General features: G+C 67.1%; 103 protein-coding genes and 3 pseudogenes (2 of these 106 only partly in view). 46 read left to right on the top strand and 60 right to left on the bottom strand.

What is annotated here, in order from left to right:
* The 8 genes from lpdA to zapE form a co-directional block, all read right to left on the bottom strand.
* Window positions 1–909 carry the 5' portion of a dihydrolipoyl dehydrogenase gene (gene lpdA, locus PW843_23605; protein ID MDE1149551.1) on the bottom strand. Its footprint begins 504 nt before the window's first position, so only the first 909 of its 1413 coding nucleotides appear in the window; the start codon lies at window positions 907–909; its stop codon lies beyond the left edge, outside the window.
* 243 nt (window positions 910–1152) lie between these two features.
* Window positions 1153–2382: a 2-oxoglutarate dehydrogenase complex dihydrolipoyllysine-residue succinyltransferase gene (gene odhB, locus PW843_23600; protein MDE1149550.1), complete on the bottom strand. Its 1230-nt coding sequence runs from the start codon at window positions 2380–2382 to the stop codon at window positions 1153–1155.
* A 107-nt stretch (window positions 2383–2489) separates the two neighbouring features.
* Complete coding sequence (locus tag PW843_23595; protein ID MDE1149549.1) at window positions 2490–5417, bottom strand: 2-oxoglutarate dehydrogenase E1 component; 2928 nt, start codon at window positions 5415–5417, stop codon at window positions 2490–2492.
* A gap of 495 nt (window positions 5418–5912) precedes the next feature.
* Window positions 5913–6788: a succinate--CoA ligase subunit alpha gene (gene sucD, locus PW843_23590; protein ID MDE1149548.1), complete on the bottom strand. Its 876-nt coding sequence runs from the start codon at window positions 6786–6788 to the stop codon at window positions 5913–5915.
* A 2-nt stretch (window positions 6789–6790) separates the two neighbouring features.
* Window positions 6791–7987: an ADP-forming succinate--CoA ligase subunit beta gene (gene sucC / locus PW843_23585; GenBank protein ID MDE1149547.1), complete on the bottom strand. Its 1197-nt coding sequence runs from the start codon at window positions 7985–7987 to the stop codon at window positions 6791–6793.
* Between the two features lie 228 nt (window positions 7988–8215).
* On the bottom strand, window positions 8216–9175 hold the full coding sequence (gene mdh, locus PW843_23580) for a malate dehydrogenase (GenBank protein ID MDE1149546.1): 960 nt from the start codon (window positions 9173–9175) through the stop codon (window positions 8216–8218).
* A 457-nt stretch (window positions 9176–9632) separates the two neighbouring features.
* Window positions 9633–10916: a DUF2336 domain-containing protein gene (locus PW843_23575; protein MDE1149545.1), complete on the bottom strand. Its 1284-nt coding sequence runs from the start codon at window positions 10914–10916 to the stop codon at window positions 9633–9635.
* Window positions 10917–11024: 108 nt separating this feature from the next.
* Window positions 11025–12149 (bottom strand): cell division protein ZapE, encoded by a 1125-nt coding sequence (gene zapE / locus PW843_23570; protein ID MDE1149544.1) that lies wholly within the window; start codon window positions 12147–12149, stop codon window positions 11025–11027.
* Window positions 12150–12428: 279 nt separating this feature from the next.
* Between zapE and leuD the strand changes: the two genes are divergently transcribed.
* Together leuD and leuB are read left to right on the top strand one after the other, a co-directional pair.
* Window positions 12429–13043 (top strand): 3-isopropylmalate dehydratase small subunit, encoded by a 615-nt coding sequence (gene leuD, locus PW843_23565; protein ID MDE1149543.1) that lies wholly within the window; start codon window positions 12429–12431, stop codon window positions 13041–13043.
* Window positions 13044–13255: 212 nt separating this feature from the next.
* Window positions 13256–14365, top strand: a complete 1110-nt coding sequence (gene leuB / locus PW843_23560) for a 3-isopropylmalate dehydrogenase (GenBank protein MDE1149542.1) — start codon at window positions 13256–13258, stop codon at window positions 14363–14365.
* Window positions 14366–14570: 205 nt separating this feature from the next.
* On the opposite strand, the gene PW843_23555 is transcribed toward leuB, so the two are convergent.
* From PW843_23555 to PW843_23545, 3 genes are all read right to left on the bottom strand, one after another.
* Entirely contained in the window at window positions 14571–15863 is a 1293-nt protein-coding gene (locus PW843_23555) for a pentapeptide repeat-containing protein (protein MDE1149541.1), read from the bottom strand.
* Window positions 15864–16010: 147 nt separating this feature from the next.
* Window positions 16011–16265 carry a hypothetical protein gene (locus PW843_23550; GenBank protein ID MDE1149540.1) on the bottom strand — a complete coding sequence of 85 codons (255 nt, stop codon included), beginning with the start codon at window positions 16263–16265 and terminating at the stop codon, window positions 16011–16013.
* 49 nt (window positions 16266–16314) lie between these two features.
* Complete coding sequence (locus tag PW843_23545; protein MDE1149539.1) at window positions 16315–16677, bottom strand: DUF962 domain-containing protein; 363 nt, start codon at window positions 16675–16677, stop codon at window positions 16315–16317.
* 172 nt (window positions 16678–16849) lie between these two features.
* Between PW843_23545 and PW843_23540 the strand changes: the two genes are divergently transcribed.
* On the top strand, window positions 16850–17863 hold the full coding sequence (locus PW843_23540; protein MDE1149538.1) for an aspartate-semialdehyde dehydrogenase: 1014 nt from the start codon (window positions 16850–16852) through the stop codon (window positions 17861–17863).
* A gap of 51 nt (window positions 17864–17914) precedes the next feature.
* Here the strand turns inward: PW843_23540 and PW843_23535 are convergent, their stop codons facing one another.
* Window positions 17915–18850 carry a phytanoyl-CoA dioxygenase family protein gene (locus PW843_23535; protein ID MDE1149537.1) on the bottom strand — a complete coding sequence of 312 codons (936 nt, stop codon included), beginning with the start codon at window positions 18848–18850 and terminating at the stop codon, window positions 17915–17917.
* Between the two features lie 158 nt (window positions 18851–19008).
* Entirely contained in the window at window positions 19009–19518 is a 510-nt protein-coding gene (locus PW843_23530) for a hypothetical protein (GenBank protein MDE1149536.1), read from the bottom strand.
* Window positions 19519–19746: 228 nt separating this feature from the next.
* Here PW843_23530 and PW843_23525 point away from each other — a divergent pair, with 228 nt between their 5' ends.
* Window positions 19747–20631 (top strand): CoA ester lyase, encoded by an 885-nt coding sequence (locus tag PW843_23525; protein MDE1149535.1) that lies wholly within the window; start codon window positions 19747–19749, stop codon window positions 20629–20631.
* 8 nt (window positions 20632–20639) lie between these two features.
* Here the strand turns inward: PW843_23525 and PW843_23520 are convergent, their stop codons facing one another.
* The 3 genes from PW843_23520 to PW843_23510 are packed head-to-tail and all read right to left on the bottom strand — an operon-like array spanning window position 20640 to window position 23612.
* Entirely contained in the window at window positions 20640–21665 is a 1026-nt protein-coding gene (locus PW843_23520) for a hypothetical protein (GenBank protein MDE1149534.1), read from the bottom strand.
* 33 nt (window positions 21666–21698) lie between these two features.
* A complete protein-coding gene (locus PW843_23515) occupies window positions 21699–22751 on the bottom strand; it encodes a hypothetical protein (GenBank protein ID MDE1149533.1) in 1053 nt (350 codons plus the stop codon).
* Window positions 22752–22808: 57 nt separating this feature from the next.
* Window positions 22809–23612, bottom strand: coding sequence for a GNAT family N-acetyltransferase (locus tag PW843_23510; GenBank protein MDE1149532.1), 804 nt, complete (start codon window positions 23610–23612; stop codon window positions 22809–22811).
* 309 nt (window positions 23613–23921) lie between these two features.
* On the opposite strand from PW843_23510, the gene sdhC reads away from it, so the two are divergent.
* From sdhC to PW843_23485, 5 genes and pseudogenes are all read left to right on the top strand, one after another.
* On the top strand, window positions 23922–24320 hold the full coding sequence (sdhC, locus tag PW843_23505; GenBank protein MDE1149531.1) for a succinate dehydrogenase, cytochrome b556 subunit: 399 nt from the start codon (window positions 23922–23924) through the stop codon (window positions 24318–24320).
* A 16-nt stretch (window positions 24321–24336) separates the two neighbouring features.
* Entirely contained in the window at window positions 24337–24735 is a 399-nt protein-coding gene (gene sdhD, locus PW843_23500; protein MDE1149530.1) for a succinate dehydrogenase, hydrophobic membrane anchor protein, read from the top strand.
* A gap of 12 nt (window positions 24736–24747) precedes the next feature.
* Window positions 24748–26545 (top strand): annotated as a pseudogene (gene sdhA, locus PW843_23495) (succinate dehydrogenase flavoprotein subunit).
* Window positions 26546–26563: 18 nt separating this feature from the next.
* The gene (locus tag PW843_23490; GenBank protein ID MDE1149529.1) at window positions 26564–27346 is read left to right on the top strand and encodes a succinate dehydrogenase iron-sulfur subunit; all 783 of its coding nucleotides are present in this window, start codon (window positions 26564–26566) and stop codon (window positions 27344–27346) included.
* Window positions 27347–27574: 228 nt separating this feature from the next.
* Window positions 27575–30325, top strand: coding sequence for a hypothetical protein (locus PW843_23485; GenBank protein ID MDE1149528.1), 2751 nt, complete (start codon window positions 27575–27577; stop codon window positions 30323–30325).
* Here PW843_23485 and PW843_23480 read toward each other — a convergent pair.
* From PW843_23480 to PW843_23415, 14 genes are all read right to left on the bottom strand, one after another.
* Window positions 30309–30644 (bottom strand): hypothetical protein, encoded by a 336-nt coding sequence (locus PW843_23480; GenBank protein ID MDE1149527.1) that lies wholly within the window; start codon window positions 30642–30644, stop codon window positions 30309–30311. The two genes, PW843_23485 and PW843_23480, sit on opposite strands and share 17 nt — an antisense overlap.
* A 161-nt stretch (window positions 30645–30805) precedes the next feature.
* The gene (locus PW843_23475) at window positions 30806–31837 is read right to left on the bottom strand and encodes a hypothetical protein (protein ID MDE1149526.1); all 1032 of its coding nucleotides are present in this window, start codon (window positions 31835–31837) and stop codon (window positions 30806–30808) included.
* A gap of 5 nt (window positions 31838–31842) precedes the next feature.
* Window positions 31843–32427 (bottom strand): septation protein A, encoded by a 585-nt coding sequence (locus tag PW843_23470; protein MDE1149525.1) that lies wholly within the window; start codon window positions 32425–32427, stop codon window positions 31843–31845.
* Window positions 32427–33935 (bottom strand): AMP nucleosidase, encoded by a 1509-nt coding sequence (locus PW843_23465; GenBank protein MDE1149524.1) that lies wholly within the window; start codon window positions 33933–33935, stop codon window positions 32427–32429. Before PW843_23465 ends, PW843_23470 begins: the two co-directional genes overlap by 1 nt.
* A gap of 176 nt (window positions 33936–34111) precedes the next feature.
* Window positions 34112–36643 (bottom strand): tetratricopeptide repeat protein, encoded by a 2532-nt coding sequence (locus PW843_23460; GenBank protein ID MDE1149523.1) that lies wholly within the window; start codon window positions 36641–36643, stop codon window positions 34112–34114.
* Between the two features lie 84 nt (window positions 36644–36727).
* A complete protein-coding gene (gene ftsY / locus PW843_23455) occupies window positions 36728–37873 on the bottom strand; it encodes a signal recognition particle-docking protein FtsY (GenBank protein MDE1149522.1) in 1146 nt (381 codons plus the stop codon).
* On the bottom strand, window positions 37873–39207 hold the full coding sequence (mtaB, locus tag PW843_23450) for a tRNA (N(6)-L-threonylcarbamoyladenosine(37)-C(2))-methylthiotransferase MtaB (protein ID MDE1149521.1): 1335 nt from the start codon (window positions 39205–39207) through the stop codon (window positions 37873–37875). Before mtaB ends, ftsY begins: the two co-directional genes overlap by 1 nt.
* A complete protein-coding gene (dapF, locus tag PW843_23445; GenBank protein MDE1149520.1) occupies window positions 39204–40049 on the bottom strand; it encodes a diaminopimelate epimerase in 846 nt (281 codons plus the stop codon). The genes mtaB and dapF overlap by 4 nt, the downstream gene beginning before the upstream one ends.
* A 96-nt stretch (window positions 40050–40145) precedes the next feature.
* A complete protein-coding gene (locus tag PW843_23440) occupies window positions 40146–40466 on the bottom strand; it encodes a HigA family addiction module antitoxin (GenBank protein ID MDE1149519.1) in 321 nt (106 codons plus the stop codon).
* 20 nt (window positions 40467–40486) lie between these two features.
* Complete coding sequence (locus PW843_23435) at window positions 40487–40810, bottom strand: type II toxin-antitoxin system RelE/ParE family toxin (protein MDE1149518.1); 324 nt, start codon at window positions 40808–40810, stop codon at window positions 40487–40489.
* A 93-nt stretch (window positions 40811–40903) separates the two neighbouring features.
* The gene (locus PW843_23430) at window positions 40904–41410 is read right to left on the bottom strand and encodes a GtrA family protein (GenBank protein MDE1149517.1); all 507 of its coding nucleotides are present in this window, start codon (window positions 41408–41410) and stop codon (window positions 40904–40906) included.
* A 10-nt stretch (window positions 41411–41420) separates the two neighbouring features.
* A complete protein-coding gene (locus PW843_23425; protein ID MDE1149516.1) occupies window positions 41421–42401 on the bottom strand; it encodes a glycosyltransferase family 2 protein in 981 nt (326 codons plus the stop codon).
* 26 nt (window positions 42402–42427) lie between these two features.
* Window positions 42428–44095 carry a hypothetical protein gene (locus PW843_23420; GenBank protein MDE1149515.1) on the bottom strand — a complete coding sequence of 556 codons (1668 nt, stop codon included), beginning with the start codon at window positions 44093–44095 and terminating at the stop codon, window positions 42428–42430.
* Window positions 44096–44166: 71 nt separating this feature from the next.
* A complete protein-coding gene (locus PW843_23415; GenBank protein MDE1149514.1) occupies window positions 44167–45513 on the bottom strand; it encodes a pentapeptide repeat-containing protein in 1347 nt (448 codons plus the stop codon).
* A gap of 471 nt (window positions 45514–45984) precedes the next feature.
* On the opposite strand from PW843_23415, the gene ffh reads away from it, so the two are divergent.
* The 6 genes from ffh to PW843_23385 all read left to right on the top strand — a co-directional run bounded on the left by ffh (window position 45985) and on the right by PW843_23385 (window position 50327).
* Complete coding sequence (ffh, locus tag PW843_23410; GenBank protein MDE1149513.1) at window positions 45985–47340, top strand: signal recognition particle protein; 1356 nt, start codon at window positions 45985–45987, stop codon at window positions 47338–47340.
* A 64-nt stretch (window positions 47341–47404) separates the two neighbouring features.
* Entirely contained in the window at window positions 47405–47758 is a 354-nt protein-coding gene (gene rpsP / locus PW843_23405) for a 30S ribosomal protein S16 (GenBank protein MDE1149512.1), read from the top strand.
* A 69-nt stretch (window positions 47759–47827) separates the two neighbouring features.
* Window positions 47828–48463, top strand: coding sequence for a ribosome maturation factor RimM (gene rimM, locus PW843_23400; protein ID MDE1149511.1), 636 nt, complete (start codon window positions 47828–47830; stop codon window positions 48461–48463).
* Between the two features lie 5 nt (window positions 48464–48468).
* On the top strand, window positions 48469–49284 hold the full coding sequence (trmD, locus tag PW843_23395) for a tRNA (guanosine(37)-N1)-methyltransferase TrmD (protein ID MDE1149510.1): 816 nt from the start codon (window positions 48469–48471) through the stop codon (window positions 49282–49284).
* A gap of 43 nt (window positions 49285–49327) precedes the next feature.
* A complete protein-coding gene (gene rplS, locus PW843_23390; protein MDE1149509.1) occupies window positions 49328–49714 on the top strand; it encodes a 50S ribosomal protein L19 in 387 nt (128 codons plus the stop codon).
* A 178-nt stretch (window positions 49715–49892) separates the two neighbouring features.
* The gene (locus PW843_23385) at window positions 49893–50327 is read left to right on the top strand and encodes a hypothetical protein (GenBank protein MDE1149508.1); all 435 of its coding nucleotides are present in this window, start codon (window positions 49893–49895) and stop codon (window positions 50325–50327) included.
* Between the two features lie 10 nt (window positions 50328–50337).
* Here the strand turns inward: PW843_23385 and PW843_23380 are convergent, their stop codons facing one another.
* On the bottom strand, window positions 50338–50862 hold the full coding sequence (locus PW843_23380; protein ID MDE1149507.1) for a PadR family transcriptional regulator: 525 nt from the start codon (window positions 50860–50862) through the stop codon (window positions 50338–50340).
* 62 nt (window positions 50863–50924) lie between these two features.
* On the opposite strand from PW843_23380, the gene PW843_23375 reads away from it, so the two are divergent.
* Window positions 50925–52238 carry a hypothetical protein gene (locus PW843_23375; GenBank protein MDE1149506.1) on the top strand — a complete coding sequence of 438 codons (1314 nt, stop codon included), beginning with the start codon at window positions 50925–50927 and terminating at the stop codon, window positions 52236–52238.
* Window positions 52239–52242: 4 nt separating this feature from the next.
* Here PW843_23375 and PW843_23370 read toward each other — a convergent pair whose 3' ends face one another.
* The 3 genes from PW843_23370 to PW843_23360 all read right to left on the bottom strand — a co-directional run bounded on the left by PW843_23370 (window position 52243) and on the right by PW843_23360 (window position 57440).
* Window positions 52243–53832 (bottom strand): peptide ABC transporter substrate-binding protein, encoded by a 1590-nt coding sequence (locus tag PW843_23370; GenBank protein ID MDE1149505.1) that lies wholly within the window; start codon window positions 53830–53832, stop codon window positions 52243–52245.
* A complete protein-coding gene (locus PW843_23365) occupies window positions 53829–55424 on the bottom strand; it encodes a peptide ABC transporter substrate-binding protein (protein MDE1149504.1) in 1596 nt (531 codons plus the stop codon). The genes PW843_23370 and PW843_23365 overlap by 4 nt, the downstream gene beginning before the upstream one ends.
* A gap of 153 nt (window positions 55425–55577) precedes the next feature.
* Window positions 55578–57440 carry a PAS-domain containing protein gene (locus tag PW843_23360; protein ID MDE1149503.1) on the bottom strand — a complete coding sequence of 621 codons (1863 nt, stop codon included), beginning with the start codon at window positions 57438–57440 and terminating at the stop codon, window positions 55578–55580.
* Window positions 57441–57940: 500 nt separating this feature from the next.
* Between PW843_23360 and PW843_23355 the strand changes: the two genes are divergently transcribed.
* The 7 genes and pseudogenes from PW843_23355 to PW843_23325 all read left to right on the top strand — a co-directional run bounded on the left by PW843_23355 (window position 57941) and on the right by PW843_23325 (window position 64367).
* Window positions 57941–58279, top strand: coding sequence for a ferredoxin family protein (locus PW843_23355; GenBank protein MDE1149502.1), 339 nt, complete (start codon window positions 57941–57943; stop codon window positions 58277–58279).
* Between the two features lie 419 nt (window positions 58280–58698).
* The gene (locus PW843_23350; GenBank protein ID MDE1149501.1) at window positions 58699–59199 is read left to right on the top strand and encodes a CarD family transcriptional regulator; all 501 of its coding nucleotides are present in this window, start codon (window positions 58699–58701) and stop codon (window positions 59197–59199) included.
* A 184-nt stretch (window positions 59200–59383) separates the two neighbouring features.
* The gene (locus PW843_23345) at window positions 59384–60199 is read left to right on the top strand and encodes a hypothetical protein (GenBank protein MDE1149500.1); all 816 of its coding nucleotides are present in this window, start codon (window positions 59384–59386) and stop codon (window positions 60197–60199) included.
* A 78-nt stretch (window positions 60200–60277) separates the two neighbouring features.
* Complete coding sequence (gene moaB / locus PW843_23340) at window positions 60278–60814, top strand: molybdenum cofactor biosynthesis protein B (GenBank protein MDE1149499.1); 537 nt, start codon at window positions 60278–60280, stop codon at window positions 60812–60814.
* Window positions 60815–61037: 223 nt separating this feature from the next.
* On the top strand, window positions 61038–61907 hold the full coding sequence (locus PW843_23335; GenBank protein ID MDE1149498.1) for a hypothetical protein: 870 nt from the start codon (window positions 61038–61040) through the stop codon (window positions 61905–61907).
* Between the two features lie 266 nt (window positions 61908–62173).
* Window positions 62174–62918 (top strand): annotated as a pseudogene (gene ftsE, locus PW843_23330) (cell division ATP-binding protein FtsE).
* Between the two features lie 204 nt (window positions 62919–63122).
* Window positions 63123–64367 carry an acyl-CoA desaturase gene (locus tag PW843_23325; protein MDE1149497.1) on the top strand — a complete coding sequence of 415 codons (1245 nt, stop codon included), beginning with the start codon at window positions 63123–63125 and terminating at the stop codon, window positions 64365–64367.
* A 246-nt stretch (window positions 64368–64613) separates the two neighbouring features.
* Here the strand turns inward: PW843_23325 and PW843_23320 are convergent, their stop codons facing one another.
* Complete coding sequence (locus PW843_23320; protein MDE1149496.1) at window positions 64614–65114, bottom strand: hypothetical protein; 501 nt, start codon at window positions 65112–65114, stop codon at window positions 64614–64616.
* 200 nt (window positions 65115–65314) lie between these two features.
* Between PW843_23320 and PW843_23315 the strand changes: the two genes are divergently transcribed.
* The gene (locus PW843_23315; protein MDE1149495.1) at window positions 65315–66418 is read left to right on the top strand and encodes a PA0069 family radical SAM protein; all 1104 of its coding nucleotides are present in this window, start codon (window positions 65315–65317) and stop codon (window positions 66416–66418) included.
* An 85-nt stretch (window positions 66419–66503) separates the two neighbouring features.
* On the opposite strand, the gene PW843_23310 is transcribed toward PW843_23315, so the two are convergent.
* The 7 genes from PW843_23310 to hemN form a co-directional block, all read right to left on the bottom strand.
* A complete protein-coding gene (locus tag PW843_23310; protein MDE1149494.1) occupies window positions 66504–67532 on the bottom strand; it encodes a hypothetical protein in 1029 nt (342 codons plus the stop codon).
* Entirely contained in the window at window positions 67504–67752 is a 249-nt protein-coding gene (locus PW843_23305; GenBank protein ID MDE1149493.1) for a hypothetical protein, read from the bottom strand. Before PW843_23305 ends, PW843_23310 begins: the two co-directional genes overlap by 29 nt.
* 213 nt (window positions 67753–67965) lie before the next feature.
* On the bottom strand, window positions 67966–68391 hold the full coding sequence (locus PW843_23300; GenBank protein ID MDE1149492.1) for a biopolymer transporter ExbD: 426 nt from the start codon (window positions 68389–68391) through the stop codon (window positions 67966–67968).
* Window positions 68392–68416: 25 nt separating this feature from the next.
* Window positions 68417–68860, bottom strand: a complete 444-nt coding sequence (locus PW843_23295; GenBank protein MDE1149491.1) for a biopolymer transporter ExbD — start codon at window positions 68858–68860, stop codon at window positions 68417–68419.
* A 2-nt stretch (window positions 68861–68862) separates the two neighbouring features.
* Window positions 68863–69789, bottom strand: a complete 927-nt coding sequence (locus tag PW843_23290) for a MotA/TolQ/ExbB proton channel family protein (GenBank protein ID MDE1149490.1) — start codon at window positions 69787–69789, stop codon at window positions 68863–68865.
* A 73-nt stretch (window positions 69790–69862) separates the two neighbouring features.
* A complete protein-coding gene (locus PW843_23285; protein MDE1149489.1) occupies window positions 69863–70522 on the bottom strand; it encodes a TonB family protein in 660 nt (219 codons plus the stop codon).
* 623 nt (window positions 70523–71145) lie between these two features.
* A complete protein-coding gene (gene hemN, locus PW843_23280; protein ID MDE1149488.1) occupies window positions 71146–72540 on the bottom strand; it encodes an oxygen-independent coproporphyrinogen III oxidase in 1395 nt (464 codons plus the stop codon).
* A gap of 178 nt (window positions 72541–72718) precedes the next feature.
* Between hemN and PW843_23275 the strand changes: the two genes are divergently transcribed.
* The 6 genes from PW843_23275 to PW843_23250 all read left to right on the top strand — a co-directional run bounded on the left by PW843_23275 (window position 72719) and on the right by PW843_23250 (window position 77717).
* Window positions 72719–73414, top strand: a complete 696-nt coding sequence (locus PW843_23275) for a ribonuclease HII (GenBank protein MDE1149487.1) — start codon at window positions 72719–72721, stop codon at window positions 73412–73414.
* 95 nt (window positions 73415–73509) lie between these two features.
* Window positions 73510–74640 (top strand): site-specific DNA-methyltransferase, encoded by a 1131-nt coding sequence (locus tag PW843_23270; GenBank protein MDE1149486.1) that lies wholly within the window; start codon window positions 73510–73512, stop codon window positions 74638–74640.
* Window positions 74641–75004: 364 nt separating this feature from the next.
* Window positions 75005–75430: a dihydroneopterin aldolase gene (gene folB, locus PW843_23265; protein MDE1149485.1), complete on the top strand. Its 426-nt coding sequence runs from the start codon at window positions 75005–75007 to the stop codon at window positions 75428–75430.
* Between the two features lie 85 nt (window positions 75431–75515).
* Window positions 75516–76703, top strand: a complete 1188-nt coding sequence (locus PW843_23260; protein ID MDE1149484.1) for an ATP-binding protein — start codon at window positions 75516–75518, stop codon at window positions 76701–76703.
* A complete protein-coding gene (locus PW843_23255) occupies window positions 76700–77059 on the top strand; it encodes a ParA family protein (protein MDE1149483.1) in 360 nt (119 codons plus the stop codon). The genes PW843_23260 and PW843_23255 overlap by 4 nt, the downstream gene beginning before the upstream one ends.
* Window positions 77040–77717, top strand: coding sequence for a ParA family protein (locus PW843_23250; protein ID MDE1149482.1), 678 nt, complete (start codon window positions 77040–77042; stop codon window positions 77715–77717). Before PW843_23255 ends, PW843_23250 begins: the two co-directional genes overlap by 20 nt.
* Window positions 77718–77720: 3 nt before the next feature.
* Here PW843_23250 and PW843_23245 read toward each other — a convergent pair whose 3' ends face one another.
* Window positions 77721–78956 carry a threonine ammonia-lyase gene (locus tag PW843_23245; protein ID MDE1149481.1) on the bottom strand — a complete coding sequence of 412 codons (1236 nt, stop codon included), beginning with the start codon at window positions 78954–78956 and terminating at the stop codon, window positions 77721–77723.
* Window positions 78957–79067: 111 nt separating this feature from the next.
* Window positions 79068–82556 carry an indolepyruvate ferredoxin oxidoreductase family protein gene (locus tag PW843_23240; GenBank protein ID MDE1149480.1) on the bottom strand — a complete coding sequence of 1163 codons (3489 nt, stop codon included), beginning with the start codon at window positions 82554–82556 and terminating at the stop codon, window positions 79068–79070.
* Between the two features lie 429 nt (window positions 82557–82985).
* Here PW843_23240 and PW843_23235 point away from each other — a divergent pair, with 429 nt between their 5' ends.
* Window positions 82986–83474, top strand: a complete 489-nt coding sequence (locus tag PW843_23235; protein ID MDE1149479.1) for an RNA pyrophosphohydrolase — start codon at window positions 82986–82988, stop codon at window positions 83472–83474.
* Between the two features lie 187 nt (window positions 83475–83661).
* On the opposite strand, the gene PW843_23230 is transcribed toward PW843_23235, so the two are convergent.
* From PW843_23230 to PW843_23205, 6 genes are all read right to left on the bottom strand, one after another.
* The gene (locus PW843_23230) at window positions 83662–84501 is read right to left on the bottom strand and encodes a ferritin-like domain-containing protein (GenBank protein ID MDE1149478.1); all 840 of its coding nucleotides are present in this window, start codon (window positions 84499–84501) and stop codon (window positions 83662–83664) included.
* 374 nt (window positions 84502–84875) lie between these two features.
* Complete coding sequence (locus PW843_23225) at window positions 84876–85301, bottom strand: F0F1 ATP synthase subunit epsilon (GenBank protein MDE1149477.1); 426 nt, start codon at window positions 85299–85301, stop codon at window positions 84876–84878.
* A gap of 90 nt (window positions 85302–85391) precedes the next feature.
* Window positions 85392–86831, bottom strand: coding sequence for a F0F1 ATP synthase subunit beta (atpD, locus tag PW843_23220; protein ID MDE1149476.1), 1440 nt, complete (start codon window positions 86829–86831; stop codon window positions 85392–85394).
* A gap of 44 nt (window positions 86832–86875) precedes the next feature.
* Complete coding sequence (locus PW843_23215; GenBank protein ID MDE1149475.1) at window positions 86876–87769, bottom strand: F0F1 ATP synthase subunit gamma; 894 nt, start codon at window positions 87767–87769, stop codon at window positions 86876–86878.
* A gap of 70 nt (window positions 87770–87839) precedes the next feature.
* Window positions 87840–89369: a F0F1 ATP synthase subunit alpha gene (gene atpA / locus PW843_23210; GenBank protein ID MDE1149474.1), complete on the bottom strand. Its 1530-nt coding sequence runs from the start codon at window positions 89367–89369 to the stop codon at window positions 87840–87842.
* Window positions 89369–89929 (bottom strand): F0F1 ATP synthase subunit delta, encoded by a 561-nt coding sequence (locus tag PW843_23205; GenBank protein MDE1149473.1) that lies wholly within the window; start codon window positions 89927–89929, stop codon window positions 89369–89371. The genes atpA and PW843_23205 overlap by 1 nt, the downstream gene beginning before the upstream one ends.
* A gap of 303 nt (window positions 89930–90232) precedes the next feature.
* On the opposite strand from PW843_23205, the gene PW843_23200 reads away from it, so the two are divergent.
* A complete protein-coding gene (locus PW843_23200; GenBank protein ID MDE1149472.1) occupies window positions 90233–90568 on the top strand; it encodes a hypothetical protein in 336 nt (111 codons plus the stop codon).
* Window positions 90569–90697: 129 nt separating this feature from the next.
* Here PW843_23200 and PW843_23195 read toward each other — a convergent pair whose 3' ends face one another.
* A complete protein-coding gene (locus PW843_23195) occupies window positions 90698–91678 on the bottom strand; it encodes a diacylglycerol kinase family protein (GenBank protein MDE1149471.1) in 981 nt (326 codons plus the stop codon).
* Between the two features lie 192 nt (window positions 91679–91870).
* Between PW843_23195 and PW843_23190 the strand changes: the two genes are divergently transcribed.
* The 6 genes from PW843_23190 to PW843_23165 all read left to right on the top strand — a co-directional run bounded on the left by PW843_23190 (window position 91871) and on the right by PW843_23165 (window position 98214).
* Window positions 91871–92692, top strand: a complete 822-nt coding sequence (locus PW843_23190) for a UDP-2,3-diacylglucosamine diphosphatase (protein ID MDE1149470.1) — start codon at window positions 91871–91873, stop codon at window positions 92690–92692.
* Window positions 92689–93732, top strand: a complete 1044-nt coding sequence (locus PW843_23185) for a glycosyltransferase family 1 protein (protein ID MDE1149469.1) — start codon at window positions 92689–92691, stop codon at window positions 93730–93732. The genes PW843_23190 and PW843_23185 overlap by 4 nt, the downstream gene beginning before the upstream one ends.
* Before the next feature lie 100 nt (window positions 93733–93832).
* Window positions 93833–95137, top strand: a complete 1305-nt coding sequence (locus tag PW843_23180) for a 3-deoxy-D-manno-octulosonic acid transferase (protein MDE1149468.1) — start codon at window positions 93833–93835, stop codon at window positions 95135–95137.
* Window positions 95134–96117, top strand: a complete 984-nt coding sequence (lpxK, locus tag PW843_23175) for a tetraacyldisaccharide 4'-kinase (GenBank protein ID MDE1149467.1) — start codon at window positions 95134–95136, stop codon at window positions 96115–96117. The genes PW843_23180 and lpxK overlap by 4 nt, the downstream gene beginning before the upstream one ends.
* A 59-nt stretch (window positions 96118–96176) precedes the next feature.
* Window positions 96177–97091, top strand: coding sequence for a lauroyl acyltransferase (locus PW843_23170; GenBank protein ID MDE1149466.1), 915 nt, complete (start codon window positions 96177–96179; stop codon window positions 97089–97091).
* Window positions 97092–97305: 214 nt separating this feature from the next.
* The gene (locus PW843_23165; GenBank protein ID MDE1149465.1) at window positions 97306–98214 is read left to right on the top strand and encodes a lysophospholipid acyltransferase family protein; all 909 of its coding nucleotides are present in this window, start codon (window positions 97306–97308) and stop codon (window positions 98212–98214) included.
* Between the two features lie 12 nt (window positions 98215–98226).
* Here PW843_23165 and PW843_23160 read toward each other — a convergent pair.
* Window positions 98227–99170 (bottom strand): IS630 family transposase gene (locus PW843_23160; protein ID MDE1149464.1). Its coding sequence is split into 2 segments (ribosomal slippage): window positions 98227–98832 and window positions 98835–99170, totalling 942 coding nucleotides; the frame shifts between segments, so codons are not numbered across the junction.
* A gap of 232 nt (window positions 99171–99402) precedes the next feature.
* On the bottom strand, window positions 99403–101037 hold the full coding sequence (xseA, locus tag PW843_23155; protein MDE1149463.1) for an exodeoxyribonuclease VII large subunit: 1635 nt from the start codon (window positions 101035–101037) through the stop codon (window positions 99403–99405).
* Window positions 101038–101098: 61 nt separating this feature from the next.
* Between xseA and purD the strand changes: the two genes are divergently transcribed.
* Both purD and PW843_23145 read left to right on the top strand, forming a co-directional pair.
* Window positions 101099–102397, top strand: coding sequence for a phosphoribosylamine--glycine ligase (gene purD / locus PW843_23150; protein ID MDE1149462.1), 1299 nt, complete (start codon window positions 101099–101101; stop codon window positions 102395–102397).
* A 90-nt stretch (window positions 102398–102487) separates the two neighbouring features.
* Window positions 102488–103393 (top strand): tetratricopeptide repeat protein, encoded by a 906-nt coding sequence (locus tag PW843_23145; protein MDE1149461.1) that lies wholly within the window; start codon window positions 102488–102490, stop codon window positions 103391–103393.
* On the opposite strand, the gene PW843_23140 is transcribed toward PW843_23145, so the two are convergent.
* A complete protein-coding gene (locus PW843_23140; protein MDE1149460.1) occupies window positions 103390–104064 on the bottom strand; it encodes a hypothetical protein in 675 nt (224 codons plus the stop codon). The genes PW843_23145 and PW843_23140 overlap by 4 nt on opposite strands.
* A gap of 163 nt (window positions 104065–104227) precedes the next feature.
* On the bottom strand, window positions 104228–104695 hold the full coding sequence (locus PW843_23135; GenBank protein ID MDE1149459.1) for a nucleoside deaminase: 468 nt from the start codon (window positions 104693–104695) through the stop codon (window positions 104228–104230).
* 123 nt (window positions 104696–104818) lie between these two features.
* Between PW843_23135 and PW843_23130 the strand changes: the two are divergent.
* From PW843_23130 to PW843_23115, 4 genes and pseudogenes are all read left to right on the top strand, one after another.
* Window positions 104819–105562: pseudogene (locus PW843_23130) on the top strand (pseudouridine synthase).
* Between the two features lie 818 nt (window positions 105563–106380).
* A complete protein-coding gene (gene rsmD, locus PW843_23125) occupies window positions 106381–106944 on the top strand; it encodes a 16S rRNA (guanine(966)-N(2))-methyltransferase RsmD (GenBank protein ID MDE1149458.1) in 564 nt (187 codons plus the stop codon).
* Window positions 106945–107146: 202 nt separating this feature from the next.
* Window positions 107147–107665, top strand: coding sequence for a peptidoglycan recognition family protein (locus PW843_23120; GenBank protein ID MDE1149457.1), 519 nt, complete (start codon window positions 107147–107149; stop codon window positions 107663–107665).
* A complete protein-coding gene (locus tag PW843_23115) occupies window positions 107659–108054 on the top strand; it encodes a hypothetical protein (protein ID MDE1149456.1) in 396 nt (131 codons plus the stop codon). The genes PW843_23120 and PW843_23115 overlap by 7 nt, the downstream gene beginning before the upstream one ends.
* Window positions 108055–108218: 164 nt before the next feature.
* On the opposite strand, the gene PW843_23110 is transcribed toward PW843_23115, so the two are convergent.
* Window positions 108219–108737: a phenolic acid decarboxylase gene (locus tag PW843_23110; protein MDE1149455.1), complete on the bottom strand. Its 519-nt coding sequence runs from the start codon at window positions 108735–108737 to the stop codon at window positions 108219–108221.
* A gap of 110 nt (window positions 108738–108847) precedes the next feature.
* On the opposite strand from PW843_23110, the gene PW843_23105 reads away from it, so the two are divergent.
* Window positions 108848–109753: a LysR family transcriptional regulator gene (locus PW843_23105; GenBank protein ID MDE1149454.1), complete on the top strand. Its 906-nt coding sequence runs from the start codon at window positions 108848–108850 to the stop codon at window positions 109751–109753.
* Here PW843_23105 and PW843_23100 read toward each other — a convergent pair.
* Window positions 109737–110318 (bottom strand): gamma-glutamylcyclotransferase, encoded by a 582-nt coding sequence (locus PW843_23100; protein ID MDE1149453.1) that lies wholly within the window; start codon window positions 110316–110318, stop codon window positions 109737–109739. The two genes, PW843_23105 and PW843_23100, sit on opposite strands and share 17 nt — an antisense overlap.
* Window positions 110319–110574: 256 nt before the next feature.
* Here PW843_23100 and PW843_23095 point away from each other — a divergent pair, with 256 nt between their 5' ends.
* Window positions 110575–111666 carry a DUF2125 domain-containing protein gene (locus tag PW843_23095; GenBank protein MDE1149452.1) on the top strand — a complete coding sequence of 364 codons (1092 nt, stop codon included), beginning with the start codon at window positions 110575–110577 and terminating at the stop codon, window positions 111664–111666.
* Window positions 111667–111702: 36 nt separating this feature from the next.
* Here PW843_23095 and PW843_23090 read toward each other — a convergent pair.
* From PW843_23090 to hisC, 3 genes are all read right to left on the bottom strand, one after another.
* A protein-coding gene (locus PW843_23090) for an IS630 family transposase (protein MDE1149451.1) occupies window positions 111703–112646 on the bottom strand; the annotation gives its coding sequence in 2 pieces (ribosomal slippage) (window positions 111703–112308 and window positions 112311–112646; 942 coding nt in all).
* 388 nt (window positions 112647–113034) lie between these two features.
* Window positions 113035–113922 (bottom strand): prephenate/arogenate dehydrogenase family protein, encoded by an 888-nt coding sequence (locus PW843_23085; protein MDE1149450.1) that lies wholly within the window; start codon window positions 113920–113922, stop codon window positions 113035–113037.
* A protein-coding gene (gene hisC, locus PW843_23080; protein MDE1149449.1) for a histidinol-phosphate transaminase crosses the window boundary here: on the bottom strand, window positions 113919–114163 show its final stretch. The gene runs 856 nt beyond the window's last position; 245 of the gene's 1101 nt are visible here — the last part of the coding sequence; its start codon lies beyond the right edge, outside the window; its stop codon occupies window positions 113919–113921. The genes PW843_23085 and hisC overlap by 4 nt, the downstream gene beginning before the upstream one ends.

The raw sequence follows: 114163 nt of genomic DNA, 5'->3' as shown, positions 1-114163 counted from the left end.
GTGGTCGGTCTTGACGCGCTTGCGCTCATCCAGCTCGACACCGACCGTCTCCAGGCCCAGGCCTTCGGTGTAGGGGCGGCGGCCGATGGCCACCAGCACGATGTCGGCCTCGATGGTCTCGGCCGCACCGCCAGCGGCGGGCTCCACCGTCAGGGTAACGCCCTTGTCCGTCGCCTTGGCCGAGGTGACCTTGGTCGACAGCTTGAAGGACAGGCCCTGCTTGGACAGAATGCGCTGCGACTGCTTGGAGATCTCGCCGTCCATGGTCGGCAGGATGCGGTCCAGGAATTCCACCACGGTGACCTGCGAGCCCAGGCGCTGCCAGACGGAACCCAGTTCCAGGCCGATGACGCCGCCGCCGATGACCACCAGGCGCTTGGGCACGCCTGCCAGTTCCAGCGCGCCGGTGGAGGAGACGATGCGCTTCTCGTCGATGGTCACGCCCGGCAGGGGCATGACATCGGAGCCGGTGGCGATCAGGATGTTCTTGGCGGTGACGGTCTCGGTGGAGCCGTCTTCCTTGGTCACCGTCACCTGGCCCGGGGCGGCGATGCTGCCCTTGCCGGTGAAGCGGGTGATCTTGTTCTTCTTGAACAGGAATTCCACGCCGGTGACGTTGGACTTAACCACGTCGTCCTTGTGCTTCATCATCGTCGGCAGGTCGAGTTCCACGCCCGAGACCTTGACGCCGAAGTTGCCCAGGCTGTGGTTGGCCTCTTCGAACTTCTCGGACGCCACCAGCAGGGCCTTGGACGGGATGCAGCCCACGTTCAGGCAGGTGCCGCCCAGCGTCTTGCGCATCTCGACGCAAGCCGTCTTCATGCCCAACTGGGCCGCGCGGATGGCCGCGACATAGCCGCCGGGGCCGCTGCCGATGACGACGAGATCGAATTGGGTATCGGTGGTCATGTTCTCTGTCCCCTCAGACGCCGGGCGCGGGCATCCGCCCGCTTGGCTTATCCTCGCTCGCGGGTCCGCTACCGCTCCCCCGCCGCTGCGGCGCCCTCAACGGGCATAGTCGCTGCGCTCCGGGGAGATGGTCTTGGGGCGGAAGCCGTGAGGCCGGCGTATCAATGTCTGGAAAGTGCGTGGATGACGCGTACGCTTCAGGCAGTCAGCAAACGGGGGGCCGAGAGGCCCCCCGTCGTCGGATCAGACATCCAGCAGGATGCGTTCCGGGTTCTCGATGCATTCCTTGACCCGCACCAGGAAGGTCACGGCCTCGCGGCCGTCGATGATGCGGTGGTCGTAGGACAGCGCCAGGTACATCATCGGGCGCACGACGATCTGGCCGCCGACAACCATCGGACGCTCCTGGATCTTGTGCATGCCCAGGATGCCCGACTGCGGGGCGTTCAGGATGGGCGAGCTCATCAGCGAGCCGTAGACACCACCGTTGGAGATGGTGAAGGTGCCGCCGGTCATGTCCGCGATGGACAGCTTGCCGTCGCGGGCCTTCTTGCCCAGCTCATTGATCGACTGCTCGATCTTGGCGAAGCCCATCTGGTCGGCGTCGCGCACCACGGGAACCACCAGGCCGGTCGGCGTGCCGACGGCGACACCGATGTCGTAGTAGTTCTTGTAGATCAGATCGGTGCCTTCGATCTCCGCGTTGACGGCCGGCAGCTCCTTCAGGGCCACCAGGCACGCCTTCACGAAGAAGGACATGAAGCCCAGCTTCACGCCGTGCTTCTTCTCGAACTGGTCCTTCAGCTCGGCGCGCAGCTTCATCACGTTGGTCATGTCCACCTCGTTATAGGTGGTCAGCATGGCCGCGGTGTTCTGGGCGTCCTTCAGGCGGGCGGCGACGGTCTGGCGCAGGCGGGTCATCCGCACGCGCTCTTCACGGTCGGCGCGGGCGCGCGGGCCAGCGGGGCCCTTGGCGATGGGCGCCGGGGCGGCGGCGGGCGCGGCCTTCGGGGCGGCCAGGCTGTCGATCACGTCGCCCTTGGTGACGCGGCCGTCCTTGCCGGTGCCGGCGATGACGGCCGGATCCACGCCGGCGTCGGCGGCGATCTTGGCGGCGGCGGGCATCACGCCAGCCGAACCGTTGGCAGCAGTGGGGGCAGCAACGGGCGCCGGGGCGGCGACCGGGGCCGGGGCGGCGGTCTTGGCCGGTGCCGGAGCGGCAGCCGCGGCGGCGCCACCCTCGGTGATCACACCCAGGACGCCGTTGACACCGACGTTGTCGCCTTCGGCGGCGCGAATCTCACCCAGCGTGCCGGCGGCCGGGGCATTGACTTCCAAGGTGACCTTGTCGGTCTCCAGCTCCACCAGCGTTTCATCCGCCTTGACGCTGTCGCCAACCTTCTTCAGCCACCGCGCGACCGTCGCTTCCGACACGGACTCGCCGAGGGTGGGCACCAGGATTTCCGTCGCCATGTTTTGGGACCTTGGTTCGTTTCTAACAGAGGGTTCGTTTTAGGAAGTAGCGTTCTACTCAAAATCATTCCGGGGCCGCAACGGGCCCCGGAATGCATTCACTTTGATCAGGAGACCGTCAGCGCCTCGTCCAGGAACTTGGCCAGTTCCTGGTTGTGGCGCTTCAGCTGGCCGGCGGCCGGCGAAGCGGCCTCCGCACGGCCGGCGTAGGACGGACGGCCCGCCTTGTGGTTCAGGCTCTTCAGCACGCCCTCGATGCGGCGATCAACGAAGGACCAGGCGCCCATGTTGGCCGGCTCTTCCTGGCACCACACCACATCGGCGTTGGGGTACTTGGCCAGTTCGATCTTCAGCGCGTCGTCGGGGAACGGGTACAGCTGTTCCAGACGCAGGATGGCGATGTCCTTGATGCCCCGGCTGTCACGCTCCTGCGCCAGGTCGTAATAGACCTTGCCGGAGCAGATGACGACGCGGCGGATCTTCGTCGGCTCGACCAGATCCACACCGTCTTCGTAGAGGACGCGGTGGAACGACTCGCTGCCGGTGAACATGGCCAGGTCGCTGACGCAGGACTTGTGGCGCAGCAGCGACTTGGGGCTGAAGACCACCAGCGGCTTGCGGAACTCGCGGTTAACCTGCCGACGCAGCACATGGTAGTAGTTGGCCGGCGTGGTGCAGTTCACGATCTGCCAGTTGTCCTCGCCGGACAGCTGCAGGAAACGCTCCAGACGGGCGGAGCTGTGCTCCGGACCCTGGCCTTCATAGCCGTGCGGCAGCAGCATGGTCAGGCCGGACATGCGCAGCCACTTGCTTTCGCCCGAGCTGATGAACTGGTCGATGATGGCCTGGGCGCCGTTGACGAAGTCGCCGAACTGCGCTTCCCACAGGACCAGGGCGTGCGGCTCCGCCAGGGTGAAGCCGTATTCGAAGCCCAGCACGGCGGCCTCCGACAGGGGGCTGTCGTGCACTTCGAACCGGGCCTGGTCGGCGCGGATATGGTCCAGCGGCACGTACTTGGCCTCGGTGGTCTGATCGACCAGCACGCAGTGGCGGTGCGAGAAGGTGCCACGGCCCACGTCCTGACCCGACAGGCGCACGGGCACGCCTTCGACCAGCAGGGTGCCGAAGGCCAGCGCCTCGGCCGTGGCCCAGTCCAGGCCCTTGCCGGTGGCGAACATTTCCTGTTTCGCCTTCAACTGGCGCACCACCTTGGCATTCACGTCCACGCCTTCCGGCACGGCGGAGATGGCCTTGCCCACTTCCTGCAGCAGGTCGTCGGACGCGGCGGTCTTGCCCTTGCGGTCGTCGTTCTTGGCGGCGCTCAGGCCCTGCCACTTGCCTTCCAGCCAGTCGGCCTTGTTCGGCTTGTAGGTGGTGGAGGCCTCGAACTCCGCGTCCATCGCCTTGTGGAAGTCCTTGACGACGTCGTCGGCGCCCTCGGCCGTGATCACGCCCTCGGCCACCAGCTGCTTGGCGTACAGCTCACGGGTGGTGGGGTGGTTGCGGATCGCCTTGTACATCAGCGGCTGGGTGAACGCCGGCTCGTCGCCTTCGTTGTGGCCCTGGCGGCGGTAGCAGACGATGTCCAGCACCACGTCCTTCAGGAACTTCTGGCGGAATTCCACCGCGATGCGCGTGACGTGGATCACGGCCTCGGGATCGTCGCCATTGACGTGGAAGATCGGCGCCTGGATGGCCTTCGCCACTTCCGTCGGGTACGGGCCGGAACGGGCGTACTGCGGCGCGGTGGTGAAGCCGATCTGGTTGTTGGTGATGATGTGGATGATGCCGCCGGTGCGGTAGCCCTTCAGTTCGGACAGCAGCAACGTCTCGGGCACCAGGCCCTGGCCGGCGAAGGCGGCGTCGCCGTGCAGCAGCAGGCCGATGACCTCGGCGCGCGCCTCATCGGACGGCGGCATGGTGGAGCGCTGAACCTGCTTGGCGCGGACCTTGCCGCAAACGACCGGGTTGACCACTTCCAGGTGCGACGGGTTGGCCGTCAGCGACAGGTGGATGGTGTTGCCGTCGAAGTCGCGGTCGGCGGAAGTGCCCAGGTGGTACTTCACGTCGCCCGAGCCCTGCACGTCCTCCGGATTGGCGGCGTTGCCCTGAAATTCCGAGAAGATGGCCTTGAACGGCTTGTTCATCACGTTGGCCAGCACGTTCAGCCGGCCGCGGTGGGCCATGCCGATCACCAGTTCCTTCAGGCCCAGCTGACCGCCGCGCTTCAGGATCTGTTCGATGGCCGGGACCCAGACCTCGCCGCCCTCAAGACCGAAGCGCTTGGTGCCGGTGTACTTCAGCTGCAGGAAGCGCTCGAAGCCCTCGGCGGCCGTCAGCCGCTGCAGGATGGCCTTCTTGCCCTCGACCGTGAAGTCGGTCTGGTTGCGGATGCCTTCGATGCGTTCCTGGATCCAGGCCTTCTGGTCCGGATCCTGGATGTGCATGAACTCCACGCCGATGTGGCCGCAATAGGTGCGGCGCACGGCGTCCAGGATCTGGCGGACGGTAGCCGTCTCCATCCCCAGCACGTTGTTGATGAAGACCGGACGGTCCAGGTCGGCATCGGTGAAGCCGTAGGTCTTGGGGTCCAGCTCCGGATGCTCGCCGCGCTTCTCCAGGCCCAGCGGGTCCAGCTTGGCCAGCAGGTGGCCGCGCACACGGTAGGCGCGGATCATCATCAGGGCGCGGATGCTGTCCAGCTGCGCCTGGCGCAGCTGTTCCGGGGTGATGCCACCGGCGACCGCGGCGCCATTGGCGGCCGGGGCGGCGGCGCCATTGGCGCCCTTCGCACCCTTGGCCGGGGCGGCGGGCTTGGCGTCGGGATCGGGCACGCCGATGACGGCGCCCTTGTTGGGCGCCCAGCTCGCCCCCTTGATTTCGCCTAGGACCGCGCGGGCATCGTCATCGATGCCGGCGAAGAAACTACCCCACGAAGGATCGACGGAGGCCGGGTCCTGCAGGTAACGGGCGTGAAGCTCGGCGATGAAGGTCGCGTTGCCGGCGAAGAACAGGGAGCTTTGATCGGTTACCATGGCGCTCTGCGCTTGATCTGGGAGGGATAGGGCGCCCGCATTCAAGTGGGGCGTCCCGATGGACCGAAATTCGCGTTCTTTTACGCCATGATACCAGCGCCTTCAATATGCGACGGCGCGGGGGCCGTTGCCAGGAAAACGCCTACCACGCATGGGAAAGGCCCAGTTTACGCAACGAATCCGGCACTGCCGTTGCCGAAGTGAACTTAATGTTGCGCGGTCTCTCGCATGGCGATCATCACGGACGCCGGCGCCCGGCATCAAAAAATGTGGTACTGGGCGTCAATAGTGAGGTGGCACCAGCGTCCCGGCGGGTCAAGCGACAAAGCGGGGGCAAGCCTGACATGCCAGCCATGGAAAAACGACGCAGCCATATCGCGCCGGATGGGAGGTCGATATCGGGGCGTTGAGACCTGCCCCAAAAGAAAACGGCGGCCCCCGTCGCCGGGAACCGCCGCTTTCAAACACTCAGGGAAACATCCCCGCCGCCACGCCTCAGCCCTTGAAGGCCTTCAGCATGGTGGAGCCCAGGCTGGCCGGGCTGTCGGCGACATGGATGCCGGCGGCGCGCAGCGCCTCCACCTTGAAGTCGGCGGTGTCGTTGCCGCCGGAGATCACGGCGCCAGCGTGGCCCATGCGGCGGCCCGGAGGGGCCGTGCGGCCGGCGATGAAACCGACGACCGGCTTCTTCGTCTTGCTGTCGCGGATGAACTCGGCGCCATCGACTTCCGCCGAACCGCCGATTTCACCGATCATGATGATGCCCTCGGTCTCCGGGTCATCGAGGAACAGCTGAAGGCTGTCCACGAAGTTGGTGCCGTTGACCGGGTCGCCGCCGATGCCGATGCAGGTGGTCTGACCCAGGCCGGCCGCGGTGGTCTGCGCCACGGCCTCATAGGTCAGGGTGCCGGAACGGCTGACGATACCGATCTTGCCACGCTTGTGGATGTGGCCCGGCATGATGCCGATCTTGCACTCATCCGGGGTGATGACGCCGGGGCAGTTCGGCCCGATCAGGCGGGTCTTGGAACCCACCAGGGCGCGCTTCACCGTCACCATGTCCAGCACCGGGATGCCTTCGGTGATGCAGACCACCAGCGGGATTTCCGCGTCGATGGCTTCCAGGATGGCGTCGGCCGCGAAGGGCGGCGGCACGTAGATGACCGAGGCGTTGGCGCCGGTCGTGTGCACGGCCTCGGCCACGGTGTCGAACACCGGCAGGTCGAGGTGGGTGGTGCCGCCCTTGCCGGGCGTCACGCCGCCGACCATCTTGGTGCCGTAGGCGATGGCCTGTTCGGAATGGAAGGTGCCCTGCGCGCCGGTAAAGCCCTGGCAGATCACCTTGGTGTTCTTGTCAACCAACACGGCCATGATTACGCGGCCTCCTTCACGGCCTTGACGATCTTTTCAGCAGCGTCGGCCAGATTGTCGGCGGACAGGATGGGCAGGCCGGACTCGGCCAGGATCTTCTTGCCCAGCTCGACGTTCGTGCCTTCCAGCCGGACGACCAGCGGGACGTGCAGGCTGACCTCACGGGCCGCCGCCACCACGCCTTCGGCGATGACGTCGCAGCGCATGATGCCGCCGAAGATGTTGACCAGGATGCCTTCGACATTCGGGTCGGACAGGATGAGCTTGAACGCGGTGGTGACGCGTTCACGGGTGGCGCCGCCGCCGACATCCAGGAAGTTAGCCGGTTCGCCGCCGTACAACTTGATGATGTCCATGGTGGCCATCGCCAGGCCGGCACCGTTGACCATGCAGCCGATGTTGCCATCCAGCTTCACATAGTTCAGGCCGTGCTTCGTGGCCTCGGTCTCCGACGCCTCTTCCTCGCTCTCGTCACGGAGCTCTTCGATGTCCTTGTGACGGTAGAGGGCGTTGTCGTCGAAGTTCATCTTGGCGTCGAGGGCGATGATGTCACCCGCACCGGTCACGACCAGCGGGTTGATCTCGACCTGCGAGGCGTCCAGATCCACGAACGCCTTGTACATGGCGGTCAGGAACTTCACCGCGGCGTTGACCTGCTTGCCTTCCAGCTTCAGGCCGAAGGCGATCTGGCGGGCGTGGAAGCCCTGCAGGCCGCTGACCGGATCGATGGCGACCTTGACGATCTTCTCGGGGTGGCTGTGGGCCACTTCCTCGATCTCCATGCCGCCCTCGGTCGAGGCCATCACGGTGACGCGGGAAGAGGCGCGGTCCAGCAGCAGGGACAGGTACAGCTCGCGCTTGATGTCGCAGCCTTCCTCGACATAGAGGCGCTTGACCTCCTTGCCTTCCGGACCGGTCTGCTTGGTCACCAGCACGTGGCCCAGCATTTCCTTGGCGTTGGACGTCACGTCATCGACGGACTTCACGACGCGGACGCCGCCCTTGCCTTCCGGATTGTCCTTGAAGCGCCCGGCGCCACGGCCACCGGCGTGGATCTGGGACTTCACGACCCACACGGGGCCGCCCAGGTCGCCGGCCACCTTCGCGGCCTCTTCAGGGGTGTAGGCAACGCCGCCGCGGGGTACCGCAACGCCGTATTTCTTCAGCAGGCCCTTGGCCTGGTATTCATGAATATTCATTCGGGGGATCGCCCGCTTCCGGTTGGGAAACGGCCTCGGAAAGATCGCGGCCGATCGCGGGGCCAACCCCGCGCCGCGGGCACTGTAGTGAGCAATGCCGGACCGATCAACCGCGTAAAGTGACAGGAGGTGTGCGGCGCACACCCACTTCCCGGCCCCAGGCGGACAATGGCCCCGCGCCGACGGGCGGGCGGGGCCATACCTCCGGTTGAGCCGGAAAGCGATCGATCAGCCGGCGACCTTGGCGGTCACGTCGACCAGCTGCTGCACCGCGGCGACCGACTTCTCGAAGTTGGCCTTTTCCTCGGCGTTCAGCTCGATCTCGATGATCTTCTCGACACCACCGGCGCCGATGATCACCGGCACGCCGATGTACAGGCCGTCCACGCCGTACTGGCCGGTCAGCTTGGCGGCGCAAGGCAGGACGCGCTTCTTGTCGCGCAGGTAGCTCTCGGCCATGGCGATGGCGGAGGCGGCCGGGGCGTAGAAGGCGGAACCGGTCTTCAGCAGGGCCACGATCTCAGCACCACCATCGCGGGTGCGCTGCACGATCTGGTCCAGCTTCTCCTGCGTGGTCCAGCCCATCTTCACCAGGTCGGGCAGCGGAATGCCGGCGACGGTGGAGTAACGCACGGACGGGACCATGGTGTCGCCGTGGCCGCCCAGCACGAAGGCGGTGACGTCCTCGACCGAGACCTTGAACTCATCGGCCAGGAAGTGGCGGAAACGGGCGCTGTCCAGCACGCCGGCCATGCCGACCACCTTGGCGGGGTCGAAGCCGGTGACCTGCTGCATCAGGCCGACCATGGCGTCCAGCGGGTTGGTGATGACGATGACGAAGGCGTTCGGGGCGTGGGCCTTCAGGCCGGCGCCGACGGCCTTGATCACCTTGGCGTTGATGCCGACCAGGTCGTCGCGGCTCATGCCCGGCTTGCGCGGCACGCCGGCGGTGACGATCACCACATCGGCGCCGGCGATGTCGGCGTAATCGGACGCGCCGGTCAGGCTGGCGTCGAACCCTTCCACGGGGGCGGCTTCAGCGATGTCCAGCGCCTTGCCCTTCGCCACACCCTCGAAATCGGGAATGTCGAACAGGACGATGTCGCCAAGCTCCTTCAGGCCGGCCAACAGAGCCAGGGTGCCGCCGATCTGGCCGGCGCCGACCAGCGCGATCTTCTTGCGTGCCATGGTTGGGTTCCTCGAACTTTGGGTTGAAATGAAAAGGCGCAACAACGGATTGCGGACCCGGGCCACGAGATGGGCGGGGGTCGCGAAAAACTCGCCGTGCGGTTCCCAGGCGCCAGGGCGCCCGGCCTTCGGGGCCCGAGGAACGAGGGAACCCGCGACGGGCTGATTAGCCCGATTCCGGGCGTCGGGCAAGGCACCCCGTGCGGGAAAAGGCGCGCGTCACGGCCATGGCAGGCACCCCGGAAAAGGCATGGTCGGGAACCGTTTGCCGGGTCTTAGCTTTCGCGGATGCAACTGACGCCTGCTGCAAACGCGAAAAGGCGCTGTACCGCCCCCTCAATCGCCGGGCGCGGCCATCCGGCAGCTTGGCTATCCTCAGTGAAGCCCTGCGGTGCTCACTCCGGGGCCGGCGGTCGCCGGCCTGATCGGCATTGAGTCGAAATCTCGTACGGAGGCGTCAGGCGGAAAAGATGTCGAACATCTCCAGGTGCCACTGCATTTCCACCTCGCTCAGCGGGTAGTCGGTGCCCAGGCGGGCGTTCAGCAGCTTGCGCGGGGCGATGCCGGCGCCACGGGCCTGCAGCGTACGGGCACCGCGCATGGTGAAGCCCGCCCGCCAGGCCAGCGCCGTCACGGCGCGGGGACTTTGGGTCGACAGGATGCGGCGCACGACATCCGTCGGCACCCGCGCCATCAGGGCCACGGCGGCCTGGGCGAATTCCCGGTCGCCCCAGCTGAGCGCATCGCACACTACATCCTCATTCAGGCCGCCCGATGCCGCCAGCCGCGCGGCCTTGTCCTCCGGCCCTTCCTTGCGGCCGTACCCGGCGGCCCAGTCCAGCCGGCGCGCCGCCGCCTGCACCACCGCATCGACCCCCGCCTTGTCCAGGCCCGCCTGCCCCACCAGGCCATCGCGCAGCGCGCCCTCCAGCATGCTGGCCAGGCGCTGCGTCACCTCCGCCGGACCGGCGGGTGTGGTCCCGGGTGCTGTGGAGTCGGCAGCATTGGTAACGGCCTCGCCCTCGCCCGCCCCGCCGATGGGCGTATGGCCCCTTTCCGTCAGCAGGCGGCGGGCCTTGGGCGACAGGTCGGCGCCGGGGTTGCCGGCCAGGGTAGCCCAGGATTCGTGATCGCCCACCGCCACGACGGCGTCGCCCACGCTGCGCGACACGGTGCGCCGGCCGGCCACCGCCTCCACCACCCAAGGCTCCGGCCGGCGGGACAGGATGTCCAGCAGTTCCTCATCCGGCAGGGCCATGCACCAGCGCAGCACCGGCCCCGCCACGTCGCGCGCCACGTCGCGGGCCAGCTTCACCGCCAGCTTGGGCGGGGCGCATTCCACGTCGGACAGCGCGCTGGACAGGGCGGTGCGCACGCGGATGACCTGATCCGCCGCCAGCAGTTCCAGCGCGGCATAGGCGACGTCGCGCATCGCCCCCACCTCCGGCCGCGACAGGTCGGGCAACAGGCGGGCCAGCTTTTCCGCCAGCAGGGCGCGCACGTTGTCGCTGGGGTCGCGCGCCAGGCGACCATAGGCACGCACCGGGGTCATGGCGTTGGTCACCACCGCCCCCCGCACCCGGGCATCGTCATCATCCGCCAGGTAATAAAGCAATTCGGGCCGGGTATCCGCGCTGTCGGCCAGATGCACGCGCGCGTCCACATCGCCGCCGGCGGCCACCGTCTTGGCGGTTTCATAATCGATCGCGGGCCTGTGGCTGGACGAGGTGGGCGAAGGCAAGGGTTCCCCCGGGGGCGCGGCGAACGTCACTACAGGCTACCATGTCGGACAGCCAACGGTGAACTCAAGTGCCCCACGCGGGGTATAGGCTAAACGTTAGGCTAAATGTCAGGTGAGATGGCCGGACGCCAGATAGTCCTCCGCCTGCATTTCCATCAGGCGGCTGACGGTGCGCTGGAATTCAAAGGCGTGCGCGCCCTCGGGGTACAGCTGGCCCGGTGCCGCCTCCGCCGCCATGATCAGGTGGACCTTATGCTCGTACAAAGCGTCGATGAAGGTCATCAGGCGCTTGGCCTCGTTGCGCAAGCTGGGGTCCAGCATGGGCACGCCGTCCAGCAGCACGGTGTGATAGTGGGTGGCGATGGCCAGGTAATCGCCGGCCCCCAGCGGCTGGCGGCACAGCTCATCAAAGGTGAACCAGGCCACACCCTTGGCCTGGCGGGGCACCGGCAGGGTGCGGCCCTGGACGATCAGGTGGCTGGCGGTTGGTTCCGCGTCCGTCAGGTCGCGGAAGGTCTTTTCCAGTTCCGCCGTGGCCGCCGGCCCCAGCGGGTCGAAATAGACCTGCCGGCCGCGGATGCGGGCCAGGCGGTAATCCCGCGCCCCTTCCAGGTGCAGGACGTCCAGCTTTTCCTTCAGCAGGGCGATGAACGGCAGGAACAGCTCCCGCTGCAGGCCGTTCTTGTAGAGGTCATCGGGCGCCCAGTTGCTGGTCGCCACCACCACCACGCCCAGGTCGAACAGGTGGGTGAACAGCCGGCCCAGGATCATGGCGTCGGCGATGTCGGTGACGTGGAATTCGTCGAAGCACAGCAGCCAGGCCTGGTCGGCGATCTGGCGGGCCAGTTCGGGCAGCGAGTCGTCGGGGCCGCCCTTCTTCATGTCCGGGCGCTGGCGCAGGCCGTGCAGCGCCTGGTGCACCTCCTGCATGAAGGCGTGGAAGTGGACGCGGCGGCGGCGCAGCACCGGCGCCGTCTCATAGAACAGGTCCATGATCATGGACTTGCCCCGGCCGACATCGCCATAGACGTACAGGCCCTGGGGGGCCGGGTCGGGCCGCCGGGTCAGGCCGAAGCGGGCGCGCCAGCCGCCCTGGCCCAAAGCCGGGCGATAGTCCTTCAGCGCGTGCCACAGGCTTTGCAGTTTTTCCGCCGCCAGTTCCTGGGCGGGATCCGCCTTCAGGGTGCCGGTGCCGCGCCGGGCGCGATAGACGGACAGGGGACCTTCAGTCATGACGGCAACCGGAATTCTTAAAAGAGGAAACGGTGCTTCCTCTTATCGAAACGCACCGTTTCGGGCAACCGACGGAGCCTCAACGCACCCCTGCGGCGGGCCGCTCTTGTCCTATTTCGCGCAATATAAGTTCGGAAAATGGGCCGCCGCCGTACTTCCCTTGCGTTTCGGTGGGGGCTGGCGCGCGTTCCCGTGACCGCGCGGACGGTTGTTGCGCCCAAGGCCCTTGTGGCAGAAAGGGGCAGCCTTCTCTTGAATCGAAGTCACCGGACGAGACACATGGACAAGTTCACCATCCTGACCGGCGTCGCCGCCCCCCTGCCGATCCAGAACATCGACACGGACATGATCATCCCGGCGCGGTACCTGAAGACCATCAAGCGCACCGGTCTGGGCAGCGGCCTGTTCTCCTCCCTCCGGTTCAACGACGATGGCAGCGACCGGGCGGACTTCGTCCTGAACAAGCCGGCCTACCGCAAGGCCAGCATCCTGGTGGCCGGTGACAATTTCGGCTGCGGCTCATCCCGTGAGCATGCGCCCTGGGCCCTGCTGGACTATGGCATCCGCTGCGTGATCGCGCCCAGCTTCGCCGACATCTTCTTCAACAACTGCTTCAAGAACGGCATCCTGCCCATCGCCCTGCCGCAGGACGTGGTGAACCGCCTGATGGCCGAGGCCGAGAAGGGTGCCAACGCCACCTTCACCGTGGATTTGGAAAAGCAGGTCATCACCACCCCGGACGGCGAGTCGGTGGCCTTTGATGTGGAGGCGTTCCGCCGCCATTGCCTGCTGAACGGCCTGGACGACATCGGCCTGACCCTGCAGCAGGTTTCCAGCATCGACGCGTTCGAGGCGCAGCAGCAGGCCGGCCAGCCCTGGCGCTGGGCGCGGTGAAGCGCCCGTGACCATTCCGTGGGGGTTTCGCCCCCGACAGGGGATGATCGAAACGGGGGGTTGGCAGGGTACCGCCCTCCCCGATAGTTTGCACTCACTTGGCACCTAGCCAGTTCGCGCCGCACGCCCCGGCCGGCCATCCCTTCCCGCGACAGCGCCGGGCGGCGGCCACGGGGCCCGTGCCACGCCATCCGACGAAAAGGGTTCATCCAATGGCCGCTTATTCTCTTCTCATGCTGCCGGGCGACGGTATCGGGCCGGAAGTCATGCGCCAGGTCCGACGCGTCATCGACTGGATGGGCAAGCGCCGCGACCTGGAATTCACCGTGTCGGAAGGCCTGGTGGGCGGTTGCGCCATCGACGCCCACGGCGTGCCCCTGTCCGACGCCACCATGGAACAGGCGCTGGCGTCCGACGCCGTGCTGCTGGGCGCCGTCGGCGGCCCGAAGTGGGACAATGTCGGCTTCGACAAGCGGCCCGAGGCCGGCCTGCTGCGCCTGCGCAAGGAAATGGACCTGTTCGCCAACCTGCGCCCGGCCGTGGTGTTCGACGCCCTGGTCGACGCCTCGACCCTGAAGCCCGAGGTGGTGCGCGGCCTGGACATCATGATCGTCCGCGAACTGACGGGCGGCGTGTACTTCGGTGAGCCGCGCGGCATTGAGGACCTGGGCAACGGCATCCGTCGCGGCGTGAACACCCAGGTCTACACCACCCCGGAAATCCACCGCGTCGCCCAGGTGGCCTTCGACCTGGCCCGCAAGCGCCAGAACCGCGTCTGTTCCAGCGAAAAGGGCAACGTGATGGAATCCGGCCTGCTGTGGCGGCAGGAGGTGATCGCCCTGCACCAGAAGGCCAACACCGACGTGGAACTGAGCCACATGCTGGCCGACGCCTGCTCCATGCAGCTGGTGCGCAATCCCAAGCAGTTCGACGTCATCGTCACCGACAATCTGTTCGGCGACATGCTGTCGGACCAGGCCGCCATGCTGACCGGTTCCATCGGCATGCTGCCGTCCGCCTCGCTGGGCGCCACCGACGCCGCCGGCCGCCGCAAGGCGCTGTATGAGCCGGTGCACGGTTCCGCCCCCGACATCGCCGGCCGCGACATCGCCAACCCCATCGCCTCGCTGCTGAGCTTCGGCATGGCGCTGCGCTACTCCTTCGACCGCAGCGAAGAGGCCGACCTGCTGGACCGGGCGGTGCAGAACGTCCTGAAGGGCGGCATGCGCACGGCCGACATCATGTCCCCCGGCATGGCCCGCTGCTCCACCTCCGTGATGGGCGACAGCATCCTGCGTGAGTTGGATAAACTCGCCGCCTGAGGCATACCCTCGACGGAATGAGAAAGGCCCGGGCAGCAGCGACGCTTCCCGGGCCTTTTGTTTTTCTGCCGGCATGAGGTTTCTCATGCCGTAGGCCGCAACCGCGGCCGCCGGAGATTTCTGGGGAGCCGAAGGCGGACTGGAAATCGAGGACAAGCCAAGGCCACGGATGTGGCCGCCCGGCGACTGAGGGAACACCCAAAAACTACCGCGCCCGCACCTGCGCGGTATTCGCGCCTTCCATCACGACCCCCTCCAGATGCGCCTCGCGCAGGTCGGCGCCGGACAGGTCGGCCTCGCGCAGGATGGCACCGCGCAGGTTGGCGCCCCGCAGGTTGGCACCGCGCAGACGGGCGCGGGTCAGGCGGGCGGGCCATTTGCGGTCCGGCTGCTCCGCACTTTCCAGCAGGCCCAGATTGGCCTTCTGCAGATCGGCGCCGTTCAGGTGGGCGCGTTCGAAATTGGCGCCGCGGGCATCCACCCCCACCATCACCGCGTCCTGCAGGTCGATGCATTCCAGGTCGGCCATCACCAGGGACGATCCCGTCAGCACCAGGCGCCGGGCCACGGCGAAGGCCAGCTTGGACGCCGTCAGGTTGCGGCCCGACAGGGTCATGTCCGACAGGTCGCGCCCCGACAGGTCGGCGCGGGCGCCGGACCGGCCGGCGGCGGCCACCCAGGTGGCGTGATCCCCCACGATGTCCTCCACCGGACGCGCGTCCGCCCCATCCTCACCGGGCAGGATGGCGCCCTTGCCGCGCAGGCGGCCGGCCAGGGTGGGTTCCATGATGGCGCCGCGGAAGTTGGCATCCTCCAGCAGCGCGTCGTTGAAGATGGTGTCGGTCAGCAGCGCCCCGGCAAAGGCGGTACCCTGCAGCTTGCTTTCCGACAGGTTGGCGCCTTGCAGGTTGGCGCCCTTGAACACCGCGCCGCGCAAGTCGGCGCCGCGCAAATCCACGCCCGCCAGGTTGGCGTCGGTGAAGTCGGCGTTCAGGGTCCAGGCGCCGTTCATGCGGCTGTCGGCCATGTCGGCGCCGACCACGATGGCCGATGTCAGGTCCGGCACCCGGCCATCGAAGGTTTCCGGCAGGGGCTTGCCGCCGCGATAGACGGCCAGCACCGCCTCGCGCACGTCGGCCTCGCGCATGCGGGCCTTGGTCAGGTCGGCGCCGCGCATGCTGACCCCGCGCAGGTCGGACTTGGACAAATCGGCCTGGCGCAGGCAAGCCAAGCGGAAATCGCAGGCGAACAGCGAGGCGCCCCGCAGGCGCGTGCCCACCATCTGCGCCTGGTCCAGGCGGCTGCCCGTCAGGTCGGCATCGCTGAGATTGAGGGAGGAGAGGATGGCGCCGCGCAGGTCGTGCAGCACGAAGGCGAACCGGGCGCCGCCGATGCGGCCCTCGATCAGGCGCTCATGACGGCGCGCCGCCTCGATCAACTCGGCCGGCGCCACCCGTGGCCAAACGAACCCTTCCTGGTACTGACGTTCAGGCTGCATACCCGCCTAGCCATCCGGATTACCACCGCCGCTACCCCGAAATGGGTGTGCTGACGACATTGTTGCACCGCCATCGTACTTTTTTGAAGCGGATTCACCGGCCGCCAATGCGACATGCTGTCATTTTCGGAAACCCGAGACACAGGCTTACGAAACGAACTTGCGGCAATTCTCCACCATCGTCGAATACAGCGTGCGGATCAGTTCCGACGGGCGCAGGCGCCCGAAGGGAATGTTGTTCACCGCGTATTCCACCAGTACTTCCGGCGGCTTGAGGGGCACAACCTCAAACCCGGCCTTGCGCAGGCCATCGATCACAGCCTGGGCCTGCTTGGTGTAGTTTTCGTTAAAGAGCGTCTTGTCGGCCCGCTTGATCGCTTGGGCTATGGTATCGACGATCACGGCCAAGGTGCATGGTCCTTTTCGATAAGGCGGTTGGATCTGGACGGCGTCAGCTGGCCAGTCCGTGGCGGCGCAGTTCCGTCCCCAGCCGGCCGCCCAGGAACAGGAAGAACATGCGATAGTCGCTGACCAGCGACCACAGCGGGTAGGTGAAGGTGGCGGGCCGGTTGTGCTCAATGAAGAAGTGGCTGACCCAGGCGAAGAAATAGCCGGAAACGGGCGCCGCCACGAAGAAACGCCAATCGCCCGTCCATAGGCCGGCGACCAGGGCCGCCATGGCCAGGCCGGTGCCCACATAATGCCAGGCCCGGGTGGTGGGTTTGCCGTGTTCCGCCAGATAGAAGGGCCAGAAGGCCTCATAAGTGGAGAGGCGCGCTGAAGGCGCCCCATCTGTTCCCGTATCGGCCGCCATGTTCCCCTCCCGTTATTGGACCGGTCGCGGGGCGCCCCTGCCGCCTGTGCGCTTGCAAAGCGGCGTTGCGCACCTTAAGTCTCCGCCCGATTAGATCAGAGTGCCCCCCGCCCCCGCAAGCGGCCGGCCCCCGGGTCACAACCCCAGTATAAGATCTCGAAGGAGCGGAACCATGGGCTACAAAGTCGCCGTCGTGGGCGCCACGGGCAATGTCGGCCGCGAAATGCTGCAGATCCTGGCGGAACGGGAATTCCCGGTCACCCAGGTCGTGGCACTCGCCTCCGAACGCTCCATCGGGTCGGAGGTCAGCTTCGGTGACGATGACCTGCGTGTCCAGGACCTGTCCAAGTTCGATTTCAGCGGCACCGACATCGTGCTGTCGTCCGCCGGCGCCAAGGTCTCGGCCCAGTTCGCGACCAAGGCGGCCTCGGCCGGCGCGGTGGTGATCGACAACACCAGCCATTTCCGCATGGACCCGGACGTGCCCCTGGTGGTGCCGGAGGTGAACCCCGAGGCCATCGCCGGCTACAAGAAGAAGGGCATCATCGCCAACCCCAACTGCTCCACCATCCAGATGGTGGTGGCGTTGAAGCCCCTGCACGACCTGGCGCGCATCCGCCGCGTCGTCGTCTCGACCTACCAGTCGGTGTCGGGGGCCGGCAAGGAGGCGATGGATGAGCTGTTCACCCAGACGCGCGCCATCTACGTGAACGATCCCATCGAGAAGCGGCAGTTCAGCAAGCAGATCGCCTTCAACGTCATTCCCCACATCGACGTCTTCATGGACGACGGCACCACCAAGGAAGAGTGGAAGATGGTGGTGGAAACCAAGAAGATCCTGGGCCCGTCCATCAAGGTGACGGCCACCTGCGTGCGCGTGCCCGTGTTCATCGGCCATTCCGAGGCGATCAACCTGGAGTTCGAGAACCCGATCAGCGCCGATGAGGCCCGCGCCGTCCTGCGCAAGGCCAAGGGCGTGTCGCTGATCGACCACCGCGCCGACGAGGGTTACGTCACCCCGGTGGAGGTCGCGGGCGACGATCTGGTGTTCGTCAGCCGCCTGCGTGAGGACATCACGGTGGAGAACGGCCTGAACCTGTGGGTGGTGGCGGACAACCTGCGCAAGGGGGCCGCCCTGAACGCGGTGCAGATCGCCGAGCGCCTGGCCAAGGATCATCTGCGCTGACACGCCTGCCGCGCTTGGGGGACCATCCGTTCCCCAAGCGGTGGCCCGATATCAACCCGGGGAACGGCCTTCGGCGGCGCCATACAATTCGAAATGCGCCTTCCCCGACGGGAACTGCCCGGCCTGTACGGCCTCGGCCACGTCGGGATACAATCTCAGATACGCCGTCTCATCGAAGGTCAGCCGGCGTTGAACCACGTCCGGCACCGGTTGCGGCGCCCGGTTCATCCAATAGGTGCCGTTCAAGGCCACCCTCTCCCAACCGATGGCCTTGGCGTCCTTCAATGAGTAGTAATGGAACACCAATGACTTACGGGTCAGTTCCAGGTTGTTGATGGCCCCGCCGCCATGCAGCAGGTTGGAATGCCAGATGAAGACATCCCCCTTCCTGGCGGAGAATTGCAGCTTCTGAAGGCCGGCGGCCCGCACCTGGTCCGCCATGTACCGTTCCCAGGCCGGCATCTCATCCGGAACGGCATGGTAGGTGCCGTTGCTGAAGCGCATCTGGGGAATGCGGTGGCTGCCCGGGAAATATTCCAGCGGTCCCGCGTCGGGGTGCGAATCCTCCAGCGCCACCCATGAGGCGATCAGGTGGCTGTCGGTTCGCGGCGTCATGTAGAGGGCATCGACGTGCGGCGCCTGGGCACTGCCCTTTTCCAGATACAGGCTGTTGCACAAGGCGGGCTTATGCCCCAGCAGCCGTTTCAGTATTGGTGCCAGCCGACTGGACAAGGCCAATTCCCGCACCGACGGCATCGTCAGATACAGGTCGTTGATCTTCATGCGCCGCCGGAAGATTTCTTCCTCGGAAAGCAGTCCGAGGACGGTCCGCTCACCGTTGTCCAGCAGATCCACCACCACGTTTCCGGGTCGTGCCCGCTTGCAGTCGGTGATTTCCTGCGCGATCCGGTCCATTTCCGCGGCAGCATAAAACCCCGGCAAAAGCAGGAACCCCTGCCGGTTGAACTGCCTTTCCCATTCTTTCATCGTCGTTCCGCAGCACGGTTGTTCCGGGATTCCCCTAAAAGGAACAACCAGATAGCGGTATCGTTCTGAAATTTACAGCCAAAAACCGCAAGTGATTGACTGCGGACAATGGGCCAATGGTCGCAGTTCTGTGCGCACCAAGGAACGGCGCAACCAGCCTACCGGACGGTCACTTCCAACTCACAGGTGGGCAGCGACATGCCGCGCGCCGACAGACGGACATGGATGCCCTGGCCGTCGGGTACCTTCAGCGTGGTGGCGCCGCCCGCCGCCAGATCCATGGTGCGGCCGGCGGTGGCCATGGTGCTGTCGGTCAGGATGTATTCCATGGTGCAGCGGCGGTTGCCGGTGTTGTGGAACAGCGCCTCACCCGGGCCGGCGATCTTGAAGCCGAAGCTGCGGCCGTCGTTGAAATCCATGCGCCCGGCGCACGGGCTGGCGGCCGAGACGGCGCATTCCACGTCGCGCGGCGGCGCCTTGGCGTTGCCCACCAGGCGCGGATCGCGCAGCAGCGGCTGGTTGGCGGTCACCGGTTCCCCCGCGCCGGGTGCCGCCCCGTCCTGGGGGGGGGCCGGCGCCTGCGCCGATGCCACGGCGGCGGACAGGATCAGCAGAACGGCCGGAACGATGCCCTGGACAACAGAAGAACGACGGGTACGCGACCGCATGGGGGAAACGCTCCTGCAGGAATTTCGGCCTCGGGGTGTCGGCCACCCCCGCCCTAGGGGTAGTCCCACGGCCACGGATGGGCAAGCCGCATGACGGTATCATGAGGCCGCTGGCCTGTTACCACGGACAGGACCCCGTCAGCCGTCGCGGCCATCACAGGGTTGCCCGTATTCGGCTTGGCGGTATGGTGGGCCACCGACACCGACAACCCGCTGGAACGCCACCGCATGCCCGCCGCCCCGATACGTCCCCGCCGCTCCGCCCTGTACATGCCGGGGTCCAACCCCCGTGCCCTGGAAAAGGCCAGAAGCCTGCCGGCCGACGTCCTGATCCTGGATCTGGAGGACGCGGTGGCACCCGACGCCAAGGATTTGGCCCGCGAGCAGGTGCTGGCGGCGGTGGCGGCCGGCGGTTTCGGGTCGCGCGAACTGCTGATTCGCACCAACGGCCTGGACACGCCCTGGGGCCAGGCCGACCTGGTCGCCGCCGCGAAGGCGGGCGCCCACGGTGTGCTGATCCCCAAGGTTGAGTCGGCGGAGGCCGTGCGCCAGGCCGACCGCCTGCTGGCGGCATCCGGCGCGCCGGACGGCCTGGCCCTGTGGGTCATGATGGAAACGGCGCTGGGCATGCTGAACGCCAAGGAGATCGCGTCGGCCAGCCCGCGCCTGGCCGGCCTGGTGCTGGGCACGTCCGATCTCGCCAAGGAACTGCACGCCCATCACACGCCGATGCGCCTGCCCATGATCACGGCGCTCGGCCTGTGCCTGCTGGCCGCCCGCGCCCACAGCCTGGCCATCCTGGACGGCGTGCACCTGGACCTGGACGATGCCGAGGGGCTGGAGGCCGCCTGCCGCCAGGGCGTGGAACTGGGCTTCGACGGCAAGACCCTGATCCACCCCAAACAACTGGACGCCGCCAACCGGGCCTTCGCCCCGGACGCCGCGTCCCTGGACCGCGCCCGCCGCGTCATCCAGGCCCACGCCCAGGCCATGGCCGAGGGCAAGGCGGTGGTGCTGGTGGACGGTAAGCTGGTGGAGGCCCTGCACGTGGCCGAGGCCCATCGGCTGGTGGCGCTGGCGGAAGCGATCAGCGCGGCAGCCAACGGGGGCTGACACCGCCCTCAGGCGCCGGCGGAGACGTAGCGCTTCACATCCAGCGGCAGCAGCACATAGCCGCCGAACGCCTCCATCGCCGCCTGGGCCAGGACCTTAACCGCCTCCGGCGTCTTCGCCTTGTCGGCGGCAAAGCGTCTTGAGTAGTTCATGGTGTAGCCGGGTTCGCGGAAACCCATGGCCTGCAGCTTGCGCCCCACCGCCGGTGTCAGGATGTGGCGCAGGTTGGGGTTTTCCTCCGCCGACTCCACCTCGCACACGACCACCGGGTCGCGCGGCTTCAGGCAGCGGATGAAAAGATCGCCCCAATCGAAACTTGCGACCCGGGTGCCCGTGGGGGTGCCGTCCATCAGCCAACCGACCGCGTCGGTGAGCGCCGCGACATTGCTTTCCATCACATCCTGGGCATCGCCGGCCCCCATGGGTGCCACCGGCAGGGGGCGCGGCAAGCGTGAGGACGCCAGCGCCTCGGCCTTCACCGCCTTGACCTCGCATCCCTCCACCGGCGCGCCCAGGCCCCGGTCCCGGGCAATGACCTCTCCCCCGAACTGACCACCGGCGGGATAGCGCGGCGGGCAGGCCACGGCCGGAAATGAACCGGTATCGACCCTGATGTCAGCCTCATCACTGCCGTAGCCGCGCACCAGCGCCGCGATCATCAGATCGGCCAGCGCCTGGGCGGACGGCGGCACGTCCAGCCGATCAATGAAATTGCCCGTCTTCCGATCGGCGGCGAAGCCCAGTTCCTTCAGCGCCGCCCGCCGCTCCTTGGTCAGGGGATGGCGCATCCAGGGCTGCCCGCGCGGGCCCGTCGCCTCGCACGTCACGGATGCCTCATGAGGCATGCGCCGGCATTGGACGAACATATAGCCGTCGCGTGCCTCCACGGCGGGGCCGCGCCCGTCCATCTCGTCAGCGTGTGACAGGGCGGCCAGCGCCGTCGTCAATTCGCCGCGCGGGGTTTCCTTCGCCAGCCCGGCCAGGGGCAGGGCCAAGGCCGCCACCAAACCCGCCATCGTTGCCTTGAGTCTCATCAGGGTCATTCCCAAGCGCCAACAACAGTGCCATCAACCGGCGTGCGAGGTGGCGGCGTGCGAGGTGGTGTGGCGCTTCACCTCCAGCGGCAGGAAGGTGTAGGTGCCGAATGCCTCCAGCGCCGCCCGCATCAAGGTGCCGACGATGGCCTTGGTGTCGTCGTCCCCGGCACCGGCTTTCAGGGGAAATGCCTGGGCATAGTTCATGGAATAGCCAGGCTCCAGAAAGCCCAATTTTTGCAGTCGGCGGCCGGCGGCGGCGTTCAGCATGGGTTTCAGATGGGGATCGACATCGGCGGACACCACCTCGCACTGCATCGACGGTTCCTCCGCCTTCATGCATTGGATGTAGAAATCCCCCCAGGAGAAGATGGCGATCCGGTGCTCCGGCCCCGTACCGCCGCTTATCCAGCCCACGCTTTCCGTGATGGTCTGGGACTGCCGGGCCAGGATGTCGGCGGCATCGGCCGGCATGGCGGGCGGGCGCGGCAGCGGCTTCGCCTCCGCTTCCGCCACGGCTTCCAGGGAACACCCCGCCGCGATCCTCGGCTTGGTGCCTTCGAAGGCCACGGCCCCACCATAGGCGTTTCCGGCGGCGACGCGCGGCGGGCAATCGGTGGCGGGGAACCAGCCGTATTGCAGCTCGTCATCTTGCCCGCTGCCGCCATAGCCGACATCCAGGGCATGCACCATGAACCCCATCAGGACACCGGGTTGGGGCGGCGGATCCCACCGCCGTATGAAGTTGCCGGTCTGGCGGTCGGCGACGAACCCCAGTTCCTTCAGTGCCGCCCGTCGTTCCTTGGTCAAGGGGTGCCGCATCCAAGGCTGCCCCCGCGTCCCGGCCGCTTCGCAGACCACGGATGTCTGGTGCGGCAGGTGGCGGCACTGGACGAATTTGTAACCGTCGTGAAATTCGATCAGGCCGCCACGACCGTCCGGGTCATCCGTGAAAAGGTAGGTTTCGACGATCTTGGTGATCGACTCCAATGTCGGCTCCGCCGCCTCCGCGCGGGCGGCCCCCATCACCCCTAGACCCAATAGGGCCAAGAACAGGCCGCCCTTGGCCGCCGCCACCACGCCCATGCCCAATGCCCCGCCAGAGTTGCCCGACAGGCAATCTACCGGAACGATCGGAACCCATCAAGAATTCGCCACAACCGGTGCCTGTCGATACTGGTAGCGATACACCGTCCCGAACCCCAGCCGGGCGTATGTGGCCAGTGCCGGATGGTTGGCGGCGCCCACCTGCAGGTAGGCCCGGGTGGCGCCGGCCCGCGCGCCGGCCGCCATCAGGCGCTGGGTGAGGATGGGGGCGAGGCCCCGCCCCCGGTACGGCGGCGCCACCAGCACCTTGTAGAGGCCCAGCCAGCCGCGATCGACTACGCCCAGGGCGCCGGCGGTGAAACGGGCGCCGTCCCAGGCGCTGACATACAGGGTGGGCGGGGCGATGGCCGCCAGCAGGGCGCGCATGGCGGCACGTTCGCGCTCCGGCACGGATGCTGCCGCCTCATACCCCGCCAGCCAGTCCTCACCGGGGGCCTCCTGGACGCGCCAGTCCAGGCCGGAATCATCCGCCCCCACAGGCGGAACAGACAGCGGCGCCACCTGCACCAGGCTTTCCTCCCGCCAGGCGTAGCCGCGCCGGTCCAGTTCCGCGACCAGGGCATCGGGCGCCAGCGGCGTGATGCGGAAACGGGTGGGCAGGCCTTCGCGGGTGTATGCCCGTTCCGCCCCATCCACCTTGTCCGCCACGGCCAGGGTCCCGGCCGACAGGCAGTTGACGGAGTTCGCACGGCCCGTGTGCCCTTGCGCGAAACGCAGCACCCAGCCGTCGTCGTAAATTGTTTTCAGCGCCGGCCAAGCCGACAGGCACAGATCCTCCAGCAGGCGGCACAAGGCGTTATCATCCAGTCCAGGAAGGACGTTGGGGCCAGTCGCGGTCATGACGGCACCGTAACCGTCACCCGACCCAGCGTCGGCCCACCCCCGCGGCCAAAATATCGCCTGGCAACCATACTTCCCCCAGCCATGCCGAAATCCTCACGCACCCATGCATCCACCCCTTGTATTCGTAAAAGTCAGCCCCAGACAGGGCGTTGACGGACAAGGGGCAGGGGCGTAATTGACTTCACATCCTATCCGCCCCCGGCGGTGCAACAATTCGGCCGGCGTCCCGACCCGCATGTCGGGTGCGTCAAATGGCCAATGAGGCACCGGCACCTGATAATCCAAAAGGACGAGGACGCGCGAATCATGAGCGAGACCAGCGTGGCCAAGAAGGCACGGCCGCTGTCGCCCCACCTCCAGGTCTATCGCCTACCCCTGCCCGCCGTATCGTCGATCACGCACCGCATCACCGGCATCGCCCTGACCGTGGGCACGCTGGTGCTGACCTGGTGGCTGATCGCGACCGCCAGTGGTCCGGACGATTACGACACGGCGCACACCGTGCTGAGCAGCCCCATCGGCCTGCTGTGCCTGCTGGGTTGGACCTGGGCGTTCGCCTACCACCTGCTGAAGGGCATTTCGCACCTGATCTGGGACACGGGCGTCGGCATCACCAACGCCAACGCCCTGCGCAGCTCCGCCATCGTGTTTGGCGGCTCCATCGTTCTGACGGCGATCGTCTGGATCGCCGCGTTCGCCCTCTGATCCGGAGCGCGCATTCATGGCTTCCAATTCCGACAACGGCTTCCGCACGCGCCTGGGTCGCGTGCGCGGCCTCGGTTCCGCCAAGAGCGGCGGCGCCCAGTGGCTGAGCTACCGCATGGTGGCGGTGCTGCTGGTGCCGCTGACCATCTGGTTCCTGATCTCCATCGTCCGCCTGGCCAAGGCGGAGCATGCCGACGCCGTCGCCTGGGTGCATCAGCCGCTGAACGCGATCCTGCTGCTGATCACCCTGACCGCCACCTTCCACCATGCCGCCCTCGGCATGCGGGAAGTGTACGAGGATTACATCCACGGCAAGCTGGCGCGCCTGGCCGCCATCGGGCTGACGAACGGCGCCGCCCTCGCGCTGGCCGCCGCCAGCCTGTTCGCCGTGCTCAAGATCGCCTTCGGGGCGTGAGGAAGGACTGTCATGGCTAACGCCTATCCCATCATCGACCATCAGTACGACGTCGTCGTCGTGGGCGCCGGCGGTGCCGGCCTGCGCGCGACCTTCGGCATGGCCGAAAAGGGCCTGAAGACGGCCTGCATCACCAAGGTGTTCCCCACCCGCAGCCACACCGTGGCGGCCCAGGGCGGCATTTCCGCAGCCCTCGGCAACATGGGCGAGGACGACTGGCGCTATCACATGTACGACACCGTCAAGGGGTCGGACTGGCTGGGCGACCAGGACGCCATCGAGTACATGGTGCCGTGAGGCCATCCCGGCCATCATCGAGCTGGAACATTACGGCGTGCCGTTCTCGCGCACCCCGGAAGGCAAGATCTACCAGCGCGCCTTCGGCGGCATGACCACCCGCTTCGGCGAGGGCCAGGCTCGCCGCACCTGTGCCGCGGCCGACCGCACCGGCCACGCCATCCTGCACACCCTGTATCAGCAGAGCCTGAAGCACGAAGCCGAGTTCTTCGTGGAATATTTCGCGCTGGACCTGCTGATGGAAGACGGCGAGTGCAAGGGCGTGCTGGCCCTGAACATGGACGACGGCACCATCCACCGCTTCCGCGCCCACCAGACGGTGCTGGCGACCGGCGGTTACGGCCGCGCCTATTTCAGCTGCACCTCGGCCCACACCTCCACCGGTGACGGCGGCGGCATGGTGCTGCGTGCCGGCCTGCCGATGCAGGACATGGAGTTCGTGCAGTTCCACCCCACGGGCGTCTACGGCTCCGGCTGCCTGATCACGGAGGGCGTGCGCGGCGAAGGCGGATACCTGACCAACAGCGAGGGTGAACGCTTCATGGAGCGTTACGCCCCGTCGGCCAAGGATCTGGCCAGCCGCGACGTGGTCAGCCGTTCCATGACCGTCGAAATCCGCGAGGGCCGCGGCGTGGGTGCGGGCAAGGACCACATCCACCTGCACGTGGAACATCTGGACCCGGCCATCATCCACGAACGCCTGCCCGGCATCGCCGAGACCGCCAAGGTCTTCGCCAACGTGGACGTGACGCGCGAGCCCATCCCCGTGCTGCCGACCGTGCACTACAACATGGGCGGCGTCCCCACCAACTATCATGGTGAGGTGATCAACCCGACGGCCGAGGATCCGGACCGCGTGGTCCCGGGCCTGATGGCCATCGGCGAGGCGGCCTGCGTGTCGGTGCACGGCGCCAACCGCCTGGGCTCCAACTCCCTGCTCGACCTCGTGGTGTTCGGCCGTGCCGCCGCCAACCGCGCCGCCGAGACGGTGAAGAAGGGTGCCGCGCACAAGACCCTGTCGCAGGACGTGACGGACAAGGCGCTGGCCCACCTGGACCACCACCGCAACGCCAAGGGCGGCACCCGCGTCGCCCACCTGCGCCTGGAAATGCAGAAGATCATGCAGAACAACTGCGCCGTCTTCCGCACCGGCGAGGTGCTGGAGGAAGGCGTGGAGCTGATGAAGGGCGTGTGGGAAAAGCGCGGTGACATCGCCATCAGCGACCGCTCGCTGATCTGGAACTCCGACCTGGTGGAATCGCTGGAACTGGACAATCTGATGCGCCAGGCCGTGGTCACCATCAACTCGGCCGCCAACCGCAAGGAAAGCCGCGGGGCGCACGCCCGTGAGGATTTCCCCGACCGCGACGACCACGAGTGGATGAAGCACACCACGTCCTGGGTGGATGAAAAGGGCGCCGTCACCCTCGGTGACCGCCCCGTCCATATGTACACCCTGACCGGTGACATTGACGTCATCCCGCCCAAGAAGCGCAGTCTACTGACGCCTTAGCCGAACGGATCCGATGCCATGGCCGAGTTCTCCCTTCCCGCCAATTCCAAGGTTCACGCCGGCAAGACCACGTCGGTGAAGACGTCCGCCACCAAGCGGGCCAAGACCTTCCGCATCTATCGCTACGACCCGGACAAGGGCACCAACCCCACCGAGGACCGCTACGAGATCGATCTCGACAAGTGCGGCCCCATGGTGCTGGACGCCCTGATCCACATTAAGAACGACGTCGACAGCACGCTGACCTTCCGCCGGTCGTGCCGCGAGGGCATCTGCGGCTCTTGCGCCATGAACATCGACGGCCGGAACACGCTGGCCTGCCTGAAGCCGATCGAGGACGTGAAGGGCGACGTCAAGATCTACCCGCTGCCGCACATGCCGGTGGTGAAGGATCTGGTCCCCGACCTGAACACGATCTATGCCCAGTACACGTCGATCAAACCCTGGCTGCAAAGCCAGAGCCCGGCCCCCTCGCGCGAGCGGCTGCAGAGCCCCGAGGAACGCGAGAAGCTGGACGGCCTGTATGAGTGCATCCTGTGCTTCTGCTGCTCCACCAGCTGCCCCAGCTATTGGTGGAACGGCGACAAGTATCTGGGCCCGGCCATCCTGCTGCAGGCCTACCGCTGGATCGCCGACAGCCGGGACGAGATGACGGGTGACCGCCTGGACAATTTGGAAGACCCCTTCCGGCTGTACCGCTGCCACACCATCATGAACTGCACCCAGACCTGCCCCAAGGGCCTGAACCCGGCGAAGGCCATCGCCGAGATCAAGAAGCTGATGGTGGCCCGCGCCGGCTGAGACTGGCCGGCAGCCTGAGACAGGGCATGGCCGATAAGGGCCGCAGGTGGAATATCCCCTGCGGCCTTTTTCTTGGCCTTCGCAAAATTGAATGCCAAGTTGCAAATGCACGCAGAATCGCCCATCCAGGCTGCGGATAAGCTGATCATCCGCTGACCGGCAAGCCCCCTTCATCCCATCCGGGCCTGCTTTCGCTGACGGACCTTCCGCCTCATCAAACGACGAGCCATGACCGCAAACACCGCCTTCTCCGCGTCGCCCGCAGCCGCCACGTCGCAGGATGTCCCGCCGAAACCGGATCGGCCAGAACCGGGCCAACCAATACGGGGAATGCGGTCATACCGGGGGGCGATCATCGCGGTCCTGCTCACCCCTCTTCTAGCGAAGCTCCACCTGATCCTGGGCTTTTTCATTGCCGATCCGCTGTATCTCCACAGTGGTTTGGCAAACGGGATCGTTCAGCACGGCCTGCCCACCCTGGATCCCAACATCGCGTTCACAAGCCACGCCCTGGGGCACCGCGCGGCGCTGGATTGGCTATCGGGGCATATTCCCTGGTGGAACCCCTACGAAGGCGTCGGTTCGCCCTTGGCGGGCGAAATGCAATCGGCCGCCCTGTTCCCGCTCAACCTCCTGCTGGCCCTTCCCAACGGCCAGCTTTTCATGCACCTGTCGCTGCAGCTCATCGCCGGCCTGTTCACGGTGCTGGTGTTGCGCCGTCTGGGCGCGCCAGCGCTGGCCGCCGGGGTCGCCGGTATCCTGTTCGAATTCAACGGTACCTTCGCCTGGCTGGCCAACGCCGTCGTCAACCCCATTCCCTTCCTGCCCATGGTCCTTCTAGGCGTGGAAGCCACACGGGCCGGCGTTGAAGCCGGGAATGGCCGGGGATGGTTCTGGATCCCCGTAGGGCTCGCCCTTTCCCTATATGCCGGTTTCCCGGAAATGGCTTACTTGGACGGCCTTCTCATCGGCGCCTGGACCCTCGCCCGCCTGCCATCCCTCCCCGCCGCCCGCCGGGCCGCCTATCTGGCACGTGTCAGCCTGGGCGCGGTAGCTGGGCTGTTGCTGGCGGCCCCGCCAGTGATCGCCTTCCTGACTTATTTGCCCGACGCCTTTCTTGGCGGGCATGGGGGGGAAGGGTTCCGTCACGCCCATCTGGACGCGACCCACTTCATCCGGGCCTTCAGCCCCTATCTGTTCGGTTTGCAGGTGCAGCCCATGCTGCCCCAGGACGCGTTCTTCTGGGGCGGCGTTGGCGGGTATGCCGGCCTTGGCCTGACGGCCACGGCGCTAATGGGGCTGTGGGGTCGGCCCCATCGTACCTTGCGATGGGCGCTGGCGGCCTGGGCGGTAATCGCCGGCGGCTCGCTCTATGGCGCGCCGATCATCACCCCCCTGGTGACGTCGGTCCCGGGCGTCGGCACGGCAGCGTTCTTCCGTTACCTGCCGCCCTCGATCGATTTCGCCTTGGCCGTGCTTTCCGGCCTCGCCCTTCAAGATCTGGCGGCGGGCACGCGGGTGCGGGCCGCCCGGCCTTACTGGGCCGGCCTGGGCATCATGGCGATCATCCTCGCAGTGGGTGTGGTTCTTGCCCAACAGCATTTCGCCTTTCCCGACAAGCCCAGGTCGTTCCTGCCTTCCGTCGGGTTGGCCGTGTTCGGCGCGCTCACCCTGATCGTCATGGGCATCGTCCCCGCCACCGGGCGCCTGCGCGGACAGGTGGTCGGCGCCGTCATCTCAGCGGAGGCCATCCTGCTTTTGATGGTGCCGACCTTCAGCTTCCCGCGGAAGGGCCACCTGGAACTGGGCGGTGTGCATTTCCTGCAACAGAACCTGGGGCTTCAACGCTTCTTCACCATGGGCGCCATCCAGCCGAATTACGGGTCCTATTTCGGCATCGCCAGCATCAACCACAATGATCTACCCGTCCCCCAGGCCTGGGTGGACCATGTCATGAGCCGGCTCGACGACAACAGCCTGAAAGAGGTGTTCGATGGCCTCGACCGGCAGAACCGCGATGGGCCGACGGCGATGGACAACCTGCTGCGCAACATTGACGCCTATCAGGACGTGGGTGTGCGCTACGTTGTCACCTTCCCCGACAACCCCTTCGACTGGTTCCCGTCCGGCCAGAAAAACGTCAACGGCGGCAATATCCCCATTGCCCTGGGCGACGGCGACCAGGCCATCATCACCGTGCCCAACCCCGGTTTGAGCGATGTCGTCGACAGCGTCAAGTTGCTGATCGCCACCTATGGCGGCAAGAGCGATGGCACCATGACCCTGACGGCGTGTGCGGACGACGCCTGCGCGGCCGGGCAAGCCAGCCTCGATACCGCCGGCGACAACCGCTTCCTCGCCTTCCAACTCGACCATCCCCTGCCTTCGGTCCAGCATGACCTGGTGATCACGGTCCGCAAGATGGGGGGCAGCAACCCCGTCGCCCTGTGGGGATGGCCCACGCCGAGCGATAGCGGCTACACACTGAGGGTCAATGATGCGCCGGTTCCGGGGCGCCAGGTAAAGGTGGCGCTCAGCACCCACGACGGTGCGGCGTTCAAGCGCGTCTACACCGATACCATCATGTCGATCTATGAGTTGCCGAATCCTGCCCCCTATTTCTCCGCGCCGGGTTGCACGTTGGGACCGCAATCGCGCGACGTTGTGGTGGCGAATTGCCCAGCGCCAGCCCCCCTGCGGCGCCGGGAGCTTTTCCTGCGGGGTTGGACCGCGACCGTGGACGGGCAGGCCAGGCCAGTGGTACCCGATGCCCCCCTGTTCCAGCGGGTGGACTTGCCCGCCGGCCGGTCGGAAATCATGTTCCGATTCCTGCCACCCTATATGGGCTGGGGTTATGCCGCCTTTGCCGCCGGCTTGGCCTTGACCCTGGTGGGTGCCTGGCTTGACCATCGACGCCGCGGGTGGCCCCGCTGGAGTGCCTCCCGGGACACCCTGACGGCTGTCAGCGATCCTCGCTAATCGTCAGCAAGGCGCCGTCCCGCACGACACACCGTGTGACGTGGTGGCCGGCGGCACCGGCAATGTCCTTGCGGGGCATGAGATTGAAGGGCTGGACCACCACCTGGCGGCCATCGGCCTCGGTCGACAGCACCGGCATATCGAAGGAAATCCGGTAATAGTCGTCGTAGACGTGATCCACCTCCCGCCGGCAGATGCTGGTGGCGGTGCGGGACATGTTGGACACGTGCATGTCGTCATCATGTGAATTGATGGAAGCGACACAGCCGCTCAAGGCCACGCAGCCGACGGCGGCGCCGGCCATCACCAGTTTGCGCATTCCCCATACCCCCTTGTTCGGTCGTGCCAGGCCCAACGGGACCTGCCCTGCCTCTAAGTCCTACACCGGGGGCGAAGCGCGGCCAGCCTTTGAAACCGGGGGGTTACCCGAATTTACCGGGCCGTAACACCGGCGGCAGCCCGGTAACGGGGCCGCCACGATCAGCACGCGAAATCGCTGATCTTGCCGTCGTCGCCCACATGCACCACGCATAGCCAGGTGCCGGCCTCATACCGGGCCTCAAAGACATCGTGGGTCACGCGGGCGTCGGGATCGTTCTTCTTGTTCAGCGCGCGCTGGATGCTGCCCAGATAGCGCAACTGCTGCAACGGACCGCGCCCGGCGGCCCGGTCCGGCCGCGCCAGCAGCTTGGTCAGCCGGGGCAGGAGGTTGGGGGTGTACAGCCCCGGCGTCAGCTGGCCGCTGTCCCAGTCCCGCAAGGCCTGGCGCAGGGGGGCCAGGCTGGGCGGGGTGGCGGCGGGCGTGTCCTCGGCCGGCGGCTGAAAGCGCGCGCCCTGCGCCGGCACCTTGGCCGTGATGGGCAACAGGCCGACCAACCGGCCGGCCGCCTGGCCGGTGAAGGACAGTTCCCCACCCGGCACGCCCTCGACCTCCGCATCGACATGGAAGGCGATGCCGCCCGCCAGGCTCCACGACAGGCTGAGGTGATGGTTGTCCAGTTCCCCCTCGCCCACCGAGTCCAGCAGCGGGCAATAGGCCAGCAAGCGGGTGAGCCGCTGTTCGAAGCGGCAGATGTGGCTGTCGTTCTCGTAGCGTTTGTAGAAGGCGGACTCCGCCAGGCCGAAGGTGGACCGGGCCGTGATCTTCCAATAGCCGCTGACGTCCAGCGGCGTGACCAGCACCTCCTGGACGGGGGCCTCCGCCGGCGGGGCCACCGGACCGGCCGCCGTGGGCGGTGCTGCGGCCGGGTGGTGGACAGCGGCGGCGCGGCGCGGCGGGGAAGCACTGGCGGGATCAGATTGATCGGCCGGGGTGGGGCTGACCTGATCACCGGCCGGCACGGCGGCGGGCACATCCGCCACGGGACCGGGCAGCATCACGCCGTCGGCCGGACCACCCAGGTGGTGCAGGGCGGTCCCCCGTTCCTGCGCGCCCCCGCCGGCGCAGGCCGCCAGCCCCAGCAGCATCGCGCCGGCGCCAGCCCGGCGGAACACCCGTGTCACCGCCGCCATCGCCCTCACGCCCCGTCGCCCTTGGCCTCCGCCGGGCCGGCATCGTCCCCCGTCGGTTCCGCCACTTGGTGGCGCAGGATCAACGGCACCTGCGCCATGCTGAACAGCACGAACAGGGGGATGACCACGAAGGACTTGTAGGCGACCCACTGGTCGGTGGTGAGAAGGCGCCAGGCCACCTCGTTGGCGGCGGCCAGCGCCAGGAAGAACACCATCCAGCGGCCGGTCAGGCGGCGCCAGCCAGCCGGGTCCATCTCCACCCCCACCAGCACATGGGCCAGCAGGTTGCGCCGCAGGGCCAGGCCCACGGCCAGCGCCACCGCGAACAGCAGGTAGATGATGGTGGCCTTGACCTTGATGAAGGTCGCGTCATTCAGCCACAGCGTCAGGCCGCCGAACACCAGCACGAAGCCGCAGGTGACCAGCGGCATCACCGGCCACTTGCCGTCCAGCTTGCGGTAGATGGGCAGGGCCACCACCGCCGCGACCATGAAGGCGCCGGTGGCGACCATGATGCCGCCCTTGGCGTTGGCGACGAAGAAGACGACCAGGGGACCCCATTCCAGCAACAGGCGGATCAGTTGCGCCATTACTGGAACGCCGCTTCGACGAAGCTGCGCAGCTTGCGGCTGTGCAGCTTTTCCAGCCCGTTCTCCCGCATCAGTTCCATGGCCAGCATGCCGATGGCCAGGTGCTGGTCGACGCGGGCGCGATAGAAATGGTTGGCCATGCCAGGCAACTTCAACTCTCCATGCAGCGGCTTGTCGGATACGCACAGCAGGGTGCCGTAGGGCACGCGGAAACGGAAGCCGTTGGCGGCGATGGTGGCCGATTCCATGTCCAGCGCGATGGCGCGGCTCTGGCTGAAGCGCTGCACCGGCTCGTGATAGTCGCGCAGTTCCCAGTTACGGTTGTCGATGGTGGCGACGGTGCCGGTGCGCATGAGGCTTTTCAGCTCCCATCCCTCCAGGCCCGTGACCTGGCCCACCGCCTTTTCCAGGGCAACCTGCACCTCGGCCAGGGGCGGCACGGGGATCCAGGTGGGCAGGTCGGCGTCCAGCACCTTGTCCTCACGCACGTAACCGTGGGCCAGGACGTAGTCGCCCAGGCGTTGCGTCTCCCGCAGGCCGGCGCAGTGGCCCAGCATCAGCCAGACGTGGGGCCGCAGCACGGCGATATGGTCGGTGATGGTCTTGGCGTTGCTGGGCCCGACCCCGATGTTGACGATGGTGATGCCGTTGCCGTCCGCCCGCTTCAGGTGGTAGGCGGGCATCTGCGGCAGGCGCTTCACCCGTTCGCCCTCCGCCGCGCGGCCGGGCTCCAGCCCCTGATTGAAAGTCACGTGGTCGCCAGGTTCCACGAACGCCACATATTGCGCGCGGTAGGCCTGCACCTCGGGATCGTCCGACGGTTCCATGGCCTCCAGGCCACGGCGCACGAACTCATCGATGTAGAACTGGTAGTTGGTGAACAGCACGTAGTTCTGGAAATGGTCCGGCGCCGTGGCGGAATAATGCTTCAGCCGGTGCAGGCTGTAATCCACGCGGGGGCCGGTGAACAGGGCCAGCGGCTCGGGCGAGCCGGCGGGGCAGTCGTAGGTGCCGTTGACGATGCTGTCGTCCATCACCGCCAGGTCGGGCAGGTCGAACACCTCACGCAGCTTGTACAGCCGCTCCGGCGACAGGTCGCCTTCGACATGCATGCCTTCCGGGAAGGCGAACTGGATGGGAATGGCCGTGTCGCTCACCCCCACCTCGATGCTGGTGGTGTGGTTGCGCAGCAGTTGCTGGAACTGGTGGCGCAGATAATAGGCGAACAGGTCGGGGCGCGTCAGCGTCGTGCGGTAGGTGCCGGGGCCGGAAACGAAGCCGTAGGCCAGGCGGCTGTCCACCCGTGGCTCATGATCCACCGTCACTTGCACGAAGGGATAGAAGCGCCGCACCCGGCTCTTGATCTCTTCCCCCCGCGCGTAGTCCTGGAAGCGTGCCCGCAAGTGGCCGATGGCGTCGTCATAAAGCGACTGCACATGGGCGTAGGCGGCGTCCGCGTCGGTAAAGGTGACGACCTTGTCAGCCTGCAGGGAAACCGGTGCGTTCAATGGAACAACTCCTTTTTTATTCTAGGGTGACCGATCAGCCCGCGGCCGGATTGCCGCCGGCGGTCACCCTTGTCGGCAAAGTCTTTTAAAAATACAAAAGCCGCAGCGGGTTTCCCCGCGTGCGGCTTCGTTAAATATAGTCCGCCAATCAGCAAAAGCTGTCAAGCGCGGCCATGTTAATTTGCCACGACTCCGGCTTCGCACCAGTCGCGCCACAATTGGCGGTACACCCCCTCCACCGCCCGGGTGTAGGCGGCCGTATCGAAGACGGGGGTGCGGGCCAGGCGCGCGCGGCGGTCCAGCCGCCCGGCGGCGACCCGCATCGGATCATCGGCCAGTTCCGCCATGCGGGCGACAAGAGCCTCGGGCGTGCGCACGATGTAATCCGTCATTCCCACCGCCCGCAAAATGGCGGCGGTACTGCGCGCCGCCGTGCTCAGGCCAGCCGGCAGGGCCAATACCGGTACCCCCATCCACAAGGCCTCGCACGAGGTGACGCCGCCGGAATAGGTCACTGGATCCAACGCCACGTCGATGCGGCCGTAGGCGGCCAGATGGTCGGCACGCGAGGTGCGGCCCAGCAACTCCACCCGTTCCGGCGCCACGCCGCGCCGGGCCAGCCGCGCCGTCAGGTCGGCCCGCAGCGCCGGATTTTCCAGTGAGGTGTCCTTCATCACCAGGCGGGTTTCCGGACGCAGCCGCAAGCCCATGGCCCACAGATCCAGGCTGTCGTCCGTCACCTTGGCCAGGCGGTTGAAGCAGCCGAAGGTCAGCGGTCCGCCCGTCGTCGCCGGTCCCGGGGCCACCGGCGGGCAATCGGGCGGCGGCTCAAAGCAGAGACTGCACGGCAGGTCCATCACTTGCTCGGCGAAGAAGGGTCGTTCCACCGCCGGGATGAGCTCAGGATCGGCCAGCAGCGCGTCCATGGCGGGAATGCCGGTGCCGGTGACATGGCCCCAGGCGGACACCTGCACGGGCGCCGGCTTAGCAGCGAACAGGGTCAGCCGGTTGCCGCCCGAATGGCCGGACAGATCGACCAGGATGTCAACGCCGTCCTCGCGCACCAGGCGATCCACTGCCGCGTCGTCCATGCCGACGATGACGCGCCAGCCGTCAACCGCCGCCCGGATGCGGTCCGTCACCTGGTCGGTCACCACATAGTTGGAATAGCAGATGACGCGGAACGCCGCCCGGTCATGGCCGCAGACCACGGGGGAGAAACAGGCGGCGGCGGAATGGGATCGGAAGTCGGCGGAGACATAGCCGATGGTCAGGGGACGGTCGGGATCAGGCAGGTTGGCCCAAGGCGCCGGAGGCCAGGGGGCCGATCCGCGACCCGCGGCCCCGCCGGCCGCCTCCGGACCATAGAGGTCATACCAGCGGCGGCGTTCGGCCTGACCGGTGGCGATGTCGATGGCGGGATCGAAATCATGCGCAAAGATCAAATTGCTGTGCGCCGATGGGCTGGGCGCCAGGGTCAGGCTGCGGGCGAAATACGCGATCGCCTGCATCCCCCGGCCCGCCGTCTGGTGGTGCAGGCCCATATTGTTCAGGATGCCCGGCTGGTCGCCGCCCAGTTCGACCGCGCGTTCATGAAAGGCGGCCGCGTCATCGACCCTGCCCACCCGGTCCAGCAGGACGCCCATCATGCTGAGCGTCGGCACCGAATCGGGATCCAGCGCCAAAGCGGCGGCGATCTGGTCCAGCGCCGGCTGATGCAGCCCGCGTTCCAGCAGCAGCGCGCCGTAATCGGACAGCCAGGTGACATTCCCGGGTTCCGCCGTGATCGCCGTTTCCAGGGCACGGCGGGCCTCATCCGGCAATTCGGGCGTCAGCAGCAGGGCGTGCAGCAGGCCCCGCACCCCCTCGGCATGGGCGGGCGCGCCGGCCAGCAAGCGCAGGTAGCGGACCACCGCCTCCCGCGCGCGGCCGGCCGCCATCAGGGTGTTGGCCAGGTTCAGCAGGGCATCGGACAGGCCGGGGTCCAGCGCCAGCGCACGCTCATACGCCGTCAGCGCCGCATCCCACCGCCCCGCCCCCTGCAAGGCATGGCCCAGATTGTAATGGTAAAGCGCCACGCCGCCGTCCAGCGCCAGCGCCGCCTCCAAATCCACAACGGCGTCATCGAATCGGCCCTGCCGGTCGCGCAAGCCGCCGCGCGCCGCCAGCAGGTCGGCGCGCTGCGGCGTCAGGGCGATGGCCCGGCCATAGGCGGCGTCGGCCTCCTCACCGTCATCGGCCTCCAGCCCGACGGCATCCAGGCAGCGGGCCAGGCCGACCCAGCCATCGGCATGGCCGGGCGCCAGGGCCACGACCTGGCGGAAATGGGGCACCGCCTCCGCCGGGCGACCCGCCTGCCACAGGGTGGTGGCAAGCACCAGGGCCGGTGCCACCGCCTGGGGACGCGCCACCACCAATTCCCGCAGGAAGGCCACAGCCTGATCCACCTGGCCCAGGGCGGCATAGGCCACGCGCAGATTGTTCAGCGCCTCGGCATGGTCGGGATTGGCCGTCAGCACGGCCCGCAAGGGGGCGATGGCCAGCGCCGGCCGCCCGCCTTGCAGGTACAAGGCACCCAGCAGGCGGCAGGTGTCCGGCTGGCCCGGCACGGCCGCCAGCACCTGGCGGTACAGCGGCTCCGCCTCATCAAGGCGCCCCGCCTGATGCAGGGCGATGCCTTGCTGCAGAATGTCGGCAAGCGTGGTCACGGACGGGTCCCCTGGCCTTGGTCGAGGGCGGATACCGGGGGACTATACAGAAACGCGACTATCCGGGAACCCGGCGCGGAAGGTTCAGCGCGTCTCGTCCAGGCCGACCAGGGAGGCGGCGAAGGATTGGGCGTCGAAGGGCCGCAGGTCGTCGATGCCCTCGCCCACGCCGATGGCGTGCACAGGCAGGCCGAACTTCTGCGCCAGCGACACCAGCACGCCACCGCGGGCGGAACCGTCCAGCTTGGTCAGGATCAGGCCGTTGACCGACACCATTTCCTTGAACACCTCCACCTGCGAATGGGCGTTCTGGCCGGTGGTGGCGTCCAGGGTCAGCAGGGTGGTGTGGGGGGCGGTGGGGTCCACCTTCTTGATGACGCGCACGATCTTGCGCAGTTCATCCATCAGGCCCTGCTTGTTCTGCAGGCGGCCGGCGGTGTCGATCAACAGCACGTCGGCGCCGGCAGCACGCGCCTTCTCCAGCGCCTCATAGGCCAGGCCCGCGGCGTCCGCCCCGGTTTCCTTGGCGATCACCGGCGCGCCGGTGCGTTCGCCCCAAATCTGCAACTGGGCGACGGCGGCGGCGCGGAAGGTGTCGCCGGCGGCCAGCCACACCGTCTTGCCGGCAGCACTCAGTTCGCGGGCATACTTGCCGATGGTGGTGGTCTTGCCGGTGCCGTTGACGCCCACCACCAGCACCACGTGCGGCTTGTGACCGCCATCCAGCACCAAGGGCCGGGCCACCGGCGCCAGGACCTTGCCGATCTCATCCGCCAGGAAGCGCTTCACCTCGTCCGGCGACACTTCCTTGCCAAAGCGGCTTTTGGCCAGATCAGCCGTCACCCGGGCGGCCATGGCCGGCCCCAGGTCCGCCTGGATCAGCAGTTCCTCCAGTTCCTCCAGCGTCTCGTCATCCAGCTTGCGCTTGGTGAAGATGCCGCCGATGCCGTCGGTCAGCCGGTTGGTGGATTTGGACAGCCCCTTGCGCAGGCGGGACAGCCAGTTGCCCTGGGGCGCCTCTTCCACCGGGGCCACCGGGGCAGCGTCCAGCACCAGGGCGGATTTGGGCACAGGCGGCGCGACGACCTCGGCCACGGGGGCCTCCGCGACCGGCATCTCGACCACAGGCTCCGGAACCTGTTCCGGTTGCGCAACGGGCTCGATGGTGACTGGGGCTGGCGCGGGGGCGGTCTGGGCTTCGGGCTTCTTACGCTTGATCCAGTCGAACATCAGCAGCAACCCATCAACATGTCCCCGTCCAGCCCGACAATGCGGGCATCGACCAGCGTGCCGGGCGCGAAGTCGCGGTCCAGCCGCACCTCGGCGAATTGTTCGGTCCGGCCCACGCGGCCCTTTTCCACCAGCACCGTGAGGGTGCGCCCCTGCTGGCCGGCCAAATGCTGGCGCACCGCGACCGCGCCCGCCGCGCGCAGACGGGCCGCCCGGTCCTTGCGCACCGCCTTGTCCACCTGCGGCATGCGCGCGGCGGGCGTGCCGGGGCGCGGGCTGTAGGGGAAGACGTGCAGCCAGGTCAGGCCGCAATCGGCCACGGCATCCAGGGTGTTCTGGAACATCCCGTCGGTTTCCGTGGGGAAACCGGCGATCAGGTCGGCGCCAAACACCATGTCGGGCCGCAGCGCGCGCGCGCGATCACAAAAGGCCACGGCGTCGGCGCGGCTGTGCCGGCGCTTCATGCGCTTCAGCACCATGTCGTCGCCGGCCTGCAGGCTGACGTGCAGGTGGGGCATCAGGCGCGGCTCCTCCGCGATCAGCCGCCACAGGTCGTCGTCGATCTCCACCGGGTCCAGCGAGGACAGGCGCAGGCGCGGCAATTCCGGCACCAGGGCCAGCAGGCGCCGGATCATCTGGCCCAGGCTGGGCGTGCCCGGCAGGTCGGGGCCATAGCTGGTGACGTCCACGCCGGTCAGCACCACCTCACGGTAGCCCTGCTCCACCAGGGTGCGCACCTGGGTCACCACCTCCCCCATGGGGACGGAGCGGGAATTGCCCCGGCCGTAGGGGATGATGCAGAAGGTGCAGCGGTGGTCGCAGCCGTTCTGCACCTGGACGAAGGCGCGGGCGCGGCCTTCCATGCCCTGGATCAGGTGGCCGGCCGTCTCACGCACCGACATGATGTCGTTGACGATCACCCGCTCCGCCAGGCCGGTGCCGAAGCTGGTCCAGCTGTCGGCCTTCAGCTTCAGGTCGTTGCCCAGGACCTGGTCGACCTCGGGCATGGCGGCGAAGGTGCCGGGGTTGACCTGGGCGGCGCAGCCGGTGACGACGATGCGGGTGCCGGGGTTCTCACGCCGCGCCTTGCGGATGGCCTGGCGCGCCTGGCGCTCGGCCTCCGAGGTCACGGCGCAGGTGTTGAAGATCAGCACGGGCCCCAGGCCGGCGGCCCGCGCGTGGTCGCGCATCACCTCGGACTCATAGGTGTTCAGGCGGCAGCCGAAGGTGACGACCTGCGGCCCGCCGGCCTCACCGGAAACCTCAGGGCCGGAGCCCTCCTGGCGATGCTCATGATCGTGGTCATGGTCGCCGTGGATGTGCTCAGCACTCATTCCCGGCCGCCCGCCAGCAGGCTGTCCGACAGTTCGCCGCTGAACGACGTGGCCACCGGGCCGGTCATCAGGACGTGTCCGTCCGCGCGCCATTCGATGGTCAGCGCCCCGCCATCCATGACGATTTCCGCCTTGGCGTCGGTCAGGCCCCGGCGCACAGCCGCCACCAGGGTGGCGCAGGCGCCCGAGCCGCAGGCCAGCGTGATGCCCGCCCCCCGTTCCCACACCCGCATGCGCACGCGGCCCGGGGCGATGACGCTCGCCACCTCGATATTGGCGCGCTGGGGGAAGGCGGTGTGGTGCTCCAGCTGCGGCCCCCAGGTCGGCAGATCCACCGCCTCGGCATCGTCCACGAAGAAGACGGCGTGGGGATTGCCCATGTTGACGACGCAGGGGTTGGCCAGCGGGCCGGCGGAAACGTCCAGCGACAGGGTATCGGCAGGTTCGGCCAGGGGAATCTGCTGCCAGTCCAGGCGGGCCGGCCCCATGTCCACCGTCACCGTGCCGTCGGCATGGCGGACGGCGGGCAGCAGGCCGCTGATGGTTTCCACCGTCAGGGTATCCCGCCCGGCACCTTCCGTCGCCACCAGCGCGGCGACGCAGCGCGTGGCGTTGCCGCAGGCGCCGGACTCGCTGCCGTCGGGGTTCAGGATACGCATGAAGACATCGGCGCCGGCCGACTGCGGCGGTTCCAGGATGATCAGCTGGTCGCAGCCGACACCGAAATGACGGTCGGCGATGGCGCGCGCCTGCGCGCCCGTCAACGACAGGGGATCACGGCGGGCGTCCAGAACGACGAAGTCGTTGCCGAGCCCGTGCATCTTGAGAAAATGGCGCGCCATAACGCCGGTTATATGGCGACGATCCGCCCGCTGTCCATGGCCGTGCCCGGCAGGGCCGGCCTGCCCCCATCGCAGGTTGGTCGGGTAAGCCTTATTTCAGGCGACTTCCCGCCGCGCGGCAGCGGGACCCGGTTGAACGAGCGGAACGATTGCCTCAAGGCTATCCCCAAGGGTCAATTGGGCCACTTTGGCGTCGTACAGATCCTGAAGGGACATCCAGTATTGAAAGCCGGTTCCGAACACGCGCCCCAACCGGAGAGCCATCGGGGCGGTGATGGACCGCCGGCCAGCCAAGATCGCACCGATGGCGTTGTGCGCCACATCAATATGCTGGGCGAACTTTCTGGCGCTCATCCCAAGGGCCTGGAGTTCGTCGGCCAAGAATTCGCCGGGGTGGATCGGGGGCAGGTTTTCCACGGTCAAGGTGACTCCAATGGTCAATGATAGTCGGTGATCTCGACATCATATGGCTGTCCCTGGCGCATCAGTGGGTCGGTGCCCTCGGGATCGGCTTGGGTAAACTCCCAACGGAAGCAAACGCGCCACTGGTCATTGATGCGGATGCTGTATTCGCCGCTCCTGTCCCCGCCCAACGCCTCGAAGCGATTGGACGGGGGATTACGGAGTTCAACGAGGCGGGAAACAACCGTCAACTTGGTGAGCGCCTTCTGGGCCTGTCGCTCAATTGCCTGGAACTGCCGGACATGTTTCCCGGCCAGAAAGCTTGCCGTGTCCTTGTCCCTGCAACTCTTGATCGCCATCACCGCTCCGTGATTTTCTTATCCAGTATGTGGTACGCACCACATACCAGTCAAGTCGCTCAGCATGACGATCCCGCCTTCATACCGTCGAGATTACTTCCGACCAAACACCAGCATGCGAGACAGCACGAAGTTGAAGCCCAGGCCCGCCACCGAGCCCGCCCCCTTGGCCAGGTAGGGCCACAACGTCGGCAGCCACGGCAGGAGGGCGACGGCGAAGGCCGGGGCCTCCAGCCAGACGATCAGGTTGTAGGTCGCCAGGTTGACGACGCCGCCCACGGCGTTGGCGGCCAGGAACTTGGCCCACTGGCGCAGGGCGGCGCGGCGGCTGGCGCCCCTGAACGTGAAGGTCCGGTTCAGCCACCAGGTGAAGCTGGCCGCCACGAAGTAGGAGAAGAAACCGGCGCTGTGCGGCCCCAGGCCCAGCAGGTTCATGGCGACCCACAAGGCCGCCATGTCCATCAGCAATCCGCCGACGCCGACCATGGCGAAGGACAGGATTTCCCGATGCACGCCCTTCAGCCGCCCTTCCGGTTGGCCGCCGGTCATCTCCACGACTTCCTGGTCGGGCGACAGCGTATCGGGCTGGGGCAAGGCCATGGGACGCCCCTCAGCCCCGGCGGCTGACGGGCGCGAAATCCGGCACCGGGATTTCCAGGTACCGCAGGCGCTTCATCTCACGCCGGCCCCGGGTCACGGTGTCCAGGATCAGGCCACAGGTCAGCGACAGGAAGCCCAGGGTCATGAGGCCGGTGGCCAACACCGCCGTGGGCAGGCGGGGCACCAGGCCCGTCTCCACAAAGGTGACGAACACGGGCACGGCCAGGATCACCGACAGCGCGACCAGCAGCAAGGCGGCCACGCCGAAGAACAGCATGGGCCGTTCCTCCTTCACCAGCTTGGTGATCATCCACAGGATGCGGATGCCGTCCTTGTAGGTCGACAGCTTGCTGACCGACCCAGGCGGACGGTCCTTGTAGGCCGTCTGCACCTCGGCGATGGGCATGCGCAATTCCAGCGCGTGCACCGTCAGTTCCGTCTCCGTCTCGAAACCGCCGGCCAGTGCTGGGAAGGACTTCACGAAGCGGCGGGAGAAGACGCGGTAGCCCGACAGCATGTCGTTGGTGCGCTTGCCGAAGATGATGGTCACCAGGCCGGTCAGCAGCACGTTGCCGAAGCGGTGGCCGGGGCGGTAGGCCGCCTCGATCTCCGTGACGCGGGCGCCATTCACCATGTCCAGCTTTTCCGACACCAGCTTGTCCACCAGGGCCGGCGCGCTGGCGGCGTGATAGGTGTCGTCACCGTCGACCATGACGTAGACGTCGGCATCGATGTCCGCGAACATGCGGCGGACGACGTTGCCCTTGCCCTGTAAGGGCTCGCTGCGCACCACGGCGCCGGCGGCGCGCGCCACCTCCACCGTCCGGTCCTTGGAGTTGTTGTCGTAGACATAGACGGTGGCGCCCGGCAGCGCGGCCTTGAAATCGGCCACCACCTTGGCGATGGCCGCCTCCTCATTATAACAGGGCACCAGCACGGCCACGACGGGGGGCCGGACGGCGGTATCGGCCAGGGCGGTGGAATCGACCATCGCGGATAAGTCCTTAAAGAATAGGCTCAGTTCACGGGGTTCATATCATGGTCCGCCGCAGGTTGCAGCGAAACGATGCGGCACAGCATCATCGGCTCATCCAATGTCGACGTGACAGGCTGGCAGGGCTCTCCGGCACCTTTTAGCCCATAGCGTGGCAAAATCTGGTCTATCGTCCAAATCTCCCAATGCGCCACCAGCAGGTAGAAGTCGTCGCCATCGGCGATGCCCTGGTCGATGCGCGCCCGCATCTGGCGGTTCAGCAGGATGTCGCCCTGGTCGGGATGGATGAAATAACTCTGCAGCCGCAGGAAGGGGATCTGCGGCGGGAAGCCGGGGATGAGGAAGCTGGTGGGGGCATATCCCGTCATCAGCATGACGGTATGGTCGGGACGGGGCAGCGTCGGCGCCTGCACCTCAGACACCTTGGCGCCGAACGGCCGGTCGCCCCACGCCACCCGCGCCCAGGTGCCGGACTGGGCGGTGGCGGTGACCGCCAGCAGCACGCCGGCGATGACGCCCGCCCGGACCTTGACCGGCACCGGCCACAGGCCCACCGCCGCCAGGATCAGCACGGGCGCCAGCATTTCCAGCGGGATCAGGTAGCGGTAGATGGCGAACAGCTTCAGCCACACCAGGTAGCTCAGCGCGCCGGCCCACAGCAGGTAACGGCGGCCGCGGGCCGGGCCGCCGGCATTCACGGTCCGCGTGCGCGCCCAGCCGACCAGGGCCAGCAGGCCGGTCAGCAGCAGCACGACATAGGCCGCCAGCACCCGGTAATCACGGAAGATGATTTCACCCACCAGCTTGGGATCCTGGGCCCACAGCAGGGGGAACAGGGCGGCCGCCACCGGCCCCTTGGGGATGAACTTGTCATCGCGATAAGGGTCGGGCGTGCCCCAGGGCGAATGGAAGACATTGTTGAAATAGGGGAACAGCGGGTTCTGGAAGTGGGACCACAGGAACCACATCCAATGGCCGGAGAAGATGGCCATGCCGGCCAGCACCCCCAGCCCGAAGAAGAAGGCCAGGAACAGCCGCCGCCAGACGGTGCCGCCCGCCAACAGGAAGGCGGCGCAGGTGCCGACGGCGAAGGCGATGGTCGGCTGCTTCAGCCCCACGCCGCTGCCGACCAGCAGGCCCGCCAGCGCCACGCGGCGGAAGGCCGGACCGGCCAGCAGGCCCCAGGCGGCACCATCACCGCCGATGGCCACCCAGATGCCGCCCAGCACGAACAGGCTGATGACGTTGTCGTAGAAGGTGGTGCCCAGCAGGCCCACCTGCCCGCCACCCACCATGCCGCAAACGGCGGCGGCGAGGGCCACCAGGGTGCGGCGGCGTTCCGGCACCAAATTGCCCTGTGCGGCCCAGGCCAGGCCGTACAGCACCACCAGGTTGGCGCCCTGGATACTGCCCAGCAGGAATTCCACCACCCGCGCCGGCAGCACCTGCGCCACCAGGAAGAAGGGCAGGTCCAGGGTGGGGTTGTAGAAGCTGGCCACCTGGGCCGGCGCCACGTCCATGCCCCAGCGCCCCGTCAGGAAGGCGTAGGCGTTGTACCAATGATAGTTGCGCAGATCCCAATTGCCGTCCTGGCCCAGCAGCACGGCCCACAGGCCGAACAGGAAGGGACCGAGCAGCAACAGGCAAAGCGCCAGGCGGCGGGCGGGGCGGTCGTTGACGGGCAGGAACATGGGGTCCGGGAAGTGGTGGGTCCGGCAGGCGTCCGGGGAGGGCGGAAACGATGGTGACGGATTGAAATAGGTCAGTGCACCATGCCGACCACGTCCGCCATGTCGGCACCGTCCAGATCCGTGGCGTTCAGATCGACATCGCGCAGGTCGGCGCCCGCCATCTTGGCGTCCGACAGTTCCGCGTCCCGCAGGTCGGCCCCCACCAGCGAGGCCTGGGACAGCACCGCCCGCTTCAGCATGGCGCCGGACAGGTTGGCGCCGTCCAGCCGCGCGCGGTGCAAATTGGCGCTCCACAACCGGCCGGTGGAGCTTTGGATCAGCACCGGCCCCAGATCGGCCCGCACCAGCTGGGCGCCGTTCAGGGTCGCCCGCTCCAGCGAGGCGCCGCGCAGGTCGGCGCGGCTGAGGTTGGCATCGCGCAGGTCGGCCAGCGACAGGTCTGCCATGGGCAGCGAGGTGCCCACCAGGTTGGCCTTGCGCAGGCAGGCGCAGTGCAGCAGGGCGGCCGACAGGTTGCTGCCGGCCAGGTCGGCGCCGCTGAGGTCCAGGCTGGACAGGTCGGCGCGGGCGCCGTCGCGGCCCCCCGTCTCCACCCATTCGGTGTGCAGGACCAGCATGGCGGACAGGTCCAGGCCCGCATCCTCGGGCGTGGGGGCGTGGATACCCTCCAGCACCTCTTCCGCCCGCCGCGCGTTGTCGTCCAGGATGGTGCCCATCATCAGGGCGCCGGCGAAGCGCGCCAGGCCCAGCTCGGCCCCCGTCAGGTCGGCGCCGTGAAGCTTGGCGCCCGTAAGGTTGGCCCCCGTCAGGTCGGCGCCCTTCAGGTCACAGCCCGTCAGGTTGGTGTTGGTCAGGTTGGCGCGCGCCATCTTGGCGCCGCGCATGATGCAGTCCGTCAGGTCCGACTGCACCAGGAAGGTGTTGGACAGCTTGGCCCGGCTGAGATCGGCGCCCACGACGGTGGCGCAGGACAGTTCCGTCTGCACCGGGATCGCGTCGAATTCGTGGGGGGTGATGCTGCCGTCCTTGCGGACGTGCATGATGGTGCCCTCACGCAAATCCGCCTCGGCCATCGAGGCGCCGTTCAGCACGGCACCCCGCATGCAGGCCCCGCGCAGGTCGGCGCGGCGCAGGTCGGAGCGTTCCAGGTTAGCCAGGCGCAGGTCGGCCGAATACAGCGAGGCGCCGGTCAGCACGCAATCCACCATGCGGGCGCCGAACAGCTTGGCGCCGGAGAAATCGGCCTCGGACAGGTTGAGACCCGACAGGTCCATGTGGGACAGGTCGCGCAGCTTGAAGCTGGCCCGCACGCCGCCTGGCTGTTTCGCCAAAAAGGCCCGATGCTTGCCAACGATGGCCAGCAATTCCGCCTGGCTCATCCTTGACCGTTCGGGTTCGGCATTTCTGCCGGACGACATCGACATACCATCCTCCGCGGAGCGGCCGCTCCGCATGATTGTACCTGCAAAGGGCGGATGGAAAACCACCCCGATAACCTGTTCATACATTATCTTAAATGCGACCTGGAAGAGGGGCCGCACGGACCAAGCCATGCCTAGGCGAAATAGCGGGGCGGTCTGCACCCTCTATTACAGCTGTATAGGACCGGGACAACCGGTGAACTGGTTAACGACACCTGCGCCACCTTTAGGTCCGCCTTGCGCACATGGCTCCGCCGGCCCACCGCCACCTGCTGCCCCCCCAAGCCGGGATTGACAGATGGGCCGCGCCGGTCTAGATACCCCACCCTCGACCCTGGGTCCGCGTGATCCGGATCGGGTCCGTTCGTGCGCCCCGGCGTGCCGTCAGTCCGCGAGTATCGCGCACTGGCGCTTTTGCGTTTGGGCATCAGGACGGGAAATTGGATCGGCACTGGCCCAGGACGGGATATGTTTGACGGCTTGACAGGACGGCTCGGCGACATCTTCGACCGGCTGCGTCGGCGCGGCGCCCTCACGGAAGAGGATGTCGGTGCTGCGCTGCGCGAGGTGCGCGTGGCCCTGCTGGAGGCCGACGTCGCCCTGCCCGTGGTCAAGGCCTTCGTCAACGGCGTCAAGGAAAAGGCCGTCGGGCAGGAGGTGCTGCGGTCCATCACCCCCGGCCAGATGGTCATCAAGATCGTCCACGACCATCTGGTCGAGATGCTGGGCGAACAGAACGAGGGCATCAACCTCAACGCCGAGGCGCCGGTGCCGGTGCTGATGCTGGGCCTGCAGGGCTCGGGCAAGACCACCAGCACCGCCAAGATCGCCCGCCTGCTGAAGATTCGGGAAAAGAAAAAGGTGCTGATGGCGTCGCTGGACACGCGACGCCCGGCCGCCCAGGAACAGCTGCGGATACTGGGTGAGCAGGTGGACGTCGCCACCCTGCCCATCGTTCCGGGCGAGGATCCGGTGACCATCGCCCAGCGGGCGATGCGCGTCGGCCGCCAGGAAGGCTATGACGTCGTCATCCTGGACACCGCCGGCCGCCTGGCCATCGACGAAGAGTTGATGGACGAGGTGGTGCGCATCCGCGACGTCACCCGGCCGGTGGAAAGCCTGCTGGTGGTGGACGCGATGACCGGCCAGGACGCCGTCACCGTCGCCACCAACTTCAACGACAAGGTCGGCGTCACCGGCATCGTCATGACGCGCATCGACGGCGACGCGCGCGGCGGTGCCGCCCTGTCGATGCGGCAGATCACCGGCCGCCCCATCAAGCTGCTGGGCACCGGCGAAAAGATCGACGCGCTGGAAGCCTTCCACCCCGACCGCATCGCCGGCCGCATCCTGGGCATGGGCGACGTGCTCAGCCTGGTGGAGAAGGCCGCCGAGACCATCGACCGCGAGGAAGCCGAAAAGCTTGCCGCGAAGATGGAGAAGGGCAACTTCGACCTGGACGACATGCTGTCCCAGCTGCGCCAGATCCGGAAGATGGGCGGAATGGGCGGCATGCTGTCCATGCTGCCCGGCGTCGGCAAGATCAAGGACCAGCTGTCCAAGGCCAATATCGACGAGCGCATGCTGAAGCGTCAGGAGGCGATCATCACCTCCATGACCCAGAAGGAGCGCCGCGACATCAAGGTGCTGAACGCCTCGCGCCGGCGCCGCATCGCGCTGGGGTCCGGGACCACGGTGGCCGACGTCAACCGGCTGCTGAAGCAGTACCAGGACATGGCCGACATGATGCGCAAGTTCAAGAAACTGGGGAAAAAGGGGCTGATGCGCCAGGGCCTGTCGGCCCTGATGCCCAAAGGCCGCTGATCCCCCCAGCCCGTTTTCGTTTTTCACCCTTAGTTCAACACCACCCAAGTCAGGAAATTAAGAAATGTCCCTCAAGATTCGTCTGTCCCGCGGCGGCGCCAAGAAGCGCCCGTTCTACAGCATCGTCGTTTCCGACAGCCGTTCGCCCCGCGACGGCAACTTCATCGAGAAGATCGGCACCTACAACCCGATGCTGCCGCGTGAACATGCCGAGCGCATCACCCTGAAGGAAGACCGCGCCCGTCATTGGCTGTCGGTCGGCGCCCAGCCCACCGATCGCGTCGCCCTGTTCCTGGGCCGCGCCAACATCATCGAGCTGCCGAAGGTCACCGAGACCCCGAAGAAGTCCGCGCCCAAGGCCAAGGCCCAGGAACGCGCCAAGCTGGCCGCCGCTGCCGCCGCCAGCGCCGAAGGCTGATTGGCCCACGGCTGATCGTTACGGGGGTGGGGCTTCCCACCCCCGTCAGGCCTCCTGGAGTTTTAGAGTATGGATACCGCCACGCGCATCTGCGTCGGGCAGTTCGTGGGCAGCCACGGGGTGCGCGGCCGCGTCAAGGTGAAGAGCTATACGGCCGTGCCGGAATCGCTGTTCGCTTATGGCGCGCTCACCGACGAATCGGGCGCCCGTACCTTCGCCCTGGCCATGACCGGCATGGGCAAGGACCACTTCCTGGCGGAATTGCAGGGCGTGCGCGACCGTGACGCCGCCGACGCTCTGAAAGGCACCCGGCTGTTCATCAATCGCGACCAGCTGCCGGCGCCCGAGGACGAGGATGAGTTCTACCACGCCGACCTGATCGGCCTGGTGTCCACTACGGCGGACGGCGAACCCTTCGGCGAGATCAAGGCCATCTACGATTTCGGTGGCGGCGACATGCTGGAGATCGCGCACGCGGCCTCGGGCAAGACCATCACCATCCCCTTCAGCCGCGCCACCGTTCCGGTGGTCGACGTGAAGGCCGGGATCGTGACGGTGGAACCGCCGGCCGGACTGTTTGAGAAGGTCCGTCCCACGCCGGAGGAACTGGCTGAGATGGAAGGCGGCCCCGCCGCCGATGAGGCCGTTGCCGCCGACGCGTCCGAGGCCGATGAGGTCACGGGCGACGAGGAAGCCGAGGCCTGAGTTCCATGACCCCCGGATGGCATGTGACGGTGCTGACCCTGTTCCCGGAAATGTTCCCGGGGCCGCTGGGCATGAGCCTGGCGGGGAAGGCGCTGGAGCATGGCACCTGGTCGCTGGAATCAGTGGACATCCGGTCGTTCGCGAGCGATAAGCATCGCTCCGTGGACGACACCCCGTTCGGCGGCGGACCAGGTATGGTCATGCGGCCCGACGTTCTGGACGCAGCGTTGACCGCCAGCCGGCAACGCTTGACCCAGGACCAGGCGGAACGGGGCCGGGCGATCTACCTTTCGCCGCGTGGGCGTGTGCTGGACCAGGCGTTGGTACGGGAACTCGTATCGGCGCCGGCCCTCACCATCCTGTGCGGACGGTATGAAGGGGTGGATGAGCGCGTCCTGGAAGCGCAAGGCCTTGAGGAGATCAGCCTCGGGGATTTCGTGCTTTCGGGGGGGGAGCCCGCGGCGCTGTGCCTGATCGACGCCTGTGTCCGGCTGTTGCCGGGCGTCATGGGCAACGTCGAGACGGCCGGCGAAGAGAGTTTCGAGCGGGGATTGCTGGAATATCCCCACTACACGCGGCCCGCCGTCTGGCAGGAGCGCGCGGTGCCCGAGGTCCTACTCTCCGGGCACCATGAGAAGGTCAAGGCCTGGCGGTTGGCCGAGGCGGAGCGCATCACCCAGGACCGGCGACCGGACCTGTGGCAGCGCTACGAGGAGAGCCGGCCCAAGGTCGTGAAGAAAGGTCGCCGCAGGCGCGGCGGCCTGAATGGAAAGGATGGCGTTTCCAACCCGGAAACGGCGCCTGAATCGAACATGGAATGACCGCCGTGAGGCTGGCCAGCGTCATCATTTGGAGTGCAATGTCGTGAACATCATCCAGAAGCTTGAGCAAGAGCAGATCGAGAAGCTGACCGCCGTCCGTGCGGTGCCGGAATTCTCCCCCGGCGACACCGTGAAGGTGAACGTGAAGGTCATCGAAGGCTCGCGCGAGCGCGTGCAGGCCTACGAAGGCGTGGTCATCGCCCGCCGCAATGCCGGCGTGAGCTCCAGCTTCACCGTGCGCAAGATCAGCTACGGCGAAGGCGTGGAACGCGTGTTCCCGCTGTACAGCCCCCGCATCGACAGCATCGAGCTGATCCGCAAGGGCGACGTCCGTCGCGCCAAGCTGTACTACCTGCGTGATCGTCGCGGCAAGTCGGCCCGCATCACCGAGCGCACCACCGGTCGCGGCATGAACAAGGAAGCCAAGTAAGGCTTTCTTGGGACCTGTCCGGTACCAGAGTACGAAACGCCCGCTGGCCCCTGCCGGCGGGCGTTTTTGTTTGGGCTGGCTGCCCCAAAAACGCCACGTTTCCGCCCCATGGCCGCCGTCGTCACCCTGCAACCCTCCGCCGCGATGGGAACGCGCATAGGTCGTGAAAGGGGGCACCATGGTTCAGCAATGGTGGTGGGTGTGCGTCATGACCGTGGGGCTGGCGGGTTGCGCCTCACCGGGGCCGGTCGTCCCGCCCCCGCCGCCCCTGACACCGCAGACCTTCGCGGGCGTGGCCGGCAGTGTACGGGGCAACTATCCGGGCTTTCAGATCGACGAGACCTATACGCCCCGCCCGCCTCTCATCGGCCCCTGTTCCGTGTTCGTCTGGGATCGGCCGCTGCCCGATGGCTGGGCATTGCGCGCCAAGTCGGCCTCCTGCCCCGTGCCGGGCGTATCCGCATTCCAGATACCGGTGGACCTGGGCCAGAGCACCATCCCCTTGGCGGACAGCACCTTGGCCCATGGCTGGGACATGCCGCCGGAACCCGACCAGCCGCCCACCGCGCCCTTCGCCCGACGGCCGGCGGTGCAGACGGGGGGCGACCACTGAGCGGTCCGGCCTACATCTCCCCGCCGTCCATCCAGCGCCGCAACTGGTCCCGGCGCGCCTGCTGCACGGCCACGCACAATTCCACCCGCAGGCGTTCCACCGGGTCGGTCGCGGCGGCATAACCCTGCAACTGCGCCAGGCTGGCGGCGATCTCCGCCTCCAGCCGGGCGAACAGGGCCCGGCGCTCCTCCACCGGCAGCAGGGTCCAGATGCCGGAGCGCAAGCGGAAGGGATCGACGCCCACGCTGGTGGCCAGCCCGGCGTCACCGGCCCAGGCGTTCAGCGCCGCCACGCCGTCGGCCGTCAGCGACAGGCGCCGGGTATTGCGGCCCCCTTCCGCCGGCCCGGCATGGATCAGGCCATCGCGTTCCAGGCGCTTGACCGCCGGATAGACGGCGCCCGCACTGCCCTTCCATTCCAGCGAGAACGAGGCGGCGAAGGCGCGGCGCACCTGGAAGGCCGTGTCGTGCCCCCGGTGGTGGATTTCGGAGAGGATGGCCCCCTCCAGCTCCGTGATCGGCCGTGCTGAAACCATGTCGCCTTCCTGGTCGGTTACGCCTATAGTACGAATCGTACCATTGAACGGTTGGTGTCGTCATGCGCCCCTTGATCAGCACCTTTCGCAAGCACGGATCGGTCGTCATCCTGGCCGCCCTGATGGTAGGCGGCGGGCCGACGGCCGCTCCAGCCCAAAACACGGCACCTGCCCCGCTGGACAACGACCGGCTGCTGGCGGCCTACAAGCAGTCCATCGACGACGTCCGCCACGGCCGCTACATGCAGGCGACCTTCGGCCTGCTGGCGCGCCTGGACCTGCCCGACGCCGACCGGATCCCGGACGCCGACGTCTTCGACCAATGGAGCCAGGCCATGTCGTGCATGACGGGCCGGCCACGCTTCAACCCGGCCAAGACGGCCGCCGACTATCACCTGGCGCCCGGCGACATCCCAGCCCTGGAGGCAGCGACGGGTGTGCCGGCCATCCCCGCCATCGTCGAACGGGCGCGGCACACCCGTATCGTCATCCTGGATGAGAACCATCTGGACCCGCGCGGCCGCGCCTTCGCGCTGGAGGTGGCGCGCGCCTTGCGGCCGCTGGGCTATACCCTGCTGGCGGCGGAGACCCTGACCCGGGATGCCGACGACGCCGTCTCCCAAGCCAAGATGGACCAGTTGTCCCGCGACGGTTACCTGCGGCGAACCAGCGGCTATTACACCAGCGATCCGGTCTTCGCCGATTTCCTGCGCCAGTCGCTGGCGCTGGGCTACCACCTGGTGTCCTACGAATCGGCCCGCCCCAGTTGGGACAACGAAGAGCAGCGGGACGAGGACCAGGCGGAGAACCTGGCCCGCCGCGCCCTACAGGCCCATCCCGGCGCCAAGCTGCTGATCTATGCCGGCGAACACCACGCGGCGGAGCGGCCCATCGCCGCCGAGGGCAACGGCGTGGTGTGGATGGCAGCAAAGCTGAAGCACCTGACCGGCATCGATCCGCTGACCATCGACCAGGCGGGGCTGACGCCCTTCCCCATGAACCGCCCCGACGCCGACCTTTACACCCTGGCCGCACCCAAGGCGCAAGCGGGCTCCGTCGTGCTGATGCGCCAGGGGCGGCCGCTGACCGTGGGCCTGCTGGCGGGGGCGGTCGATCTGCAGGTGGTGCACCCACCTGTCGCCGACCGGCAGGGCCGCCCGGACTGGCTGGCCGGCATGGGCAGGGCGCCGGTGCCCGTGCCGGCCTTCCTGCTGCCGGCCAGTGGCACGCGGCTGGTCCAGGCCTTCCTGGCCAATGAGGCGGAGGACGCCGTGCCGGTGGACCAGGTGCTGGTGACGGCCGGCCAGGCCGCACCAACGCTGATGCTGCCGGCCAGGACCGTCCGCTACGCCGTGCAGGACTGGCCGTCCCCCTGACGCGTCAGCCCGGCGGCATGAGGCTGAGATAGCGGCTGGGGTGCATGTTCAGCACATTGTCCCGCCAGCCCTGGACGCGGGTCGACACCAGCACGTGCGAGGCATAGGTGTAGACGGGGATCAGGATGCAATCCTCCACCAGCCGCCGTTCCGCCCGGGTCAGCAGGTCGCGCCGCCGGCCGGCATCCCGCTCCACCGTGGCGGCGGCCGTCAGCCGGTCGAATTCGGCGTCGGCGTAGCCGGCATGGTTCTGCGAGCCGGCGTCGGAGCGGTAGATGTCCAGGAATGAAGCGGCATCGTTGAAGTCGCCGATCCACCCCACCCGCGCCAGGTCGCGGTAGAGCTTGCGGTTGCGGGTGTCCAGGAACACCCGCCATTCCTGGTTCACCGGCACCGCCTTGATGCCCAGGATCATCTTCCACATCGCCATGGCCGCCAGCGCCAGCTTCCGATAGTTCTCGCTGGTGCTGTAGTAGATCTCCAGCTCCAGTGGCTTGGCACCGGGACCGTAGCCCGCCTCCTTCAGCAGGCGCCGCGCCTCCTCGTTACGCCGGCTTTGCGGCCAGGACGCCCATTCCGGCTGGGCGGCGGTCGCGTCGTAGCCCTGGGTCCCTGGCGGCACCAGGGTATAGGCCGGCAGCTGGCCGGACTTCGTGATCTTGCCGGTGATGATGTCGCGGTCCAGCGCCAGGGTCAGGGCCCGGCGCAGCTTAGGCTCGGACTTCCACGGCTCGTGCGTCAGGTTGAAGGCGAAATAGAAGGTGCTGAGGAAGGGCGCGATGCGCAGTTCGGCCGCCATGTTCTGCCGCAGCCAGGCGATCTGCGCCTCTGGGATGTCATAGGTCACGTCCAGTTCCCCGGCGCGGAAGCGGCGCAACTCCGTATCCCGGTTCTCGGTCGGGTAATAGATCACCTTATCCACGGCCACCGCGGTCGCCGCACGGAAGTAGGGATTGCGCACCAGGGTGACGTGGTCCTGGGGCACCGCCTCGGCCAGCACATAGGGCCCGTTGGAAAGATAGCGCCCCGGCTGGGTGTAGCCGTCACCGAAGGCCTGCACCGCCTTTGGGTTCACCGGATAAAGGCTGTGGTGGGCCAGGCTGGCCAGGAAGGGGGCGGCCGGTGCGGCCAGCGTCACCACCAGGGTGCGGGCATCACGCGCCGCCACGCCCAGGGCGTCGGGGGCCAGGCGCCCCTCCGCCACCGCGCGGGCGTTCTTCACCGGGTTCAGGAAATAGGCGTAGCGCGACGCTGTCTTGGGATCCGCCAGGCGCCGCCACGAGAAGACGAAATCGTCCGCCGTCACCGGGCTGCCGTCCGACCATTTGCCGTCGGCGCGCAGGATGAAGGTGTAGGTCAACCCGTCGGGGCTGATGGTCCAGCGCTCCGCCGCCCCCGGCACCGGCCGGCCTTCGGCATCGTAGGTCAGCAGGCCTTCCAGCAGGTCCAGCTCGATATAGCTTTCCGGTTCCCCCGACGAGCACTGGGTGTCCAGCGTTTCCGGCTCCGTGCCCATGCCCCGGCGCAAGACCGTCTCCGCCTGTGCGGGCAGGGCCGTCGCCAGGGCCAATACCAGGACAGCCAGCCACTTCATGGCGCCAGATCCAGGAAGCGGCTGGGGATCAGGTCCAGCATGTTGGGCGTCCAGCCGGCGATGCGGGGCGATACCAGGCGGTGCACCCCCTTGTGGAACAGGGGGATGATGGGCGTGTCGTCCAGCATCAGCCGTTCCGCCCGGCGCATCAGGTCGGCGCGGCGGGTGGCATCGGACTCGCCGTTCGCCTCTTCCATCAGGGCATCGAACAGCGGGTTGCGATAGCCGCTGTTGTTTTCCGGCCCGGCGTCGGCGCGCAGCAGCGCTAGGAAGCTGTTGGCGTCGGGGTAGTCGCCCAGCCAAGAGGTGAAGACCAGGTCCTTGAAGGTCTTGTCCCGCGCCTGGGCGGTAACGGTGCGGAATTCCCGGGCCTCCAGCCGCACCTCCAGGCCCAGCGCCTCCCGCCACATGGCGGCCACAGCAACCATCACCGGGGCGGAATTTCCCCCCGCCGCGTACAGCAGGTCCACCGCCGGCAACGAGTGACCACCGGGCCCGAAACCGGCCTCCGCCAGCAGGACGCGGGCGCGCGCCACCCGCTGCACCTGGGCCAGGCCGCGCCAGGCGGGCCAGCCGGGCTCATACGCCGCGACGCCCGTCCCGGGGGCAAGCGGCGGCACGAAGCTGTAGGCCGGCTGTTCCTCCCCCAGCAGGGCGGCCAGCCGGTCGCGGTCGATGGCCAGGGTCAGCGCCTCGCGCAATTGCGGCGATGATTTCCAGGGCTCGTTACGCAGGTTGAAGGCCAGGAAATAGGTATCGAACAGGGGGCCGGCAACATAGGCGCCCTTCAGCGTGTCCCGCGCCCACGCCACCTGCGGGATGGGCAGGTCATAGGTCACCGACAGGCGGCCTGCCTGGAACAGGCGGGTTTCCGCCGCGCGATCCTCCATCGGCAGGTCGGTCACCCGGTCCACCCGCACCTTGGCCCGGTCGTAGTAATGGGGGTTCCGCACCAGGGTCAGGTGGTCCCCCGGCGCATTCTCCGCCAGGACATAGGCACCGCTGGCGACATAGTGCCCCGGCTGGGTGAAGGCGTCGCCCCAGGCCAGCACGCTGGCCTTCTGCACCGCGGCCAAGGCCGGATGCTGCAGCATGGACAGGAAATAGGCCGTGGGCCGCACCAACTCCACCTGGAAGGTATGGGCGTCCAGCGCGCTGACGCCCAGGCGGCTCACGTCCTGGATAGCGCCCTTGGCGATGGCCTCGCCGTTCACCACCGTCCACGTAAAAAAGGCGAAAGGGCCGGCCGTCTTGGGGTCGGCCAGCCGCCGCCAGGAGAAGACGAAATCATCCGCCGTCACCAGGCTTCCGTCCGACCATTGGGCGTCGGGCCGCAGCCGGAAGGTGTAGGTGCGCTCATCCGGCGACACGGTCCAGCTTTCCGCCAGGGCCGGCCGCGCCCCGCCCTTGCCGTCCGGGGCCAGCAGCCCTTCCAGCAGGTCGCTGATCACGGTTATTTCCAGGGTAAGGTCGGCGCGCTGGGGGTCCAGGGTGTCGGGCGCGCCGCCGATGGCCCGCACCAGAGTTTTCGCCGGCACCTGGGCACTGGCCGAAACCACCGGCATCAGGCACAGGCCGGCCAGAAGCGCCAAAAGCGATCCTCGGACCAGCGACCGCAGGCGAATCGTCCGGACCGGACGACGCGGCGAAACCCCCATAAGCACGGCCCCCAACAGCCCCCGGCCCCCTTTGAACCGGGGCCTCCGCCAACGGTAGTGGCACGACGCCCATCGGGGCAAGCCTCGTCAGCTGTCGCCCGGCCGCGGATCGGCCTTCGCCTTGCGGGGGGGAAGCACCGGCTGGGCGGCGGGCGCCACCTTGGGCAAGCGCAGGAAAAAGCGGGTGCCCCGGCCGGGGGCGCTGTCCACCTCGATCCGGCCACCCAGCGTGCGGGTCACCAGGTTGAAGACGATGTTGAGGCCCAGGCCCGTGCTGCCGGCGCCGCGCCGGGTGGTGAAGAAGGGGTCGAAAATGCGGGGCAGCGCCTCGGCCGGGATGCCGCAGCCGTCGTCGGCGAACACGATCTCCACATGTTCCACCGGCGCCCGGCCGGCGCCGGCCGGTGCCGGCGGCAGCGAGGTGGCGTTGATGGTCATGCGCCCGGACTGGCCAGGGGCGAAGGCATGCAGGGTGGCGTTCACGATCAGGTTGGTCAGCACCTGGCTCAGCGCCCCGGGATAGGTGTCCAGCACCAGGTTGGTGGGGCAGTCGATCACCACGCTGTGGCCCGGCCGCTTCCACTGCGGCCCCAGGCTGATCACGATCTCTTCCAGGTAAGGCTTCAGGGAGAAGATGCGCCGCTCATCACTGGTCTGGTCGACGGCGATGTTCTTGAAGCTCTGCACCAGGCGGGTGGCGCGGCCGGCGTTCACCGTCATCAGGCCGGCCGTCTCCTCCACCAGATCCAGGAAATCCAACAGCGCGGCCTTGCGGGGGGCTGCGGTCTCGATTTCCACCCGGAACTCGCGCAGGCGGTCGGCCAGGAAGGTGGCGGCGGTGTAGCTGATACCCACCGGGGTGTTCAGCTCATGCGCCACGCCGGCCACCAGTTCCCCCAGCGACGCCAGCTTTTCCGCCTGCACCAGGCTTTCCTGGGTATCGCGCAGTTCCTGCAGGGCGCGGGCGGTCTCCTCATGCGCGCGCGCCGTCTCCTCCTCATGCCGATAGCGTTCGGTGACGTCGTTGTAGATGGAAACCCATCCCAGGCCCGGCATGCGGTTGCGGCGAAACTCCACGATGCGGCCCGCCTCGCCGCCGATGTGGATGGTGCCGCTGCCTTCCGCCCGTTCCCCATCCGGCCGCCCCTGGGGCCGGTAGCGCAGCAGTTGCCATTGCACCAGCAGTTCCCGCTCCTCCGCGCTGGGGGTCAGCGTGGGATGGCGGGCAGCCTGCAATTCCAGCAGCCGGCCCAGCCACGGGATGGAGGCGATCGTTCCGGTATCGAACTGACCCGCGTCCAGGCGGATGGTGTCATAGTCGCCCCGGCGCGACTGCCAGCGGGCCAGATCGACCATGTTGGGGTGGGTGCGGATGATTTCCTCGGTGGCGCCACCGATGGCCGGCCAGTTGCGGCTCCAGACCACGAAATTGAAGCGCTCATCCATCACCATGAAGCCGCCGGGCACGGATTCCATGGCGGCGCTGAGCACGGCGGACTTGTTGCGCAGATCCTCCTCCGCCTGCCGGCGGTCGGTGATGTCGTTGTAGCTCAGCACGATGCCGCCGCCGGGGATATGTTCCTCCACCGCGCGATACCAGCGCTCGCCGATCAGCCCTTCGCGCGCGATGCCGCGCTGCGACAGGCGGCGCGCGATATAGGCCTCGGGATCGCCATCGGCCAGCGGCACCTGGCCCGCGGCGATGGAATGGCGCAGCAGATCCTCGAACCGCCAGCCCAGGATGGCGCCGGGCCGGGGGGAACGCGGGAACATCTCATGATACCGGTCGTTGGCGAACACCACGCGGTCATCGGCCCCGAACACGACGATGGCTTGGGAGAACTGCTGCAGCACCGCATAAAGCTGCGCCGCCATGGCCGGATCGGGCCGCGTATCCGCGCCGGCCACCACCGGGGGATCCAATTCTTCCTCGCTGCCGTGCGCCGTCATGCGTTTCCCCGATGCCGCTCGATACGCTCAAATGCCGCCCCTCAGGCGCCGGGCGCGGCCATCCGGCCGCTTGGGGCTTCCTCAGTTTCCAGTCCGCTGCGCTTCCCGGAAACTTCCGGCGGCCCCGGTCGGGGCCTACATCGGCACGTGTCAACACCCCGTGCCGCTGATGTGAAATGTCGTCCTGGCGACGGTGGCGCTCAAGACTATCCGGACGATACGGGAAAATTCAACGCGGCGCGCACCCTTTGCGCGCAAGGCTTTCATGGGGTGCCACGCCGGACAGCGGCGATGTGCATTCATCGCAGTTGCGTCGGCCCCACGCTTGTTTTACCTCTCCCGCTGTCATCCGGCCCGCAATCCGGAGGGCGTGAATCAGGCCGACGTTGCGGGTGCTATACCCCTGGCCGTTATCGGGATATACGTGCCCGGTGCCGTCCCCATGGTGGCTGCCCCCTGTTTGGGCGCCTGGGGAATGGAATTTGAAGGAGAGTGCAAGCATGCCGTACGTCGTGACCGAGCAGTGCATCAAATGCAAGTACACCGACTGCGTGGAAGTCTGCCCCGTTGACTGCTTCTACGAGGGTGAGAACACGCTGGTCATTCACCCCGACGAATGCATCGACTGCGGCGTTTGCGAACCGGAATGCCCGGCCGAGGCCATTCTGCCCGACACGGACGGCCGTGCCGAGCAGTGGCTGGAGATGAACCGCCAGTTCGCCACCCTCTGGCCGAACCTGAACCGCAAGAAGGCGGCCCTGCCCGAGGCCGACGCCTTCAAGAACGTGCCCGACAAGTACAAGACCTATTTCAGCGACAAGCCCGGCAGCGGTAATTGAGTCCAGTCCGGTAAAAGGCACCGCCCGCACGACCGGGCGGCGCCTTTTACGACTTCTCCGCACTTTACGCGGGAATGGCGGCGTCAGTGAAAACCGGCATCGCCTAAATCTTCGGCAGCACCTGCCCAAGACATGCGCGATTCGCATGTCCGACATCCTGGCCTATGCCCGGAACTTAAGTCGAACACGGCCTTGATGGCCTGTCATGGCAACGTCATATCGGTTATAGTCCTGGACGCGAGGATCGGCACGCCGTTCACGAACGCCTAGTGCGTGCCACGTTCCCCCAGCGCCTTCGTGCTGACCGCCCCGTGTCGCGGCCCCCCATGGGCCGCCACCGACTTTTTGCATGCCGTCCCGGCGCCCGGGCCCGCCTGTCAGGCGGGACGCCATAGCCGTTTTTGTGAGAGCCGATCCAAATGACCGATAAGCTCGACTTCGTCACCGGTGATTACGTCGTGTACCCCGCCCACGGCGTAGGACAAATCGTGGCGATCGAAAAGCACGCCATCGCCGATATGGAAGTGGTGCTGTACGCCATCACCTTCGAGAAGGAGCGGATGACGCTGAAGGTCCCGGTGATGAAGGCCAAGAACGCCGGCCTGCGTCGCCTGTCCACCAAGGACCGGATCAAGGACGCGATGGAGACCCTTCAGGGCCCGTCCAAGATCAAGCGCATCATGTGGAGCCGCCGGGCCCAGGAGTATGAGGCCAAGATCAACTCCGGCGATCCGGTGTCGATCGCCGAGGTGGTGCGCGACCTGCACCGCGGCACCGACCAGTCCGACCAGTCCTACAGCGAACGCCAGATCTATCATGCCGCGCTGGAGCGGTTGGCCCGTGAACTGGCCGCCGTCGAGAAGATCGACGAGCGCAAGGCGACCGAGCGCCTGGAAGCCGTGCTGGCCAAGGCCGCCTGATCCGGGCCCTGATCTTAAGGCATCCGCACTTGGTCCAATGGGCATCCGCCCATAGGGGTTACGGTTCGCCAAGATCACTATATTTAGTGGAAAAAGGGGTGATCGGTCTCGATCACCCCTTTTTTCATGGGGCGGCGGCGCATACACTGTCCGAACCCCTTCTTTTGCCGGTCTGACCCCACGCATGAACGAACAGGAACGCTTTGTCGTGCTGGGCCGGCCGCGCCGCATTTGGGCCGTTGGCGCCATCCACGGCGACGTGGACCGGCTGGCGGCCCTGCATGACGATATCGGCGCCCGTTTCCAGCCGGGCGACCGGCTGCTCTACCTGGGCAACCTGATCGGCCGCGGGCCCCGCGTGCGCGACACGCTGGACGAATTGCTGTCCTTCCGCCGGGCCGTGCTGTCCATCCGCGGCGTCATCGTCGGCGACCTGGTCTACCTGCGCGGCGGGCAGGAGGAGATGTGGCAGAAGCTGCTGCAGTTGCAGTTCGCGCCCAATCCCGCCGAAGTGCTGCAATGGATGATGACCCAAGGGGTGGACGCCACCCTGGCGGCCTATGGCGGCAGCGCCTACCAGGGCGTGGCCGCCGCCCGCGACGGCGCGGTGTCGCTGGCCCGCTGGACGGGGCAATTGCGCGCCGCCCAACGCGCCGCCCCCGGCCACGACACCCTGTTCGCGGCCGTGCGCCGCGCCGCCTATACCGAGCGGCGCCAGGACGGCATGCCGGAGATGCTGTTCGTCAACGCCGGCATCGACACCTCGCGCCCCCTGGCGGCCCAGGGCGACAGCTTCTGGTGGGGCGGCACCGCCTTCCCCCGTATCGAACAGCCCTACGCCGGCTTCAGCCGGGTGGTGCGGGGCTATGACCCCAGCCATGGCGGCCTGGTGGCCAACGCCCACGCCATCACCCTGGACGGCGGCTGTGGTTTCGGCGGCGTGCTGGCCTGCGGCTGCTTCGATGCCGGGGGCGAATTGCTGGAAGTGGTGGAAGTCTGAGCCCGTCCGGTTGACGCCGGCCCAGCGGCATCGCACTTAAGGGAAAGCCCGACAGCCCTTTCCGGTGGAGTGCCGCCCTTGTCCCGCATCGATGAAACCCGCCCCTTCCTGCCCGTGCAGATCGCGGTCATGACCGTGTCCGACACCCGCGACCTGGCGGCCGACAAATCGGGCGACACCCTGGTGGAGCGGCTGGCCGGCGCCGGCCACGTGCTGGCGGGCCGGGCCATCGTCAAGGACGACCAGGATGCCATCGCGGCGCAGCTGCGGGCCTGGATCGCCGATCCGGCGGTGGACGTGGTCATCTCCACTGGCGGGACCGGCCTGACCGGCCGCGACGTCACGCCGGAGGCGTTCGAGAGCGTGTATGAGAAGCGAATCGATGGCTTCGGCGAGATGTTCCGCACCCTGTCTTATGAGAAGATCGGCACCTCGGCCCTGCAAAGCCGGGCGACCGGCGGTGTCGCCGGCGGCACCTATCTGTTCGCCCTGCCGGGCAGCCCCAGCGCCTGCCGCGACGGCTGGGACCTGATCCTGAAGTTCCAGTTGGACAACCGTTTTCGCCCCTGCAACCTGGTGGAGATCATGCCCCGCCTGCAGGAGCACAAGGGCTGACGCCCCGCCTCCCGCCCGCCCCTTCCCACCGCCCTTCACCGGCGATTTCGGTGGAGCCGGCCGCCCGCAGTTGAAGCGCCGGGGGAAAACCTGTATCGATTCAAGGCCCGGCCGGACGCGCCCCGCGCGACGTTCCGGCCCTGGTCTCAACAGGCCCCGGAGGACTTGCCGTCCCCCAGGGGAATCGTCAGCACGACGACAGGGGTAGGGGAGACAAGGGGTCATGCCGGGACGAAGAATGCGGGACCAGGAGAACGACCAGATGACGCGCACCTATATCTCGATGGCCAAGACCGGCGGCCAAGGCAAGACGCTGGTGGCCCAGATGCTGGTCCTGCAGCATGAGCAGAAGGGCAGCCCCGTCAAACTGTCCGCCGCCGACAGCGATCCCCTGAACCAGCGCTCCAAGTTCGGCCGCCTGTTCGCCGGCGTGAAGGAACTGGGCATCGGCGAGCAGCTGACCAACATCAAGACCTCGACCGACCCCAACCTGGCCATCAAGTATTGGGACGAATTCGGCCGCACCCTGCTGGAGGGTGGCCATGTGGTGGACGTGGGCGCCAACGTCGCCGCCGACCTGTTCGCCTGGGCCGAGGCGCGCAACGCCGGCGCCCTGCTGCGCCGCCGCAACAGCGCCCCCATCGACCTGATCGTCACGACCAAGGCCGAGGCCCAGGCCATCGAGGACGCCCGCGCCCTGATCCAGTACTCGTTCGACAAGAATGAGTGGCTGCCCTTCGGCCGCCGCTTCGTCGTGCTGAACGAGGTGGCCGGCGGCTTCGGCCCTTATGAGAACGACCAGTCCTTCCGCCGCCTGAAGAGCTTCCAGAGCCAGGGCGTCGGCCTGATCACCATCAAGCGCTGCGAAAGCGACATCTGGAAGCTGCTGGAGAAGGAGTTCATCTCCGTCCGCGACGCGCTGAAGATGACCGACGCCGACCTGGAAAAGCGCTACGGCATCGACGTGTGGACCGGCCACAGCGGCCTGACCGACCTGCGCGCCTGGGCGCAGGAAACCCTGACGGCGTTCGAGAAGGCGGGCCTGTTCCCGACCAGCCAGCGCGCCGAGGCCGAGGCGGCGGAAGCCGGCTGACCGCCCTCCGTGCGATCCAATGCGGTGGCATGAGGTTTAACTCATGCCGCTGTAGGCTGCGACTGCAGCCGCCGGAGATTTTTGGGGAGCCGAAGGCGGACTGAAAATCGAGGAAGCCAAGCCAACGGATGTTGGCGCCCGGCGCTTGAGGTGGGCATTTGGTCGGCACGATCAAATGCCCATATATAACGAAGCCCGGTCACCGCCACCCTGCGGGGCCGGGCCTTCTTCATTCAGCCCGCTTCCCTTGTTGAGGAAAACCGCCCTTGGTTCGTTTCGAGAATGTCGGTCTCAGGTACGGCACCGGTCCGGAGGTGCTGCGCGACATCAGTTTCGAACTGGCGCCCGGTTCCTTCCATTTCCTGACCGGCCCCACCGGTGCCGGCAAGTCCAGCCTGCTGAAGCTGCTATATCTGGCGGAACGGCCGTCGCGCGGCCTGATCACCCTGCTGGGCCATCCCCTGTCCAAGACCCCGCGCCGCGATCTGCCGGCCCTGCGCCGGCAGATCGGCGTGGTGTTCCAGGACTTCCGCCTGATGAACCATCTGACGGTGTTCGACAATGTGGCACTGCCCCTGCGCCTGGCCGGCCAGGATGAGGGCCATGTCCAGGAAAGCGTGACTGGAACTGCTGTCCTGGGTGGGGCTGAAGGCCAAGCTGGACGAGCGGCCCCTGCGCCTGTCGGGCGGGCAGAAGCAGTTGGTGGCCATCGCCCGCGCCGTGGTCACGCGCCCCAAGCTGATCATCGCGGACGAGCCCACGGGCAACATCGACCGCGAGATGAGCCTGCGCATCATGCGGCTGTTCATCGAGCTGAACAAGCTGGGCACCACCTGCCTGGTGGCGACGCACGACATGGTGCTGGTTGATCGCCTGCAGAAACCGGTGATGGAATTGTACGAGGGCAAGTTGGCCGATTCCGGCTGGTGGATGGAAGGTGGGTCCGCCCATGCCGTCGCCGCCTCCTTCGCCGGCGATGTGGCGGCGTCCGACCTGCCACCGGATTTTTAGCCCCGGTTGATCCAGGCCAAGGCCGCGATGCCGGTGGCGTTGTTAAGGTCCCCTTCAGGGTTCCCCGGTTAAACTGCGACGCAATCGGAGGATCCCTCGAAACACGGAGTCGGCTTGGCCGCCGTTTCCTGCTATCCAACCGATATAGACGACACCCGACGCCGGCCGATGCGCCCGGCGCCCCTTGCCGGAGTGAAACGCCAGGTGACCACGCCCGCCCGCAAAACCGCCGCCGCGCAGTCGGACAGCCACCTGGATGAATTCCAGGCCGTGGGCACCCTGCCCTTCATCGCCGTGCACCTGGCCTGTTTCGCCGCCATCTGGACGGGCGTGGCCATGCAGGACGTTATGCTGGCGGTCGGCCTCTATTTCCTGCGCATGTTCGGCATCACCGCCGGCTATCATCGCTATTTCTCGCACCGCGCCTATAAGACCGGCCGCGTGTTCCAGTTCGTGCTGGCCTTCATCGCCCAGACCTCGGCCCAGCGCGGCGTCCTGTGGTGGGCGGCCAAGCACCGCCATCACCACCGCTATTCCGACACGCCCAACGACGTGCATTCCCCGGTCCAGCGCGGCTTCTGGTACGCGCACGTGGGCTGGATCTTCACGCCGCGCCACGACAAGACCGACCTGGCGGCGGTGCCGGACCTGGCCAAGTATCCCGAGCTGCGCTTCCTGGAGCGGTACCACCACCTGCCGGCCACCGTGCTGGGCGTGGCCGTCTGGGCCCTGTTCGGCTGGTCCGGCCTGGTGGTGGGTTTCTTCTGGAGCACCATCGCCGCCTACCACGGCACCTTCTGCATCAACTCGCTGGCCCATGTGTACGGCCGCCGCCGCTATCTGACCGGCGATGACAGCCGCAACAACTGGTGGTTCGCCCTGCTGAGCATGGGTGAGGGCTGGCACAACAACCACCACGCCTATCAGAGTGCGGCCTGCCAGGGCTTCCGCTGGTGGGAAGTGGACACGACCTATTACATCCTGAAAGCCCTGTCGTGGGTGGGCATCACCTGGGACCTGCACCGCCCGCCGGCCACCGTGGTGCGTGGCGAGCAGCGCCTGGGCAAGGCCATCATCGAAAAGGCCGCCAGCCAGCTGGTCGCCACCTTCCATGTGGAGCAGATCGCCGCCCGCCTGCAGGCCACCCTGGCCGATACCCCCTCGCTGGCCGATGTGAAGGCGGAGTTGCAGCACAAGCTGGAAAACGCCCGCGCCCAGGCGGAGGCCATGCTGGCCTCGCTGCATATGCCGGACCTGCACATGCCCAGCCTGCCCGACCTGCACATGCCGTCGCTGCCCAGCATGCCGACCCTGCCCACCCGGGATGAGCTGCGGGAACGGGCGGCCGCCATGTTCGTGCGCACGCCGTCCATGGACGACATCGTTGATCGCGCCCGCCAGTTGCTGATCGAGGCGGTGTGCGCCCGCCTGGCCGTCACGCCGGCCTGACGCACCGATCTTCGCTTGGAAGCAAGGCCGCTACCGAAGAGATTCGGGGCGGCCTTTTTCATGTCTGGATGAGGCCTGACACCAGCGGCATGAAAGTTCGGTTCATGCCGCTGTAGGCTGCGACGGCAGCCGCCGCAGGTTTCTGGGGAACGCAGTGGACCGGAAACCGAGGAAGCCCAAGCCGACGGATGTCGGCGCCCGGCGCTTGAGGGCGCCCTTGATCGGTCACGATCAAGGGCACGGGTATCAGGGCTGGGGCGGCTGGGGCACGTGGACGGTCACCGGCGTCGTGGGCCGATCACCAGGTGCCACATAATCCGGCATGGGCGGGCCGGCGTCACCGGGCAGGGAACGGATGAAACGGTAGAGGGAGCGGACGTCCGCCTCCTCCATCACCCGCATGTTGAACCACGGCATCGTCGGACGGGTCTTCATGGCGCGGACGCGGGCCACCCACTCATCCTCGCTCACATCCCGCAGGTAGAGCCGCAGGTTGACGGCATAGGTCGTGCCCCAGGGCCCCTGGTGGCCGACGGGGTCACCCTTCAGCCAGGCGGTCGGCGGCAAGGTTCCGCCGCTTTTCGCGTATCCCTCGGTATGGCAATCGTTACAGCCGGCGATGATGGTGATGTAGCGCCCCCGCTCCACCGACACACCCGCCGTCTCCGCCCGCCCCGCCATCGCGACCGACAGGCCAGCCCCGGCCACGACGGCAAGCGCCGCGATGGCCCCGCGTTTTCCCATCATGTGCGCCCCACTCTCCCGTCCGGCCCATTCATGCCCGATACCCAGCGTGCCCGCCGGGCGGCGGCTGGGCAATGCGCCAAAGGAAGGGGCCACCATACGGACACGCCACCAGGTCCGTTGGACACCCCAAATGTTCATGTTGTGTTCTAATTTTTCCTGACATAGGCTCCCCTCTTCCGACGTCGTTGGTGGAAGGCGCCATGGTCGACATTCTGGATGATCGCCCACTGAAGGGGCGCGGCACCGCCTCCAACCGCGTGGGACGGTTCGAGACGCACACCCGCATGCGTACTGACGATGGCTGGGCCCGGGCGGGGAACGACGGGTGGGATGAGGACGCGGATCTGGGACGGTCGCCCGTCACCCAGGTGCGGGACGACGCCTCGCGCAGCGTCATCGCCTATAACGACAGCCCGGACGTGCCCTTCGACCGCTCCATCAACCCGTACCGGGGATGTGAGCACGGCTGCGTCTATTGTTTCGCCCGGCCCAGCCACGCCTATCTGGGCCATTCGCCCGGCCTCGATTTCGAGACCATCCTGTATGCCAAGCGCGATGCCGCCCCGCTGCTGGCCAAGGAATTGCGCGCGCGCAGTTACGTGCCCAAGCCCATCGCGCTGGGCGCCAACACCGACGCCTACCAGCCGATCGAGCGGACGGAGGGCATCACCCGGTCGGTGCTGGAGGTGCTGCGGGATTTCCAGCACCCGGTGGGCATCATCACCAAATCGCCACTGGTGCTGCGCGATATCGACATCCTGGCGCCGATGGCGGCGGCGGGGTTGGCCAGCGTCGCCGTCTCCATCACCACGCTGGACCGCGACCTGGCCCGACGGCTGGAGCCGCGCGCCGGGACGCCGCAGCGGCGGCTGGACGCCGTCAGGGAACTGTCGCGGGCCGGCATCCCGGTATCGGTGCTGGCCTCCCCCATGATCCCGGGGCTGAACGATACGGAGTTGGAGGCCATCCTGGCCGCCGCGAAGGAGGCCGGCGCCGCCCAGGGTCACTACATCCTGCTGCGCCTGCCGATGGAGTTGGCCGATCTGATGGAGGAATGGCTGCGCCAGCATGTGCCGGGGCGAGCCGAGCATGTCATGAGCCTGATCCGCCAGTGCCGCGACGGCGGGCGCAACCATGCCCAATTCGGCACCCGCATGCGCGGCACCGGCGTCTACGCCGACCTGCTGGCCAAGCGCTTCCGCCTGGCCATTAAGCGCCTGGGCCTGAACGAACGGCACTGGGGCCTGCGCTGCGACCTGTTCCAACCGCCGCCCCAGGCGGGCGACCAATTGGCACTGTTTTAAGCCCATGAACGACCAAAGGCCGGCCCCCGTGAGGGACCGGCCTTCGTCAAACCACCGTCCGCAATGGGCGGCCAGCTGATAGGGATCAGGCGAACGGGTTGATGCCGGCCTGGATCAGGTACAGGCGCGCGATGTCGCCGCTGCCGTCGGTGCCCTTGATGCTCTTGGCGGTTTCCACCGCCTTGGGCTTCTGGCCGGCGGCCAGATAGGCCTGGACCAGGCGCAGCTTGGCCTCATCCGGGTACTTCAGCTGGCCCTTCTGGATGCCGGCGGTGATCAGCTCGATCGCCTTGGGCGGATTGCCCAGGGCCAAATACTGCGTCCCCACCTTGATCAGCGCCTTGCCGTCGGCCTGGGCCTCCGCTTCCTTCACGTCGTCCGGCAGCTTGCGCTGATCGTCATCGACCTGCTTGCCGGCCATGTCGGCCAGGCGCTTCTCACGGTCGCCACCGGCCTTGCCCAGGATGCCGGCCTTGAAGCCCTTGTCCATCGTCGCCTTGGCTTCCGCGCCCAGGCCGTCGCTCATCGCCAACTGGGCGAATTCCAGGTAGGGGCCGCTGTCCTTGGCCACACCGGTCGCGATCTGCAGGCGCAGCACGTCGGTCTGCAGGCGGTTGGAATTGAAGCCCGGCAGCTTCTGCACCGCGCGGATCACGCCATCCCAGCTGTCCGCGTCGGGATAGTAGGTCAGCAGGCGTTCCATCGCCTCGGTAAAGGCGGGCTTGTGATCCAGGTTGTATTCGGCGTTGGCCACCGTCTGCAGCAGCGTCTTGGACGGCTTGCCACCCTGGGCCTGGATCATGGCGCGCGCGGCCTTGGCGGCGCCCGCGTAGTCCTTCTGGTCCAGGTAGATCTGAATGGACAGTTCCTTCAGGCGGCTGTCGGTGCCGCCATCCTTGTAGTACTTGTCCGCCGCCGCGGAGAACTTGGGGTAGGCCTTGACGCGGTAATAGCTCTCGGCGATCAGCAGGTCGCGCTTCACCACATCGGCTTCCGACAGCAAGCCCGTGGCGATGGTGGCTTCCAGGGCCTTGGCCAGGTTCGCCGGATCGTCCAGGCCGCTGTAGGCGGCGCCGCGCAGGTTCTCAATGTTCAGGGTCTCGCTCGGAGACATTCGTGCTGAGCTTGTCGGCCTCGGCCAGCTTGTCCAGCGCGTCCTTGTACTTCTTCGCCTTGATCGCGTCCTTGGCGGCGTTCAGGGCATTGCCGAGCGCCGGGCTGACCTTCTTGGTCTCGGCGGCGTGAGCCGGCGTGACGGGAGCGAAGACGGCGGCGCCACCCAGCGTGAGGGCCGAGGTGAGCAGTGCGGCACGAAGGAAGTGCTTGGCGATCATTCCGTGAACTCTACCTGCTTGTTAGGGGGGCTGGACCGGCGAACGGCCCCTCGAGAAAGACGAAAGTAACCCGGAATTGGGCCGGGATTTGGGAAGGATTTGGGACAAAATCCGGTATCGGGCCATGTTCCCGAAATGTCACGGCCCCAAAAAGGCGACGGCGGCCCCGTGTTCCAAGACCTGCTTGGTAACGAGACCGCCGCGCACCCGTACTCAGTCCATGAACTGTTCAGCACCCACCAGACCCAGCTTGGTCACGCCAAGGCGCTGGGCCTCGGCCATCACCATGGCCACTGTGTCATACTTGGCCAGCTTGTTCGGCCAAAGATGAACCTCGGGCTGGGGCACCTTGGTCGCGGCGTCGCGCAGGTGCAGTTCCAGGGTCTGACGGTCCGGAATGGTGGTGCCATTCCACTGAACGGTATTGTCGAAATCCACCAGAATATTGATCACTTCCGGCGGCGGAGCGTTCGATGGCGGCGGGGTTCCCACCGGCATGTCCAGCTTCACCGCGTGCGTCTGGATCGGAATGGTGATGATCATCATGATGATCAGAACCAACATCACGTCGATAAGCGGCGTGGTGTTGATGTCCATCATGACATCGTCTTCCGAGCCTCCGCCAACGTTCATAGCCATGGCTTAAACTCCTAACTGCCCACCGTCAGCGCTGCGGGATGACCCCAGCCGGCGGCTCAGTGATGAAGCCGATCTTCGAGATGCCGGCCCGCTGGGCCGCCACAACCACCCGGCCCACATATTCGTAGCGCGCGTTGCGATCGCCACGGATATGGACTTCAGGCTGCGGCTTCTCACCAGAACGCTCCTTCAACTTGTTAAGAAGCGTGGTGTAGTCCGGCACCTTGGCCTGGTTCCAGAAAATGTCGCCGTCACGGTTGACCGCAATGACGATGTTTTCCGGCTTCGTCTTGGTAGGCTGATTACGTTCCTTGGGCAACTCGACGTTCACCGTATGGGTGACGACGGGAACCGTGATCAGGAAGATGATCAGCAGCACCAGCATGATGTCGACGAGGGGGGTCGTATTAATCGCGGATACGACCTCGCCATCATCATCACCATCGCCGGAACCGACGTTCATCCCCATGCTTAGGCGCTCCGGGCGGACTTGCCGGCGCCGAGACGACCACCGCTGACCAGCAGGGCGTGCAGGTCGGCGGAGAAGTTACGGACGCGTTCCATGGCCGACTTGTTACGGCTCAGCAGCCAGTTGTAACCCAACACGGCGGGGACGGCGACGGCCAGACCGATGGCGGTCATGATCAGCGATTCACCGACGGGGCCGGCAACCTTGTCGATCGAGGCCTGGCCGGCGATGCCGATGTTGGTCAGGGCGTGATAGATACCCCACACCGTGCCGAACAGACCGACGAACGGACCGGTCGAACCGACGGTGGCGAGGAAGGCCAGGCCCGCCTTCATGCGGTTGCTGATGCTGTCGACCGAGCGCTGCAGCTGCATGGTCACCCAGGTGTGCAGGTCGATCTGGTCGACCAGCGTGCCTTCGTGGTGTTCGGTGGCGCGCAGGCCGTCTTCGACCAGCATGCGGAACACGCTGTTCTTGGCCAGCTTGCTGGCGCCGTCGGACAGGGACGGGGCGGTCCAGAAGGACTTGTCGGCCTGGGCGGCCGAGCGCAGCAGCAGGGTCTGCTCGATCAGCTTGGTGACGATAATGTACCAGGTGCCGGTCATCATGATGACCATGATGATCAGAACGCCACGGGACACGAAGTCACCGCCGTTCCACACGGCGCTCAGGCCGTAGGGGTTCTCGACGGTCTCGGTGGCGGCGGCCGGAGCGGCCACTTCAGCCGCCGGGGCGGCGGTATCGGCGGCCGGGGCAGCCGGAGCGGCACTGTCAGTGGCCGGAGCGGCGGCGGCCGGAGCCGAGCTGTCGGTGGACGGCGTCGTGGTCTGGGCGACCGCGACGGAGGTGAAGGTACCGACAACCAGGGCAACCATGGCGAAACGCACCATGGAACCGGCGGTCAGATTGAAACGCTCCCTAATGCTCATGACAATTCCAACACATTTGGGTTGATGGGATGAGGGCCCCCGCGCGGGCTGCGGCTAGAAGCCCCGGTAACTATTAACGCGCATCCTTGAGCTGGAACCGGTAGGCGAAGTTGCCCCACGCGGGGACGGCCTTGCCGTCCTGCTGCGCCGAAGTGCACTTCCACCGACCAGCGGCGGCCTGCTTCAGCACGGCATTATCCAGACGCTCGGAACCACTGGTCTTGAGGATCTTCGCCTCGGTGATGCGGCCATCGGCATCACAGTAGGCGGAGAATTCGACGCGACCTTCCTCGCTGAGGCGGATGGAGGCCTGCGGATATTCCGGCTGGTAACGCTGGAAGGTGGACGTATCCAGCTTCACGTTCACCGCTGGCGGAGCCGGCGGCGCCGCCGGCGCCACAACGGCCTGGGTCGGCGGCGTCGGCGTCGGCGGCCGGGTGCTCGTCGTCACCGCGATGGGCGGCGGCGGCGGGTTGTCGATCTGGACCTCGACTTCCGGCTGGAACGGCGGCGGCTGCACGTCCACATGCGGCGGCGGTGGTGGCGGCGGCGGCGGCGGCGTGTCCGGCTTAATCTCTTCGATGATCTTGGTCTCAACAGGACCCTTGACCACCTCCACGACCTTGTTCGCAAGGCCGTTGACGAGAGCGTAGACGAGGCCGGCCTGGATCAGGACGGTAGCCACAATCCCGATCAGGCGACTATTTGACGATTGTTTTGAGGTGTAAGGCATTTTCCTGCGATCACATCACGAAGGAAGACACCGCATCGGCAACACGCCAAGACGCATCCGAGCGGAACTGAGCGACGAAAGCAGCGTGGCAGGAGTCAACGACGTCCCGGGCCGCAGCCTCGGCAAGACATCGAAATGCACCCCAGGGGTCGAGTATCACCGACCTACCCACATCTGCCTCCAATTCATTTGCAGAGCGGCATCCGGTGCCTGTAGCGCCCACCCGGTTACTTATCAGCAACCTGATGCGCGCCTGCCCCAAGCACATGGCCCGATTTCCGGGCTTGAACACCGCTCGCGTTCATTGTCGACCTTCACAGTCGAGCCTTGTTGGTTTTTCGTATGCCCGATTTCTAGGACGCACGCAAGCGGCAGGTATGCAGGAAATGACTCTCTCGGTCACTGCCTGTCATAAACCGGCCAGCGTTCGTAATTTCATGCAACTTTCGCGGGGCACGTTAGCCACATTGCTGCGTTGCAACAGCGGCTGGGGGCTTTCCTCCGTTGAGCGGCGGGACTGTTGGTTTTCAGTCTTCTAAGGCCGGGCTTGAAAGTGGGCTGGGAACACCAGTTATCTCGCGGGCGCGTCAAACCGCCCCATCTTGAAAAATTCTGAAAAAAATCTACACGGCATAGCTGTGGCGACCGGATTCCGCACTGAAGTAAGCGTCGAACAGGACGGCCACGCTGCGGACAAGGGGACGGGCCTCTTCCAACACCTCGACCCTGGAATCGCGCATCTTAACCATACCATCGTGGACCAGTTCGTCCAACGCGCGGAGGGTTAGGGGCGTCAGCATGTCGCGCACCGGCACACCATGCCGGCGGCAGGTCTCATCCAGGTCCACGGCGAAGCGGCACATCAGTTGTTCGATGATGTCGGCGCGCAGGCGATCATCATCGGACAGCGCCAGCCCGCGCGCCACCGCCCATCCCTCACCGTCCGCCTCGAAGGCCTTGAGGTATTTGGGGACCTCCACGTGGTTCTGGATATACCCGCCCCGCGTCCGGCCGATGGCGGATGCGCCGAAGCCCAGCAGGGCGGTGGCGGTGTCGGTGGTGTAGCCCTGGAAGTTCCGCTTCAGCCGGCCGGCCTTGTACGCCGCCGCCATGACATCGTCGGCCCGGGCGTAATGGTCCAGGCCGATGGCGACATAACCCGCCGCCTCCAGCGCGGCCGCCATGGCGGCCGCCTGCTCGGTGCGGGCGGTGGGGCCCGGCAGGGCCGCGGTCTCGATCCGGCCCTGGTGGGCCTTCAGCGAGGGCATGTGGGCGTAGCCGAAGATGCTGAGCCGGTCGGGGGCCAGTTCCAGGGCCTGGGCCACAGATTGGACACAGCTTTCAACCGTCTGGTGGGGCAGGCCGTAGATCAGGTCCAGGTTGATGCCGCTGACGCCGGCCGCCCGCAGCCGGGCGACGGCGTCGGCCGTCACCGCATAGGGCTGCACCCGGTTGATGGCGCGCTGCACCCGATCGTCGAAGCTCTGCACCCCCAGGCTGGCGCGGGTGACACCGGCCTGTCCCAGTGCCGCCGCCATGGCGGGGATCAGGGTGCGGGGATCGATCTCCACCGCGATCTCCGCCGTGGCCGCCGGCCGGCCGAAACGGTCGGCCAACCGCGCCATCAGCGACAGGAAGGCGTCGGGCGGCAGCAGCGTGGGCGTGCCGCCGCCGAAATGGATGTGGGTGACGGGCGGCAGGCCGCTGCCCCGGGACAAGGCAGGGTCCGGGACCAGGGCACCGGCGACGGCATCGATCTCCGCCTCCAGCGCCGCCTGATAGCGACGGATGGGCGCCTCGTGCCCGACCACGGCGGTGTGGCAGCCGCAGTACCAGCACATGCTGCGGCAGAAGGGCACGTGCAGGTAGAGCGACAGGGTATCGGCCGCAGTGAGCCCGCCGAGCCAGCGCCGATAGTCGTCCGCCGTCACCGCCGCGCTGAACTGCGGCGAGGGCGGATAGCTGGTGTACCGGGGAACCCGCTGGTTGCGGTATTTGGCGATGAGGTCCGGACGCATCGGGCTGACCATAATAGTGCGGTGGGCTGAACAATCCGGCGCCGATCTTGAGCCGAATGCGTCGGTCGCAAAATGATCTGCCTCAACCGGAGGCGCCGAAGGGGCCGCCCCCGGGCTTGCAGCGGATGAATCCCGCCGCCATCATGCGGACCCGTTCTTTCCTGGAAATCCGCGCCCGATGCCCCGCCCCCGCAAAACGCCCGCCACCTCGGAGATCATTGTCCGCCTGGGGCCCCCCACCCTGCGGCATGAACTGGACGCCGGCCATGCCCACGACACCCTGGTGTGCGGCGTGGACGAGGCCGGGCGCGGCCCGCTGGCGGGTCCGGTGGTGGCGGCCGCCGTGATCCTGCCGGTGGGCGCGGAGGCGCCCGCCTGGTGCGCCGGCATCGACGACAGCAAGAAGCTGAAGGCCGCCGCCCGCGATGCCCTGTTCGAGACCATCCGGGCCCATGCCCGGGTGGGCGTCGGCATCGCCACCGTGGAGGAGATCGACGAGATCAACATCCTGCAGGCGACCTTCCTGGCCATGAGCCGGGCAGTGGCGGAACTGGCGGCCGATGGCGGCCCCGCCCCCACCACGGCGCTGGTGGATGGCAACCAGCGGCCGGCGGGCCTGTGCTGCCCGCGCATCACCACCCTGGTCAGTGGTGACGCGCTGAGCCTGTCCATCGCCGCCGCGTCGATCATCGCCAAGGTCACCCGCGACCGCCTGATGACCGAATTGGCCCTGGCGCACCCCGGTTACGGGTGGGAAAGGAACGCCGGTTACGGAACGGCCGAACATCGGGGTGCAATCAAGATGTTGGGGGTCACGCCCGTTCACCGCCGTACATTTGCTCCAATCTCAGAACAACTCGCCCTAAACCTTTGACTCTACTGACTCTTGGCTAAAAATATACATTGACGGCGACTCGGGGCCGACTCATTGTCGGCCGAAATCACAACCGATTCGGCGAAATATTCCCCATGTTGAAGACCATCGATTCCCGCGCCAAGGGCGCCAAGACGCGTGAAGCCACCCCCGTGAACCGCATCATGGTGGGCGACTGCGTGTCCTTGATGCAGGGCCTGCCCGCGGGTTCGGTCGATATGGTGTTCGCCGACCCGCCCTATAACCTGCAGTTGTCCGGCGACCTGATGCGCCCCAACCACACCCGGGTGGACGGGGTGGATGAGGAATGGGACCGCTTCGCCGACTTCGCGACCTACGACCGCTTCACCCGCGACTGGCTGGCCGCCGCCCGCCACGCCCTGAAGGACGACGGCACCCTGTGGGTGATCGGCAGCTACCACAACATCTTCCGCGTGGGCGCCATCCTGCAGGATCTGGGCTATTGGATCCTGAACGACGTCATCTGGCGCAAGACCAACCCCATGCCCAACTTCCGGGGCAAGCGGTTCACCAACGCCCACGAGACCATGATCTGGGCGGCCAAGTCGCAGGATGCCAAGTACTTCTTCGCCTATGAGGCGATGAAGAACCTGAACGACGAACTGCAGATGCGCAGCGACTGGCTGTTCCCGCTGTGCACCGGGTCGGAGCGCCTGCGCGACGCCGACGGCAACAAGGCCCACCCGACGCAAAAGCCCGAGGCCCTGCTGTACCGCGTGCTGTCCAGTTCCACCCGCGTGGGCGACACCGTGCTGGACCCGTTCTTCGGCACCGGCACCACCGGCGCTGTGGCCAAGCGCCTGCGCCGCAACTGGATCGGCATCGACCGGGAGAAGACCTACGCCGAAGTGGCGATGTCGCGCATCGCGTCCGTCGAGCCCGCCGCCGAAGCCGAACTGCTGGAGCCGCCGACCAAGCGCACCCAGCCGCGGGTACCCTTCGGCTGGCTGGTGGAGCGCGGCCTGCTGCAGCCCGGCACCACCCTGTACGACACCCGCCGCCGCCACAGCGCCCGCATCAAGGCCGACGGCACCCTGGTGGGCGCCAACCACCTGGGTGAGCACAACGGTTCCATCCACAAGGTGGGTGCGGCCATGCAGGGCCTGCCGGCCTGCAACGGCTGGACCTTCTGGCACTATGTCGAAGGCGGCCAGCTGGCCCCCATCGACATGCTGCGCCAGCGCGTCATCGCCGAGATGCATTGATCAAACCCGCCCCTCATGCGCCGGGCGCGGGCATCCGCCCGCTGGGCTTCCTCGCCTTTCAGTCCACTGCGTTCCCCGAAAGGCTCCGGCGGTGCCGGTCGGCACCTACAGTGGCATGAAGTTCTCATGCCACTGGTTCCGCGCCGCCCTCAAGCGCCGGGCGCCGGCATCCGCCGGCTGGGCTTCCTCGCCTTTCAGTCCACTGCGTTCCCCGAAAGGCTCCGGCGGTGCCGGTCGGCACCTACAGTGGCATGAGGTTCTCATGCCACTGGTTCCGCGCCGCCCTCAAGCGCCGGGCGCCGGCATCCGGCCGTTTGGCTGATCCCCCTTCCCGCCACCCGGCGAGGGTGGTAGAGCAGCGCGCATGAACAAGCTCTTCGCCCGTGTGACCGCCCCGCAGGGCCAGATGGCGGTGGCCAACCCGCAGTCACCGCCGCCCCTGGCGCGCATCTTCGTGCGCGACCTGGTGGTGATGGCCGCCATCGGCATCTATGACCATGAAAAGCAGGCCCAGCGTCTGCGCGTCAACCTGGACATGATGGTCCAGGATCGCATGGGGTCCCGCCGCGACGACATCGCCGACGTGGTGTCGTACGAGGACGGCGTGAAGATCGTCCGCGCACTGGCGGCAGAAGGCCATTTGAACCTGGTGGAAACCTTCGCCGAAACGGTGGCCCACCGCCTGCTGGCCGACACCCGCGTCCACAGCGTCACCGTGCGCGTGGAGAAGCTGGACATTTTCCCGGATGCGGCCTCCGCCGGGGTGGAAATCACCCGCCAGCGGGGATGAGGGCGATAACGTCGCCGATGCCTTATGATTTGAGTTATGGTCATACCAGCGGCAATCCCCAAGCCGGTGCTCCTGGAGATCCACGTTGCTTGCTCCTGATATCTTGCTTAGCCTGTTCAGGAACACGGAAGCTGATAACGTCGAGCGGACACGGGCGGCGACCAATAAGGACAAGATCGGTCGCGCCATTTGCGCGTTCGCCAATGATCTGGCTGGCCGACGTGAAACCGGTGTTCTTTTTATCGGCCAGGAAGACGATGGCGTGTGTGCCGGTCTTCAGATTACCGACCAGATGCTCCAGACACTGGCAGCCTTCAGGTCAGATGGGAATATCCAGCCCCTACCGAAACTGAGCGTTCGCCGGGAGACTTTGGATGGCTGCGAAGTCGCGGTCATCGAGGTTGAGCCTTCCGACAACCCACCGGTTAAATACGATGGCCGCGTGTGCATTCGTGTCGGTCCCCGGCGCGGGTTCGCCACGGCGGAGGAAGAACGGCGCCTGACGGAAAAACGTCGCTGGGGAGCGCTACCGTTCGACCAGCACGGAACCCCCGATACCACGATCAATGACCTCAATCTGCTGACCTTACGGGAAGAAATCCTACCCTCCATGGTCGCGCCCGAGGTCCTTGAGGAAAATCACCGGGAGCAAGGCGACCAGATGCGGGCCTTGCGCCTGCTGACACCGGATGGCATGCCCACGAATGGCGGCATTCTGCTGTTGGGCAAGGATCCCCGGCAATGGCTGCCCGGGGCCTATGTACAATTCGTTCGTGTCGCCGGTACGCAACTGACAGATCCCATCCGCGATCAGAAAGAGGTCGGCGGCACGCTGGCCGCCCAGATCCGGCAGATCGAAGAGATCATCGGCGCGCACAATGCCGTGGCCTTGGACCCGGACGCCGCGCGATCAATTCCGATACCGGACTACCCCATCGTGGCGCTCAGGGAACTGGTCCGGAACGCCCTGATCCATCGGAATTACGAGGGAACGGCCGCCCCTGTCCGGGTACACTGGTATGATGACCGGATCGAGGTCCTGAGCCCTGGCGGCCCCTATGGCATGGTCACGCCCGAGACTTTCGGGCAGCCCGGCGTAACGGACTATCGCAATCCCCTGATCGCGGAGGCCGCCAAGAGCATGGGGTTCGTCCACCGGTTCGGATCCGGCATCGTCCGGGCACGGGAGGCCCTGAAAGCCAACGGCAACCCAGCCCTGGAATTCGTCGTGCAGCCGGGCTACGTCCTGGCCATTGTGAGGCACAAGGCATGACGACCATTGCCTTTTTCAACAACAAGGGCGGTGTCGGCAAGACCTCCCTGGTCTATCACTTGGCCTGGATGTTCGCTGAATTGGGCCAAAGGGTCGTGGTCGCGGACCTCGATCCCCAAGCCAACCTGACCTCAATGTTCCTGCCGGAAGAACGACTTGAAGAGATATGGGCGCCAACTGACGGACGGCCCACGATCTATGGGGCGGTCCAGCCCCTCCATGAACAAACCGGCGACTTTACGCCACCCGCGCTGGAAGCGATCACTGAACGCATCGCCCTCATCCCGGGCGATCTAACCCTATCCCGTTTCGAGGACAGGCTCTCTCACGGAATGGATGAACAGCAGCGACGGTGAAATCGGTCCCCTGCGCATTGTTTCGGCTTTCGCCCGCATACTGGCCAACGCGGCGGAAAGGGCCGATGCCGCCATTATGCTGATCGACGTCGGTCCGAATTTGGGCGCGATCAACCGGGCGGCCCTCATCGCCGCCGACTTTGTGGCCATTCCATTGGGGCCCGATCTGTTTTCGTTGCAGGGCCTGCGTAATCTAGGGCCCAGCCTGCGCGAATGGCGGGATGGTTGGTCGCAACGGCGTTCCAGGAACAAGAAACCTGACGTCGTGATACCAGGCGGAGAAATGCTGCCGGCCGGCTATATCATGGTTCGCCATTCGGTGCGCATGGACCGACCGGTAAAGGCATTTGATCGCTGGATGAAGCGCGTGCCCAGCGCCTACCGTACCGAAATGCTTCAGGAACCCCCGGCTGAGCCGGATGTGAAACCGGAAACTGACCCGCACTGCCTGGGCCGCTTGAAGGATTATCGCTCTCTAATGGCGCTGGCCCAAGAGGCGAACAAGCCCATGTTCATGTTGCGCCCTGCCGACGGAGCGATAGGCGGCCATCAGGCAGCGGTGACCGCGTGCTATCAGGACTTCAAAGCACTGTCTGAAAAGATAGCCGAACGCTGTCATTTTCCGGTCCGGGACCCGCTGGCGGATCTGCTCGGCTGACCCTCACCCTTCCCCCGTCAGCGGCTTCACCTGGAAACCATTATTGCGCAGCGCATCGACCACCCGGCCGGCATGGTTGGCGGAACGGCACTCCACGGTGATGTCGATGTCCGTCGCCTTGACGTTGGCGGTGCTGAACAAACGTTGGTGCACGGCCTCGATGATGTTGCCGCCGGCCTCGCCGATCAGGGTGGTGATACGGCCCAGGGCGCCCGGCCGGTCGGGGATGACCACGCGCAGGGTGACGATGCGGCCCTCGCGCACCAGCTGGCGCAGGATGACGCTGGCCAGCACGCGCGGGTCGATGTTGCCGCCGGACAGCACCAGGCCGACCTTGCGGCCGGCGAAGCGCTCCGGATGCTTCAATGCCGCCGCCAGGCCGGCCGCCCCCGCGCCTTCGGCCACCGTCTTTTCGATGTTCAGGAACAGGGCGACGGCCCGTTCCACCTCCCAATCCTCCACCAGGATGATGTCGTCCACCATCCGGCGCACAATCTCCAGCGTGGTGGCGCCCACATTCTTGACGGCGATGCCCTCGGCGATGGTATCGCCGCCGACGCTGACCGGCAGGCCCTTCAGCGCCTGGTACATGGGCGGATAGGCCGTGACCTCCACCCCGATGACCTCGATCTTCGGGTTGCGCGCCTTGGCCGCCACCGCCATGCCGGAGATCAGGCCGCCGCCGCCCACCGGCACCAGCAGGACATCCAGGTCCGGGGCGGCGTTCAGCATCTCCAGCGCGATGGTGCCCTGGCCGGCGATCACCAGGGGGTCGTCATAGGGATGGACGAAGACGTAGCCATGTTCCTGTTGCAGGCGCTCGGCCTCCGCCGCGGCTTCCGCCAGCACGGCCCCCTTCAGCACCACCTTGGCGCCGAAGTTCTCCGTATGCTCCACCTTGATGAAGGGGGTGCCCTCGGGCATCACGATGGTGGCGGGGATGCCTAAGCGCCCGGCGTGATAGGCGACACCCTGGGCGTGGTTGCCGGCCGACATGGCGATGACGCCGCGCTTGCGCTCCTCCGGCGTCAGGGCCAGCAGGCGGTTGAGGGCGCCGCGCTCCTTGAAGCTGGCGGTGAACTGCAGGTTCTCGAACTTCACCCAGATTTCGCTGCCGGCAATGCGCGACAGGGTGCGCGAGTGGATGCAGGGGGTGTCGTTCACTTGGCCCACCAGGGCCAAGGCGGCGGCCCGCACATCGTCCAGGGTGACCAGATCCGCACCCGCCTTGCTGCCCATCACGTCCGTCCTTCTGATACCACGCCGCCCGCCATCATCCGTGGCCGCCCACCTTGAGGCCAAGCGGCACCGGACGATAGCGGATTTGTGGCAACCCAGGCCCCTTCCCGCCTACTCCGCCGCCAGCGGCGCGCTACGGCCGGGGGCGCCGGGGGTGCGCCAGTCGCGCAGCAGTGCCGCCTCCTTGGCCTTCACCTCGGCATGGGCGCGGTCCTTGATGTGGCCGTAGCCGCGGATCTTCTGCGGCAGTTCCGCGATCTCCACCGCCAGGGCGTGATTGTCAGACGACAGGCCGGCCAGCAACTCATCCACCACGGCGCGGAAATCGACGATCAGCTGGCGCTCCATGCGCCGTTCCGCCGTGCGGCCGAAGATGTCGAAGGCGGTGCCGCGCAGGCCCTTCAGCCGGGCCAGCACGCGGAAGGCCGTCAGCATCCACGGACCGAAAGTCTGCTTGCGCACTGTCCCCGTCGCCGGGTCGGCGTGGGCCGTGGTGGGCGGGGCCAGGTGGAACACCAACTTATAGTCGCCCTGGAACTGCTGGCGCACCTGGTCCAGGAAGCCGCTCTGGGTGTAGAGGCGCGCCACCTCATACTCATCCTTATAGGCCATTAACTTGAACAGGGTACGGGCCACCGCCTCCGTCAACTGGTCGGCACCCGGAACCTTGGCGGCCTCCACACCGCGCACCTTGGCCACGAACTGGCGATAGGTGTCGGCGTACGCCGCGTCCTGATAGCCGGTGAGGAAATCCACCCGGCGGGCGATGACCTCATCCAGCGTTTCCGACAGCCGGCGGTGCGGGGCGTCGGCCGCCGGGCCCTTCGGCGTGGCGATCTTTTCCACCGCCAGCTGGTCCAGGGCGGCGCGGCGGCCCCAGCGGAAGGCGTCGGTGTTCATCTTCACCGCCGCCCCGTTCATCTCGATGGCCTTCTCGATGGCCTCGCCACCCACCGGCACCAGGCCCTTCTGATAGGCGTAGCCCAGCATGAACAGGTTGGTGGCGATGCTGTCGCCCAGCAGGCCGGTGGCGATGCGGGTGGCGTCCACCGCGTTGACGGCGTCGCCGCCGCAGGCCTTGGCCACCGTCGCCACCATGGACCCGCCGTTCATCTGGAAGTCCGGGTTGGTGACGAAGGCGGCGGTCACCGCCTCATGGGTGTTCAGGATGGCGTGGGTGCGGCCCCGGGCCATCTTGGACAGGGCGTCGGCATTGGCCGCCACCACGATGTCGCAGCCCAGCACCACGTCAGCGCCACCGGCAGCGATGCGGGTGGCGTGGATGTCCTCCGGCCGTTCGGCGATGCGCAGATGGCTGGTGACCGCCCCGCCCTTCTGCGCCAGGCCGGCCATATCCAGCACGGTGCAGCCCCGGCTTTCCAGGTGCGCCGCCATGGCGACCAGGGCGCCGATGGTGACGACGCCGGTGCCGCCCACGCCCGTCACCAGGATGTTCCAGGGACGGTCCAGGGTGCGGCGCGCCGGTTCCGGCAAGGTCTCCATGCCCTCCGCCTTGCCGCCCACGGGCTTGGGCTTACGCAAGCTGCCGCCTTCCACGGTAACAAAACTGGGGCAGAAGCCCTTGAGGCAGGAGAAGTCCTTGTTGCAGCTGGACTGGTCGATCTGGCGCTTGCGGCCGAACTCCGTCTCCACCGGCACCACCGACAGGCAGGAGGATTTGGTGGAGCAATCGCCACAGCCCTCGCACACCAGTTCGTTCACCACCACCCGGCGGGCCGGGTCGGGGAAGGTGCCGCGTTTGCGGCGACGGCGCTTCTCGGCGGCGCAGGTCTGTTCATAGATCAGGACGCTGACGCCCTTGATCTCGCGCATCTCGCGCTGCACTCGGTCCAGATCGTCGCGGTGCTCGATGGTGGTGAAGGCCGGCAGGCCCTGGCCCAGGCCGTAACGGTCGGGGTCATCGCTGACCACGACGATGCGCTCCACCCCCTCGGCCTCCAGCTGGCGGGCGATCTGGTGCACGGACAGGCTGCCGTCCACCTTCTGGCCGCCGGTCATGGCGACGGCGTCGTTGTAGAGGATCTTGTAGGTGATGTTGACCTTGGCGGCGACGGAGGCGCGCACCGCCAGGATGCCGGAATGGAAATAGGTGCCGTCGCCCAGGTTGGCGAAGACGTGTTCCTCCCCCGCGAAGGGCGACTGGCCGATCCAGTGCACGCCCTCGCCACCCATCTGGCTGAAGACATCGGTGTTGCGGCCCATCCACGTCACCATGTAGTGGCAGCCGATGCCGGCCAGGCCACGGCTGCCCTCGGGCAGGTGGGTGGAGGTGTTGTGCGGACAGCCGGAGCAGTAGAAGGGGGCCCGCACCACCGTGCTGGCCGAGGCCGACGGGCGCAACTGCGCCTCCAGCGCCTGCACCCGCTCCGCCACGCGGTCGACCATCAGGCCCAGCTTGGCCATGCGGCCGGCCAGCGCCAGGGCGATGGTGGTGGGCGACAGTTCCGCCTTTTCCGACAGCAGAGGCCGGCCGGCCTCATCCGTCTTGCCCAGGATGCGGGGGCGGCGGTCCCAGTTGTACAGCTGTTCCTTCAGCTGTGCCTCAATCAGCGACCGCTTCTCTTCCACCACCAGCAGCTCTTCGGCGTTCTCGGCGAAGGCGCGGATGCCGTGGGGTTCCAAGGGCCAGGTCATGGCGACCTTGAAGACGGCGATGCCCAGGTCGGCCGCCATCTCGGCACTGATGCCCAGTTCGTCCAGCGCCTGGCGGACGTCCAGATAGGACTTGCCCACGGTGACGATACCCAGGCGGGGTCTTTCAGCGCCCAGGATCAGCTTATCCAGCCGGTTGGCCCGGGCGAAGGCACGCGCCGCGTCCAGCTTCCACTGGATCATGCGGTCTTCCTGGATCAGCGGCGTGTCGTGCAGGCGGATGTTCAGCCGGCCGGGCGGCATCTCGAAATCGGCGGGCAGCAGCACCTCATTGCGCACCGAGGGCACCCGCACGATGGCGGAGGTATCGATGGTGTCGGCCAGGGCCGTGAAACCCACCCAGCAGCCGGAATAGCGCGACATCTCAAAGCCGATCAGGCCGTAGTCCAGGAACTCCTGCACGCCGGCCGGGCTGATCACCGGCATGAAGGCGTGGATGAAGGCCTGGTCGGACTGGTGCGGCAGGGTGGAGGATTTGGAGGCGTGGTCGTCGCCGGCGATGGCCAGGACGCCGCCGTGGCGGCTGGTCCCGGCGAAGTTGGCGTGCTTCAGCGCGTCCAGCGAGCGGTCGACGCCGGGGCCCTTGCCATACCAGATGCCGAACACGCCATCGACCTTGGCGCCCTTGAACAGGTTGACCTGCTGGCTGCCCCAGACGGCGGTGGCGCCCAGTTCCTCATTCACGCCCGGCTGGAAATGGATGTCGTGGCGGGCCAGGTGCTTGCGCGCCGACCACAAGGCCTGATCGTAGGCCCCCAGGGGGGAGCCGCGATAGCCGGAGATGAAGCCGGCGGTGTTCAACCCGGCCAACCTGTCGCGTTCCCGCATCAGCATGGGCAGGCGCACCAGGGCCTGGGTGCCGGTCATGTAGACCCGGCCATCGGCCAGGACGTACTTGTCATCAAGGGTAACGGCGGCCAGCGTCATAACGCATCTCCAACGCGGTGGAACTGCCCCTGTACGTGCCCTTCCCTGTCATATGGGGCCGTTGCGGACGGCCGCCATGGGAAGGAAACAGGCCCTTGCGGTTTAGGGTTCCGACGGGCCTGGCGCCGATGTTTCCCCGGCTTGCCTCATCATCTAAGCAGGCCTCGTTCCTTCCGAAAATAGGTCATATATGCTGACATATTTCCTGTCGGAAGCACCGCAGCAATCGCGTCAACTCGTTCCTGCGATGGCATGCGCACGACCGATCGTTGCGTTCTCGCGGACGCGGTATGAATCAGGGGCGGGACAGCCTGCCGAAAATGCCGATTTTGCCCCCGCGACTCGGAAAACGCGCCGGCGAGCGGGTGGCGGGACGGCGGACGGCCGGTTAGGCTGCGCCCAATCCCCACGATCAGTTGTGAGCCCCCGATGACGGCCAAGCCTGTCGATCCCACCACCCTGCCCTATCGCCCTTGCGTCGGCATCTGCCTGCTGAACGCCCAAGGCCTGGTCTTCGTCGGCCAGCGCCGCGACACCCCAGGCGCCTGGCAGATGCCCCAGGGCGGCATCGACAAGGGGGAGACGCCGGCGCAAGCCGGCTTGCGCGAACTGGAGGAGGAGATCGGCACGGCCAAGGCGACCATCCTAGAGGAGACGGCGGATTGGCTGCAGTATGACCTGCCGCCGGAACTGGTCGGCGTCGCCTGGAAGGGCAAGTATCGCGGCCAGAAGCAGAAGTGGCTGGCCTGCCGCTTCACCGGTCAGGATAGCGATATCGACCTGGATACCGAGCATCCGGAGTTCGATGCCTGGCAGTGGGTGTCGCTGGAAAAGACCGTGGACCTGATCGTGCCCTTCAAGCGCGAGCTTTACGTTCAGGTGGTGGCCGCCTTTAGGCATTTGGTGCCAGCGGCGTGAGGCTTTTCCTCACGCCGCTGTAGGCGCCGACCGGCGCCGCCGCAGGTTTCTGGGGAGCGTCAGCGGACTGGAAACCGAGGAAGCCCAAGCCGGCCGCCCGGCATTTGAGGGAACACGAAAACAAAAACAAAACGCCGCCCGGGTCACCCTGGGCGGCGTTCTGCTTTTCAGCGGACGAAGGGGAGCGTCAGGCGGCCAAGGGCACGCCGGCCTTCTTCATCATGCGCTTGTAGGCGTAGCGCGAGGCGAAGTCGTGCAGCCAGCCCTGGGGCTTCAGGCCGCTGGCCTTGAACACCATGGCGACCATGCGGTCCAGGTGATGGGGCCGGTAGTAGCTGTAGGCCTTCCGCACATAGTCGGCGAAGGCCGTCTCGCGGTGATAAGGGGCGTTGCCGTTGTTGGCGGCGTGGTAGGCGAAGGACAACTCATCATCCTCCGTCTCATTGATACGGGACAGCGACACGCGCAGCCGGCCCAGCTTGCCCAGACGTTCCTTGACCAGATAATCGCCCAGGTAATCGTAGAACAGCTTGTAGTGCCGGAACTCATCCGCCGCGATAAGGCGGCAGATCTGCTTCAGCACCGGCTCTTCCGTCGCCTCGGCCAATGCTGTGTAATAGCTGCTGGTGCCGGTCTCGACGATGCAGCGCGCCACCAGTTCACCGGCGCGCGAACCGCGCACCGACTGGTTGACGTCGATGTCGATCTTGTAGCCTTCGCGGAAGCGGGTAACGGCGTCCTGGAAGCTCCAGAACGGGTCCACCCGCTCGGCCCAGGTGCCCAGCGCCTCACCGTGCTGAATCTCCTCCACCGCCCACTTGCGGGCGGTGACGCAGAATTCCGCGTCGTCGGCGAACACGTTGCACAGGTAGTCGGCGTAGGTGTCGCCGTTGTATTCGACCAGGGCCGCGGCCTTGATGAGCTTCAGGATATCGGGGGTGACTTGGGCGGGGGCCAGCTTGTCCCAAGACAGGCCGGCGATCGTCCAATGACCGGATCCGGATTCCGTACCGTTAACGTCTGCCATGCGCGTTCCGTTTCTTCATGCCCCAGGGCGCCACACATGCTCGGCGGCACGCCTATGACCATTCCACGGATCCGATTCCCCGCACCGCGGCCCCACCGCGGGTGATCGAACCCCCTGAAAACAAAAAAGCCGGTGGGCTTCTTCGTGATGCCCCACCAGCCGGTATGCCACAAATCCGTAACATCCGCGAGGCTGGGGCGCCGGGGCCCAAGCTAACACGATGCCACCGATCGGCAAAATCCCACCCGCCGAGGGCGGAAACTATTGTGTTAAATCAAGGAAACCGGCTTTCGCCGCAAGGGAACTAGGCACTGCGACCCAGCGTCCCACGGGATTTGGCGACCGAATCAGTTCAGCCGCCAAATCAATACGGCTTAATGGCCGGCCGGTCCAGCGCCCAGGGCTTCCAACTTGGCCTGCGCCACCAGCAGCTTGGCCTCGGCCGCGCGCTTCTGCGCCTCATCCGCGGCATCGGCCAGATCCTCGGACAGGTCCTTCACCTGCTGCTCGACCGTGGCGCGGTCCAGGGCGGACACCTCGACCGCCTCTTCCGCCAGCACCGTGCAGCGGGTCTCCGTCACTTCGGCGAAGCCGCCGGCGACGAAGATGCGGTTGCTGATGGTGGTGATGCCATCGAGATAGATGTCGATGACGCCCGGCTTCAGCGTGGTGATCAGGGGGGAGTGGCCCGGCAGGGCGCCCAGGTAGCCTTCACTGCCCGGGACGACCACCATGTCCACCGGCTGGGAAACCAGCAGCTTTTCCGGCGACACCAGCTCGAATTCAACCTTATCGGCCATGATGGGACTTCCGTTCGGCGACGTGTTCAGACGTCTCAAGAAAACGGACGGAAGGGGCACGCCCCCTCCGTCCCGGTACTACTCAGGCGATCAAGCGGCCTCGGCGGCCATCTTGCGGGCCTTCTCGACGGCTTCCTCGATGGTGCCGACCATGTAGAAGGACGCTTCCGGCAGGTGGTCGTACTGACCGGCCACGATGCCCTTGAACGCGCGGATGGTGTCTTCCAGGCTGACCAGCACGCCGGGCGTGCCGGTGAACACTTCGGCCACGTGGAAGGGCTGGGACAGGAAGCGCTGGATCTTACGGGCGCGGGCGACCGTCAGCTTGTCCTCTTCCGACAGCTCGTCCATGCCCAGGATGGCGATGATGTCCTGCAGCGACTTGTAGGTCTGCAGCACCTTCTGCACCGAACGGGCGGTCTGGTAATGCTCTTCACCCACGATGCGCGGGTCCAGGGCACGCGAGGTGCTGTCCAGCGGATCGACGGCGGGGAAGATCGCCTGTTCGGCGATGGCGCGGCTCAGCACCGTCGTGGCGTCCAAGTGGGCGAACGAGGTGGCCGGCGCCGGGTCGGTCAGATCGTCGGCGGGCACGTACACGGCCTGCACCGAGGTGATCGAGCCCTTCTTGGTGGAGGTGATGCGTTCCTGCAGGGCGCCCATGTCGGTGGCCAGCGTGGGCTGGTAACCCACCGCCGACGGGATGCGGCCCAGCAGCGCCGACACCTCGGCACCCGCCTGGGTGAAGCGGAAGATGTTATCGATGAACAGCAGCACGTCCTGGCCTTCCTCATCGCGGAAGTATTCCGCGATGGTCAGGCCGGACAGGGCGACGCGGGCGCGGGCCCCCGGCGGCTCGTTCATCTGGCCGTACACCAGCGCCACCTTGGAGCCGGGGCCGTCGAGCTTGATGACGCCCGATTCGATCATCTCGTGGTACAGGTCGTTGCCCTCGCGGGTACGCTCGCCCACGCCGGCAAAGACCGACACACCACCGTGCGCCTTGGCGACGTTGTTGATCAGTTCCATGATGGTGACGGTCTTGCCCACGCCGGCGCCGCCGAACAGGCCGATCTTGCCACCCTTCAGGTACGGGGCCAGCAGGTCGATGACCTTAATGCCCGTGACCAGGATCTGCGCGTCCGTCGCCTGCTCGATGAACTCGGGCGCGGAACGGTGGATGGGGTAGGTCTTGTCGGCGGCCACGGCGCCGCGCTCGTCGATCGGCTCGCCGATGACGTTCAGGATGCGGCCCAGGGTGCCGACGCCAACCGGCATCTGGATGGGCAGGCCGGTGTCGGTCACCACGGTGCCGCGCACCAGACCGTCGGTGCTGTCCATGGCGATGCAGCGCACCGTGTTCTCACCCAGATGCTGGGCCACTTCGAACACAAGGGTCTTGCCCTCGTTCTGCGTGTGCAGCGCGTTCAGGATGGCGGGCAGTTCGGCACCGAACTGCACGTCCACCACGGCGCCCAGCACCTGCGTGATACGGCCGACGGCGTTGGTCGCCTGGTTAGTCGTAGCCATGGGGTAAGCTCCCTCGGACCTTGGCAAATGTTGTCGTAGCGCCGTCAGACCGCTTCAGCACCGGAGATGATCTCGATCAGCTCCTTGGTGATGAAGGCCTGGCGCGTGCGGTTGTAGTTGAGCGTCAGCTTCTTGATCGTGTCGCCGGCGTTGCGCGTGGCGTTGTCCATGGCCGTCATCTGCGAACCAAAGAACGACGCCGTGCTGTCCAGCAACGCGGTGTAGACCTGGATGGACAGGTTGCGCGGCAGCAGATCGTTGAGGATGTCCTCTTCCGACGGCTCGAATTCGTAGATCGCCTTGGGCTCCGTGCCGGCCGGCGCCTCGGCTTCCGCCGTGGCCGCCACCGCGAAGGGGACGATCTGCTGGACGGTGACGATCTGGGTCATCGCCGACTTGAACTTGTTGAAGATGATGGAGGCGACGTCGAACTCGCCGGCCTCGAACAGCTCCAGCACCTTCTCGGCCACCTGGGCCGCGTCGGCGAACCCTAAGCGCTTGCCGCCCAGGTTCTCATAGCTGTGCACGATCATCGTGCTGAACTCGCGCCGCAGCAGGTCGCGGCCCTTGCGGCCCACGGTCAGCAGCTTCACGGTCTTGCCTTCGCCCTGCAGGCGGGTGACCTGGCGCTTGGCTTCACGCACGATGGTGGCGTTGAAGCCGCCGCACAGGCCGCGGTCGCCGGTCAGGACGACCAGCAGGTGCACCTGGTCGGAACCGGTGCCGGCCATCAGCTTGGGGCCCTGGCCGCCCGGCGGAACGTTGGCGGCGAGCGAGGTGAGCATGCGGCCCATGCGCTCGGCATAGGGACGCCCGGCTTCGGCCTGTTCCTGGGCACGGCGCAGCTTGCTGGCCGCGACCATCTTCAGGGCCGAGGTGATCTTTTGCGTCGACTTGACGCTGTCGATCCGGATCTTGAGGTCCTTAAGGCTGGGCATGCCGTGCCTTCACTTCCTAGGAGAACTGGACTGGCGGGCGGCCCCGGGGGACCGCCCGCCGTTTACGGGATCAGGCGAAAACCTTGGAGAAGCTCTCCAGGAAGGCCTTCAGCTTTTCCTCGGTGTCCTTGCTGATCTGCTTATCGGTGCGGATCGCGGTCAGGATGTCCTGGCCCTTGCTGCGGATCTCGTCCAGGAAGCGCGCCTCGAAGCGGTTGACGTCGTCGACCTTGACCTTGTCCAGGAAGCCACGGACGCCGGCGAAGATCGACACCACCTGCTCTTCCACCGGCAGCGGGCTGTACTGCGGCTGCTTCAGCAGTTCGGTCAGGCGGGCGCCACGGTTCAGCAGGCGCTGGGTGGCGGCATCCAGGTCCGAGGCGAACTGGGCGAAGGCGGCCATTTCGCGGTACTGGGCCAGTTCCAGCTTAATGGTGCCGGCAACCTGCTTCATCGCCTTGATCTGGGCGGCGGAGCCGACGCGGCTGACCGACAGGCCGACGTTGATGGCCGGACGGATGCCCCGGTAGAACAGGCCCGTTTCCAGGAAGATCTGGCCGTCGGTGATGGAGATGACGTTGGTCGGAATGTAGGCCGACACGTCACCCGCCTGGGTTTCGATGATGGGCAGGGCCGTCAGCGAGCCGGCGCCGTAGCTGTCGGCCATCTTGCAGGCGCGTTCCAGCAGGCGGCTGTGCAGGTAGAACACGTCGCCGGGGTAGGCTTCGCGGCCCGGCGGACGGCGCAGCAGCAGGGACATCTGACGGTAGGCGACGGCCTGCTTGGACAGGTCGTCGTACACGATCAGGGCGTGCATGCCGTTGTCGCGGAAGAACTCGCCCATGGCGCAGCCGGTGTAGGGCGCCAGGTACTGCAGGGGGGCCGGTTCGGACGCGGTGGCGGCCACGACGATGGAGTATTCCATCGCGCCGGCTTCTTCCAGCGTCTTCACGATCTGCGCCACGGTGGAGCGCTTCTGGCCCACGGCGACGTAGATGCAGTACAGCTTCTTGGACTCATCGCCGACGGCGTTGATGCCCTTCTGGTTGATGAAGGCGTCGAGGGCCACGGCGGTCTTGCCGGTCTGGCGGTCGCCGATGATCAGCTCACGCTGGCCACGGCCGACGGGCACCAGGGCGTCCACCGCCTTCAGGCCGGTCTGCATGGGCTCATGCACCGACTTGCGCGGAATGATGCCGGGGGCCTTCACTTCGACGCGCTTGCGCTCGACATCGACCAGGGGGCCCTTGCCGTCAATCGGGTTGCCCAGGCCGTCCACCACGCGGCCCAGCAGGCCACGGCCCACCGGAACCTCGACGATGGCGCCGGTGCGCTTCACCGTGTCGCCTTCCTTGATGGCGCGGTCGTCGCCGAAGATCACGGCGCCGACATTGTCGGCTTCCAGGTTCAGGGCCAGGCCCTTGATCCCGCCCGGGAACTCGACCATCTCACCGGCCTGGACCTTGTCCAGCCCGTGGATGCGGGCCACACCGTCGCCGACCGAGAGCACCTGGCCCACTTCAGCAACGTCGGCCTCGGTACCGAAATTCGCGATCTGCTGCTTCAGGATCGCGGAAATCTCTGCGGCGCGGATTTCCATCAGCCAACCCCTTTCATGGCGATTTTGAGCTTGGTCAATTTGGTGCGCACGGAGCTATCGATCATGCGCGACCCGACCTTAACAATCATGCCGCCCAACAGCGCCGGGTCGACGCTGGCGGCAACGGTAACCTTAGAGCCCAAGGCCTTCTTCAAGGCGTCGGTAATCTCGACCAACTGCGTGTCGGACAGCGGCTGGGCGGAGATGACGGTGGCCGTCTCCTCACCCCGGCGCTGGGCCAGTTCGGCGAGGAAGGCGACGATCATGCCGTCCAGCGCGAACAGGCGGCGGTTCTGCGCCACCAGGCCGACGAACTTGCGCACAAGTTCCGACGTGCCCGCCTGCGCCAGCACCGCTTCCATGGCGCGGGCCTGATCGGCACGCGACAGGGCGGGGCTGCGCACGACGCGGCGCAGGTCTGCGCTGTCGGCGAGAATCTGCTTGAGCGACGTCAGATCCTGCGCGGTTTGGTCCAGCGCCTTCTGATCGTCGGCAAGGTCGAACAGCGCCGCCGCGTAGCGGGCCGCCAGTCCGGATACGACTGTCCCTTGGGATGCCACCTGGAAACCTCGGTTAATCCGCAGACCTGAAGGATTTCAGGGCCTTATGAATGTAGGTCCGAGCCGTGGGCTAAGCACCCCGGCGTCGGGCGTCGTGCACATAACACAGGGCGCCGCAGGGCGCAACTGCATCACTCCATCGAAGGCATACTATCCCATGGGTGAGCGGGGGCCTTTAAGGCGCCATTAACAGTTGGGGGGGCATAGTCCCCTCAACGCGCCAAAGCCACCCGGCGCACCGACCTAAAAGTCCGGACCGTCCGGACATCCGAATGATCCAGGGTGGCAGAGTGCTGGTGAGTCATGACTGTCGTCCCCTTCTCCTCTGCCCGCTTCACCCCCTTCGATCTGACTGAATGGAACAGCGTCGCCCAGCCCAAGCTGGAGCGTGGGCTGTGGGAAGCCGTGACGCGCCAGACCGCGCCGGATCATGACCAGCTGATCGTTCGTTTCCCCAATCTCGACCGCCCGGTCTTCCGTTTCGAGCGTGACCGCCGCGGCACCTATCGCCTGTATTTCAACGACCGCCGCGGCTGGTATTGCATCGGCACGGGTGAGAGCGCCGACGAATGCCTGTCCGTGTGGCGTGGCCGCGTGCCGCGCGCCACCGCCGAGGCCGGCGCCCAGGCGGGCCGTTAATATTTGATTTGGCAGAGTACCCGCGACAGGGGCGGGGTCAACCGCCCCCTGATCGCATCCAGGTTTGGTTGGGTCCTACTATAGTACAAGGGCGCCTTTCGGCGGGATGATCTGCCTCAAAAGCGCCCTTCAGGGCAGACGGGACACGGGGCGGAGCGGCGGCGCCAGTACGGTTAACGGTGCCGCCGTTTCCATATCCACCGGCAGGCGGGCGATGGTGTCGCCATCCCCCTGCACCGGGTCGTCCACCGGTCCCTCGATCCGTACCCGGGCCGCCGGCAGCACGCGGTAGCCCAAACCTTCCGTCCAGCCACCGTCGAGCGCACCCCAGCGGGCCAACTGCCCGGTGACCAGCGCCGCACCATAGCGCAGGGCCGCCAGGCGACCCGACGTCTCGAACAGGCAGGCGTAAAACCCCGGCGCATCCAGCCGAGCGGCGGGTGCGCAAATGAACCGCCCGCCATAGAAGTGCCCCTTGGCCACGATGCAGGACGCCACCTCGTGCCGGCTGGTCGCCCCCGCCGCGTCCGTTACCGTGACCTGGTAGCACGGGTTGGGCCAGCGTGCGATCTGCGCCAGGCTTTCCAGCATATAGGCGCCCTTGCCCAGCCGCCGCTTCACCGCCGGATCCACCCCCTCCACCACATGGGCGTCCAGGCCCACGCCGGCCATCATGGTGAACAGCCGGCCGTTGGCCCGGCCGGCATGGATGGTGCGGGGTGCCGCCCGCGCCAGGGTGCGCGCCAGGTCGTCCACTCCCCAGGGCAGGTCCAGCTCCGCCGCCAGCACGTTGGCCGTGCCCAGGGGGATCAGCCCCAATGCGGGAAGCCGGCCGCCGGACGCGGCCAGCAGGCCGTTCACCACCTCATTGATGGTGCCATCGCCGCCGGCGGCCACCACCGCGTCGGGAACGCGGCCATCGGTCAGGGTGCCGGCGGCGGCCAGGCCGGCCAGCCGTTCGGCATCGCGGGGACCGGTGGTTTCCACCACGGTCACGGCCGCCCCACCCTGGCGCAGGGCATCCACCACCCGCCCCATCATTCCCTTCCGGCGGCGCCCCGCCACCGGATTATGGATGACCAAAAGATGACGCGCCGTTTCTGCCGGCATAGCATCCGTGACAGTCAAGTGAAGGGCGGAAGACATATTTATGAATGCCCCATGAATATATGGTGAAGTCCTGGGAATGTGCCGATCACCATTTGTCTTGCCCTACATGCTGGGGTATAGCGCTGTCAACATTACTATTGATTGTCTGTGTGGGTCATTCCGGGCGCGGGGGCGTTAAGCATGGAGACGGACATGGAGACGGAACACGAGACGACGCGGCGTTATCGCAGCATCTGGCTGTCCGATCTTCACCTGGGCACCCGGGGTTGCCAGGCCGAGATGCTTCTGGATTTCCTGAAGCACACGGAGTCGGACTACCTGTACCTGGTGGGCGACATCGTCGATGGCTGGCGCCTGAAAAAGGGCTGGTTCTGGCCGCAGGCCCATAACGATGTGGTGCAGAAGGTGCTGCGCCGGGTGCGCAAGGGCGCCAAGGTCTTCATGATCCCCGGCAACCATGACGAAGTCTTCCGCGACTTCATCGGGCTGCAGTTCGGCGGCGTCACCATCCTGGAAGACACGGTGCACACCACGGCCGATGGCCGGCGCTTCCTGATCCTGCACGGCGACCAGTTCGACGCCGTGGTGAAATACGCCAAGTGGCTGGCCTATGTCGGGGACAGCGCCTACACGGTGCTGCTGACCCTGAACACCTGGCTGAACGCCGCCCGCCGCCGCCTGGGCTTCCAGTACTGGTCCCTGTCCGCCTACCTGAAGAACCGCACCAAGAAGGCGGTGGAGTTCATCGGGAATTATGAGCAGGCGCTGGCCGACGAGGCCCGCCGCCGCCAGGTGGACGGCATCATCTGCGGCCACATCCACCATGCCGAGATGCGCGACATGGACGGCATCCTCTACTGCAACGATGGGGACTGGGTGGAATCATGCACCGCCTTGGTCGAACACGCCGACGGCACGCTGGAGATCATTCATTGGGCGGACGAAGTGCGCAAGCGCGCCGTGGCGCGGGACCCGGCCAAGGCCGAGAAGACGACGCAGAAGGCTGCAGCGTGAAGATCCTGATCGTCACCGACGCCTGGCACCCCCAGGTGAACGGCGTGGTCCGCACCCTGACCACAACGCGGGACGAACTGCGCCAGCTGGGTCATGAGGTCGAGGTCATCGCCCCCGACCGCTTCCGCACCGTGCCCATGCCGACATACCCGGAAATCCGCCTGGCGCTGAAGCCCGGGGCCAAGCTGCGCCGCATGATCGACGAGATCGGGCCGGACGCCATCCACATCGCCACGGAAGGCCCGCTGGGCCTGGCCGCCCGGCGCTATTGCCTGCGCCGGCGCATCCCCTTCACCACCGCCTACCACACGCGCTTCCCGGAATATGTCCGCGACCGCCTGCCCATTCCGCTGCGCCTGAGCTACGCCCTGGTGCGGCGCTTCCATGCCCCGGCGTCGGCCGTCATGGTGGCGACGCCGTCGATCGAGACCGACCTGACGGATCGCGGCTTCCGCAACATCAAGCGCTGGTCGCGGGGCGTGGACACCACCCTGTTCCGGCCACGCGAGAAGGACTTCCTGCCCTTCCCCCGCCCCATCTTCATGTATGTCGGCCGGGTGGCGGTGGAGAAGAACATCGAGGCCTTCCTGTCCCTGGACTTGCCCGGCACCAAGGTGGTGGTGGGCGATGGCCCGCAGTTGGACACCCTGCGGGACAAGTACCCGGCCACCCAGTTCGTGGGCGCCAAGCATGGCGAGGAACTGGCCCGGCATTATGCCGCCGGCGACGTCTTCGTCTTCCCCTCGCGCACCGACACCTTCGGCCTGGTGCTGCTGGAGGCGCTGGCGTCGGGCGTGCCGGTGGCGGCCTTCCCCGTGCCCGGCCCGCTGGACGTGTTGGCCGGATCCGACGTCGCCGTGCTGGGCGAGGATTTGCAAAAGGCCGCCCTGGCAGCACTGGATATCCCCGGCGACGCCTGCCGGCGCCACGCCCTGACCTTCTCCTGGTCCGCGTCGGCAGCACAGTTCCTGAACAATTTGCGCCCCTTCCGGGGCCATCCGGTGCTGGAAACGCCGGTCGAGGAGGTCGTGCCCAACTGAAGGGGTAAGCCGGGCGCGCAAGGCTGGGGTACCGTCCGTTGAAGCCGCCTTCACCCGGGTGGTAGGGTGGCCCCCCACTTCACGGTCCGAACCCCACCCCATGCTGGAAGCGCTTTATCGCGGGCTGACCGCCCTGGCCGGCCCCGCCGTCCGCCGCCTGCTTGCCCGCCGGCTGGCCGCGGGCAAGGAGGACCCCCGGCGCCTGGGGGAACGGCTGGGCCATCCCGGCCTGCCCCGTCCGGCGGGCAAGCTGATCTGGCTGCATGCCGCCAGCGTGGGCGAGTCGATGGCCGTGCTGCCGCTGATCGACCGGCTGCTGGCCCTGGCGCCGGCGCCCACCGTACTGGTCACCACCGGCACCGTGACCTCCGCCGCCCTGATGGCCCAGCGCCTGCCGCCGGGCGCCATCCACCAGTTCGTGCCGGTGGACCTGCCGGCGGCGGTGAAGCGTTTCGCCGACCATTGGCGCCCCGACGCCGCACTGTGGATCGAATCGGAATTCTGGCCCAACCTGCTGCGCCGCCTGCGCCGGGACGGCGTGCCCACCGCCCTGGTCAACGCGCGGCTGTCGGCGGGCAGCCACCGCAACTGGCGCCGCGCGCCGCGCACGGCCCGCCGCCTGCTGTCCACCTTCCGCCTGGCGCTGGCGCAGACGGCGTTGGAGGCGGGGCGCCTGCGCGACCTGGGCCTGGGCGACGTGCGCTGCGTCGGCAACCTGAAATACTCCACATCCCCCCTGCCGGCCGACACCCAGGCCTTGTCGGCCCTGCGCCGGGCCACCGACGGACGGCCGCGCTGGGTTTTCGCCAGCACCCACCCGGGTGAAGACGCGCTGGCGGCACAGGTGCACCGCATGCTGACCCACCGCATCCCCGGCCTGCTGACCGTGGTGGTGCCCCGCCACCCGGCGCGGGGGGCCGCGGTCGCGGCGGCCATCCAGGCCCAGGGGCTGACGGTCAGCCGCCGGTCGGAAGGCAAGCTGCCCGGCCTGGCCGATCCCGTGCACGTGGCCGACACGCTGGGGGAACTGGGCCTGTTCTTCCGCCTGGCGCCGGTGGCCGCCATCGGCGGGTCGTTCGTGCCGGTGGGCGGACACAACCCCATCGAACCGGCGCAACTGGGGGCCGCCGTCATCTACGGCCCGCACATGCAGAACTTCGCGGAGATCGCCACAGCGCTGGAGGCGGCGGGCGGCGCCGTGCGGGCGCCCGATGTCGATGCCCTGGCGGAAGCGGTGCGCCAGCTGCTGACCGATCCCATCCGCCGCGACGCCCAGGCCCAGGCCGCCCTGGCCGTGGCGGAAGAGAATAGGGGTGCGGTGGACCGGGTGATGGCCGCCCTGGCGCCCCTGCTGGCCCAAGCCGGCCTGCACCAGGACGTTTCGCTGAAGGCGGCAGCCCCGTGAGGGCGCCCGGCTTCTGGTACCGCCCCCCCGGGCTGGCGGCGGCCCTGCTGGCGCCGCTGGGCCATGCCTACGCGGCGGGTGCGCGGCGACGGCAGGCCGGGACGGTGCCGCAGTCCGCCGGCATCCCCGTCATCTGCGTCGGCAACCTGGTGGCGGGCGGGGCGGGCAAGACGCCGCTGGCCCAGGCGGTGATGCGGCACCTGCGGGCGCGGGGCCTAGCCGCCCACTACCTATCCCGTGGATACGGCGGACGCCTGACGGGGCCCCTCCAGGTCGATCCCGCCCGGCACAGTGCCGCCGATGTGGGCGACGAGCCCCTGCTGTTGTCGGCCAGCGCCCCCGCCTGGATATCTGCCGACCGCCTGGCCGGCGCCCGCGCCGCGCGGGCCGGCGGGGCCGAAGCGGTGGTGATGGACGACGGCTTCCAGAACCCGCGTCTGGCCAAGGACCTGTCGCTGCTGGTGGTCGATGGCGGGGCGGGCTTCGGCAACGGCCGGGTCATTCCCGCCGGCCCCTTGCGCGAGGATCTGGCCGACGGCCTGGCCCGGGCGCAGGGCCTGGTGCTGGTGGGGGCGGATCGCACCGGCGCCACGGCGCAGGTGGCGGCATTGGCCCCCGGCCTGCCGGTGCTGACGGCCCGCCTGGTACCGGACGCGGCGGTGGCGGCGACCTTGGCCGGCCGGCCGGTGCTGGCCTTCGCCGGCATCGGCCGGCCCCAGAAGTTCTTCGATACCTGCCGTGAGCTAGGCCTTTCCGTTATCGAAACAGTCTCCTTCGCCGATCATCATCCCTATACGGGGGACGAAATCGCCCACCTGCTGGCCCGGGCGGAAGCCCAGGGGGCGGTGCCGCTGACGACGGAAAAGGACTGGGTGCGACTGCCTGCCGCGCTGCAAAGCGCCGTTTTCACCCTGCCGGTGACGCTGGCGTTCGACGAGATCGGTGCGCTGGACCGTGTTGTGGGGGCAATGCGCCGCTGAGCGCCCCCCGGCAGGACCGTTTTCGAGCATGCATCGCCTGATCTGCAATGCCGCGTGCCATGGCCAACCATAGCCGTCTGCGCCGCGCCTTCAGCCGTACCGTGGGCCATCGCCTGGAAGCGGTGGCCGTCTACCTGATCTACGGCGTGTTGAGCCTGCTGCCGGTGGAGGCGGCGTCAAGCGTGGGCGCCTGGGCGGGCCGCACGGTCGGCCCACGCCTGCGCGGCCACGCCAAGGTGTTGCGCCGCCTGGAACGGGCGATGCCGGAACTGACGCCAGAACAGCGCCGGGCCATCGCCCGCCAGTCCTGGGAAAACCTGGGCCGCACCATGGCGGAATATCCGCACATCAAGACCATTTCCGCCCAATGGGATGCGCGGATCGAGATGGTGGGTGCTGAACATCTGTGGGCGCTGCGCGACGACGGCCGCCCCGGCATCTGCATCACCGCCCACTTGGCCAACTGGGAAATGGCGGCGCTGGCCTGTCACAAGATGGGCCTGCCGCTGACCATGGTCTATCGGGCACCCAACAACCCCTGGGTCGGCCGCCTGCTGGCCCGCGCGCGGGGCCCGCTGCAGGGTTTCCTGGTGCCCAAAGGCCGCGAATCCGCACGCGGCCTGATGTCCACCATCCGCGGCGGCGGCCATATCGGCGTGCTGACCGACCAGAAGCTGAACGAGGGCATCCCCGTGCCCTTCTTCGGGCGCGATGCCATGACCGGCGCCTTCACCGCCGACCTGGCCCTGCGGTATGAGGCGCCCATCGTTCCCGTCCGGGTGACGCGCCTGCCGGCGACCAAGGGGGGCCCCCTGTTCCGGGTCGAGGCCATGGCACCCATGGTGCTGGAAAAGGCGGGCGACCGCGCCACCGGCACCTTCGCCGGCATGGCCCGGGTCAACGCCCTGCTGGAATCCTGGGTGCGGGCCCAGCCCGGCCAGTGGATGTGGAGCCATAACCGCTGGCCGGACTGAGACCACCCTTCGCGTTCCCCTGACTTTGGGACGCCTTCCCTTGACCTGCGGCAAAAAGCACCCGATAGCTTTACGCGCCGCCGGCGTTTGGGCGCGGGCGGCATCCATCCTGCGCGCCTTCATCACGGGCTTGGGCCCCTGCCTGGGATCGGATCATTCCATTCCCAGAACAATGCGCCCCATGCCATCGTGGCCGGGCCGCAACGGGGCAGTCATGGCCAATCACAGCGCCTTTCGCCGCAAGCTGACCAGCACGCTGGGCTATCCGCTGGAAGCACTGGGCGTCCGCACCCTGTTCTGCCTGCTGGGCCTGCTGCCGGCCGACACCGCGTCCGATTTCGGTGGCTGGGTGGGGCGCACGCTGGGCCCGCTGCTGGGCGGCAACGCTAAGGTCCTGCGCAACCTGGCCAAGGCCCTGCCCCACCTGGATGAGGCCGCCCGCCACCGCATAGCGCTGGAATGCTGGGACAACCTGGGCCGCACCATGGCCGAATACCCGCACCTGAAGACCATCTCACGCGAGTGGGAGCAGCGGGTGGAACTGATCGGGGCGGAAAATGTGCGGAACCTGGAAACCGACGGCAAGCCCGGCGTCATCCTGACCGGCCATTTCGCCAACTGGGAACTGGTGGCGATGACCGTCTTCAAGTGCGGCCAGACCATGACCGCCATCTATCGCGCCCCCAACAACCCCTCGGTCGATCGGCTGCTGACCCAGGCGCGCGGGGAGTTGGGCACCACCCTGGTGCCCAAGGGTCGCGCCTCGGCCAAGGGCATCCTGGCCGCCATGCGGGCGGGCGGCGTGCTGGGCATCCTGGCCGACCAGAAACTGAACGAGGGCCTGGCCGTGCCCTTCCTGGGCCGCGACGCCATGACCAGCACCATCACCGGCGACGTGGTGGTGCGCCACGGCGCGGTGGTGGCGCCGATGCGGGTGACGCGCCTGGCCAAGGGCGCCCGCTTCCGCATCCAGGTCTGGCCGCCCATGGACCTGCCGCCGCGCACCGGTGATCGCCCCACCGACATCCGCGCCATCACGGTGGAGGTCAACCGCCTGCTGGAAAGCTGGGTGCTGGAAAACCCCGGCCAGTGGCTGTGGACCCACCGGCGCTGGCCTGATTAGAGCATTATGATTTTAGGTTGGTCCATACCCGCAACTTTTGAAGTAGTTTGAGCATTCCGCTGGCGTAACAGTATCCATGGTCTTTACGATGCTCTTGCAGAGGGCCTCGATAGATCGTGGCTGGGCCTCACGCAAAGAATGCTTGAGCTTGGAGAAGAACTTCTCGATGGGGTTCATGTCCGGGGAGTATTTTGGTAAGAAGATTAACTTAGCGCCGGCGTCGCGGATGGCCTTGCGAACGGGCTTGGCCTTGTGGGAGGGAAGGTTGTCCATGATGACGACATCGCCCTTGCTCAAGGTCGGAGCGAGAACCTCCTCGACATAGACCTGGAAGCGCTGGCCGTTGACGGGCTTGTTCAAGAGCCAAGGAGCCTCGATGCGGTCATGGCGCAGGGCGGCCAGGAAGGTCATGGTGTTCCAATGGCCAAAGGGCGCCTTGCCGACAAGGCGCTCACTGCGCGGCCCCCATCCTCGGAGTGGCGCCATGTTGGTTTTGGTCCAGGTTTCGTCGATGAACACCAGGCGGGACGGATCGACCGACGCCCGGTGCTTCACCCATTGCGCTCGTCGGTGGGCAACGTCGGGGCGGTCCTGCTCGCTGGCGACCAGCGTCTTTTTTTATAAGTCAGCCCCTGGCCACGGACGAACTCCCAGACCGAACGGTAGTCGACCTTCAGGCCGCGTTCCCCCAGTTCCGCGATCAGGACGGCCAGGGTGAAGGGCCGCTCCTGGCAGCGCGCAACAAGCCAGGTGTGATGGTCACCGGATATCTTCTTGGGCTTGTGACCGCCCATCTGACCAGGGGCGACGTCACCCGTCTCGTTCAGGCGCTTCATCCACCTGATCGCCGCGCTGTCGCTCACACCGAACCGAGCCGCCGCCTGACGCCGCGACAGGCCCCCCTGAACTGCGGCCACTACCCGTTCACGAAGATCCATTGAATACGGACGACCCATCGCCACTGCCTCCATCTCAAGACAGACGCAGTGAATCAGAGGCCCAAATAAATGGGAATCCCCCTTACCGATTCAGCCTTATTTCAAAATGCTCTAGTTTTAAGTCGTTCCCTCAATCGGCGGGCGGGCCCATCCGGGCCCTTGCCTTGTCCTCGCTTTCCAGTCCGCCTTCGGCTCCCCAGAAAGCTCCGGCGGCCGCGGTCGCGGCCTATAAAAAAGGGGACGGCGTGGATCAGAACAGGCTGCCCTGGCCGCCGGGCCGGCCGGGCGCGCGGGGCTTCGGCGTGGGCGCCGAGTCGCGGGGCGGCCCGGCGGGTTTGGCCGGCGCCTCACCGTCCAGCAGGGCGCCCACGGCACCATCGATGAACTCCACCCGCACCCGTTCGCCCGCCGGGGCCTGATCGACACGGGTGACGGGATGGCCCTCGGCCGTCGTCACCAGGGCGAAACCGCGCGCCAGCACCCCGCGGTATGAGAGCGTCTCCAGCAGCTTGGACTGCCCTTCCAGCCGGCGGGCGCCATCGGCCACGGCGCGGCCGAAGCTGGCATCCAGCCGGCGGCCCAGGTCGGCCAGGCGCACCCCGCCCTCCTCCGCCCGGCGCACCAGGGGCTGGGGTGTCAGGCGCTGGCCCAGGGTTTGGGCGCGATTGGCACGATCGGCGATCAGGCGGGTGACGCCGCCAGCCAGGCCCCGGCTGGCAAGGTCCAGATGGGTGCGGGCCATGGCCAGCACCTGGGCCGGATGACGCAGGCCGGCGCTGAGCTTCGCCACTTCCGTCCGATGGCGGCGGATCAGGCCGGTCATGGACAGGCCCAGGCGTTCGCCCCGGTCGTCCAGCCGCTGGGCGGCCCCCTCCAGCAGCGCACGCGGGTCGCCCAGGCCACGGCCCAGCCCTTCCACCCGTGAGCGGCGTTCATTCAACAGGCGGCCCGCCGCCCCTTCCAGGCGGCGGCCGCTTTCCATCACCTGGGCCAGCAGCTCCGCCCGCACCGGCACCGCCATCTCGGCAGCGGCGGTGGGCGTGGGCGCCCGGCGGTCGGAGGCGAAGTCGATCAGCGTGGTGTCGGTCTCATGCCCGACGGCGGAGATCAGGGGGATCTGGCTGGCCGCTGCCGCCCGCACCACGATCTCCTCATTGAAGGCCATCAGGTCTTCCAGGCTGCCGCCGCCGCGCGCCACGATCAGCAGGTCGGGTCGGGGTACCGGGCCGCCGGGCGCGATGGCGTTGAAGCCCTGGATGGCGCGGGCCACCTGGGCCGCCGCCCCCTCGCCCTGCACCGCCACCGGCCACAGCAGGACGTGCCGGGGGAAACGGTCGGCCAGGCGGTGCAGGATGTCGCGGATGACGGCGCCGGTGGGCGAAGTCACCACGCCGATGACCTGGGGCAGGAAGGGCAGCGGCCGCTTGCGCTGGGCATCGAACAGCCCCTCCGCCGCCAGCCGGCGCCGGCGCTCCTCCAGCATCTTCAGCAGGGCGCCTTCGCCCGCCAGCTCCATCGTCTCGATGATCAGCTGGTATTGCGAGCGGCCGGGGTAGGTCGTCAGGCGGCCAGTGCAGATCACCTCCATCCCGTCCTCGGGCTTCACCGACAGGCGCATGACCGTGCCCTTCCAGCACACGGCCTCGATCACCGACTGGTCATCCTTCAGGCGCAGATAGAGATGGCCGGAGGAGACGCGCTTGGGCTGGCTGACCTCGCCCCGCACGCGGACATAGCCGTACGTCTCCTCCACCGTGCGCTTCAGCGCGCGCGACAGGTCGGAAACCGAAAGCTCCGGCAGGTTGCCGCCGGCCACCGGCTTGGTGGCGGCATAGCCCAGATCGGCGGCGGGGGGGATGGATGAGTCGGGGAAGTCTTGAGTCATGGCGCGGGCATGATACAACCCCCCGCGCAACAGATGGAATCGGGATCCGGGAGTAGGCGTGATGAAGATCCTTGTCGTTGGATCCGGCGGGCGGGAGCATGCCCTGTGCTGGGCCATCCAGGCCTCCCCCCTGTGCGGCACCCTATGGTGCGCGCCCGGCAACGCCGGCATCCGCAATGTGGCGGCCTGCGTCGATATCAAGGCCGACGATGTGGACGGCCTGGTGGCCTTCGCCACCGCCAACGCCGTGGACCTGGTGGTGGTGGGCCCGGAACAGCCGCTGGTGCTGGGCCTGGTGGACCGGCTGACCGCCGCCGGCATCAAGGCCTTCGGCCCCAGCCAGGCCGCCGCCGCCCTGGAAGGGTCCAAGGGCTTCATGAAGGACATCTGCGCCAAGTACGGCGTGCCCACCGCCGCCTATAAGCGCTTCACGGATGCCGCATCCGCCAAGGCCTACGCCACCGAACAGGGCGCCCCCATCGTGGTGAAAGCCGACGGCCTGGCCGCCGGCAAGGGTGTCGTCATCGCCATGACCCTGGATGAGGCGCTGGCCGCCATCGACGACGCCATGCTGAACGGCCGCTTCGGCGATGCCGGCGATGAGGTGGTGATCGAAGAGTTCATGGAGGGGGAGGAGGCCAGCTTCTTCGCCCTGTGCGACGGCACGCATGCGCTGCCCCTGGTGGGCGCCCAGGACCACAAGCGGGTGTTCGACAACGACCAGGGCCCCAACACCGGCGGCATGGGGGCCTATTCCCCCGCCCCCGTGCTGACGCCGGAGCTTCAGGACCGGGTGATGCGCGAGATCGTGGAACCCACGGTCAAGGGCATGGCGGCCGAGGGCACGCCGTTCAAGGGCGTGCTGTTCGCCGGATTGATGATCGAGCCCGGCCCGAACGGGCCGACGCCGCGCCTGATCGAATTCAACGCCCGCTTCGGCGACCCGGAATGCCAGGTGCTGATGCGGCGCCTGAAGTCCGACATCCTGCCGGTGCTGCTGGCCACCTGCGACGGCCAGCTGGACCACGTGGATCTGCGCTGGCACGACGAGCCCGCGCTGTGCGTGGTGATGGCGGCCGATGGCTATCCCGGCGATTACGTGAAGAACACCGTCATCGGCGGCCTGGATGAGGCTGGCGCCGTGGATGGCGTCACCGTCTTCCATGCCGGCACCAGGGCGGATGGCGACACGGTGCTGGCCAACGGCGGCCGGGTGCTGGGCGTGACGGCCGTGGGCCGGACCGTGGCCCAGGCGCAGGCCCTGGCCTATCAGGCGGTGGACCGCATCCGGTGGCCGGAAGGCTTCTGCCGGCGGGACATCGGCTGGCGTGCGATTGAGCGGGAGAAGGCGGGCCTGTAAGGTCCGTCTTCAGGGGAAGCAGGGGCGCGGGCCTGACCTCAAACACCCCATGAGGCAGGCCCCCGTAGGATTTTCAAGGACACCATAGAGATGAACCGTCAGGACCGTCGCCGCCGCATTTCCGAAATCTCCAAGGACGCGAGCGCCAACGCGCCCTTCACCAACGACATGCGGGTGGCAGCCGACCTGCACCGCCAGGGCCGGCTGAAGGAGGCGGAGAACGCCTACCGCGCCATCATCCGCATCTATGCCGCCATCCCGGAGGTGCGCATCGCCTGGTCCAACCTGGGCGCCGTGCTGCAGGGCCTGGGCAAGTTCGATGAGGCGGTGACCTGCCTGAAGAAGGCGCGGTCGCTGAACCCCAACCATCCGCCGCCCCACCAGAACCTGGGCATGGCCCTGCTGGGCCAGGGCAAGACGGCCGAGGCCATCGAAAGCTTCCGCCGCGCGGTGGAACTGAACCCGCAGTTCGCGGAGGCCTGGCACGCCCTGGGCGTGGCCTGCGGCCAGTCCAACGACCTGGCCGGGGCGGAGGACGCCTGGCGCCACACGCTGGAGATCGACCCCAACCGGGCCGAGACCCATTTCAACCTGGGCCTGGTGCTGCGCAACACCGGCCGCCTGGACGCGGCGGCGGCGGAGTTCCACGCCTGCGCCAGCCTGGATCCGTCCCAGGGCGACGCCCGCCTGGCCCTGGCCGACACCCTGATCGCCATGGGCCGCACGGATGAGGCGGCGCAGATCATCTGGGTGCTGGTGCAGACCACCCCCACCCACCCGGTGCCGCAGCAGTTCTATGCCCGCTGCCTGACCGTGATGGCCCAGGGCGGCAACGGCGACGCCGCCGCCGACCTGGCCGACCAGTGGGCCGCCACGTATCCGGACAGCGAGACCGCCCGCTCGGTCAAGATCGCCTTCGACGCCTATCGCGCCGACAAGGCCGCCGGCGAAGCGGCCAAAGTGGAAGAAGCGACGGAAGAAAAGCCGGAGGCCTAATCGCCCCGGCCCACCCGCCGGTCCCGCGACGCCGCCACCCGCAGGCCGGGGGTGGGTGTCGCGGGACGGCGGCGGGACGCCATCCAGGCGACCGCGCACTGGCGGATCAGCCAGCCGGCCAGGACGCCCAGCGCCAAGGCCGCCAGCGCCAGCACGCCCCGCTCCCACAGGTCCGTCCGGCCCAGGAAGGTCCGCAGGGCCAGGAGCCCCGTGCCATCGCGCCACATGATCACGGCCACGGCCGCGACATGCAGCAGGGGCCCCAGGATGGGCAGCAAGGGCGCCAGCAGCAGGCTGGGCGCCTGATGCGCGACGATGCGCAAGGGGTGGCGCACCGTCGTCCATTCGCACGACAACGGCAGCAGCACCGACACCGTCAGTTCCGACAGCACGGTGCCCGGCAGGAAGGCGTTCAACGCCAGGGCCGCCGGCCAGCCGGGCGGGATGACCAACAACCCGACGGCCAGCGCCAATACGGTCAGCGCCTCCAGCCCCAACAGGGCGAACATGGCCCGCGCCGTCCACAGGATGCGCCCCTGCTGTTCCGGCCGCACCCGCTGCACGCGGGTGCCGGCGTCCTTGTGAAAAGGCGTGTCGCGCACCACCTCGCCCGTCACATCGCCGCGCAAGGACCAGTAGAAGGCGCCGTAGTCGTCGCGGTAGAGCGGCATGCGGTTGTCCTTTATTTTGACAAACGTCCCTCAGTCGCCGGGCGCGGCCATCCGGCCGCTTGGGGCTTCCTCGTTTTCCAGTCCACTGACGCTCCCCGGAAAACTCCGGCGGACGCCGTCGCGTCCTATGTTCGCACGCGGCCCCCAAGGCAACGGTGGCAGGCTAACGGCGTTCCCTGAAAAAATCCTGCAATTGGGCGGCGGCGCGCCGTTCCTGCAAGCCGCCGTAGGTGTCGGGCGCATGGTGGCAGGTGGGCTGGGTGAAGAAGCGGGGGCCATGTTCCACCGCCCCGCCCTTGGGATCATAGGCGCCGAAATAGACCCGCCGCAGCCGGGCGAAACTGATGGCGGCGGCGCACAAGGCGCACGGCTCCAGCGTCACATACAGATCCAGCCCCGGCAGGCGCGGCTGGCCCACGGCGGCGCAAGCCGCACGGATGGCCAGCACCTCGGCATGCGCGGTGGGGTCGGCCAGTTCCTCCGTCCGGTTGGAGGCGGCGGCCAGGATGGTCCCGGTGGCGGGATCGACGATGACGGCGCCCACCGGCACCTCCCCCCGCGCGGCGGCCGACGCGGCCTCGGCGAAGGCGCGTTCCATGGGCGAAGCGGGGTCAGGCGTCTCAGGCGGCATGCCCCAGCCTGGAACAGGGGGCCGCGGGCCGTCAAGCGGTGGGGACAGCCATGTGGTGAAAGAGGCCGGGCCCCACACGCCTGGCGCTTGGCAAGGCATGCCGGCGCGCATACAGTCCCGCCCATGCCCGATACCAAATCTTCCGACAAGTCCGCCGCCGACAAGTCCGGCGAACGCATCGCCAAGCGCCTAGCGCGCGCCGGCCTGTGTTCGCGCCGCGACGCCGAACGCTGGATCGCCGACGGCCGCGTCGCCGTGAACGGCCAGGTGCTGACCAGCCCCGGCGTCAACGTCCAGCCCGGCGACCGCATCGTCGTCGACGGCCAGGTGCTGCCGGCGCAGGAGCCGACGCGCGTCTGGCGCTATCACAAGCCCGCCGGCCTGGTGACCAGCGCCCGCGACGAGCTGGCCCGCGCCACCGTGTTCGACCGCCTGCCCGAGGGCATGCCCCGCGTCATCTCCATCGGCCGGCTGGATCTGAACACCGAAGGCCTGCTGCTGCTGACCAATGACGGGGAACTGGCCCGCCATCTGGAACTGCCGTCCACCGCCTGGCCGCGCCGCTATCGCGTGCGCGTGCACGGCAGCCCGGACACGACCCGGCTGGCCAAGCTGGCCGAAGGCATTTTCATCGAGGGCATCGAGTACGGCCCCATCGAGGCCGTGCTGGACCGGGAGCAAGGCAGCAACGCCTGGCTGACCATGACCCTGCGCGAAGGCAAGAACCGTGAGATCCGCAAGGTGCTGGAGCATCTGGGCCTGACGGTAAACCGCCTGATCCGCGTCTCCTACGGCCCCTTCCAGCTGGGCAAGCTGGAACGCGGCGAGGTGGAAGAGGTGCCGCGCCGCGTGCTGCGCGACCAGCTGCCCCAGTTCTTCCCCAAGGATTCGGCACAGGACCGCAAGGATGCCCGCGCCCTGGCGGCGGGCGAGAAGGCCAAGGCGGACGTGCCGGCCCTGCGCTTCGACAAGGCGCCGAAGGTGAAGCCGGCCGCGAAGGCGGCCAGTGAGAAGCCGGCCGTTAAGGCGGCGGGTGAGAAGAGGACCGCCAAGACGGCGGCTGAAAAATCGTTCGCCAAGGCCACGGCGCTGCCCGCGCGTCCCCGCCGGGATGAGACCGCGGAGGCGCCGCGCGCCACCCGCGCCCCGGCGCGCGGCCGTGCCACGGATCGTCCCTCGGCCCCGGCCGATGCGGCCGTGCGCGCCAAGCGCCCGCCCACCACCGGCGACAGCGCCGCCGACAAGGCGCGCGCCTTGGCCCGCGCCCTGGACCGGGCACTGGACGGCGCGCCGGACGACGATGCGGATGACGCCCCCGCCCGTCGCCCGCGCAAGCCGGCGACACGGCCGGCAGCGGCGAAGGCGGCCCCCAGCCTGGGTGACCGCGTCGATGCGCGGACGCCGCCCAAGCGCACGGGCGCCAAGGCCCCCACCGCCAAGACGTTCGCCGGCAAGGCGCCCGCTGATGAGCGGCCCACCGGCAAGACGGCTCGGGGGAAGGCGCCTGCGGGCAAAATCTTCGCCGGCAAAGCCGACCCGGTGGGCAAAGCGCCGCGTGGTGAGAAGCCCGCGCGCGCCAACGCCAAGGGCCCGACGGGCACCGGCAGGGGTGCGCCCAAGAATAAGGATGCCGCCCCCAAGGCGCGTGCACCCAAGGGTGCCCCGGCCAAGGGTCGCAAAGGCTGATGCGTATCGTCGGCGGACGGCATCGCGGGCGCGCCTTGGCGGCGCCCACGGGGCGGGATGTGCGGCCCACCAGCGACCGCACCCGTCAGGCGCTGTTCAACATCCTGGAGCATGGCGATTTCTTCGCCGACGACGGCCCCACGGTGGAGGGCCGGGTGGTGCTGGACGCCTTCTGCGGCACCGGCGCCCTGGGCCTGGAGGCGTTGTCGCGCGGGGCGGAAGCGGCCCTGTTCCTGGACAGCAGCCGTGCTTCGCTGGATCTGGCGCGCACCAACGCCACCACGCTGAAGGAAACCCCGCGCTGCCAGTTCATCCAGGGTGACGCCGCCAAGCCGCCCGTCGCCCGGCAGGCCGCCCAGCTGGTGTTCCTGGATCCGCCCTACGGCCAGGACCTGGCCCCGCGCGCGCTGGAGGCCCTGTCCGCCGCCGGCTGGCTGGCACCCGACGCCCTGTGCGTGGTGGAGATCGGCGGCGATGACACCTTCGCCGCACCGCCGGGATTCAATGAGGTGGACGACCGCCGCTATGGCGACACCCGGGTGCTGATCCTGCACCGTGACTAAAGCGGCGGAGAGGTAAGGCTTAAGGGCACCTCACCCACAACCGACCCTATCAATTCCGCCTTCTTGTCGGTCAGCAGCGCGATGCTAGATCATTTCCAGCACAACCTCTGCCAGGGGTATGGGAAATGGTGATCGATGACGATGGCTGGGCGGTTGATCCGAAAATAAAAAAACGCCCTATTTCAATCTTAAGCACGGAACGATGACGGCGATTCACGGCATCATCGTTCACCAAACAGGTGCGTTTACAGCACAATCCACACTAAACAGCTACAAGACCCCCGCCCCAGACGGCGCGCATTTTCTAATCGACAAAGACGGCACTGTTTTCCAAACCGCCTCCCTCTCCTGGAAGGTATGGCATGTTGGGAAACTACGGGCGAGATGCCTGCTCGCACATACCTGCGCACCAGTGGAGGCTAAACTACTGATCAGCCATCCGGCGGGTTCAGAAGCCCAGAAGATCGAACGAACCAAGAAATTTCCTGATCGCTTTCCTGCGAATGAGGATTCCATTGGTATTGAAATCGTGGGCGGCGTCATAAAATCAGACACCGATAAAAACCCGCCGTATGAGGAAGTCAATTTCCAACAAAATCAATCGTTAGAATGGCTTGTCAGGGAACTAAGATTAAAATTTAGCGTCCCGACAAATGAAATATATCGCCATCCGGATGTCTCATTCAAAGATCCACATGAGGCGGAGAGCGCAAAATGGTGAAGCCCCTGCCATCGATTTTTCTATGCGCCGCCGTCATGATGTCATTTTCTGCCTCGGCAAAACCGAAGCCACTCATCGTATCTTCCATAACCGTTTCCAGGACTGGAATTTACGAACCAGCCAAACAAGAACATGAAGAAATTAAAGCCGCTTGCCAGAAATTCTCCGTTAAAGAGAATAACGTCGCCAAATGGATTAGAAAATCAAAACAGATAGATAGGAATTTGTTCTGGGAAGCAGCGACAATAACAGAATGCACCGCTGAAGGATCTCTGACCACCAAAGATAAAAAAGAATATCATTGGACACTGGATATGGGGGGATCGGCGATCCTGAAGGATCAGGACCATCACACGATCTATCTGATAGGCGGCGACGTGGATTATTGAGAGCGTCTCCTGCCTCGAGCTATTCCAGACCCGGCCTTTGGCCTATTCCACCGGTCCGGCGATGGCGGGCTGCACCGATCCGGCGAGGGCCGGCATGGACGTGCCCGTCATCAAAGCCCCCTTCGGATTCATTGCAGCCCTCCCCTCGCTTCCGTTCCTAAAGCTCAATTCCGCCGGGCGGCGTAGCCTTCCGGCAGTTCCGACGGGGCGCAGGCGATCACCGTCTCATCATTCGCGCCGCGATCCTCCTGAAAGGTGATGGCCGCGAATTCGTCGATCACCAGCTTCGGGTAGGTCGGGCCGGCGTCCCGATAGGCCATCATCTGGTCCACATGCTGGTTCTGGAAACAGACGGTCTTGCCCGGGTCGTTCGCCACCCAGCGCGGGAAGAAGATGACGCCGTGCAGTTTGCGGTCGGCCGGGTTGAAGGCGACGCTGACGGTCGTGCCGGTGGGCTCATCCCACGAAATCTTGAACACGTCCGGTGACAGCCGAACGATGTGGGCGACCTGGTCGCGGACCCAGCGTCCGCCCACCATGCCGCTGTGGATGCGGTAATCGATGGTGCGGTCGTTCTTCACATACAGTTCGTACTGCCACCCGTTGGCATACGTGTAGATGAAATGCTTGCCCACGAACCCGGTGAGTTCCTCGGGCTTGGTGGACTCAAAAGCGTCGGACATTTCATATCTCCATCTTTGGGTTTCGAGAACCACGATACATCTATTAATTCTGGCATCCAGTCGCATTTAAGGCTTTAATTAATCGGATTATCCGATGTTCTGGAAAGCTCATGACCACCTTGCCGCGATCAACCATTGAGCAATGGGCCGTGCTGCGGGCCGTCGTCGAGGAAGGGGGCTATGCCGCGGCGGCGGCGAAGCTGAACCGCAGCCAGTCATCGGTCAGCTACGCCATCGCACGCCTTCAGGACGCGATGGGGGTGGATCTGCTGGCGCTGCACGGCCGGCGCGCCGCGCTGACGGAGGCGGGCGCCGCCCTGCTGGCGGAGGCCACGCCGCTGATCGACGATCTGGCGCGGATCGAGCGGCGCGGGCGCGGCATCGCCGGCGGCGCCACGGAAAGCATCCGCCTGCTGGTCGACACGCTGTTCCCCAAGGCCCGCCTGTTCCGGGCGCTGCGTTCCTTCGCGGACCTGTGCCCGGACACCGAAATCCACCTGGCCGAAACCGTCCGCCTGACGGTGCGGGACGTGCCGGCGGAGGATTACGACGTGGCGGTGCTGATCGCCCCCCCGGGGATGCGCGACATCGACCCGGTCGCCGACGTGCGCCTGATCGCGGTGGCCCATGCGGACCATGCGCTCAACACCACTGGCCAGCCCTTGGGTGCCGCCCTGCTGGCCCGTCATCCCCGCGTCGAAATCCGCGGCATGGAACCGCTGGGGGAAGAGGTGCCACCCCCCGGGCGGGTCTGGCGGATGAACACGGTGGAATCGGCGATCGACGCGGTGCGCCACGGCCTCTGCTATGGTTGGCTGCCGTCCGACCATATCCGGCGGGAGGTGGAGGACGGCACCCTGCGGCCGCTCAAGTTGGTGAGCGGCGCCGTCCGGTCCGTCTACCTGGGCCTGCGCGTGCGCCAGGACGCCCGGACCACCGACAACGCCGCAGTCGAACTGGGCCGGTTGCTCGCCGGCAAGGGCGACGGCGACGGGGGTGTCACGACGCCGACCTGACCCGCTCCACCAGCCCTTCCAGCTTGCGGTCGCGGATGCCCAGTTCCTGCAGGTGCCGGACGGTGTTGACCAGATAGTCGATGTTGGGCCCGCTCTCGCCCACGCCCTGGCGGATCAGGCCGGCCAGGTCGTCGGGGGGCAGGCGGCCGCAGTATTGCTCATGCCCGCGCACCACGGTGAAGGCCACGGTGGCGACGCGGCGGCCGTCATCCAGCGTGGCCGCCAGAAGGCGCGGCTCATAGACCGCGTTCTGCATCTCCCGCTCCCACAGATAATCCAGCACGGCCGGTGCGGCGTCGGCCGCCACGCGGTAGGCCAGGCCCCGGCAGGCGCCACCGCGATCCAGGCCCAGCACGGCGCCCGGGCAGGCGCGGGTGCCACGATGGCGGACGGAATAGACGCTGAAGCCCCGGTGCCAGCCACGCACGGTGGCCTGGCGGCTTTCCACATGCGCGAAACCCGGGTTCCACATCAGGGAGCCGTAACCGAACACCCAGACGTCGGTATCGTCGGCGACGCCGATGGCGCGGTAGGGATCGGCGATGCGGGAAACGGGGGTAGGCAAGGCGACACGCGGACAGTGGACGGCGGGACATCGACCCTGGCGCCCCGCGCGCCCGCCGTCAATCGCCAGATGGCGTCCGGCCCTGACGCACGCACGGCCGCAATGATGCCAGGAACGCCTGCTTGCCCCGTATATGTCCCAATCCCGGTCTAAGACTGAAGTCCGCCCCCGGGAGCCGACCTTGCCAAGCCGTTGCGGCCATGGCCTGATCAAAACCCGAAACCGCCTGTCGCCGGCCCCCTTCCAGGACCCCTCTATGCGCATCCGCCCCGTCACCGTCGTGCTTTTCCTGGTTCTGGTCCTGGTCACGGGATACGCCGTCTGGTGGCACCAGATGGCCGGCCGGCTGCTGGTCCTGCTGGAGAAGAATGCCGCGGCCGCGCGGGGTGCCGGCGCCACCGTCAGCTATCAGCCGCCGTCACTGGGCGGCTTTCCCCTGGGCATCACCATCACCGCCGACCAGGTGACGGTGGAAAAGCCGGGCGGTCTCAGCTGGTCGGCCGAGACGGTCAAGGCCTCCGCCCCCATCTGGCGTCTGGACGATATCGCGCTGACCCTGGCCAAGGGCGGCCACGCCGCCCTGCCGGCCGAAGGCGCCCGCCCGGCGCTGGATGTCGGTGCCGTCGTCGCCGGCGGCCGGGTGGCCTTGGATCTGGCGACGGGCGTGCCACGGTCGGTGAAGGTGGACCTGGACCATGCCACGGTGGTGGTGACGCCGACGCCCACACCCGCACCTACCACAGAGGCGGCGACCGATCCCAACGCGCCGCCCCCGGCGCCAGCGCCCACCCCGGCCAGCGTGATTCCAGCCGGCAGCTATCCGGTGGACAGCTTCTCCCTGGAACTGATCCGGCCAGCCGTGCCGCCCGCCGACCACACCGGCACCGGCCTGACCCTGCACCTGGACGTGTCCGGCCTGACCGTGCCGCCGGTGCGCAACCTGGGCACCACCATCCGGCGCCTGGTCGTCTCGGCACGGGTGCAGGGCCCCCTGCCGACCACCCCCACGGCCGAGGCGGTAAGCCCCTGGTCCAAGGAGGGCGGCACCGTGGAACTGGACAGCCTGAAGCTGGATTGGGGCGACCTCAGCCTGGCGGCCAACGCCACCCTGGCGCTGGACACCAGCCTGCAACCCCAGGGGTCGGGCGCGGTCGAGGCATCCGGCCTGGAAAGCCTGATGGAAAACAGCAACCAGGCGGCGATGGTCCGCGCCGGCATGGCCATGCTGTCCAAGCCCAACGCCAACGGCGGCCCGCCGGCCGTGCACCTGCCCATCACCCTGCAGAACCACAAGCTGCAGGTCGGCCCCTTCACGGTATGGCACTACCCCACCGTCGATTGGCACTGATTGCGCGGCCTTTGAACTTATTAGAGCATTATGATTTTAGGTTGGTCCATACCCGCAACTTTTGAAGTAGTTTGAGCATTCCGCTGGCGTAACAGTATCCATGGTCTTTACGATGCTCTTGCAGAGGGCCTCGATAGATCGTGGCTGGGCCTCACGCAAAGAATGCTTGAGCTTGGAGAAGAACTTCTCGATGGGGTTCATGTCCGGGGAGTATTTTGGTAAGAAGATTAACTTAGCGCCGGCGTCGCGGATGGCCTTGCGAACGGGCTTGGCCTTGTGGGAGGGAAGGTTGTCCATGATGACGACATCGCCCTTGCTCAAGGTCGGAGCGAGAACCTCCTCGACATAGACCTGGAAGCGCTGGCCGTTGACGGGCTTGTTCAAGAGCCAAGGAGCCTCGATGCGGTCATGGCGCAGGGCGGCCAGGAAGGTCATGGTGTTCCAATGGCCAAAGGGCGCCTTGCCGACAAGGCGCTCACTGCGCGGCCCCCATCCTCGGAGTGGCGCCATGTTGGTTTTGGTCCAGGTTTCGTCGATGAACACCAGGCGGGACGGATCGACCGACGCCCGGTGCTTCACCCATTGCGCTCGTCGGTGGGCAACGTCGGGGCGGTCCTGCTCGCTGGCGACCAGCGTCTTTTTTTATAAGTCAGCCCCTGGCCACGGACGAACTCCCAGACCGAACGGTAGTCGACCTTCAGGCCGCGTTCCCCCAGTTCCGCGATCAGGACGGCCAGGGTGAAGGGCCGCTCCTGGCAGCGCGCAACAAGCCAGGTGTGATGGTCACCGGATATCTTCTTGGGCTTGTGACCGCCCATCTGACCAGGGGCGACGTCACCCGTCTCGTTCAGGCGCTTCATCCACCTGATCGCCGCGCTGTCGCTCACACCGAACCGAGCCGCCGCCTGACGCCGCGACAGGCCCCCCTGAACTGCGGCCACTACCCGTTCACGAAGATCCATTGAATACGGACGACCCATCGCCACTGCCTCCATCTCAAGACAGACGCAGTGAATCAGAGGCCCAAATAAATGGGAATCCCCCTTACCGATTCAGCCTTATTTCAAAATGCTCTAGTTCAAAGGCCCCCTCAAGCGCCGGGCGCCGGCATCCGCCGGCTTGGGCTTCCTCGCTTTCCAGTCCGCCTTCGGCTCCCCAGAAAGCTCCGGCGGCTGCGGTCGCAGCCTGCAACGGCACGAGTCACTCTCGTGCCGTTGGAATAACGCCCTGCCCCATCCGATGTCCGAACTTTCCCAAGGACGCGACTGCGTCCGCCGGAGATTTACGGGGAGCCGAAGGCGGACTGGAAATCGAGGATAAGGAAAGGCCCCGGATGGGGCCGCCCGCCGCCTGAGGGAACAGCTTAGATCAAGCCTGCTTGGCGTCGATGATGGAGCGGCGGATGGCGCGGGTGCGGGTGAACAGCTCCAACAGCTTGTCGCCCTCGCCCCAACGGATGGCGCGTTGCAGGGCGGTCAGGTCCTCGGTGAAGCGCTGGATCATCTCCAGCACCGCCTCGCGGTTGTTCAGGAAGATGTCGCGCCACATGACGGGATCGGACGCCGCGATGCGGGTGAAGTCGCGGAAACCCGAGGCGGAGAAACGGATGACCTCGGACTTCGTCGTCTCTTCCAGGTCGGTGGCGGTGCCGACGATGGTGTAGGCGATCAGGTGCGGCAGATGGCTGGTGATGGCCAGAACCTGGTCATGGTGGCTGGCGTCCATGACCTCGATCTGTGAACCGCAGGCGGCCCACAGTTGGCCCAGCCGGTCCACGGCATCGGTGTCGGTACCGGGCGGCGGCGTCAGGATCAGCCAGCGGCCACGGAACAGTTCCTTGAAGCCGGCGTCGGGGCCGGAGTGTTCGGTGCCGGCCAGGGGATGGCCGGGGACGAAATGCACGCCGTCCGGCACATGGGGGCCGACGTCGCGCACCACCGCCTGCTTGACGGAACCGACGTCGCTGAGCGTGCTGCCCGGCGCCAGATGCGGGCCGATCAGCGCCGCCACGTCGGCATAGGCGCCCACGGGCGTGCACAGGATCACCAGGTCGGCGCCGGCCACCGCCTTGGCAGCGTCGCTCTCCACCCGGTCGGCGATGCCCAGTTCCGCCACGCGGGCGCAGACGGTATCCGACCGGTCGCTGGCCACCACCTCAACCGCCAGCGAACGGTCGTCCATCAGGCAGCGAAGCAGGGAGGAGCCGATGAGCCCCAGCCCAATGATGCAGACGCGGTTGTAAAGCGGCGCGCTCATTTGCCGGCCACCCAGTCGGCCAGGCCCGCCACCACGGCCCGCATCTCATCCTCCAGCCCGATGGTGACGCGCAGGCAATGCGGCAGGCCGTAGGACCCCATCTGCCGCACCAGGATGCCGCGCGACTTCAGCAACTGGCGGGCCCCCTCGGCGTCGGCGCGGTCGCCCGCCTGCTCCGCGAAGGAGATCAGCACGAAGTTGGCAACGGACGGGTGGACCACCAGGCCGAGGTCGCGCACCC

The sequence above is a fragment of the Azospirillaceae bacterium genome (assembly GCA_028283825.1).
Classification (GTDB): domain Bacteria; phylum Pseudomonadota; class Alphaproteobacteria; order Azospirillales; family Azospirillaceae; genus Nitrospirillum.
The sequence above is the reverse complement of the archived record's forward strand: the minus strand, read 5'-3'. Positions and strand labels throughout refer to the sequence as shown.

What these genes read in the sequence shown, in the direction of transcription:
- odhB (MDE1149550.1), bottom strand. Translation starts at nt 2,382, where the DNA reads ATGGCGACGGAAATCCTGGTGCCCACCCTCGGCGAGTCCGTGTCGGAA.
- PW843_23595 (MDE1149549.1), bottom strand. Translation starts at nt 5,417, where the DNA reads ATGGTAACCGATCAAAGCTCCCTGTTCTTCGCCGGCAACGCGACCTTC.
- sucD (MDE1149548.1), bottom strand. Translation starts at nt 6,788, where the DNA reads ATGGCCGTGTTGGTTGACAAGAACACCAAGGTGATCTGCCAGGGCTTT.
- sucC (MDE1149547.1), bottom strand. Translation starts at nt 7,987, where the DNA reads ATGAATATTCATGAATACCAGGCCAAGGGCCTGCTGAAGAAATACGGC.
- mdh (MDE1149546.1), bottom strand. Translation starts at nt 9,175, where the DNA reads ATGGCACGCAAGAAGATCGCGCTGGTCGGCGCCGGCCAGATCGGCGGC.
- zapE (MDE1149544.1), bottom strand. Translation starts at nt 12,149, where the DNA reads ATGACTGAAGGTCCCCTGTCCGTCTATCGCGCCCGGCGCGGCACCGGC.
- leuD (MDE1149543.1), top strand. Translation starts at nt 12,429, where the DNA reads ATGGACAAGTTCACCATCCTGACCGGCGTCGCCGCCCCCCTGCCGATC.
- leuB (MDE1149542.1), top strand. Translation starts at nt 13,256, where the DNA reads ATGGCCGCTTATTCTCTTCTCATGCTGCCGGGCGACGGTATCGGGCCG.
- PW843_23555 (MDE1149541.1), bottom strand. Translation starts at nt 15,863, where the DNA reads ATGCAGCCTGAACGTCAGTACCAGGAAGGGTTCGTTTGGCCACGGGTG.
- PW843_23545 (MDE1149539.1), bottom strand. Translation starts at nt 16,677, where the DNA reads ATGGCGGCCGATACGGGAACAGATGGGGCGCCTTCAGCGCGCCTCTCC.
- PW843_23540 (MDE1149538.1), top strand. Translation starts at nt 16,850, where the DNA reads ATGGGCTACAAAGTCGCCGTCGTGGGCGCCACGGGCAATGTCGGCCGC.
- PW843_23535 (MDE1149537.1), bottom strand. Translation starts at nt 18,850, where the DNA reads ATGAAAGAATGGGAAAGGCAGTTCAACCGGCAGGGGTTCCTGCTTTTG.
- PW843_23530 (MDE1149536.1), bottom strand. Translation starts at nt 19,518, where the DNA reads ATGCGGTCGCGTACCCGTCGTTCTTCTGTTGTCCAGGGCATCGTTCCG.
- PW843_23525 (MDE1149535.1), top strand. Translation starts at nt 19,747, where the DNA reads ATGCCCGCCGCCCCGATACGTCCCCGCCGCTCCGCCCTGTACATGCCG.
- PW843_23520 (MDE1149534.1), bottom strand. Translation starts at nt 21,665, where the DNA reads ATGAGACTCAAGGCAACGATGGCGGGTTTGGTGGCGGCCTTGGCCCTG.
- PW843_23515 (MDE1149533.1), bottom strand. Translation starts at nt 22,751, where the DNA reads ATGGGCGTGGTGGCGGCGGCCAAGGGCGGCCTGTTCTTGGCCCTATTG.
- PW843_23510 (MDE1149532.1), bottom strand. Translation starts at nt 23,612, where the DNA reads ATGACCGCGACTGGCCCCAACGTCCTTCCTGGACTGGATGATAACGCC.
- sdhC (MDE1149531.1), top strand. Translation starts at nt 23,922, where the DNA reads ATGAGCGAGACCAGCGTGGCCAAGAAGGCACGGCCGCTGTCGCCCCAC.
- sdhD (MDE1149530.1), top strand. Translation starts at nt 24,337, where the DNA reads ATGGCTTCCAATTCCGACAACGGCTTCCGCACGCGCCTGGGTCGCGTG.
- PW843_23490 (MDE1149529.1), top strand. Translation starts at nt 26,564, where the DNA reads ATGGCCGAGTTCTCCCTTCCCGCCAATTCCAAGGTTCACGCCGGCAAG.
- PW843_23485 (MDE1149528.1), top strand. Translation starts at nt 27,575, where the DNA reads ATGACCGCAAACACCGCCTTCTCCGCGTCGCCCGCAGCCGCCACGTCG.
- PW843_23480 (MDE1149527.1), bottom strand. Translation starts at nt 30,644, where the DNA reads ATGCGCAAACTGGTGATGGCCGGCGCCGCCGTCGGCTGCGTGGCCTTG.
- PW843_23475 (MDE1149526.1), bottom strand. Translation starts at nt 31,837, where the DNA reads ATGGCGGCGGTGACACGGGTGTTCCGCCGGGCTGGCGCCGGCGCGATG.
- PW843_23470 (MDE1149525.1), bottom strand. Translation starts at nt 32,427, where the DNA reads ATGGCGCAACTGATCCGCCTGTTGCTGGAATGGGGTCCCCTGGTCGTC.
- ftsY (MDE1149522.1), bottom strand. Translation starts at nt 37,873, where the DNA reads ATGTTCGACTGGATCAAGCGTAAGAAGCCCGAAGCCCAGACCGCCCCC.
- mtaB (MDE1149521.1), bottom strand. Translation starts at nt 39,207, where the DNA reads ATGAGTGCTGAGCACATCCACGGCGACCATGACCACGATCATGAGCAT.
- dapF (MDE1149520.1), bottom strand. Translation starts at nt 40,049, where the DNA reads ATGGCGCGCCATTTTCTCAAGATGCACGGGCTCGGCAACGACTTCGTC.
- PW843_23435 (MDE1149518.1), bottom strand. Translation starts at nt 40,810, where the DNA reads ATGGCGATCAAGAGTTGCAGGGACAAGGACACGGCAAGCTTTCTGGCC.
- PW843_23430 (MDE1149517.1), bottom strand. Translation starts at nt 41,410, where the DNA reads ATGGCCTTGCCCCAGCCCGATACGCTGTCGCCCGACCAGGAAGTCGTG.
- PW843_23425 (MDE1149516.1), bottom strand. Translation starts at nt 42,401, where the DNA reads ATGGTCGATTCCACCGCCCTGGCCGATACCGCCGTCCGGCCCCCCGTC.
- PW843_23420 (MDE1149515.1), bottom strand. Translation starts at nt 44,095, where the DNA reads ATGTTCCTGCCCGTCAACGACCGCCCCGCCCGCCGCCTGGCGCTTTGC.
- PW843_23415 (MDE1149514.1), bottom strand. Translation starts at nt 45,513, where the DNA reads ATGTCGTCCGGCAGAAATGCCGAACCCGAACGGTCAAGGATGAGCCAG.
- ffh (MDE1149513.1), top strand. Translation starts at nt 45,985, where the DNA reads ATGTTTGACGGCTTGACAGGACGGCTCGGCGACATCTTCGACCGGCTG.
- rpsP (MDE1149512.1), top strand. Translation starts at nt 47,405, where the DNA reads ATGTCCCTCAAGATTCGTCTGTCCCGCGGCGGCGCCAAGAAGCGCCCG.
- rimM (MDE1149511.1), top strand. Translation starts at nt 47,828, where the DNA reads ATGGATACCGCCACGCGCATCTGCGTCGGGCAGTTCGTGGGCAGCCAC.
- trmD (MDE1149510.1), top strand. Translation starts at nt 48,469, where the DNA reads ATGACCCCCGGATGGCATGTGACGGTGCTGACCCTGTTCCCGGAAATG.
- PW843_23385 (MDE1149508.1), top strand. Translation starts at nt 49,893, where the DNA reads ATGGTTCAGCAATGGTGGTGGGTGTGCGTCATGACCGTGGGGCTGGCG.
- PW843_23380 (MDE1149507.1), bottom strand. Translation starts at nt 50,862, where the DNA reads ATGGTTTCAGCACGGCCGATCACGGAGCTGGAGGGGGCCATCCTCTCC.
- PW843_23375 (MDE1149506.1), top strand. Translation starts at nt 50,925, where the DNA reads ATGCGCCCCTTGATCAGCACCTTTCGCAAGCACGGATCGGTCGTCATC.
- PW843_23370 (MDE1149505.1), bottom strand. Translation starts at nt 53,832, where the DNA reads ATGAAGTGGCTGGCTGTCCTGGTATTGGCCCTGGCGACGGCCCTGCCC.
- PW843_23360 (MDE1149503.1), bottom strand. Translation starts at nt 57,440, where the DNA reads ATGACGGCGCACGGCAGCGAGGAAGAATTGGATCCCCCGGTGGTGGCC.
- PW843_23355 (MDE1149502.1), top strand. Translation starts at nt 57,941, where the DNA reads ATGCCGTACGTCGTGACCGAGCAGTGCATCAAATGCAAGTACACCGAC.
- PW843_23350 (MDE1149501.1), top strand. Translation starts at nt 58,699, where the DNA reads ATGACCGATAAGCTCGACTTCGTCACCGGTGATTACGTCGTGTACCCC.
- PW843_23345 (MDE1149500.1), top strand. Translation starts at nt 59,384, where the DNA reads ATGAACGAACAGGAACGCTTTGTCGTGCTGGGCCGGCCGCGCCGCATT.
- PW843_23335 (MDE1149498.1), top strand. Translation starts at nt 61,038, where the DNA reads ATGCCGGGACGAAGAATGCGGGACCAGGAGAACGACCAGATGACGCGC.
- PW843_23320 (MDE1149496.1), bottom strand. Translation starts at nt 65,114, where the DNA reads ATGATGGGAAAACGCGGGGCCATCGCGGCGCTTGCCGTCGTGGCCGGG.
- PW843_23315 (MDE1149495.1), top strand. Translation starts at nt 65,315, where the DNA reads ATGGTCGACATTCTGGATGATCGCCCACTGAAGGGGCGCGGCACCGCC.
- PW843_23310 (MDE1149494.1), bottom strand. Translation starts at nt 67,532, where the DNA reads ATGTCTCCGAGCGAGACCCTGAACATTGAGAACCTGCGCGGCGCCGCC.
- PW843_23305 (MDE1149493.1), bottom strand. Translation starts at nt 67,752, where the DNA reads ATGATCGCCAAGCACTTCCTTCGTGCCGCACTGCTCACCTCGGCCCTC.
- PW843_23300 (MDE1149492.1), bottom strand. Translation starts at nt 68,391, where the DNA reads ATGGCTATGAACGTTGGCGGAGGCTCGGAAGACGATGTCATGATGGAC.
- PW843_23295 (MDE1149491.1), bottom strand. Translation starts at nt 68,860, where the DNA reads ATGGGGATGAACGTCGGTTCCGGCGATGGTGATGATGATGGCGAGGTC.
- PW843_23290 (MDE1149490.1), bottom strand. Translation starts at nt 69,789, where the DNA reads ATGAGCATTAGGGAGCGTTTCAATCTGACCGCCGGTTCCATGGTGCGT.
- PW843_23285 (MDE1149489.1), bottom strand. Translation starts at nt 70,522, where the DNA reads ATGCCTTACACCTCAAAACAATCGTCAAATAGTCGCCTGATCGGGATT.
- hemN (MDE1149488.1), bottom strand. Translation starts at nt 72,540, where the DNA reads ATGCGTCCGGACCTCATCGCCAAATACCGCAACCAGCGGGTTCCCCGG.
- PW843_23275 (MDE1149487.1), top strand. Translation starts at nt 72,719, where the DNA reads ATGCCCCGCCCCCGCAAAACGCCCGCCACCTCGGAGATCATTGTCCGC.
- PW843_23270 (MDE1149486.1), top strand. Translation starts at nt 73,510, where the DNA reads ATGTTGAAGACCATCGATTCCCGCGCCAAGGGCGCCAAGACGCGTGAA.
- folB (MDE1149485.1), top strand. Translation starts at nt 75,005, where the DNA reads ATGAACAAGCTCTTCGCCCGTGTGACCGCCCCGCAGGGCCAGATGGCG.
- PW843_23255 (MDE1149483.1), top strand. Translation starts at nt 76,700, where the DNA reads ATGACGACCATTGCCTTTTTCAACAACAAGGGCGGTGTCGGCAAGACC.
- PW843_23250 (MDE1149482.1), top strand. Translation starts at nt 77,040, where the DNA reads ATGAACAGCAGCGACGGTGAAATCGGTCCCCTGCGCATTGTTTCGGCT.
- PW843_23245 (MDE1149481.1), bottom strand. Translation starts at nt 78,956, where the DNA reads ATGGGCAGCAAGGCGGGTGCGGATCTGGTCACCCTGGACGATGTGCGG.
- PW843_23240 (MDE1149480.1), bottom strand. Translation starts at nt 82,556, where the DNA reads ATGACGCTGGCCGCCGTTACCCTTGATGACAAGTACGTCCTGGCCGAT.
- PW843_23235 (MDE1149479.1), top strand. Translation starts at nt 82,986, where the DNA reads ATGACGGCCAAGCCTGTCGATCCCACCACCCTGCCCTATCGCCCTTGC.
- PW843_23230 (MDE1149478.1), bottom strand. Translation starts at nt 84,501, where the DNA reads ATGGCAGACGTTAACGGTACGGAATCCGGATCCGGTCATTGGACGATC.
- PW843_23225 (MDE1149477.1), bottom strand. Translation starts at nt 85,301, where the DNA reads ATGGCCGATAAGGTTGAATTCGAGCTGGTGTCGCCGGAAAAGCTGCTG.
- atpD (MDE1149476.1), bottom strand. Translation starts at nt 86,831, where the DNA reads ATGGCTACGACTAACCAGGCGACCAACGCCGTCGGCCGTATCACGCAG.
- PW843_23215 (MDE1149475.1), bottom strand. Translation starts at nt 87,769, where the DNA reads ATGCCCAGCCTTAAGGACCTCAAGATCCGGATCGACAGCGTCAAGTCG.
- atpA (MDE1149474.1), bottom strand. Translation starts at nt 89,369, where the DNA reads ATGGAAATCCGCGCCGCAGAGATTTCCGCGATCCTGAAGCAGCAGATC.
- PW843_23200 (MDE1149472.1), top strand. Translation starts at nt 90,233, where the DNA reads ATGACTGTCGTCCCCTTCTCCTCTGCCCGCTTCACCCCCTTCGATCTG.
- PW843_23195 (MDE1149471.1), bottom strand. Translation starts at nt 91,678, where the DNA reads ATGCCGGCAGAAACGGCGCGTCATCTTTTGGTCATCCATAATCCGGTG.
- PW843_23190 (MDE1149470.1), top strand. Translation starts at nt 91,871, where the DNA reads ATGGAGACGGAACACGAGACGACGCGGCGTTATCGCAGCATCTGGCTG.
- PW843_23180 (MDE1149468.1), top strand. Translation starts at nt 93,833, where the DNA reads ATGCTGGAAGCGCTTTATCGCGGGCTGACCGCCCTGGCCGGCCCCGCC.
- PW843_23170 (MDE1149466.1), top strand. Translation starts at nt 96,177, where the DNA reads ATGGCCAACCATAGCCGTCTGCGCCGCGCCTTCAGCCGTACCGTGGGC.
- PW843_23165 (MDE1149465.1), top strand. Translation starts at nt 97,306, where the DNA reads ATGGCCAATCACAGCGCCTTTCGCCGCAAGCTGACCAGCACGCTGGGC.
- xseA (MDE1149463.1), bottom strand. Translation starts at nt 101,037, where the DNA reads ATGACTCAAGACTTCCCCGACTCATCCATCCCCCCCGCCGCCGATCTG.
- purD (MDE1149462.1), top strand. Translation starts at nt 101,099, where the DNA reads ATGAAGATCCTTGTCGTTGGATCCGGCGGGCGGGAGCATGCCCTGTGC.
- PW843_23145 (MDE1149461.1), top strand. Translation starts at nt 102,488, where the DNA reads ATGAACCGTCAGGACCGTCGCCGCCGCATTTCCGAAATCTCCAAGGAC.
- PW843_23140 (MDE1149460.1), bottom strand. Translation starts at nt 104,064, where the DNA reads ATGCCGCTCTACCGCGACGACTACGGCGCCTTCTACTGGTCCTTGCGC.
- PW843_23135 (MDE1149459.1), bottom strand. Translation starts at nt 104,695, where the DNA reads ATGCCGCCTGAGACGCCTGACCCCGCTTCGCCCATGGAACGCGCCTTC.
- rsmD (MDE1149458.1), top strand. Translation starts at nt 106,381, where the DNA reads ATGCGTATCGTCGGCGGACGGCATCGCGGGCGCGCCTTGGCGGCGCCC.
- PW843_23120 (MDE1149457.1), top strand. Translation starts at nt 107,147, where the DNA reads ATGACGGCGATTCACGGCATCATCGTTCACCAAACAGGTGCGTTTACA.
- PW843_23115 (MDE1149456.1), top strand. Translation starts at nt 107,659, where the DNA reads ATGGTGAAGCCCCTGCCATCGATTTTTCTATGCGCCGCCGTCATGATG.
- PW843_23110 (MDE1149455.1), bottom strand. Translation starts at nt 108,737, where the DNA reads ATGTCCGACGCTTTTGAGTCCACCAAGCCCGAGGAACTCACCGGGTTC.
- PW843_23105 (MDE1149454.1), top strand. Translation starts at nt 108,848, where the DNA reads ATGACCACCTTGCCGCGATCAACCATTGAGCAATGGGCCGTGCTGCGG.
- PW843_23095 (MDE1149452.1), top strand. Translation starts at nt 110,575, where the DNA reads ATGCGCATCCGCCCCGTCACCGTCGTGCTTTTCCTGGTTCTGGTCCTG.
- PW843_23085 (MDE1149450.1), bottom strand. Translation starts at nt 113,922, where the DNA reads ATGAGCGCGCCGCTTTACAACCGCGTCTGCATCATTGGGCTGGGGCTC.